General features: G+C 70.5%; 107 protein-coding genes, 2 tRNA genes and 1 riboswitch (2 of these 110 only partly in view). Of the genes, 71 read left to right on the top strand and 38 right to left on the bottom strand.

All coding sequences use genetic code 11. From position 1 onward, the window contains the following. The 3 genes in view from AC1DB1_RS12430 to AC1DB1_RS12420 are tightly spaced (each overlapping or abutting the next) and all read left to right on the top strand, a layout consistent with a single transcriptional unit that may run on beyond the window. Nucleotides 1-931 carry the 3' portion of a CaiB/BaiF CoA transferase family protein gene (locus AC1DB1_RS12430; RefSeq protein WP_477200981.1) on the top strand. 257 nt of this gene lie to the left of the window's left edge, so 931 of the gene's 1,188 nt are visible here — the last part of the coding sequence; the start codon falls outside the window, past its left edge; its stop codon occupies nt 929-931. Further along, nucleotides 928-1,743, top strand: a complete 816-nt coding sequence (locus AC1DB1_RS12425; protein ID WP_477200980.1) for an HpcH/HpaI aldolase/citrate lyase family protein — start codon at nt 928-930, stop codon at nt 1,741-1,743. The genes AC1DB1_RS12430 and AC1DB1_RS12425 overlap by 4 nt, the downstream gene beginning before the upstream one ends. Further along, nucleotides 1,740-2,519 (top strand): alpha/beta hydrolase, encoded by a 780-nt coding sequence (locus AC1DB1_RS12420; protein ID WP_477200979.1) that lies wholly within the window; start codon nt 1,740-1,742, stop codon nt 2,517-2,519. Before AC1DB1_RS12425 ends, AC1DB1_RS12420 begins: the two co-directional genes overlap by 4 nt. A gap of 21 nt (nt 2,520-2,540) precedes the next feature. Here AC1DB1_RS12420 and AC1DB1_RS12415 read toward each other — a convergent pair whose 3' ends face one another. The 3 genes from AC1DB1_RS12415 to AC1DB1_RS12405 all read right to left on the bottom strand — a co-directional run bounded on the left by AC1DB1_RS12415 (nt 2,541) and on the right by AC1DB1_RS12405 (nt 4,197). Beyond that, nucleotides 2,541-2,876: a hypothetical protein gene (locus AC1DB1_RS12415; protein ID WP_271175333.1), complete on the bottom strand. Its 336-nt coding sequence runs from the start codon at nt 2,874-2,876 to the stop codon at nt 2,541-2,543. Nucleotides 2,877-3,011: 135 nt separating this feature from the next. Then, nucleotides 3,012-3,917, bottom strand: coding sequence for an aminodeoxychorismate lyase (locus tag AC1DB1_RS12410; protein WP_477200978.1), 906 nt, complete (start codon nt 3,915-3,917; stop codon nt 3,012-3,014). A gap of 4 nt (nt 3,918-3,921) precedes the next feature. Beyond that, nucleotides 3,922-4,197: an acylphosphatase gene (locus AC1DB1_RS12405; RefSeq protein ID WP_271175331.1), complete on the bottom strand. Its 276-nt coding sequence runs from the start codon at nt 4,195-4,197 to the stop codon at nt 3,922-3,924. A gap of 41 nt (nt 4,198-4,238) precedes the next feature. Here AC1DB1_RS12405 and AC1DB1_RS12400 point away from each other — a divergent pair, with 41 nt between their 5' ends. Beyond that, nucleotides 4,239-5,822 (top strand): DUF7059 domain-containing protein, encoded by a 1,584-nt coding sequence (locus AC1DB1_RS12400; RefSeq protein ID WP_477200977.1) that lies wholly within the window; start codon nt 4,239-4,241, stop codon nt 5,820-5,822. Here the strand turns inward: AC1DB1_RS12400 and AC1DB1_RS12395 are convergent. Continuing rightward, a complete protein-coding gene (locus tag AC1DB1_RS12395) occupies nt 5,782-6,321 on the bottom strand; it encodes a metallophosphoesterase family protein (protein WP_477200976.1) in 540 nt (179 codons plus the stop codon). The two genes, AC1DB1_RS12400 and AC1DB1_RS12395, sit on opposite strands and share 41 nt — an antisense overlap. Before the next feature lie 82 nt (nt 6,322-6,403). Between AC1DB1_RS12395 and AC1DB1_RS12390 the strand changes: the two genes are divergently transcribed. The 4 genes from AC1DB1_RS12390 to AC1DB1_RS12375 all read left to right on the top strand — a co-directional run bounded on the left by AC1DB1_RS12390 (nt 6,404) and on the right by AC1DB1_RS12375 (nt 12,240). Beyond that, on the top strand, nt 6,404-7,435 hold the full coding sequence (locus AC1DB1_RS12390) for an aldo/keto reductase (RefSeq protein ID WP_477200975.1): 1,032 nt from the start codon (nt 6,404-6,406) through the stop codon (nt 7,433-7,435). A gap of 31 nt (nt 7,436-7,466) precedes the next feature. Beyond that, complete coding sequence (locus AC1DB1_RS12385) at nt 7,467-8,876, top strand: MFS transporter (protein ID WP_477200974.1); 1,410 nt, start codon at nt 7,467-7,469, stop codon at nt 8,874-8,876. A gap of 95 nt (nt 8,877-8,971) precedes the next feature. Continuing rightward, a complete protein-coding gene (locus AC1DB1_RS12380; protein WP_477200973.1) occupies nt 8,972-9,232 on the top strand; it encodes a hypothetical protein in 261 nt (86 codons plus the stop codon). A 74-nt stretch (nt 9,233-9,306) separates the two neighbouring features. Then, on the top strand, nt 9,307-12,240 hold the full coding sequence (locus tag AC1DB1_RS12375; protein ID WP_477200972.1) for a helix-turn-helix transcriptional regulator: 2,934 nt from the start codon (nt 9,307-9,309) through the stop codon (nt 12,238-12,240). Between the two features lie 19 nt (nt 12,241-12,259). On the opposite strand, the gene AC1DB1_RS12370 is transcribed toward AC1DB1_RS12375, so the two are convergent. Then, complete coding sequence (locus AC1DB1_RS12370; RefSeq protein ID WP_271175325.1) at nt 12,260-12,655, bottom strand: TraR/DksA family transcriptional regulator; 396 nt, start codon at nt 12,653-12,655, stop codon at nt 12,260-12,262. A gap of 125 nt (nt 12,656-12,780) precedes the next feature. Here AC1DB1_RS12370 and AC1DB1_RS12365 point away from each other — a divergent pair, with 125 nt between their 5' ends. Beyond that, a complete protein-coding gene (locus AC1DB1_RS12365; protein WP_477200971.1) occupies nt 12,781-13,071 on the top strand; it encodes a hypothetical protein in 291 nt (96 codons plus the stop codon). 51 nt (nt 13,072-13,122) lie between these two features. On the opposite strand, the gene AC1DB1_RS12360 is transcribed toward AC1DB1_RS12365, so the two are convergent. The 3 genes from AC1DB1_RS12360 to AC1DB1_RS12350 all read right to left on the bottom strand — a co-directional run bounded on the left by AC1DB1_RS12360 (nt 13,123) and on the right by AC1DB1_RS12350 (nt 16,090). Next, nucleotides 13,123-13,608 (bottom strand): glutathione peroxidase, encoded by a 486-nt coding sequence (locus AC1DB1_RS12360; protein ID WP_477200970.1) that lies wholly within the window; start codon nt 13,606-13,608, stop codon nt 13,123-13,125. An 81-nt stretch (nt 13,609-13,689) separates the two neighbouring features. Next, the gene (locus AC1DB1_RS12355; RefSeq protein WP_477200969.1) at nt 13,690-14,619 is read right to left on the bottom strand and encodes a sulfurtransferase; all 930 of its coding nucleotides are present in this window, start codon (nt 14,617-14,619) and stop codon (nt 13,690-13,692) included. Nucleotides 14,620-14,704: 85 nt separating this feature from the next. Then, nucleotides 14,705-16,090, bottom strand: coding sequence for an L-serine ammonia-lyase (locus tag AC1DB1_RS12350; RefSeq protein ID WP_477200968.1), 1,386 nt, complete (start codon nt 16,088-16,090; stop codon nt 14,705-14,707). A 159-nt stretch (nt 16,091-16,249) separates the two neighbouring features. Here AC1DB1_RS12350 and AC1DB1_RS12345 point away from each other — a divergent pair, with 159 nt between their 5' ends. From AC1DB1_RS12345 to AC1DB1_RS12320, 6 genes are all read left to right on the top strand, one after another. Then, complete coding sequence (locus AC1DB1_RS12345; protein ID WP_271175320.1) at nt 16,250-16,486, top strand: helix-turn-helix domain-containing protein; 237 nt, start codon at nt 16,250-16,252, stop codon at nt 16,484-16,486. Next, entirely contained in the window at nt 16,479-17,024 is a 546-nt protein-coding gene (locus AC1DB1_RS12340) for a Clp protease N-terminal domain-containing protein (protein ID WP_477200967.1), read from the top strand. The genes AC1DB1_RS12345 and AC1DB1_RS12340 overlap by 8 nt, the downstream gene beginning before the upstream one ends. Before the next feature lie 137 nt (nt 17,025-17,161). After that, complete coding sequence (locus tag AC1DB1_RS12335; RefSeq protein ID WP_477200966.1) at nt 17,162-18,178, top strand: ATP-binding cassette domain-containing protein; 1,017 nt, start codon at nt 17,162-17,164, stop codon at nt 18,176-18,178. Beyond that, nucleotides 18,175-18,993 carry an ABC transporter permease gene (locus AC1DB1_RS12330; RefSeq protein ID WP_477200965.1) on the top strand — a complete coding sequence of 273 codons (819 nt, stop codon included), beginning with the start codon at nt 18,175-18,177 and terminating at the stop codon, nt 18,991-18,993. Before AC1DB1_RS12335 ends, AC1DB1_RS12330 begins: the two co-directional genes overlap by 4 nt. 95 nt (nt 18,994-19,088) lie before the next feature. Next, nucleotides 19,089-19,601, top strand: coding sequence for a PH domain-containing protein (locus tag AC1DB1_RS12325; protein WP_271175316.1), 513 nt, complete (start codon nt 19,089-19,091; stop codon nt 19,599-19,601). Then, a complete protein-coding gene (locus AC1DB1_RS12320; protein ID WP_477200964.1) occupies nt 19,598-21,184 on the top strand; it encodes a PH domain-containing protein in 1,587 nt (528 codons plus the stop codon). The genes AC1DB1_RS12325 and AC1DB1_RS12320 overlap by 4 nt, the downstream gene beginning before the upstream one ends. Before the next feature lie 15 nt (nt 21,185-21,199). Here the strand turns inward: AC1DB1_RS12320 and AC1DB1_RS12315 are convergent, their stop codons facing one another. Beyond that, complete coding sequence (locus AC1DB1_RS12315) at nt 21,200-24,454, bottom strand: ATP-binding protein (RefSeq protein WP_477200963.1); 3,255 nt, start codon at nt 24,452-24,454, stop codon at nt 21,200-21,202. A gap of 105 nt (nt 24,455-24,559) precedes the next feature. On the opposite strand from AC1DB1_RS12315, the gene AC1DB1_RS12310 reads away from it, so the two are divergent. After that, entirely contained in the window at nt 24,560-25,144 is a 585-nt protein-coding gene (locus AC1DB1_RS12310) for a class I SAM-dependent methyltransferase (protein ID WP_477200962.1), read from the top strand. A 34-nt stretch (nt 25,145-25,178) separates the two neighbouring features. Here AC1DB1_RS12310 and AC1DB1_RS12305 read toward each other — a convergent pair whose 3' ends face one another. Then, entirely contained in the window at nt 25,179-25,775 is a 597-nt protein-coding gene (locus AC1DB1_RS12305) for a CoA-binding protein (protein WP_477200961.1), read from the bottom strand. Beyond that, entirely contained in the window at nt 25,772-27,067 is a 1,296-nt protein-coding gene (locus AC1DB1_RS12300) for an O-acetylhomoserine aminocarboxypropyltransferase/cysteine synthase family protein (RefSeq protein WP_477200960.1), read from the bottom strand. The genes AC1DB1_RS12305 and AC1DB1_RS12300 overlap by 4 nt, the downstream gene beginning before the upstream one ends. A gap of 110 nt (nt 27,068-27,177) precedes the next feature. Further along, nucleotides 27,178-27,243, top strand: a riboswitch (guanidine-III (ykkC-III) riboswitch). A gap of 13 nt (nt 27,244-27,256) precedes the next feature. Here AC1DB1_RS12300 and AC1DB1_RS12295 point away from each other — a divergent pair. Then, on the top strand, nt 27,257-27,577 hold the full coding sequence (locus AC1DB1_RS12295; protein ID WP_271175747.1) for a DMT family transporter: 321 nt from the start codon (nt 27,257-27,259) through the stop codon (nt 27,575-27,577). A gap of 12 nt (nt 27,578-27,589) precedes the next feature. Here AC1DB1_RS12295 and AC1DB1_RS12290 read toward each other — a convergent pair whose 3' ends face one another. From AC1DB1_RS12290 to AC1DB1_RS12280, 3 genes are all read right to left on the bottom strand, one after another. Next, nucleotides 27,590-28,612, bottom strand: coding sequence for a YeiH family protein (locus tag AC1DB1_RS12290; protein ID WP_477200959.1), 1,023 nt, complete (start codon nt 28,610-28,612; stop codon nt 27,590-27,592). A gap of 38 nt (nt 28,613-28,650) precedes the next feature. Continuing rightward, nucleotides 28,651-30,240: a S53 family peptidase gene (locus AC1DB1_RS12285; protein ID WP_477200958.1), complete on the bottom strand. Its 1,590-nt coding sequence runs from the start codon at nt 30,238-30,240 to the stop codon at nt 28,651-28,653. 82 nt (nt 30,241-30,322) lie between these two features. Further along, a complete protein-coding gene (locus AC1DB1_RS12280) occupies nt 30,323-32,023 on the bottom strand; it encodes a dolichyl-phosphate-mannose--protein mannosyltransferase (protein ID WP_477200957.1) in 1,701 nt (566 codons plus the stop codon). 92 nt (nt 32,024-32,115) lie between these two features. Here AC1DB1_RS12280 and rsmI point away from each other — a divergent pair, with 92 nt between their 5' ends. Then, on the top strand, nt 32,116-32,931 hold the full coding sequence (gene rsmI / locus AC1DB1_RS12275) for a 16S rRNA (cytidine(1402)-2'-O)-methyltransferase (RefSeq protein WP_477200956.1): 816 nt from the start codon (nt 32,116-32,118) through the stop codon (nt 32,929-32,931). 336 nt (nt 32,932-33,267) lie between these two features. On the opposite strand, the gene AC1DB1_RS12270 is transcribed toward rsmI, so the two are convergent. Further along, nucleotides 33,268-34,842, bottom strand: coding sequence for an HNH endonuclease signature motif containing protein (locus AC1DB1_RS12270; RefSeq protein WP_477200955.1), 1,575 nt, complete (start codon nt 34,840-34,842; stop codon nt 33,268-33,270). Between the two features lie 231 nt (nt 34,843-35,073). Between AC1DB1_RS12270 and metG the strand changes: the two genes are divergently transcribed. From metG to AC1DB1_RS12250, 4 genes are read left to right on the top strand one after another with little or no spacing between them, the layout of a single operon-like run. Next, on the top strand, nt 35,074-36,663 hold the full coding sequence (gene metG / locus AC1DB1_RS12265; RefSeq protein ID WP_271175304.1) for a methionine--tRNA ligase: 1,590 nt from the start codon (nt 35,074-35,076) through the stop codon (nt 36,661-36,663). Beyond that, entirely contained in the window at nt 36,660-37,589 is a 930-nt protein-coding gene (locus AC1DB1_RS12260) for a TatD family hydrolase (protein WP_271175303.1), read from the top strand. Before metG ends, AC1DB1_RS12260 begins: the two co-directional genes overlap by 4 nt. Then, on the top strand, nt 37,586-38,431 hold the full coding sequence (gene rsmA, locus AC1DB1_RS12255; protein ID WP_477200954.1) for a 16S rRNA (adenine(1518)-N(6)/adenine(1519)-N(6))-dimethyltransferase RsmA: 846 nt from the start codon (nt 37,586-37,588) through the stop codon (nt 38,429-38,431). The genes AC1DB1_RS12260 and rsmA overlap by 4 nt, the downstream gene beginning before the upstream one ends. A 44-nt stretch (nt 38,432-38,475) precedes the next feature. Continuing rightward, a complete protein-coding gene (locus AC1DB1_RS12250) occupies nt 38,476-39,408 on the top strand; it encodes a 4-(cytidine 5'-diphospho)-2-C-methyl-D-erythritol kinase (protein WP_477200953.1) in 933 nt (310 codons plus the stop codon). A gap of 230 nt (nt 39,409-39,638) precedes the next feature. Here AC1DB1_RS12250 and AC1DB1_RS12245 read toward each other — a convergent pair whose 3' ends face one another. Beyond that, nucleotides 39,639-42,605, bottom strand: a complete 2,967-nt coding sequence (locus AC1DB1_RS12245) for a helix-turn-helix transcriptional regulator (RefSeq protein WP_477200952.1) — start codon at nt 42,603-42,605, stop codon at nt 39,639-39,641. A 143-nt stretch (nt 42,606-42,748) separates the two neighbouring features. Here AC1DB1_RS12245 and AC1DB1_RS12240 point away from each other — a divergent pair, with 143 nt between their 5' ends. The 3 genes from AC1DB1_RS12240 (at nt 42,749) to AC1DB1_RS12230 (ending at nt 46,870) form a co-directional block, all read left to right on the top strand. Next, on the top strand, nt 42,749-44,593 hold the full coding sequence (locus tag AC1DB1_RS12240; protein WP_477200951.1) for an ABC-F family ATP-binding cassette domain-containing protein: 1,845 nt from the start codon (nt 42,749-42,751) through the stop codon (nt 44,591-44,593). 92 nt (nt 44,594-44,685) lie between these two features. Continuing rightward, nucleotides 44,686-46,308: an acyl-CoA dehydrogenase family protein gene (locus tag AC1DB1_RS12235; RefSeq protein WP_477200950.1), complete on the top strand. Its 1,623-nt coding sequence runs from the start codon at nt 44,686-44,688 to the stop codon at nt 46,306-46,308. A gap of 85 nt (nt 46,309-46,393) precedes the next feature. Continuing rightward, nucleotides 46,394-46,870: a pyridoxamine 5'-phosphate oxidase family protein gene (locus tag AC1DB1_RS12230; protein WP_477200949.1), complete on the top strand. Its 477-nt coding sequence runs from the start codon at nt 46,394-46,396 to the stop codon at nt 46,868-46,870. A gap of 74 nt (nt 46,871-46,944) precedes the next feature. On the opposite strand, the gene AC1DB1_RS12225 is transcribed toward AC1DB1_RS12230, so the two are convergent. Then, entirely contained in the window at nt 46,945-49,464 is a 2,520-nt protein-coding gene (locus AC1DB1_RS12225; protein ID WP_477200948.1) for a CDP-glycerol glycerophosphotransferase family protein, read from the bottom strand. A gap of 87 nt (nt 49,465-49,551) precedes the next feature. Next, nucleotides 49,552-50,055, bottom strand: coding sequence for a MarR family winged helix-turn-helix transcriptional regulator (locus AC1DB1_RS12220; RefSeq protein WP_271175295.1), 504 nt, complete (start codon nt 50,053-50,055; stop codon nt 49,552-49,554). Between the two features lie 96 nt (nt 50,056-50,151). On the opposite strand from AC1DB1_RS12220, the gene AC1DB1_RS12215 reads away from it, so the two are divergent. The 4 genes from AC1DB1_RS12215 (at nt 50,152) to AC1DB1_RS12200 (ending at nt 53,700) form a co-directional block, all read left to right on the top strand. Next, nucleotides 50,152-50,223, top strand: a tRNA-Gln gene (locus AC1DB1_RS12215). A gap of 29 nt (nt 50,224-50,252) precedes the next feature. After that, the gene (glmU, locus tag AC1DB1_RS12210) at nt 50,253-51,677 is read left to right on the top strand and encodes a bifunctional UDP-N-acetylglucosamine diphosphorylase/glucosamine-1-phosphate N-acetyltransferase GlmU (RefSeq protein WP_477200947.1); all 1,425 of its coding nucleotides are present in this window, start codon (nt 50,253-50,255) and stop codon (nt 51,675-51,677) included. Next, nucleotides 51,678-52,655: a ribose-phosphate diphosphokinase gene (locus tag AC1DB1_RS12205; RefSeq protein WP_271175293.1), complete on the top strand. Its 978-nt coding sequence runs from the start codon at nt 51,678-51,680 to the stop codon at nt 52,653-52,655. A 25-nt stretch (nt 52,656-52,680) separates the two neighbouring features. Beyond that, nucleotides 52,681-53,700 carry a DUF2891 family protein gene (locus tag AC1DB1_RS12200; RefSeq protein ID WP_477200946.1) on the top strand — a complete coding sequence of 340 codons (1,020 nt, stop codon included), beginning with the start codon at nt 52,681-52,683 and terminating at the stop codon, nt 53,698-53,700. A 13-nt stretch (nt 53,701-53,713) separates the two neighbouring features. Here AC1DB1_RS12200 and AC1DB1_RS12195 read toward each other — a convergent pair whose 3' ends face one another. The 6 genes from AC1DB1_RS12195 to AC1DB1_RS12170 all read right to left on the bottom strand — a co-directional run bounded on the left by AC1DB1_RS12195 (nt 53,714) and on the right by AC1DB1_RS12170 (nt 58,881). Then, complete coding sequence (locus AC1DB1_RS12195; RefSeq protein ID WP_271175291.1) at nt 53,714-54,082, bottom strand: hypothetical protein; 369 nt, start codon at nt 54,080-54,082, stop codon at nt 53,714-53,716. 76 nt (nt 54,083-54,158) lie between these two features. Beyond that, complete coding sequence (locus AC1DB1_RS12190; RefSeq protein ID WP_271175290.1) at nt 54,159-54,512, bottom strand: DUF202 domain-containing protein; 354 nt, start codon at nt 54,510-54,512, stop codon at nt 54,159-54,161. Beyond that, nucleotides 54,509-54,862 (bottom strand): YidH family protein, encoded by a 354-nt coding sequence (locus AC1DB1_RS12185; RefSeq protein ID WP_271175289.1) that lies wholly within the window; start codon nt 54,860-54,862, stop codon nt 54,509-54,511. The genes AC1DB1_RS12190 and AC1DB1_RS12185 overlap by 4 nt, the downstream gene beginning before the upstream one ends. A gap of 1 nt (nt 54,863) precedes the next feature. After that, nucleotides 54,864-56,321, bottom strand: coding sequence for an NADP-dependent phosphogluconate dehydrogenase (gndA, locus tag AC1DB1_RS12180; RefSeq protein WP_271175288.1), 1,458 nt, complete (start codon nt 56,319-56,321; stop codon nt 54,864-54,866). Between the two features lie 107 nt (nt 56,322-56,428). Further along, nucleotides 56,429-57,844: a glucuronate isomerase gene (gene uxaC / locus AC1DB1_RS12175; protein ID WP_477200945.1), complete on the bottom strand. Its 1,416-nt coding sequence runs from the start codon at nt 57,842-57,844 to the stop codon at nt 56,429-56,431. Continuing rightward, nucleotides 57,841-58,881, bottom strand: coding sequence for a LacI family DNA-binding transcriptional regulator (locus AC1DB1_RS12170; RefSeq protein WP_271175286.1), 1,041 nt, complete (start codon nt 58,879-58,881; stop codon nt 57,841-57,843). Before AC1DB1_RS12170 ends, uxaC begins: the two co-directional genes overlap by 4 nt. Nucleotides 58,882-59,027: 146 nt before the next feature. Between AC1DB1_RS12170 and AC1DB1_RS12165 the strand changes: the two genes are divergently transcribed. From AC1DB1_RS12165 to pth, 11 genes are all read left to right on the top strand, one after another. After that, nucleotides 59,028-60,383, top strand: coding sequence for an ABC transporter substrate-binding protein (locus AC1DB1_RS12165; protein ID WP_271175285.1), 1,356 nt, complete (start codon nt 59,028-59,030; stop codon nt 60,381-60,383). A 12-nt stretch (nt 60,384-60,395) separates the two neighbouring features. Then, entirely contained in the window at nt 60,396-61,379 is a 984-nt protein-coding gene (locus AC1DB1_RS12160) for a carbohydrate ABC transporter permease (protein ID WP_271175284.1), read from the top strand. Next, entirely contained in the window at nt 61,376-62,251 is an 876-nt protein-coding gene (locus tag AC1DB1_RS12155) for a carbohydrate ABC transporter permease (RefSeq protein ID WP_271175283.1), read from the top strand. Before AC1DB1_RS12160 ends, AC1DB1_RS12155 begins: the two co-directional genes overlap by 4 nt. A 5-nt stretch (nt 62,252-62,256) precedes the next feature. Beyond that, nucleotides 62,257-63,093: a sugar phosphate isomerase/epimerase family protein gene (locus AC1DB1_RS12150; protein WP_271175746.1), complete on the top strand. Its 837-nt coding sequence runs from the start codon at nt 62,257-62,259 to the stop codon at nt 63,091-63,093. Then, on the top strand, nt 63,090-64,355 hold the full coding sequence (locus tag AC1DB1_RS12145) for a Gfo/Idh/MocA family protein (protein WP_477200944.1): 1,266 nt from the start codon (nt 63,090-63,092) through the stop codon (nt 64,353-64,355). The genes AC1DB1_RS12150 and AC1DB1_RS12145 overlap by 4 nt, the downstream gene beginning before the upstream one ends. After that, nucleotides 64,352-65,224, top strand: a complete 873-nt coding sequence (locus AC1DB1_RS12140) for a sugar phosphate isomerase/epimerase family protein (RefSeq protein WP_477200943.1) — start codon at nt 64,352-64,354, stop codon at nt 65,222-65,224. Before AC1DB1_RS12145 ends, AC1DB1_RS12140 begins: the two co-directional genes overlap by 4 nt. Continuing rightward, on the top strand, nt 65,221-66,600 hold the full coding sequence (locus AC1DB1_RS12135) for a mannitol dehydrogenase family protein (RefSeq protein WP_477200942.1): 1,380 nt from the start codon (nt 65,221-65,223) through the stop codon (nt 66,598-66,600). The genes AC1DB1_RS12140 and AC1DB1_RS12135 overlap by 4 nt, the downstream gene beginning before the upstream one ends. A 1-nt stretch (nt 66,601) precedes the next feature. Next, nucleotides 66,602-67,849 carry a D-mannonate dehydratase ManD gene (manD, locus tag AC1DB1_RS12130; RefSeq protein WP_271175279.1) on the top strand — a complete coding sequence of 416 codons (1,248 nt, stop codon included), beginning with the start codon at nt 66,602-66,604 and terminating at the stop codon, nt 67,847-67,849. After that, nucleotides 67,846-68,385, top strand: a complete 540-nt coding sequence (locus AC1DB1_RS12125) for a gluconokinase (RefSeq protein ID WP_477200941.1) — start codon at nt 67,846-67,848, stop codon at nt 68,383-68,385. Before manD ends, AC1DB1_RS12125 begins: the two co-directional genes overlap by 4 nt. Nucleotides 68,386-68,576: 191 nt before the next feature. After that, nucleotides 68,577-69,200, top strand: a complete 624-nt coding sequence (locus AC1DB1_RS12120) for a 50S ribosomal protein L25/general stress protein Ctc (protein WP_271175278.1) — start codon at nt 68,577-68,579, stop codon at nt 69,198-69,200. Nucleotides 69,201-69,220: 20 nt separating this feature from the next. After that, nucleotides 69,221-69,802: an aminoacyl-tRNA hydrolase gene (gene pth, locus AC1DB1_RS12115; protein WP_271175277.1), complete on the top strand. Its 582-nt coding sequence runs from the start codon at nt 69,221-69,223 to the stop codon at nt 69,800-69,802. 104 nt (nt 69,803-69,906) lie between these two features. Here pth and AC1DB1_RS12110 read toward each other — a convergent pair whose 3' ends face one another. Continuing rightward, nucleotides 69,907-70,452 carry a VOC family protein gene (locus AC1DB1_RS12110; protein ID WP_477200940.1) on the bottom strand — a complete coding sequence of 182 codons (546 nt, stop codon included), beginning with the start codon at nt 70,450-70,452 and terminating at the stop codon, nt 69,907-69,909. An 88-nt stretch (nt 70,453-70,540) separates the two neighbouring features. On the opposite strand from AC1DB1_RS12110, the gene AC1DB1_RS12105 reads away from it, so the two are divergent. Beyond that, on the top strand, nt 70,541-71,245 hold the full coding sequence (locus tag AC1DB1_RS12105; protein ID WP_477200939.1) for an alpha/beta fold hydrolase: 705 nt from the start codon (nt 70,541-70,543) through the stop codon (nt 71,243-71,245). 45 nt (nt 71,246-71,290) lie between these two features. Further along, a complete protein-coding gene (gene mfd, locus AC1DB1_RS12100; RefSeq protein ID WP_477200938.1) occupies nt 71,291-74,923 on the top strand; it encodes a transcription-repair coupling factor in 3,633 nt (1,210 codons plus the stop codon). Nucleotides 74,924-75,052: 129 nt separating this feature from the next. Here the strand turns inward: mfd and nhaA are convergent, their stop codons facing one another. Together nhaA and AC1DB1_RS12090 are read right to left on the bottom strand one after the other, a co-directional pair. Next, complete coding sequence (gene nhaA, locus AC1DB1_RS12095; RefSeq protein ID WP_477200937.1) at nt 75,053-76,225, bottom strand: Na+/H+ antiporter NhaA; 1,173 nt, start codon at nt 76,223-76,225, stop codon at nt 75,053-75,055. Nucleotides 76,226-76,338: 113 nt separating this feature from the next. Next, the gene (locus tag AC1DB1_RS12090) at nt 76,339-76,707 is read right to left on the bottom strand and encodes a VOC family protein (RefSeq protein WP_477200936.1); all 369 of its coding nucleotides are present in this window, start codon (nt 76,705-76,707) and stop codon (nt 76,339-76,341) included. A gap of 65 nt (nt 76,708-76,772) precedes the next feature. Between AC1DB1_RS12090 and AC1DB1_RS12085 the strand changes: the two genes are divergently transcribed. From AC1DB1_RS12085 to AC1DB1_RS12065, 5 genes are all read left to right on the top strand, one after another. Continuing rightward, on the top strand, nt 76,773-77,495 hold the full coding sequence (locus AC1DB1_RS12085) for a nucleoside triphosphate pyrophosphohydrolase (protein ID WP_271175270.1): 723 nt from the start codon (nt 76,773-76,775) through the stop codon (nt 77,493-77,495). A 97-nt stretch (nt 77,496-77,592) separates the two neighbouring features. Next, nucleotides 77,593-78,654, top strand: coding sequence for an iron-siderophore ABC transporter substrate-binding protein (locus AC1DB1_RS12080; RefSeq protein WP_477200935.1), 1,062 nt, complete (start codon nt 77,593-77,595; stop codon nt 78,652-78,654). A gap of 7 nt (nt 78,655-78,661) precedes the next feature. Next, the gene (locus tag AC1DB1_RS12075) at nt 78,662-79,723 is read left to right on the top strand and encodes a FecCD family ABC transporter permease (RefSeq protein ID WP_477200934.1); all 1,062 of its coding nucleotides are present in this window, start codon (nt 78,662-78,664) and stop codon (nt 79,721-79,723) included. Continuing rightward, a complete protein-coding gene (locus AC1DB1_RS12070) occupies nt 79,720-80,784 on the top strand; it encodes a FecCD family ABC transporter permease (protein ID WP_271175267.1) in 1,065 nt (354 codons plus the stop codon). The genes AC1DB1_RS12075 and AC1DB1_RS12070 overlap by 4 nt, the downstream gene beginning before the upstream one ends. A 2-nt stretch (nt 80,785-80,786) precedes the next feature. Beyond that, the gene (locus AC1DB1_RS12065; RefSeq protein WP_271175266.1) at nt 80,787-81,590 is read left to right on the top strand and encodes an ABC transporter ATP-binding protein; all 804 of its coding nucleotides are present in this window, start codon (nt 80,787-80,789) and stop codon (nt 81,588-81,590) included. A gap of 272 nt (nt 81,591-81,862) precedes the next feature. Here the strand turns inward: AC1DB1_RS12065 and AC1DB1_RS12060 are convergent, their stop codons facing one another. Then, the gene (locus AC1DB1_RS12060; RefSeq protein WP_477200933.1) at nt 81,863-82,990 is read right to left on the bottom strand and encodes an epoxide hydrolase family protein; all 1,128 of its coding nucleotides are present in this window, start codon (nt 82,988-82,990) and stop codon (nt 81,863-81,865) included. Nucleotides 82,991-83,026: 36 nt separating this feature from the next. Here AC1DB1_RS12060 and hisS point away from each other — a divergent pair, with 36 nt between their 5' ends. From hisS to AC1DB1_RS12020, 8 genes are all read left to right on the top strand, one after another. Next, nucleotides 83,027-84,319: a histidine--tRNA ligase gene (gene hisS, locus AC1DB1_RS12055; protein WP_477200932.1), complete on the top strand. Its 1,293-nt coding sequence runs from the start codon at nt 83,027-83,029 to the stop codon at nt 84,317-84,319. Next, on the top strand, nt 84,316-84,894 hold the full coding sequence (locus tag AC1DB1_RS12050) for a DUF1349 domain-containing protein (protein WP_477200931.1): 579 nt from the start codon (nt 84,316-84,318) through the stop codon (nt 84,892-84,894). Before hisS ends, AC1DB1_RS12050 begins: the two co-directional genes overlap by 4 nt. A 70-nt stretch (nt 84,895-84,964) precedes the next feature. After that, on the top strand, nt 84,965-86,245 hold the full coding sequence (eno, locus tag AC1DB1_RS12045; protein ID WP_271175262.1) for a phosphopyruvate hydratase: 1,281 nt from the start codon (nt 84,965-84,967) through the stop codon (nt 86,243-86,245). Between the two features lie 170 nt (nt 86,246-86,415). Continuing rightward, the gene (locus tag AC1DB1_RS12040) at nt 86,416-87,033 is read left to right on the top strand and encodes a hypothetical protein (protein WP_477200930.1); all 618 of its coding nucleotides are present in this window, start codon (nt 86,416-86,418) and stop codon (nt 87,031-87,033) included. A 224-nt stretch (nt 87,034-87,257) separates the two neighbouring features. Continuing rightward, complete coding sequence (locus AC1DB1_RS12035) at nt 87,258-87,785, top strand: FtsB family cell division protein (RefSeq protein WP_477200929.1); 528 nt, start codon at nt 87,258-87,260, stop codon at nt 87,783-87,785. Next, on the top strand, nt 87,782-88,297 hold the full coding sequence (locus tag AC1DB1_RS12030) for a DUF501 domain-containing protein (protein ID WP_271175260.1): 516 nt from the start codon (nt 87,782-87,784) through the stop codon (nt 88,295-88,297). The genes AC1DB1_RS12035 and AC1DB1_RS12030 overlap by 4 nt, the downstream gene beginning before the upstream one ends. After that, on the top strand, nt 88,273-89,553 hold the full coding sequence (locus AC1DB1_RS12025) for a S8 family serine peptidase (RefSeq protein ID WP_271175259.1): 1,281 nt from the start codon (nt 88,273-88,275) through the stop codon (nt 89,551-89,553). The genes AC1DB1_RS12030 and AC1DB1_RS12025 overlap by 25 nt, the downstream gene beginning before the upstream one ends. Nucleotides 89,554-89,591: 38 nt before the next feature. Next, nucleotides 89,592-91,010, top strand: a complete 1,419-nt coding sequence (locus tag AC1DB1_RS12020; protein WP_271175258.1) for an NAD(P)/FAD-dependent oxidoreductase — start codon at nt 89,592-89,594, stop codon at nt 91,008-91,010. A 79-nt stretch (nt 91,011-91,089) separates the two neighbouring features. Here the strand turns inward: AC1DB1_RS12020 and AC1DB1_RS12015 are convergent, their stop codons facing one another. Further along, nucleotides 91,090-91,263 carry a hypothetical protein gene (locus tag AC1DB1_RS12015; RefSeq protein WP_271175257.1) on the bottom strand — a complete coding sequence of 58 codons (174 nt, stop codon included), beginning with the start codon at nt 91,261-91,263 and terminating at the stop codon, nt 91,090-91,092. 164 nt (nt 91,264-91,427) lie between these two features. Here AC1DB1_RS12015 and AC1DB1_RS12010 point away from each other — a divergent pair, with 164 nt between their 5' ends. From AC1DB1_RS12010 to AC1DB1_RS12000, 3 genes are all read left to right on the top strand, one after another. After that, nucleotides 91,428-92,300: an NmrA/HSCARG family protein gene (locus tag AC1DB1_RS12010; protein ID WP_271175256.1), complete on the top strand. Its 873-nt coding sequence runs from the start codon at nt 91,428-91,430 to the stop codon at nt 92,298-92,300. Nucleotides 92,301-92,363: 63 nt separating this feature from the next. Beyond that, nucleotides 92,364-93,251 carry an SseB family protein gene (locus AC1DB1_RS12005; protein WP_271175255.1) on the top strand — a complete coding sequence of 296 codons (888 nt, stop codon included), beginning with the start codon at nt 92,364-92,366 and terminating at the stop codon, nt 93,249-93,251. A gap of 130 nt (nt 93,252-93,381) precedes the next feature. After that, on the top strand, nt 93,382-94,206 hold the full coding sequence (locus AC1DB1_RS12000; protein WP_271175254.1) for an alpha/beta fold hydrolase: 825 nt from the start codon (nt 93,382-93,384) through the stop codon (nt 94,204-94,206). Between the two features lie 28 nt (nt 94,207-94,234). Here the strand turns inward: AC1DB1_RS12000 and AC1DB1_RS11995 are convergent, their stop codons facing one another. After that, nucleotides 94,235-94,768, bottom strand: a complete 534-nt coding sequence (locus AC1DB1_RS11995; RefSeq protein ID WP_271175253.1) for a GNAT family N-acetyltransferase — start codon at nt 94,766-94,768, stop codon at nt 94,235-94,237. Nucleotides 94,769-94,829: 61 nt separating this feature from the next. Between AC1DB1_RS11995 and AC1DB1_RS11990 the strand changes: the two genes are divergently transcribed. The 3 genes from AC1DB1_RS11990 (at nt 94,830) to AC1DB1_RS11980 (ending at nt 96,847) form a co-directional block, all read left to right on the top strand. Continuing rightward, nucleotides 94,830-95,603 carry an MBL fold metallo-hydrolase gene (locus AC1DB1_RS11990; RefSeq protein WP_477200928.1) on the top strand — a complete coding sequence of 258 codons (774 nt, stop codon included), beginning with the start codon at nt 94,830-94,832 and terminating at the stop codon, nt 95,601-95,603. A 40-nt stretch (nt 95,604-95,643) separates the two neighbouring features. Further along, entirely contained in the window at nt 95,644-96,342 is a 699-nt protein-coding gene (locus tag AC1DB1_RS11985) for a helix-turn-helix transcriptional regulator (RefSeq protein WP_271175251.1), read from the top strand. 97 nt (nt 96,343-96,439) lie between these two features. Further along, complete coding sequence (locus tag AC1DB1_RS11980; protein WP_271175250.1) at nt 96,440-96,847, top strand: VOC family protein; 408 nt, start codon at nt 96,440-96,442, stop codon at nt 96,845-96,847. 15 nt (nt 96,848-96,862) lie between these two features. Here the strand turns inward: AC1DB1_RS11980 and AC1DB1_RS11975 are convergent, their stop codons facing one another. The 4 genes from AC1DB1_RS11975 to AC1DB1_RS11960 all read right to left on the bottom strand — a co-directional run bounded on the left by AC1DB1_RS11975 (nt 96,863) and on the right by AC1DB1_RS11960 (nt 99,452). Then, nucleotides 96,863-97,321 (bottom strand): hypothetical protein, encoded by a 459-nt coding sequence (locus tag AC1DB1_RS11975; RefSeq protein ID WP_271175249.1) that lies wholly within the window; start codon nt 97,319-97,321, stop codon nt 96,863-96,865. A gap of 35 nt (nt 97,322-97,356) precedes the next feature. After that, nucleotides 97,357-97,713, bottom strand: a complete 357-nt coding sequence (locus AC1DB1_RS11970; RefSeq protein ID WP_271175248.1) for a hypothetical protein — start codon at nt 97,711-97,713, stop codon at nt 97,357-97,359. A gap of 90 nt (nt 97,714-97,803) precedes the next feature. Continuing rightward, nucleotides 97,804-97,877, bottom strand: a tRNA-Leu gene (locus tag AC1DB1_RS11965). 114 nt (nt 97,878-97,991) lie between these two features. Further along, a complete protein-coding gene (locus AC1DB1_RS11960) occupies nt 97,992-99,452 on the bottom strand; it encodes an MFS transporter (protein ID WP_271175247.1) in 1,461 nt (486 codons plus the stop codon). Between the two features lie 131 nt (nt 99,453-99,583). Between AC1DB1_RS11960 and AC1DB1_RS11955 the strand changes: the two genes are divergently transcribed. The 3 genes from AC1DB1_RS11955 to AC1DB1_RS11945 all read left to right on the top strand — a co-directional run bounded on the left by AC1DB1_RS11955 (nt 99,584) and on the right by AC1DB1_RS11945 (nt 101,408). Further along, nucleotides 99,584-100,159 (top strand): TetR/AcrR family transcriptional regulator, encoded by a 576-nt coding sequence (locus tag AC1DB1_RS11955; protein WP_271175246.1) that lies wholly within the window; start codon nt 99,584-99,586, stop codon nt 100,157-100,159. 205 nt (nt 100,160-100,364) lie between these two features. After that, the gene (locus tag AC1DB1_RS11950) at nt 100,365-100,733 is read left to right on the top strand and encodes a VOC family protein (protein ID WP_271175245.1); all 369 of its coding nucleotides are present in this window, start codon (nt 100,365-100,367) and stop codon (nt 100,731-100,733) included. 285 nt (nt 100,734-101,018) lie between these two features. Beyond that, nucleotides 101,019-101,408 (top strand): YchJ family protein, encoded by a 390-nt coding sequence (locus AC1DB1_RS11945; RefSeq protein ID WP_271175244.1) that lies wholly within the window; start codon nt 101,019-101,021, stop codon nt 101,406-101,408. Between the two features lie 18 nt (nt 101,409-101,426). On the opposite strand, the gene AC1DB1_RS11940 is transcribed toward AC1DB1_RS11945, so the two are convergent. After that, nucleotides 101,427-103,565, bottom strand: a complete 2,139-nt coding sequence (locus AC1DB1_RS11940) for an Ig-like domain-containing protein (RefSeq protein ID WP_271175243.1) — start codon at nt 103,563-103,565, stop codon at nt 101,427-101,429. A gap of 200 nt (nt 103,566-103,765) precedes the next feature. On the opposite strand from AC1DB1_RS11940, the gene AC1DB1_RS11935 reads away from it, so the two are divergent. The 5 genes from AC1DB1_RS11935 (at nt 103,766) to AC1DB1_RS11915 (ending at nt 109,223) form a co-directional block, all read left to right on the top strand. Next, a complete protein-coding gene (locus AC1DB1_RS11935; protein WP_271175242.1) occupies nt 103,766-104,419 on the top strand; it encodes a TetR/AcrR family transcriptional regulator in 654 nt (217 codons plus the stop codon). Then, nucleotides 104,416-105,672, top strand: a complete 1,257-nt coding sequence (locus AC1DB1_RS11930; protein WP_271175241.1) for an MFS transporter — start codon at nt 104,416-104,418, stop codon at nt 105,670-105,672. The genes AC1DB1_RS11935 and AC1DB1_RS11930 overlap by 4 nt, the downstream gene beginning before the upstream one ends. Then, nucleotides 105,672-106,943, top strand: coding sequence for an amino acid deaminase/aldolase (locus AC1DB1_RS11925; protein ID WP_373877093.1), 1,272 nt, complete (start codon nt 105,672-105,674; stop codon nt 106,941-106,943). Before AC1DB1_RS11930 ends, AC1DB1_RS11925 begins: the two co-directional genes overlap by 1 nt. Continuing rightward, the gene (locus AC1DB1_RS11920) at nt 106,940-108,253 is read left to right on the top strand and encodes a D-arabinono-1,4-lactone oxidase (RefSeq protein ID WP_271175240.1); all 1,314 of its coding nucleotides are present in this window, start codon (nt 106,940-106,942) and stop codon (nt 108,251-108,253) included. Before AC1DB1_RS11925 ends, AC1DB1_RS11920 begins: the two co-directional genes overlap by 4 nt. A 253-nt stretch (nt 108,254-108,506) precedes the next feature. Then, a complete protein-coding gene (locus AC1DB1_RS11915; protein WP_271175239.1) occupies nt 108,507-109,223 on the top strand; it encodes a hypothetical protein in 717 nt (238 codons plus the stop codon). 205 nt (nt 109,224-109,428) lie between these two features. On the opposite strand, the gene AC1DB1_RS11910 is transcribed toward AC1DB1_RS11915, so the two are convergent. The 3 genes from AC1DB1_RS11910 to AC1DB1_RS11900 form a co-directional block, all read right to left on the bottom strand. Further along, complete coding sequence (locus AC1DB1_RS11910) at nt 109,429-110,163, bottom strand: ABC transporter permease (RefSeq protein WP_271175238.1); 735 nt, start codon at nt 110,161-110,163, stop codon at nt 109,429-109,431. After that, nucleotides 110,160-110,951: an ABC transporter ATP-binding protein gene (locus tag AC1DB1_RS11905; protein WP_309297476.1), complete on the bottom strand. Its 792-nt coding sequence runs from the start codon at nt 110,949-110,951 to the stop codon at nt 110,160-110,162. Before AC1DB1_RS11905 ends, AC1DB1_RS11910 begins: the two co-directional genes overlap by 4 nt. An 88-nt stretch (nt 110,952-111,039) precedes the next feature. Further along, nucleotides 111,040-111,672: a TetR/AcrR family transcriptional regulator gene (locus AC1DB1_RS11900; RefSeq protein ID WP_477200927.1), complete on the bottom strand. Its 633-nt coding sequence runs from the start codon at nt 111,670-111,672 to the stop codon at nt 111,040-111,042. A gap of 174 nt (nt 111,673-111,846) precedes the next feature. Between AC1DB1_RS11900 and AC1DB1_RS11895 the strand changes: the two genes are divergently transcribed. Next, nucleotides 111,847-112,413 carry a LemA family protein gene (locus tag AC1DB1_RS11895; protein WP_271175236.1) on the top strand — a complete coding sequence of 189 codons (567 nt, stop codon included), beginning with the start codon at nt 111,847-111,849 and terminating at the stop codon, nt 112,411-112,413. A 9-nt stretch (nt 112,414-112,422) separates the two neighbouring features. Then, nucleotides 112,423-112,695, top strand: partial view of a M48 family metallopeptidase gene (locus AC1DB1_RS11890; protein WP_271175235.1) — the 5' end (the start) only. The gene runs 633 nt beyond the window's last position; the window shows 273 of its 906 coding nt (coding positions 1-273); its start codon is at nt 112,423-112,425; the stop codon falls past the right edge of the window.

Here is a 112,695-nt window from a genome sequence, read left to right as displayed (position 1 = left end):
AGCCGATGCCGACGTGCTGATCGAGAACTTCCGCCCCGGCACGCTCGAGCGCTGGGGGCTGGGACCGGATGCCCTGCACGCGGTCAACCCGCGGCTGGTGGTCGCGCGCGTCACTGCGTTCGGGCAGTTCGGGCCATACTCGGGCCGGCCCGGCTTCGGGAGCCTGGCCGAGGCGATGAGCGGCTTCGCGGCCCTGACCGGCGAGCCGGACGGCCCGCCGACGCTACCGCCGTTCGGACTCGCCGACGGAATCGCCGCCCTGTCGACGGCATACGCGGTCATGGTGGCGCTGCGCGGCGCCGAACGCGACGGTCACGGCCAGGTGATCGACCTGGCGATCATCGAGCCGATCCTGATGCTGCTCGGCGGGCAGATCACGGCGTACGACCAGCTCGGAACGGCGCAGCCGCGCACCGGGAACCGCTCGGTGAACAACGCCCCGCGTAACGTCTACCGCACGGCCGACGGCGACTGGGTGGCCGTCTCGACGAGTTCGCAGTCGATCGCCGAACGGGTGCTGACGCTCGTCGGGCGCCCAGAGCTCATCGCCGAGCCGTGGTTCGCGTCCGGTCACACCCGCGCCGAACACGCCGATGAGCTCGACGCCGCCGTCTCGGCATGGATCGCCGCACGCCCGACCGAGATCGTGGTCGACGAGTTCGAGCGTGCCCAGGCCGCTATCGCGCAGGTGTACGACGTGCGCGGCATCCTGGCCGATCCGCAATACCAGGCGATCGGCACCGTGCAGACGGTGGACGACGACGAGCTCGGGCCGGTCAGGATGCAGAACGTGCTGTTCCGCCTCTCCGAGACGCCCGGGGCGATCCGCTGGGCCGGGCGGCCGCACGGGCGCGACACCGACGAGGTGCTGGCCGAGGTGGGCGTGACCCGCGACCAACTCGACGCTCTGCGGGCCAAGGGGGTCGTGTGAGCGCCCGGGTCGTCACCGGGCTCTACGTGCCCGGCGACCGGCCGGACCGGTTCGACAAGGCGGTCGCGACCGGGGCCGACCTCGTGATCCTGGACCTCGAAGACGCCGTCGCCCCGGGCGCGAAGGGCGTCGCCCTCGACGCCGTCGTGTCCTGGCTCCGCGCGCGCGTCGCACCAGCGGGCGCGCACGAAGGGCCCCGGCCCCTCGTGCAGGTGCGGGTCAACCCCGGCGCCGACGACGAGCTCGCTGCGCTCCGGGCCACCGGCGCGGCCATCGAGCTGCGGGTGCCGAAGGTCGACGGCGTCGCCGAGCTCGATCGCATCGCCACGCTGACCGGCGGGCGTCCGATCACGGCACTCATCGAATCGGCGCGCGGCGTCGAGAACGCCGCGGCGATCGCGGCGCATCCGGCTGTCACGCGTCTCGCTCTCGGCGAGTCCGATCTCGCCAGCGAGCTGGGGAGCCGTGATGACGCCGTGATCGACTACGCCCGCGTGCGGCTGCTGTTCGCGGCCCGCGCGGCCGGGCTCCCCGCACCGATGCTGTCCGCCTACCCGGACATCCGCGATCTGGACGGTCTGCGCGCGGACACCGAGCGCGGGCGACGGCTGGGGTGGGTGGGGCGCACCGCCGTGCATCCGAGCCAGCTCGCCGTGATCGAGGCGGTCTTCGCACCGACAGCGGACGAGCTCGCCTGGGCCGCCGCCGTGGTCGAGGCGGTCGAGCGTGGCGGCGTCGCGACGCTGGACTCCGGCGAGATGGTGGACCCGGCGATGCTCGGCCGGGCGCGGTCCATCCTCGGGCGCCCGTGATCGCGAACCGGTCGTTCGCGAGCGACGCCCTCGGCGAGCGACTGCGGTACCGCGTGGTGCGAGGGCAAGGCGAGGGACCGCTGCCCGTCGCCTATCTGCTCCACGGCCGCGGTGACACGGCCGCCTCGTGGGAGCCCGTGCTCGACGACCTGGCCCGCCTGCCGCTGATCGCGATCATGCCGGACGCCCCCTGGAGCGCACGCGCGAGCTATTACGTCGACTCGCAGCACACCGCCGGCCGCTCCGTCGAGCGCGCCATCGCCATCGACCTCGTGGCCGAGGTCGACCGGACGTTCCCGACGATCGCCGATCGAGCGCACCGGATCGTTGCCGGCTACTCGATGGGCGGATACGGTGCCGTGCGCCTCGGTCTCGCGCATCCGGACGTCTTCTCAGGCGTAGCGGCACTCAGTCCCGCCGTGTACGTGCCCGAGCCGCCGGCCGGATCGTCCGCACGGGAGGCCGGAGCGTTCGGGAGCGGGCAGGTGGTGTTCGACCCCGCGCGCTATCGCGAGCTCGCGTATCCCGCCCTGCTCGCCGCGTATCCCGCCGACCTCGACCTGCGGGTGGCGGTCGCGGCGGGAGGGACCGAACCACCGCATCCCGGCGCACCGGCGGCCCTCGCGATCGCGACCCAGGCGCGGGCCTTCGCCGAGGCCGCCGACCGCACGCCGGGGATCCACGCCACCTATCGGGAGTACCCCGGCGGCCACGATTTCGGGGTGTGGCGTCCGGCGCTGCTCGACGCGCTCAGGCAACTGCTGCCGCCCCGCTGACGGCGGGCTGCCGCGGCTCCCTCAGCGGCGCTCGACCTTGTCGAGCATGCCCCACACCGCCTCGCTGAGTTCCGGATGCTCGAGCGCGATGCGGCGCAGCACCTCGTACTCGAAACGCACGAACAGAGCACGACCGGCGGCGGGATGGTGGGCCCGCGCCTGCTCGTCGGCGAGGTCGAACATGTCGATCGCGACCGAGCGGAGGGCGATCACCACCTGCTCGTCGACGCTCGGGAGTTCTGGGATGAACTGCCACGGGTCCTCGCCGGCGCGGCAGCGGTGCTCGATGATGGCGGACAGCTCGTCGCGGGCCTGCTGGCGCAGGACTTCGACACTCGTGGGCACCTGATCCGCCACGGCCGTCCTCCTCCTGCACGTCTCGGGTCGTCGTCCCGACCGCCGCTCCCCACGGCGTGCGAACAGCCTACGACGGCTTTCCTGAGGAGACGATTCCCCGGGCAGATGACGGACGAGCGTGTCGGCGCGACGGACTCAGCTCGTGCGGGCGAGCAGGAACGCGTTCAGCGCTGCGGTGCGCTCGGCGTCCACGGTGAACGGCGTTCCGTCGAGGTCGGTGACCGGAGCGGCCTGGCGCACGCTCGAGACGAGCCACAGCTCGTCGGCCGTCGCCAGCTCGGCGGCCGGGATGCGCTCGTAGACCGTGTCGAAGCCCTGCTCCTCGAAGAACGCGAACACGCTGGCCTGGGTGGTCCCCGCCAGGATGCCCTGGTCGGTCTGCGGCGTGCGAACCGTGTTCCCGTTGCGCACGATCACGTTCGAGGTCGGGCCCTCCAGAGCGAAACCGTCGGTGCTGACGAAGATCACATCGTCGGCGCCGCGGCGGGCGGCCTCGCGCAAGCCAGCGCGGTTGGCCGCGTAGGAGAGCGTCTTCGCGCCCTGCAGCAGCCACGGCGAGGTCTCGGCGACGTCGTGCCGGTAGCCGCGGTCGAGGGTGACGACCCGGATGCCCTGCCGCGCGGCCGTGAAGTCCTCGGCCGTGTCCACGAACACCCAGCCGCTCGGGCGGCCCGTGCCCTCGACGCCGCGCGTGAGGATGAGCTTGGCGTACAGCTCGCGCGCGTCGCCGCCGTTGCTGCGGTGGGTCTCGATGCCGGCCAGCACAGCGCGGCGCCAGACGTCGAGGTCGGGCTCGGCGAGGTCGAGCAGCTTCGCAGAGTGGGCAAGACGCTGCAGGTGAGGGTCGAGCGCCTGCGGGTGGCCGTCGACGACGCTGATCGTCTCGAAGACGCCGTCTCCACGGGTGAGGCCGAGATCCATCAGCCGCACCTGCGGGGCATCCGCGTCGACCGCCTCGAAACCGGATCCTGTGTCGCCCTCGGCGGCGGAGCCGGGAGCGGAGGTCGGACGGGTGATGGTCAGCAGCGTCGCACGAGTCATACCCCTATTGTGACTCCCGGATGCGGAACGCGTCGTCGCCGTCGGGTGGGAGTTCCGCGACGGTGACTCCCGTCACCTCGGAACCGGGAGGTCCCTGCCGGAGCCAGGCGAGCATCCGATCGACCGGTTCCTGTTCGCCCTCGATCTCCACCTCCACCGAGCCGTCCGCGCGGTTGCGTGCGAAACCCGTGACGCCGAGCCGGTGCGCCTCCTCCCGCGCGCTCCAGCGGAAGCCGACGCCCTGCACCATCCCCGTGACGATCGCGTGCCTTCTGATCATGGCTCCATTGTGCTCTTCACGACCGGCCGGGTTGGGCGCCGATGCGGGCGGTGCGTTTGAATGGGGCAGTGACCTCGCCCCTCGTGAACGCCCTCCGCTCCGACCTGCAGGCTGCCGGATTCACCGTGAGCGCGCTCGACGCGCTGTGGGGGAGCGCCGGTGCCGAAGCCCTGCACCGCGCCCACCGCATCCCCGCGCTCCGTGCGCTCGCCGCCCATCGCGCGCGGAGCGGGACGTCGGCATTGGCCACGCTCGCCGAGCTGTTCGTGCTCGGGCGCGCCGTCCCCGTCGACGCGCTGGCCGAGGCGCTGCCCTCGCTGACGGCACGCGGCGCCGAGCAGCTCGAGCTGGTGCGCCTGACCGCTGGGAACGCCGAGCCCGCCGTCGACCTGCGCCCGTACAGCTTCGTCGATGAGCGCGGCGCCGCCGAATGGTGGATCGTCTCCGACCTCGGCGAGCTCGCGCTCGGCCACGCCCTGCCGGTCGACCATGTGCTCGGCGTCGGGGGCGCCTCGCTCACCCTGAGCGGGCTGATGCTGCAGCGCCCGGTCGAGCGTGCCCTCGACCTCGGCACCGGATGCGGGATCCAGGCCATGCACGCGTCGCGCCATGCCCGCCGGGTGGTCGCCACCGACATCTCGCAGCGCGCGCTCGACCTGGCGGCGCTCAACGCCGAGCTGAACGGGATCGACTCGATCGAGTTCCGGCTCGGCAGCCTGTTCGAACCCGTCGCGGGCGAGACGTTCGGCCACATCGTGTCCAACCCGCCGTTCGTGATCACGCCGCGCGGCGACGGCGTTCCGGAGTACGAGTACCGCGACGGCGGCCTGGTGGGCGACGCGTTGGTCGAGACCGTCATCCGCACGGCGGCCGAGCACCTCGAGCCGGGTGGAGTGGCGCAACTGCTGGCGAACTGGGAGTACCGGGGCGCGGGAGACGGCCTCGACCGCGTGGCCGGCTGGCTGGACGCCTCGGCGGTGGACGTCGACGCCTGGGTGATCGAGCGCGACGTCGAGGATGCCGCGCAGTACGCGGAGACCTGGATCCGCGACGGCGGCACCCGGCCGGGAACCGACGAGTTCGATCGTCTCTACGATGCGTGGCTCGACGATTTCAGTGCTCGTGACGTGGAGGCGGTCGGGTTCGGCTACGTACTGCTGCGACGGCCGCTCTCGGGCGCGCCGACGCTGCGCCGTCTCGAGCGGCTGCACGGCTCGCTCGGCGCCAACGAGGCCGGGCTGGGGGTCGCGCTCGGCGCTGCCCTCGGCGCCCACGACCTGCAGGCGTCGCTCGACGACCGTGCGCTCTCGGCCGCCCGTCTCGTGGTGGCGGGCGACGTCACCGAGGAGCGGCACTCCTGGCCCGGCGACGAGGCGCCGACGGCGATGCTGCTGCGGCAGGGCGGCGGGTTCGGGCGCGCCGTGCAGGGCGACACCGCTCTGATCGCACTGGTCGGCGCGAGCGAAGGCGAGCTGACGGTCGGCGCGATCATCGGCGCCATCGCCCAGCTGCTGGAGGTCGACGAAGCCGCGCTCTCCTCCGAACTGCTGCCGGTCGTGCGGGCCCTGATGGTCGACGGCTTCCTCAGCCTCGCTGAGGACGAGGAGCGTCCCGCCGCACCGTGACGAGCTCGACGTCGCCGAGCGCGCCGTCGGCGATCACCGCCGTCAGGTAGGTGCACTCCGGCTGTCTCCTGCGGTCGGTGGAGGAGCCGGGGTTGAGCAGCCGGAGTCCGTTCGCGGCCGTCGTGTCCCAGGGGATGTGGCTGTGACCGAACACGAGCACGTCGGCGTCCGGGAACGCCAGCGCGCACCGCTGCTCGCGGCCGGCGGCCGGTCCGGTCTCGTGGACGACGGCCAGCCGCACCCCGCCGAGTTCGACGTCGGCGACCTCGGGCAGGCGTGCGCGCAGGTCGCTCCCGTCGTTGTTCCCGTAGACGCCGACCACGCGCTTCGCGCGGGCCTCCAGCAGGTCGAGCGTCGCCACATCGACCCAATCGCCCGCGTGCACCACGACATCGGCCGCAGCCACCGCGCGCCAGACCTGGGCGGGGAGCTCCCTCGCGCGCTTCGGCACGTGCGTGTCGGACACGATGAGGAGGCGGATCGTTCCGGTGTCGCTCATCCCACCAGCGTACGAGTGGCGGTGACAGCAGCGATGATGGCAAACGGTTCGCAAATGCGCCGGCGAGGATTAGCGTCGAAGTATGGAACTGCGAACCCTCGGAAACAGCGGGACGATCGTCTCGGAATACGCACTCGGCACCATGACCTTCGGCGCGGAAGCCGACGAGAAGACCTCCCACACCATCATCGACACCTATCTCGACGCGGGCGGCACGTTCATCGACACCGCCGACGTGTACAGCAGCGGAGGATCCGAGACGATCATCGGCCGCTGGCTCGCCGACAACCCCGGCCGCCGCGACGACGTCGTCATCGCCACCAAGGGGCGCTTCCCGATGGGGGACGGCCCCAACGATCTCGGCCTCTCGCGCACCCATCTGCGCCGCGCCCTCGATGCGTCGCTCTCCCGGCTCGGTGTCGAGCACATCGACCTGTACCAGATGCACGCCTGGGATGCCCTCACCCCGATCGAGGAGACCCTGCGCTTCCTCGACGACGCCGTGACCAGCGGCAAGATCTCGTACTACGGCTTCTCGAACTACCTCGGCTGGCAGCTCACCAAGGCGGTGCAGGTGGCCGTGGCGCACGGCTGGGCGCCGCCGGTCACGCTCCAGCCGCAGTACAACCTCCTCGTGCGCGGGATCGAGCACGAGGTCGTGCCAGCAGCGCTCGACGCCCGCATCGGCCTGCTGCCCTGGTCTCCGCTCGCTGGCGGCTGGCTGAGCGGCAAGTACACCCGCGACCAGGCGCCGACCGGCGCGACCCGCCTCGGGGAGAATCCGAAGCGCGGCATGGAGGCCTGGGAGAAGCGCAACGCCGACCCGCGCGTCTGGGAGATCATCGACGCCGTCGGCGAGATCGCGACCGAGATCGGAGCATCGCCGTCGCAGGTGGCGCTCGCCTGGCTCGCCGACCGGCCGGCGGTGACGTCGGTCATCCTGGGCGCCCGCACCATCGACCAGCTCACCGACAACCTCGGAGCAGCGGACGTCTCCCTCAGCGATGAGCAGGTCGGCCGGCTCACCGAGGCGAGCCGGCCGGACGCCGACGACTACCCCTACGGGGAGCCCGGCGTTCAGCAGCGGCACCGCAAGGCCGAGGGCGGCCGGTGAGCGAACAGCCCCTCCGGCCGGTGACGGGCGGGTGACCGGCCGCCGCCAGCTGGCCCTGACGCTCCTGGTCGCCGGCACGTTCTTCATGGAGAACCTCGACGGCACCATCCTCGCGACGGCGGCGCCGACGATCGGCCGTGCCTACGGCATCGACTCCGCCGCCGTCGGCCTGGCGATCACCGCCTACCTGGTCACGCTCGCGGTGCTCATCCCGATCTCCGGATGGCTGACTCAGCGCCTCGGGGCGCGCACGGTCTTCGCGGGCGCGATCGCCGTGTTCACGATCGCCTCCGTGCTGTGCGCCGCCAGCAGCGACCTGGCCCAATTGACGGCGATGCGCATCCTGCAGGGCGCGGGCGGAGCGATGATGGTGCCGGTCGGACGGCTCGCCGTGCTGCGGGTCACCGAGAAGAAGGATCTGGTGCGCGCGATCGCGTGGCTCACCTGGCCGGCGCTCGCCGCACCCGTCGTCGCCCCGCTGGTCGGCGGTCTGCTCGTCACGTACGCGAGCTGGCAGTGGATCTTCCTGCTCAACATCCCGCTGGGCGTCGTCGCGTTCGTCGCCGCCCTCCGGCTGACCCCGGTCGAGCCGGAGACCTCGCGCGCGCCACTGGACGTGCTCGGCTTCGTGCTCACGTTCACCGGTGTCGGTGGCATCGTCGTGTTCGGCGCGCTGCTCGCCGACCCGTCGGCGCCCATCGCGGCGACGATCGTCTCGGGTGCAGCGGGTGCGCTGCTCACGGCCGCGGCGCTCTGGCACCTGGGCCGGGCCGCGCATCCGCTGCTCGACCTCCGGGCGTTCCGGATCGAGACGTTCCGCGTGACGCATGCGGGCGGGTCCCTGTTCCGCCTCACGATCTCCGCCGTGCCCTTCCTGCTGCCGTTGTTCTTCCAGGACGCGCTGGGCTGGTCGCCCGTGCAGGCGGGCGCCGTCGTGCTCACCCTGTTCGTCGGCAACCTGGTGATCAAGCCGGCGACGACGCCGATGCTGCGCCGCTGGGGCTTCCGAACGGTGCTGATCGTCTCCACCGCGGGAGCGGTGCTCAGCATGATCGCCGCGGCGTTCATCGCGCCGCTCACCCCGATCGCGGCGATCGTGGTGCTGCTCGTCCTCAGCGGCATGACCCGTTCGACCGGCTTCACCGCGTACAACACGATCGCCTTCGCCGACGTCCCCCGCGACGAGATGACCGGTGCGAACACGCTGGCGTCGACCGTTCAGCAGATCGCCGCCGGTCTCGGCGTCGCGGTCGGCGCCGTCGCCCTGCGCTTCGGCGGTCCGTTGGCGCAGCTCCTCGGGCTCGGCGGCCCGGCGGGAGCGTACCGGGTGGCCTTCGTGCTGATCGGGCTCATCACGGTCGGCTCGGTGGTCGAGGCCGTCCGCCTGTCGTCCGGTGCCGGCGAGAACATCCGCCCGGTGCCCGTCGCCCGACGCGTCTGAGGTGCTCTCCGAGCGCAAATAGGGCATCTTCCCGATGTCCCCGCCTCTCCTTAGAGAACAGGCTGAGGGTACCGAAAAGGGCAGGGGAGAGAACGATGTTGTTGGCAGAGGAATTCATCACACACCGGATCGACGCGCGCGAGACCGCGGAGCGGGAGCGCGAGCGCGAGCTGCTGCGGACGATCCGCTCGGAGCGCGACGCCCGGCGGAACCCGCGGAGCGCAGCTCGGCGGGCCGAACGACGCACCCCGGCGGTCGCTCCGGCGGTCGCGGCGGCAGCGCCCGCGACCGCCCGGCCGGCGGCACCGGCGAGCTCCGCGAACGCGGTGCGGGAGCTGGAGCCGGCCGGTCGGTGAGCGCCGTTTCGCCCGTGGCGAAGCCGGTCGTCGTCGAGGGTCATGATGTCGGTGGTCCGTGGCACGATGATGCCATGCGATCACCGGCGTCGAGCGCTTCGATGATCGGACGGGAGTCCGATCTCGCTGCGCTGCGCGACGAGCTGCAGGTCGTGACCGATGGGGAGCCGCGTGCCGTCGTCATCGGCGGCGAAGCCGGCATCGGCAAGACACGTCTGCTCGACGAGTTCCGCGCAGAAGCCGCCGATTCCGCGCTCGTCCTGACGGGCAAGAGCGTCGACCTGGGCACCGACGGGGCGCCGTACGCACCGTTCACCGGCATCCTCCGCCAGCTGGTCGACGCCATCGGCATCGAGGCCGTGCTCGAGGCCGCCGGGCCCGGTTCCGGGGTGCTGTCCGTGCTCCTCCCCGAGCTGAGCGCGGTCGAGGGCGTCCCGCCGCGCACCGGCGTCGAGCGGCTCTACGAGCTGATCACGGTGCTGTTCGAGAACGTGTCGTCTGCTCGGCCGGTCGTCGTGATCGTCGAAGACATCCACTGGGCCGACACCGCGACGCTCGAACTCGTGCGCTTCGTGATCCGGATGATCGCCAGCGGGCAGCTCCTGCTGCTGCTCAGCTACCGCAGCGACGAGGTGCTCCGCGGGCATCCCCTGCGTTCGTATCTGCCGGAGCTCGATCGCACCCGGCGCGTCACCCGGTGGGAGCTGCGCCGGCTCGACCGCGCCCAGGTCGCTGAGCAGGCCGAGCTCATCCTCGGGTGCGTGCCGGACTCCGAGACCGTCGACCGGGTGTACCAGTTGAGCGAGGGCGTCCCGTTCTTCGTCGAGGAGCTCGTCGGGATCGACCACCTCGGCACGGGTGAAGACCTGCCGGAGACCCTGCGCGAGCTGCTGCTCGCGCGCTACGAGCGGCTGAGCGAGCCGACCCAGCGCATGCTGCGGCTCATCTCGGCCGGAGGCATCTGCGTCGACCACGAGCTGCTCGAGGCGGTCTTCGAGGGATCCCCCGACGATCTCGACGCCGCCGCCCGCGAGGCCGTCGTCGCCAACGTGCTGAGCGCCGACACGACCGAATACACCTTCCGGCACGCGCTGGTGCGCGAGGCGATCCACGCCGATCTGCTGCCGGGAGAGCGCACGCGCTTCCACACCCGCTACGCGCAGGCGCTCGAACACGGCAACGGGCGCGACCGCTCCGCCAGTCAGGTGAGCTACCACTGGATGGCCGCCCACGATCTGCGGCGTGCATTCATCGCCACGCTCGAGGCCACGGAGGAGGCACGACTGTCGTACGCCTACCGCACCGCCGCGGCGATGGGCGACCGCGTGCTCGAGCTCTGGGATCAGGTCGACGACGCGGAGCAGCTCGCCGGGCGTCCGCGCGTCGAGGTGCTGTCGCGCACGGCCTCTGCGCTCCGGAACGCCGGGGACAGCGAGCGGGCGCTCGCGCTGGTGAACGCGGCCCTCGCCGACCCGGATGCGCTTGCGCCCGGCACCAGGGCGCGGCTGCTGCGCGACAAGGCCCAGTACCTCGCCAACATCAGCCGGCCGGGTTCCGTCGAGGCGCTGCGCGAGGCGCTCGACATCGCGCCGGTCGACCCCGACGACCGGCTGCGGCCGCAGCTGCTCGCGGAGACCGCCGGCCGGCTCATGATCGAGGCGCGGTTCTTCGAGGCGGCCGCGATGGCCACCTCCGCGATCGACGAGGCCGGGGACGATGCCGGCGCGCGCAAGTCGATCGCGCACACGATCCGCGGCATCGCGCTCATCGACGGCGGAGAGATCGAACAGGGCCTCGCCGATCTGGAGTCCGCCCGTCGGCTCGCCGGATCCGACACCGGGCCGCTCCTGCGGTACTCGGTGAACGCCTCCGACGCCATGTATCTGCTGGGCCGGTACGACGACGCCGTCGAGATCGCCACGGCCGGCGCACGCCTCGCGCGCGACCGCGGGGTCGAGCGGACGTCGGGCGTGATGCTCTCGTCGAACACCGTCGAGCCGTTGCTCGCCCTCGGCGAGCTCGACCGCGCCGAGTCGGTGCTCGAGCCCGCGCTCGCCCTCGACCCTCCGCCCGGATTCCGAGTGCATCTGCAGCGCATGAAGCTCTGGCTCACCCTGTGGCGCGGGGATGCGTCGCGCGCGGATGAACTCGTGCGTCGCTGGCGCCCCGGGATGCTCGTGCAGAGCGAGATCGAGATGCAGTCGCGCCTGGGCTTCGCCCGGCTGGCCGCCGAGGTCGCCGTCGCGCGCGGGGACTCCCGTCGCGCGTGGGCCGACGCACGCATCATCACGACCGACGCGTGGCGCTCCGTTCCGTCGTACGATCTGCCGCTGCTCGCCGTGGGCGCCCGTGCGCTCGCCGGTATCGCCGCCGAGCAGGCGATGCGCGGCCCTGCCGACGCCGAGGAGCCGACGATCGACGTCGCCGCCGAGGCCGAGGCGCTGGAGCAGATCCTCGGCACCCTCGGTGGCTGGCCGACGGCCGTCGCCTGGGGGCCGGTCGTCCGTGCCGAGCTGGCCGAGGTTCAGGCGGCGCTCCCGACCGATCCGGCGCATCCGGTGCCGTCGACCGTCGGTGCCTGGGAGGAGGCGGTCGAGGCCGTGTCGACGTCCATCGCCCCCGTGCATCTGCTCCCGTACGCGCGACTGCGGCTCGCCGAGTCGTACGCCGCGCACGGCGATCGCGTCGCCGCCGTCGATGCGGCCTCGGCGGCGCGCGACCGGGCGGACGAGCTCGGCCTCGGACTGATCGTGCGCGCCGTCGACGACCTGCGCGAGCGCGCCGTGCTGACACGTCACAGCGGCGCGCGCACCGCGGACACGGCGCTCACCGAGCGCGAGGCGCAGGTGCTCGCGCTCATCGAGCAAGGGCTGAGCAACAAGCAGATCGGCGAGCGGCTCTACATCAGCGCGAAGACCGCCAGCGTGCACGTCTCGAGCATCCTCAAGAAGGTCGGCGCCACCTCGCGCACCGAGGCGGTGTACCGGGCGGCTCGCGTCGCGCGCTGATCTGTGGGGAGATGCCCGCTCAGCCGTCGACGGTCATGGCGCAGGCGATGCACAGCTCGGCGGTGGGCCGCGCGCGCAGGCGTTCGACGCCGATCATGCGATCGCAGCGCATGCAGCGGCCGTAGGTCCCCTCCTCGATCCGCGCGAGCGCCGCATCCACCGCCACGATGTCGTCAGCGGTCTCACCGCGCAGCGCCTGCAGCCTGCTCCACTCGTACGACAGCGTCGGACCCTCCGGATCGTGCTCGTCGTCCGCCGATTCCCCTCGGGCGGACAGCACGACCCCCAGCGATTCGGCCAGGTGCTCCGCCTCGCCGAGGTCCTTCGCCCGGCGATCCTGCAGCAGCGCGGCCAGTTCGTCCAGCTCGGCCGTCGCGAGTCCCTCGTCGTCCACCATGTCTTCCCTCAGCATCATCGCCCCCTGCTGCCGGCTCCGCGGCCGGCCCCGATGCCGGCCGGTGCGCCCGACGTCACCGTGGTGACGAGGGTACGCCCCGCCGGCACGAAATCCTGCACCCACGCCTCGCGTAGGCTCGAACGGTGCCATCGTTCCGAGTGACCGTCGCCATCGGAGCGCTGCGACCCGGCGTGCGTCCGGACGCCGTGCTCCCGGCCGCCGCCGACGCCGCGGCCGACCTGACCGTCGTCGAGGCGTCCAGCGTCGACGTCGTGCGCAGGGAGGCGCGGCTCACCGTGCGCTTCACCGCCGACACCGTCGACGAGGCGATCGCTGTCGCCGAGCACACGGTGGAGCGTGTCGGCTCGCTCGCTCAGACCGGCGCCTGGGCCGTCACCGAACGCGTGGGCGGCCGCTGGTTCCGGCGCGCCTGAGAATGCGGCCCGCCTGAGACTGCGGCCAGCCTGAGCATCCGGCCTGCCGTGTCAGTGGACCGGCAGGGACGCCTCGATCAGGCCGACGATCTCCGGCGCATCCGGCTCGACCGTCGGACGGAAGCGGTGGACGGCGCCATCGGGCGTGATCACGAACTTCTCGAAGTTCCACTTGACCTTGCCGGCCTTGCCCGCGGCATCCGGTGTCTTCGTGAGCTCGGTGTAGAGCGGGTGGGCCGACTTGCCGTTGACCTTCACCTTGTCCATCATCGGGAACGTGACGCCCCACGTGGTGGAGCAATATTCCTTGATCGCGTCGGTCGAGCCGAGCTCCTGCAGGAACTGGTTGCTCGGGAAGCCGATCACGGTGAAACCGCGGTCGCCGTACGTCTCCTGCAGCTTCTCGAGCTTCTCGTACTGGGGAGCGAGACCGCACCGCGAGGCGACATTGACGATCAGGATGACCTTGCCGTCGTAGGCGGCAAGTGAGGTGGGGGCGCCGTCGATCGTCGTGAGGGGGATATCCGTGAGGTTCATAGTGCGAGCATAAGCACGCTCAGCGCGACGGTCACCAATTAATTGCATTCATGCAGGGTTGTTTCAGACAGCAGCGCGGCGTCAGGCAGGGAGGGTCGCCAGCGGTGCGTGAGGATCGGCCGCCCACTCGTTCAGCGAGCCGTCGTAGACCGCCACATCGGTGCGTCCGAGCAGCGCGAGCGCGAGCGCGTCGGAGGCCGCCGCGATGCCGCCGGCGCAGTAGGCGACGATGCGATCGTCGGAGGCCAGAACCTCTGCGAACGTCGTGCGCAGTACCGACGGGGGAAGGAACGCGTTCGTCTCGCGGTCGACCAGCCGGATGGCGGGTGCGCTGACGCTCCCCGGGATGTGACCGAGGCGGGGGCGCTGCCCGGCTTCTCCGGTGAACTCCGCCGGCGGGACGGCGCAGAGCAACGTCGCGCGCTCCGAGCCGTCGACGATCGCGGCCACGACGTCCTTCTCCACCCACGACTCCGGGCGCTCGGACGCGACGAACGTCGCGCCGCCCCTGGGCTCGACGTGGCCGCGCTCCGTCGGGCGCTCTTCGGTGTGCCACTTCGTGAAGCCGCCGTCGAGCACCGCGACGCGGTCGAACCCGAACGCCCGGAACAGCCACCACACGCGGGCCGCCCAGGTGCCGACCGCCGCGTCGTAGACGACCACGGTCGTGTCGTTGTCGATGCCGACCGCCGCTGCAGCAGCCTCGAAGGCCGCCGCATCCGGGCGGGTGAAGGGATACGCTCCCGACGGATCGCTGAACACGTCGAGCAGGTCGGCGAACACCGCGCCCGGGATGTGCCCCTGCACGAGGAACCCGTCGAGGCCGCTGAGGTAGCCGGTGCGGCCGTCGGCACGCGTGGTCGGCACGACCGTCGCGTCGAGCACCACGAGACCGTCGGAGCCGAGGTGGTCGGCGAGCCACTGCGTCGAGACGAGGGGCCGGTCGATGTCCGGGCCGACGACCGGCGTCGCGGGGCCGGTGACGGTCAGGGTGTCGGATGCGCTGCTCACGCGACCACGCTAACCAGCGGTCGTGTGCGCGCCTACGAGTGCCGCAACAGGGCGTAACCGCGCGCGACACACGCCGTAATGCCGGTCAGCACTCGATGACGTTGACCGCGAGACCGCCCTCGCTCGTCTCCTTGTACTTCGTCGACATGTCGAGGCCGGTCTGGCGCATCGTCTCGATCACCGTGTCGAGCGACACGAGGTGCGAGCCGTCGCCGTGCAGCGCGAGCCTGGCAGCCGACACCGCGGTCGACGACGCGATCGCGTTGCGCTCGATGCACGGGATCTGCACGAGGCCGCCCACCGGATCGCAGGTCAGCCCGAGGTGGTGCTCCATCGCGATCTCCGCGGCGTTCTCGACCTGCTGCGGCGTTCCGCCGAGCACCGCGCAGAGCGCGCCGGCCGCCATGGCGCACGCCGAGCCGACCTCCGCCTGGCAGCCGCCCTCCGCACCCGAGATCGACGCGTTCGCCTTGAACAGCGAGCCGATCGCCGTCGCGGTCAGCAGATACTGCCGGATGCCCTCGATCGACGCCCCGGGCACGAACCGCAGGTAGTAGTGGGCCACCGCCGGCACGATGCCGGCCGCCCCGTTGGTCGGCGCCGTCACGACGCGTCCGCCCGAAGCGTTCTCCTCGTTGACGGCCAGCGCGAAGGCGTGCAGCCACTCGATGGACGTATCGCGCCCCGGCTGCTGCTCGGCCGCCTCGAGGTGTTCGCGCATCGCCGCGGCACGGCGCTTCACCCCGAGTCCGCCCGGCAGCGTCCCGTCGCCGGCCAGGCCGTTCGCGACGCATTCGGCCATCGCCGACCAGATCAGGTCGAGGCGCTCACGCGTCGCCTCCGCGCCGTGGATCGCGGCCTCGTTGCGCCGGGCGACTTCGCAGATCGGGATGTCGAGCTCGGCGCACAGCCGCAGCAGCTGCTCCGACGAGTCGTAGGGGAGGGGATGCTCGGCGCGGGCCGCGAGATCCGCCTCTTCGCCGTCGCGCCGGATGAAGCCGCCGCCGATCGAGTAGTAGGTCTCCTCGCGGAGGGGGAGCACCGCCGTGGAGCCATCAGGTGCCGTGCCCCACGCGCTGAGCGTGAGGGCGTTCGGATGCCCGGGGAGGCGGGTGCGCGGCTCGAACGCGATGTCGTCCCTGGCGATCGGTACCGGATGCCGACCGGCGAGCATCAGCGTCGCGTCGTCGCCGAGCGCCGACCATGCTCCCCGGACGTCGTCGGGGCGGCAGGTCTCCGCCGCGAGTCCCGAGAGCCCCGCGATGATCGCGTCGGGCGTTCCGTGGCCGATCCCCGTCGATCCGAGGGAGCCGTAGAGCGTGCAGGTGACGTGGGTGACGCGGTCGAGCATCCCGTCGTCGGCGAGGCGGTCGGCGTACGCCTTGGCCGCCCGCAAGGGTCCGACGGTGTGCGAACTCGACGGGCCGATGCCGATCGAAAAGAGGTCGAAGGCCGAGACGTACGCTGTCACGTCCTCCAGCTTACGTCGCCCGTCGTGCATGATTCCTGCGTCTGGCTGCGCATTCGCGCACGGATCCGGTGCAGAGACCTCTCGGCACGGCAGCGCGCGGAAACTGTGAGTTAAGCAACTTCGGTTGACAAATGGAAATAAGCAACTTAGGTTGCTTACATGGTTCCCACATCACCGCCGCCGCTCGGCGGGGCCGCAGACGGCCTCGCGTCCGTCGTCGCCCTGCGCGAGCTCGCCGACCGTCTCGAAGACGCCGAGGTCGAGCGTGCACTGCGCGACGGCTGGTCCTGGCCGCAGATCGCCGAGGCTCTCGGCGTCACGCGGCAGGCCGTCCACAAGAAGCACCTCCGGCGCGTCGCAGGCGCCGGCATCGAACTGAGGAGACGCAATGGCTGAGAACACCCGCACCGGCGGCATCGAGGGCCGCGACGACCCCCGACTGTCCCGCGCCCTGCGCGGCGTCGTCATCGAGGCGGTCGCCGAGGCTCAGCGCCGTGGCGCACCGACCGTCGAAGCCGAGCACCTGCTGCTCGCGCTGTCCCTCGAGGTCGCCGGCCCGGCCGCTCACGCGCTGGCCGCAGCCGGCCTCGACCACACCGGCATCGAGCGCGCGCTCCGTGCCGAACGGGAGGCCGGACTCGCGGCCGCCGGCGTCGCACCGATCCCGGATGAGCGCCTGCGTGCCGCTCCCCGCCTCCAGCGTCCGCGCTGGGGTGCCTCCGCACGAGAGGCCCTGGTGAGCGCCCACCGGCTGTCCGCGCGCACGCGCCGGCCGGGTCCGGGCGGCCGCGCAGGCCACGGCGCCGGTCTCGGTTCCGGCACGGCCGACGTCGATCTGCTCAGGGCGTTGCTCGCGATCGAACTCGGCACCGTGCCCCGCGCCCTCGCCCTCGCCGGCGTCGACCGCCAGGCCATCCTCTCCGCCGCGGCCTGATCCCGCCGATCCCACGCATCCGCTCGTTGCTCGTCCCGCGTAAGCACACGTAAGCCCGGTGTAAGCGCCGTGCAAGCACGGTGTAAGCGGCGCCCCGCACCATGAATCCCATCATCACTTCATTAGGAAGGACCACCATGACCTCCAGCTCAGAATGGGCGGTCGAAGCCCACGGGCTCGTCAAGGTCTTCGGCGACAACCGCGCGGTCGACGGCGTCGACCTCAGCGTCCGCGCCGGAACCGTCTACGGCGTGCTCGGCCCCAACGGCGCCGGCAAGACCACCACCATCTCCATGCTCGCCACCCTGCTGCGCCCGGACGGCGGCACGGCCACCATCTTCGGCCACGACATCCGTAAAGAGCAGCAGGTCGTGCGACAGCTCATCGGCGTCACCGCGCAGTTCGCATCGGTCGACGAGCGCCTCTCGGCCACCGAGAACCTCGTGATCTTCTCCCGGCTGCTCGGCCTCGGCCGTGCGGAGGCCAAGCGCAAGTCGGCCGAGCTGCTCGAGGAGTTCGGCCTGACCGAGGCGGCGAGCCGCCCGATCGCGAAGTTCTCCGGCGGCATGCGCCGCCGTCTCGACCTCGCTGCGAGCCTCATCGCGCAGCCGCCCCTCATCTTCCTCGACGAGCCGACCACGGGCCTCGACCCGCGCACGCGCGCCCAGATGTGGGACACCATCCGTCGGCTGGTCTCGACCGGTTCGACCGTGCTGCTCACGACGCAGTACCTCGACGAGGCCGACCAGCTGGCCGACCGCATCGCCGTCATCGACAGCGGGCGCGTCGTCGCCGAGGGCACCGCCGACGAGCTCAAGGCCTCCGTCGGCGACTCCTCGCTGCAGCTGCGGCTGGCCGACCCCTCCGACATGGAGGACGCCCGCCGGGCCGTCGCCGCCGTGCTCGGGGTCGAGGCCATCGTGTCGCCCGAGGGCTCGCGGATCACCGCGCCCATGCGCAACCCCGATGCCGTCACCGACCTGTTCGTGACCTTCCGCGAGGCCGGCATCCACCTCACCGAGATGTCGGTGCAGAAGCCCACCCTCGACGAGGTCTTCCTCACTCTCACGGGCCACGGCGTCGAAGACGAGAAGTCTGGCGCCGAGACGTCCGACGACACTGACGCCGACAACGCAGAAAGGATCAACGCATGACCGCCCTCAGCGTGATCACCCCGCCCTCCGAGCGGAGACTCAAGAACCACGTCAGCCTCACGCAGTCCATCGCGAACTCGCTGACCATGGCTTACCGCGGCTTGCTGAAGATCAAGCGCACCCCCGAGCAGCTCTTCGACGTGACCCTGCAGCCGATCATCTTCACGGTGATGTTCGCCTACCTCTTCGGCGGTGCCGTGGCCGGTGGCGTGCAGAACTATCTGCCCAGCCTCATCCCGGGCATCCTCGTGCAGACCGTGATCACGACGTCGGTCGTCACCGGTGTCCAGTTGCGCGAAGACATGGACAAGGGTGTGTTCGATCGCTTCAAGTCGCTGCCCATCGCCCGCATCGCGCCCCTCGCCGGCGCGCTGCTCGCCGACACCATCCGCTACGCCATCGCGACGACGATCACCTTCGCAGTGGGCTTCGTCATGGGCTACCACCCCGCCGCCGGACTCGGATTCGTCATCGTCGCCGGGCTGCTGGTGATCGTGTCATCGTGGGCGATCAGCTGGATCTTCGCCTTCTTCGGCGTCATCGCCCGAACGGCGAGTTCGGTGCAGGGCATCTCGTTCATGGTGCTCTTCCCGCTGACCTTCCTCTCCAACGCCTACGTTCCGGTCGACTCGCTCCCCGGATGGCTGCAGTGGTTCGTCAACATCAACCCGGTCTCGCACCTGGTCACCGCCGTGCGCGAGCTCGCCAACAACGGCGTCTGGGGCGCCGACGCGTGGTACGCCCTGCTCGGGGCGGCCGTCATCGTGGCGATCTTCGCGCCGCTCACCGTGCGCGCCTACATGCGCAAGGCGTAGCCCGCCAGCCGCATCCCACGCGCCCGCATCCCACGCGCCCGCATCCCACCCACCCGGAACCGCACCTCGCACGCTGGAGCCAGGAAGGACCTCTCATGAGCATCGTCGTCGGAGACATCGCCGCCATGGTCAAGGAGCCCTCCGGTCGCCCCAGCGAGCGGGCCGTGCGGTTCTGGGCGTGGGACGCGGCGGTCGGCTGGACCTTCTTCGCCGCCCTCCAACTGCTCTGGATGCTGCTGGCCGACGCCTGGACGCAGCCGCTCCACCTCGCCGGGCTGGCGCTCACGGTCGTCGCCGCCGTCGTGCACGTCGCCGTGATGCCGCGCTGGCGCTACCGCGTGCATCGCTGGGAGATCACGGACGACGCGATCTTCGTGCGCTCCGGCTGGTTCACCCAGGAGACCCGCGTCGCCCCGATCGCCCGGCTGCAGACCGTGGACTCGCGGCGCGGCTTCCTCATGCGGCTGATGGGGCTCACGTCGGTGACGATCACCACCGCGTCGTCGGCGGGAGCGCTGACCATCCACGCGCTCGACGACGACGTGGCCAGGGAGGTCGTCGCCGTGCTCGCCGAAGTCGCGCAGCACAGTGAGGGGGATGCGACGTGAGCGACCTCGACCCGGCGCCCGACCCCTCGCCTGCCCCCGACACCGCGCCCGACACCGCGCCCGACGCCGAGCCCGACCCTTCGACCGAGCCGTGGCGCCGTCTCAACGGGCGCATGCTGCTCGTGCACCCGCTGCGCGAGCTCATCCGGTACCTGCCCGTGCTGCTCATCGCCCTCGTGGCCGGCGCCGCCGGTGGCGAGCCGTGGTGGGCGTACGTGCTGTCCGGCCTCGGCGTGGTGTTCGGCGTGCTCCGCTTCCTCACCACCACCTACCGCATCACTCCCACCCACGTGCAGGTGCGGCGCGGGGTGCTGAACCGACGCGTCCTCTCGGCGCCGAGGGACCGCATCCGCAGCGTTGACGTCGACTCGACCCTGCTGCACCGCATCTTCGGCCTCGCCGTCGTGAAGGTCGGCACCGGCGCCTCGCACGGGCAGGACGAGCTCGAGCTCAATGCGGTCGCCGTGCGCGACGTCCCGGCCCTGCGCGACGAACTGCTGCGGCTCACCGCCCGCGCGGATGCAGCCGGCCTCGAGGGTCCCGAAGCCCCCGTCGCCGAGCAGCCCGCCAACCTCAGCCGCTGGCGCCCCGGATGGGTCCGCTACGCCCCGCTCACCCTCAGCGGCGTCGCGTCGATCGTCGCCGTCGCCTTCGCCGCGCTGCAGCTCAACTTCTTCGAGGGCGGCATCCTCACCCGGCTTCCCGTCGTCGAGCAGGGCATCGGCTGGGTGACGCGCCTCCCGCTGCTGACCGTCGCCCTCTGGGCAGCAGCAGGGCTCGTCGTCATCGCCTCGGTCGTGGCCATGGTGCGCTACGCGCTCGCCTACCACCGGTTCTCCATCCACCGGTCCGGCCCTGACACCCTGCACATCGGGCACGGGCTGATCCGCGCCCGGCAGATCACCCTCGACGAGACCCGGCTGCGTGGCGTGCAGGTCTCCGAGCCGCTGTCGCTCCGGATGGCCGGCGCCGCGTCGGCACACGCGATCATGACCGGACTCGGCCGGCAGCGCGGCGGGGTCGCGCTGCTCGCGCCTCCCGGGCCGCGCGAGGAGGCTGTGCGGATCGCCGCCGAGGTGCTCCACACCCGCGCTCCGCTCGAGGTCCCGCTGGACGGGCACGGGCCGCGTGCGCACCGGCGCCGCTACACGCGGGCCGCTTCGTTCGCGGGCGTGCTCGCCGCGCTGGCCCTGGCCGCGCAGCTGCTCGGCTTCGTCGGACCGTACGTCTGGTGGGCGTTCCTCGTGATCGTGCCCGCCTCGGCCCTGCTCGCCGCGGACCGGTGGCGCGGGCTCGGGCACGCGCTGCTCCCCGGCTGGCTGATCGCGCAGAGCGGCTCCCTCAACCGCCGTCGGGCTGTGCTCGCCACCGAGGGGATCATCGGCTGGACCATCCGGCGCAGCTTCTTCCAGCGTCACGCCGGGCTGGCGACCCTGATCGCCACCACCGCCGCCGGACGCCACAAGGTAGTCATCCCGGATCTGCCCGACGGTCAGGTCTGGCCGATCATCGAGGCGATCAGTCTTCGTCACGAGGTGCTGTCGGCCGGTCAGTACCTCGCGCGGTACGCCGCGACGGTCTAGCGGTACCCGCCGCGCTCAGAAGCGCAGGTCGCGCAGCACCGCCAGCCCGCGGACCACGGCCGCGTTGCGGTCGAGCGCCTGCGCCTCGGCGATGGCCGCGTCGACCGCCGCGTCCCCGACCGCGTTCCGGATCACGGCGCCCAGCCTGGCGCGGTTGAGACTCGGCATGTCCTGCCGCGAGTTCGCGCGGTCGGCCAGGGCGAACAGCTCGACGCCGCGACGCGTCCACTCCTCGTCGCGCCCGGCGGCGGTGTGCGGGTCGAGCATCCAGAACGCCGCTCCCAGCAGCCCGGCGCCGACCACCGGCTTGTCGATGTAGACCGGCCGCAGCCGGTACGAGACGAGGATGCGCGTGCGAAGTTCGCGTGCGAGCCGGTCCGTGCCGTCCCGATCGAGTTCGTGACCGTCGGCGTGCGCCCGGAGCCGGGACGCGAGCTGCGCCGCCCCCAGGATCGTCATCCACGGGTTCGTGGTGACGTTGCCCTTCCCGTACACCCCGACGGCCTGGTCGTAGTAGCGGAGCCCCTCGTCGATGTCACCCTCGGCCAGGGCGATCTCTGCCAGCCCGGCATAGCCGATCCCGTAGTAGTCGACGTAGTCGAACCCGGTCGGATCGTCCTCCCGGCCGAGGTACGTCTCCAGGAGCCGCCGCCCGCGGGCGAGGTCGCCCGCGGAGATCGCGTTGATCGCGATGATCCAGTCGAGTTGGCGCAGATCGCCGTCCGCCTGCAGCTGGCTCAGGCCCGCCTGCGAGCGCTCCGCCCAGCGCAAAGCCTCTTCTGGATGGGCGAGCTGGCTGTGCAGCTGAGCGAGCGCCTGGGCGGCCGAGGCGATGGCCCACGTGTCCTGCGCGATCGTCGCCTTCTCGTCGGCCTCCGCCGCGATCGCGAGCGACTCGTCGAGGTCGCCCGAGTTCTCCCCGAGCTGGGCGAGCATCAGCCCGCCCATCGCCGCGAGCGCCGGGTCCGGCGAGCGCCGGAACTCCTCGAGCAGAGCCAGCGCCTCGTCGAGGTGCGAGGCGAGTTGCACGAGCTGGGTGATGGCGTTGAGGCGTGCATCGGCCAGCGGTGCCTCGCGCGTGATCTTCTTGAGCCGGGAGATCGCCCGCACCGCCGTGCGCAGGTCCAGGTAGAGGAAGGTGCCTCCGATGATCGCGTAGCTCGCGGCCGCATCGTCGCGTTCGACGCCGGACGGCACCCATCCGGTGAGCGCCTCGACGACCACCGAGCCGAAGGACAGCACCTCGCTGTGGGCGCTGCGCAGCGACCAGTAGTAGGCGAGCGCGGAGAAGGTCGCCGCGATGTCGGCGCCGCGCCGCTCGTCGATGGCCAGCCGCAGGATGGTCACCAGGTTGTCCTGCTCGGCGTTGATCAGGTTGAAGTTGCGCACCTGGGCCGCCCCGTGCATTGCGCCGAGTGTTCGCCGCGAGAAGGCCGTCGCCCAGCCGTACATCGCCTCGCGCACGAGGGCGAGCTCGTCGGCCTGGCGCAGTTCGAGTTCGCCGAACTCGCGCACGGTCTCCAGCATCCGGTAGCGCAGGATGCCCGTCGCGCTGGCCTCCGCGACCGCGACGAGGGACTGGTTGACGAGCGCTTCGAGGTCGTCGAGCACGGTGTCGGCGCGGTCGCCAGCGACCGCCTCGGCCGCCTCCGCGCTGAACCCGTCGGGGAACAGGGCGAGCCGGCGCAGCAGGGCTCGCTCGGAGTCGCCCAGCAGATTCCAGCTCCAGTCGATCACGGCCAGCAGGGTGCGGTGCCGCTCGGGCGCGTTGCGCTCGCCGCCGGTGAGGAGCGCGAAGCGGTTCCCCAGCCGCCGCTCGATCTCGTCCACCGACATCGCGCGGGTGCGGGCCGCCGCCAGCTCGATCGCCAGCGGCAGACCGTCGAGGCGGTCGCAGAGTCGCGCGACGATCTCGGGCGGCAGCACGACGCCGGGGCGCGCGGCCCTTGCCCGTTCCATGAAGAGATCGACCGCGGGGCCGCCGGCCAGGTCGCCGTCGGTGCTGGCGAGCGAGTCGAGCGGATAGACGCGCTCGGCACCGATCGCCAGCGGTGCGCGGCTCGTGGCCAGCACCCGCACCGTGGTCGTCGACTCCAGGATGTCCGCCACCCAGGCCGCCGCCGCATCCACGATGTGCTCGCAGTTGTCGACGATGAGCAGGGTCTCGCGCTCCGCCAGGAGGCCCAGGATGCGCGAGCGCAGGTCGAGCTGCGAACCGGGGTCGCTCGCCCGGAGCGAGCGCGCCTCGCGGATGCCCAGAGTGGAGGCGAAGGCGAGGGCGATGTCGTCGCCGGAGCGCACGCTGGCCAGTTCGACGAACACCACGGCGGGCGTGTGCACCGCGCGGTTGCCGATCTCCTGGGCGAGCCGCGTCTTGCCGAGGCCGCCCGCTCCGAGGATGGTGGTCAGGCGCGACGTCGCGACCAGGTCTTCGAGGGCGTCGACATCGTATTCGCGCCCGATCAGGGCGTTCGGAGCGGTCCGGAGCCCGAGCCTGACCCGCGCGGTTGCCGGCAGAGGGCGCTCCTCGTCGGTGAGGAGGTGCGCATTGAACGCCACCAGTTCGGCGCCCGGCCGGGTGCCCAGCTGATCGATCAGCGCCGCCTTCAACTCGGCGAACACCGCGACGGCGTCGTTCCGGCGGCCGGCAGCGTCGAGCGCGCGCAGCCGTTCGAGCTGCACCTGCTCGTCGAGCGGAGCGGCGGCGATCAACGGTTCGAGGTCGCGAAGCGCTGCGACCGGGTCTCCGAGCAGGCGGCGCGACCGGGCGCGGAGGAGGTGCAGTTCGTCGCGGAGCCCCGCGGCCGCACGACCGAGCTCGTCGGCGAGGGGTGTCGATCCGAGTTCGCCGCCCGGCTCGCCGCGCCAGAGGGCGAGGGCGTGGCCCGCCTCGTCGAGCGCCGTCGCCGGGTCGCCGGCCGCATCCGCCCGACGAGCGCGCTCCAGGTGGGCGCGTGCGATACCGAGGTCCGTGTGCTCCGGGGCCACGCCGAGGGCGTAACCGCTCGCGGTCGACTCCAGGAGCCCGTCGGCGCTCGCCGTGCGCACCCGCGAGACGAGGGTCTGCAGGGCCGCGCGCTCCTGCCGTGGCGGCGCGTCGTTCCAGAGGTCCTCCACCAGCGATGTCACCGACAGGGAGCCGCGAGCGAGCACCAGCGCGACGATCAGGCTCTTCCCCAGCGCTCCCGCGGGCTCGACGAGCTCGCCCGAGCGGTTCTCGACCAGCACGGGGCCGAGCACGGCGACTCGAGGGGAGGGAGGGGAGGCCATTCGCCGATTTTAGCCAGCCCGGGCGACACCCGCCTGCGCGCGCGTAGGCTCGGGGCTGATCCGTTGTCGGCCGACGGCCGGCGACCCGACTCGGCGAGGAGCGCGATGGTATTCGATTGGTCCGACTTCTACACCGCGCAGAGCGGCCGCGGCGTGCGTCCGACCTTCACCCGCGGACTCGAGGCGTGGCAGGGCGATCGCCCGGGGGATGCCATCGACCTCGGCTGCGGCGACGGGATCGAGACGCTCCGCCTGGCCGAGAACGGCTGGCACGTCGTGGCCATCGATGCGGACCCCGAGGTCGAGAAACGGGTCGGCGCCACCGTCGGAGCCGAGCTCGCGGACAGGGTCGAGGTGCGTTGCGCCGCCTTCGAGTCGCTCGGCGCCCTGCCCGAGAGCGACTTCATCTACGCCGGATTCGCCCTGCCGTTCTGCGACGCCGGGCACTTCCCCTATCTCTGGGCCGACATCCGCGACGCCCTGCGCCCCGGCGCCGTGTTCGCGGGGCAGCTCTTCGGGCCCCACGACGAGTGGTACGGCCGACCGGGCATGAACTTCCACGACCGCGCCGGCATCGAGGCGATGCTCACTGGCCTGGATGTCGTGGAGCTGGCCGAGGAGGACCGCCGCGGGATGTCGTTCGAGGGTCCCAAGCACTGGCACGTGTTCCACATCGTGGCCCGCGCCTGAGCGTCGCCGGTCGGCGGCGAGCGCCGGGCCAGCGTCAGCGGATCGTCTTGCGCGCCGTGATCTGACCGGTGTCGAAGCCGAGCAGGTGCAGTCCGCCATGGAAGCGCGCGTGCTCGATCTTGATGCACCGGTCCATCACCACCGTGAGGCCCTTCGACTCGCCGTACTCGGCCGCCTCCTGGTTCCAGATGCCGAGCTGCACCCAGACCGTCGGGGCGCCGACGGCGACGACCTCGTCGATCACCGCGGGGATGTCGCTCGCCTTGCGGAAGACGTCGACGATGTCGGGGACCTCCGGCAGCGAGGCGAGGTCGGGGTAGGCCTTCTGCCCGAGGATCGTGTCGGCGTTCGGGTTCACGAAGTACACCCGGTAGTCGCTCGACTGCTGCAGGTACGTGCCGACGAAGTAGCTCGAGCGGGCCGGGTTGGCCGAAGCGCCGACGATGGCGACGGATTTCGCCGCACGCAGGATCTGCAGGCGCTCCTTCGCATCCGGGCCGACCCAGGTGCGCTGCGACTTGAGCAGCTTCGCCAGGGGGGAGTCGGCCGGCAGCGAGCAGCTCAGGCCGTTGACCAGCTGGACTTCCTCGGTTCCCGCCGTCGAGCCGGCGGGAGCATCCGTGAGCGTCATGCGTTCTCCTTCACAGCGGCGTCGAGGGCCTGGTCGAGGTCGTAGATGATGTCATCCACGTCCTCGATGCCAACGCTAATCCTCACGACGCCGGGAAGCACCCCCGCGTCGAGGAGCTGCTGCTCGGTCAGCTGGGCGTGCGTCGTCGACGCCGGGTGGATGACGAGCGTCTTCGCGTCGCCGATGTTGGCCAGGTGGCTGGCGAGGTTCACCGACTCGATGAAGGCCTGGCCCACCTCGCGGCCGCCCTTCACCACGAAGCTGAAGACGCTGCCCGGCCCCTTCGGCAGGTACTTCTGCGCACGGTCGTGGTGCGGATGCGCCGGGAGCCCGGCCCAGAACACCGACTCGATCCGCGGGTCGGCGTCGAGCCATTCCGCGACGGTGCGCGCATTGTCGACGTGCGCCTGGATGCGGTACGGCAGCGTCTCGACGCCCTGCGCGAGCAGGAATGCCGAGTGCGGGGCGAGGGACGGCCCGATGTCGCGCAGCTGCTCCGCGCGCAGGCGGGTGAGGAACGCGTACTCGCCGAAGTTGCCCGACCACTGCAGGCCGCCGTACGACGGCACCGGCTGCCCGAAGAGCGGGAACTTCTCGGTGTGCCAGTCGAAGCGGCCGCTCTCCACGACCACGCCGCCGAGGGTCGTGCCGTGGCCGCCGAGGAACTTGGTGGCCGAGTGGATGACGATGTCGGCGCCCCACTCGATCGGGCGGTTGAGGTACGGCGTCGCGATCGTCGAATCGATGATCAACGGGATGCCGGCCGCGTGCGCGACGTCGGCGAGGCCCTCGATGTCCGCGATCTCGCCGGACGGGTTCGCGATCGTCTCCGCGAAGATGAGCTTGGTCTTGTCGGTGATCGCCGCCGCATAGTCGGCGGGGTCTGCGCTCTGGATGAACGTGGTGTCCACCCCGAACCGCCGCAGGGTCACATCGAGCTGCGTGATCGAACCGCCGTAGAGGTTCGCCGACGCCACGATGTGGTCGCCGGCACCGGCGAGCGACGCGAACGTGATGTACTGCGCGCTCAGCCCGCTGGCCGTCGCCACGGCACCGAGACCGCCCTCGAGGCTGGCCACCCGCTCCTCGAACGAGGCGACCGTCGGGTTGGCCAGCCGCGAGTAGATGTTGCCGTACTTCTGCAGGGCGAACCGGGCCGCCGCATCCGCCGTGTCGTCGAACACGAACGCGCTCGTCTGGTAGATCGGGAGCGCGCGGGCCCCGGTCACCGGATCGGGGATGTTGCCCGCGTGAATCGCACGCGTGCGGAAGCCATATTCGCGATCAGCCATGTGGTCACGCTACCGGAGCAGCCGGGCCACGGGACCCGTCCGCGTAATACGCCGCAACCGGTCCGCGCCCCGCGTTCTGGGACGTCGTTCCTGGTTCTGGTACACTTGTATTAGATCATCGCGACGGTGATCCCGGACGACGGTTCAGTACCCGGAGCGCGACAAGACTGGCCATGGGAGTGAACCATGCTGTCCTGGATCGTACTCATCGGTTCCGGTGTCCTCGAGGCCGTCTGGGCGACCGCGCTCGGCAAGTCGGAGGGCTTCACCAAGCTCTGGCCGACCGTCACCTTCGGCGTCGCCCTGCTCGCCTCCATGGCTGGGCTCGCCTTCGCCATGCGCGGGATTTCCACGGGCACCGCCTACGCCGTCTGGGTGGGCATCGGGGCGGCTCTCACCGTGCTCTACGCCATGGTGTTCGGAGGCGAAGGGTTCTCGCTCGTCAAGGTGCTGCTCATCCTGGGGCTCGTCGGCTGCGTGATCGGGCTCAAGCTCGTCGACGCGCACTAGCCCGTCGACGAACTAGCTCGACAGGTGCACGGCCCCGAGCGCGAGGGCCGCGATCAGCACCCACGACGGCAGGCCGACCGCGAGCGAGCGCCAGCCGGTGCCCAGGAGCGTGCGCAGCCGCACCGCCGTGCCGAGCCCGAACAGCGCCATCGCGAGCAGTGCCGTCTGCGCGGCGTCCGCCCCGTCGAGCACCACGGCAGGCAGCGGCACGAAGGAGCGCACCAGCACCGCCACGATGAACCCCGCCACGAACAGGGGAACGATCGCGGGGCGCTTCGCCGCCGGGTCGGGGTCGACGTGACGGCGACGCTCGACCACCGACGCGATCGCCACCATCGGAGCCAGCATCAGCACGCGGGTCAGCTTGACCACGATCGCCACCGCGAGCGCGGCCGATCCGGCGATCTGCGCGGTCGCGACCACCTGGCCGACGTCGTGCACCCCCGCGCCGACCCAGTGGCCGAACTGCAACGACGTCAGCCCCAGCGGATGCCAGAGCACCGGCAGCACGAAGATCGCCAGCGTGCCGCAGAGCGTCACCAGCGCGACCGGCGTCGCCGTCTCCTCGTCCTTGGACTTCACCACGCCGCTCATCGCGCCGATCGCCGAGGCGCCGCAGATCGAGAAGCCTGTCGCCACCAGCAGCGGCTGATGACCGGGCAGGCGGAACAGCCGGCCGAGTCCGATCGTGCCCACGAAGGTGACCACCACGATCGCGACCGTCGTGAGGATCGTCACCCAGCCGAGACCGGCGATGTCACCGAGACTCAGCTTGAGCCCGAGCAGCACCACTCCGAGGCGCATCAGCCGCTTCGCCGCCGTCGACAGCCCCGGCGCCAGCACGCCGGTCACCGCGGGACGCGCGAACGGCAGCTGGCCCACCACGATCCCGAGCACCACCGCCGCCGTCAGCAGCGGCACCGCCGGCACCAGCCAATGGATGCCCCACGCGACCAGGGCGGCGAGTGCGGCGACGGCGACGCCAGGCAGCCAGGGGAGCGTTCTGGTGGTCGGCGCGGCGCTGTTCATCGCCATCCATTCTGCCGGGTGACGGGCGGAGGCCGGCGCACCCCTCACAGCGCCGCGAGCAGCGCCGTTCCGTCGGGGACGCCCAGGCCCGTGCAGGCATCCCATCCGGGGCCGGCCTGGTACGCCCCGTTGTCGCCGCTCGTGATGTCCCGGAAGCCCGGCGCGACCTGGCCGCGGCCGATCGAGTCGTACAGCACCGGTTGCGCGAGCCCGAGCGGTTTGCCCGTCGATTGGACGAGGCGTGCGACCAGCGCGGCCCAGAGCGGCGCGACCGCACTGGTGCCGCCGATGACCATCTCCTTGCCGTCGACCAGCACCCGGTACCCGGTCTGCGGATCGGCCACCGCCGACACGTCCGGCACGCCGCGACCACCCGGACCGTTGGCCGACTCGCCCGCATCCGCGCCCGCCGCGCCCGTCGGCACCCCGACGTTCGCCTGCCACGACGGCTGCGGGAAGACCGCGCTCACGCCGCCGCCGGTCGCGCCCCGGCCGTTGCCGTTGTTCCAGACCGTCTCGGACTGCACCACGCCCGTGGAGGCGTCCGCCGTCAGCCGGGTGCCGCCGCAGGCCAGCGCGTGCGGCGACGATGCCGGGAAGTCCACGTGCACGGCACCGTCGGTCACCCGGTCGGAGCTTCCGTCGTCGCCGGCCGCCGCCGTCACCGTGACGCCGAGCGCGGCTGCATCCGTCAGAGCGGCGTCGAAGGCCGTGCGCGCCTGCGCCGTCCAGCCGTCCTCGCTCTGACCCCAGCTGATGCTGATCGCCGCCGGGGTCGGCGACGCGTGAGCCGCCGTCGTCACCGCGTCGACGAAGCCCGCGTCGGTGTTGGGCGCGAAATACACCACGATGTCGGCGCCGTTCGCGAGAGCCCCCGCCACCTCGATGTCGAGCAGCACCTCGCCGTCCGCGCCGTTGGGGTCCGCGCCCGGCTGGTTGGAGGCGCCGTCCACCCCGACCGCCGTCACCGTCGGTCCCGTGATCCCGAGACCGGCGAAGTAGGTGTCGAGCTCGCTCTGCGCGAAGCCGCCGCCGAGCTCGATGATCGCGATCGTCTGCCCGCTGCCGTCCGTGCCGCTGGGGAACGCGTAGATCGCCCCCAGCTCGAGCGGGGTGTAGCTCGTGCTCACCGCGCGCGGAAGTGCCACCTGCAGCAGTGCCCTCGCCTGCGGCCGGTCGTCGAGCCCCAGCACGGCCGTGACCACTCCGGCGAGGGAGGCCGGGATGCTCAGCCCGCCGGTGCGGTGCCGGTGGGTCACCTCGTTGTCGTGCGAATCCGTGCTCGTGGCCTGTTCGAGGTCCGTGCCGAACACCCGGCCCATCAGCGCCGCCCCGCCCGACACCCGCACGCGGCGTTCGCCCGCGTTGGCCTCGACGACGTTCACCCCCAGCGACGTCATCGTGTCCGTCACCAGTGCGACGTCCTCCGTCGACGCCCCGTACTGCGTCGCGAACTGCTCGCGCGACATCGGCGACGTCAGCGCGTCATCCGGGACCTCAGCACGGCGTCGCAGGATCAGCGTCGCCTCGACGGGCGCCCCGGGATCGAGTGCCGACTGCGCGTGGAGTCCGGGAGCGGTCGGGCGCTCGCTGCCGGGCAGGGGTACGAGGTCGAGGGGAGTGTCATCGGTCATACCCCACGGTCTACACCCAGCATCCGACCATCGCGAGGTCTCTGCCAGGGCACTCAGGGGCGGCCGGGCTGTGCCGCGCCCGTCAGACCCAGCTCGGCAGCCACATGTGGAGCTGCCAGAACCAGAACGGCACCTGCTGAGCCGTCCAGATCGGCCAGAAGAACGCGCTCACCGCCACCACGAACACCAGGTAGACCCCCACGACCCAGAGTCCTCGGATGCGCCGCCAGCTCGGATCGCTCCGCCGGCCGATGATGATCCCGATCACCCCCGCCAGCCCGAGGATCAGGTACGGCTCGAACGCGATCGCGTAGAACTCGAAGATCGTGCGGTTGATGTAGAGCAGCCAGGGCAGATAGCCCGCCGCCACACCGGTCAGGATCAGCCCGAACTGCCACTCGCGGTACCGGATCACGCGGTACACCAGGTAGAAGAGCGCCAACGCGGCCGCCCACCAGATCAGCGGGTTGCCGAGCGACGTGATCGCCGCCGAGCACGCATTGGCCGTGCATCCGTTCTCTCCCGCCGTCGAGCCGACGTAGTACATGCTCGTCGGGCGGATCATGAACAGCCACGTCAGCGGGTTCGCCTGGTACGGGTGGGAGACGTGGAGATTGATGCTGTAGTTGTACATCTCCGTCTGGTAGTGCCAGAGGTTCTGGATCCAGAGGGGCACCCAGTTGAGGCCGCCCTTCCACTGCAGGTGTGTCGCTTGCGCCCAGTCGCGGTAATAGCCGCCCTTCGTCACGATCCAGCCCGTCCACGTCACGAGGTAGCTCACGAACGCGACCGGGACCATGAGGACGAACGTCGCCGGACCCTGCTTGAGAATCGCCCCCGTGATGTAGAAGGGGAGCCCCACCCGGCGCCGCGCCACGATGTCGACCACGACCGTGTACACCGCGAAGAACGCCAGGAAGTAGAAGCCGCTCCACTTCACCCCCGCGCACAGGCCCGTCAGGATGCCCGCCGCGATCAGCCACGGACGCCACCAGAGCGCCGGCCCCCACGCCGGATCCTCCCCGGCCGCACGCCGGTCGGCCACCCACGCGGCCAGCCGCGTCGCATGCCACTCCCGGTCGAGCAGGATGCAACCGAACGCCAGCAGCGCCAGGAACATCACCGAGTTGTCGAGCAGCGCGACCCGGCTCATCACGATCGCGTGCCCGTCGACCGCCATCAGGAAGCCCGCGATCGTCGCCACGATCGTCGAGCGGAAGAGCTTGCGCGCGATCAGGAACACCACCAGCACCGCCAGGATGCCCACGATCGCCGTACTGATGCGCCACGCGAACGCGTCGCCCGCGCCGAACGCCGCCATCCCGAGCGAAATGATCCACTTGCCCAGCGGCGGATGCGCCACGAACGACGGATCGGACGTGAAGATGTTCGTGTTCCCCGCGGCGAACTGCGCGTCGGCCTTGTCGGGCCAGCTGCCCTCGTAGCCGAGGTGCATCAGCGAGTACGCATCTTTCACGTAGAACGTCTCGTCGAACACCAGCGCGTGCGGGTTGCCGAGGTTCCAGAGTCGCAGGACCGCCGCCAGCAGCGTCACCGCGATCGGCGCGCCCCAGCACCAGAGCTTCATCCGCAGCGGCGTCCGCAGGGTCCTGGCCCACCAGTCGTCGAGACGCGTTCCCGTCGGTTCGGCGGCCGCGTGACTCGGGACGTGCTTCGCCGTGCCCGCCTGGTTCGCCGTGCCCGCCTGGTTCGCCGTGCTCGTCGCGACGTCTCCGGCGGGAGTCCAGGCGTCGGCGGTGCCGGGCGGGGGAGTGAAAGTCACCAGATCATGCTAGGGGGCCGATCCATGGGAGTGGCTCAACGTCGGGCCCCGGTCTGCTGTGCCTCGACCGTGCGCCTGAGAGACTGGGGACCATGATCATCCTGGCCGCGACCCCGATCGGCAACCTCAAAGACGCCTCCCTGCGGCTCATCGAGGTGCTCGGCGAGGCCGCCGTCGTCGCCGCCGAAGACACCCGTGTCACTCAGCGTCTGCTCGCCGGCCTCGGGATCGCCAACCGCCCGCGCCTCATCGCCCTGCACGATCACAACGAGCGCGACAAGGCCGGCGAACTCGTCGAGCTCGCGCGCGAGCAGGACGTCGTTCTGCTCTCCGACGCCGGAATGCCCACCGTCTCCGACCCGGGATTCCACCTCGTCGAGGCCGCTGCCGCCGCCGGCGTCGGCGTCACCGCCCTCCCCGGCCCGAGCGCCGTCATCACCGCGCTCGCCGTCTCCGGCCTGCCCACCGACCGGTTCACCTTCGAGGGGTTCCTTCCGCGCAAGCACGGCGACCGGATGAGTACCCTCCGCGCCCTTTCCGGCGAACGCCGCACCATGGTCTTCTTCGAATCGCCGAACCGGCTCGCCGCCTCGCTGCTCGACGTCGCCGCAGCCCTCGGCGACGATCGCCGTGTCGTCGTCTGCCGCGAGCTCACCAAGATGTTCGAAGAGGTCAAGCGCGGAACCGCCGCCGAACTGGCCGCCTGGGCCGCCGACGGAGTGCGAGGCGAGATCGCCATCGTCATCGATGGTGCCCCCGAGCGCGTCGTCGACCTCGACACCGGCGTCGCCCAGGTACTCGCCCTCGTCGCCGATGGCACACGCCTCAAAGACGCCGCCGGCGAAGTCGCCGAGGCGACCGGTCTCGGCAAGCGGGACCTCTACCAGGCCGCACTCGACCGCCGCTGAGCTGCGCTGGCTCGCTGGGCGGGCCGGCTGCTGCTGTGCTGTCTCGTGTGTGCTGACCTGACCTGGCTGGCCCGACTGGCTTGGCCTGGACTGACTGGCCGGCCTAACTGGCCCGGCCTGACTGCATGACTGACCTCACCGGGCTTCGCCTGGCCCGACTGCCCTGACGTGCCCTGGCCCGACTGCCCTGACGTGCCCTGGCCCGACTGCCCTGACGTGCCCTGGCCCGACTGCCCTGACGTGCCCTGGCTCGACTGACCTGAGCCACCCTGCCCTGACGGACCTGACCCCGTCGATATCTTCCGCCCGCGCCGCGTGGAACCGACCACGCAGCCATTACGCAACGCGCTCGGGTAGTGCGATCCGGCCGCCGCGGCGCGGTCGACGGGACAGGTCGACGTGTTCGGGCGGGATGAAGTAGGGCACGTTCCGCCTGACCTCGATCTGCCAGCCGTCGTCGTGGACGCGATGGTGGTGACGGCTGCAGAGCAGGACCCCGTTGTCGAGGTCTGTCGGTCCGGCGTCGGCGTCCCACCAGCGGATGTGGTGCGCTTCGGTGTAGGACGGCGGGTGCGGGCATCCGGACCACGCGCACCCTCCGTCGCGCTCCGCGAGGGCGAGCCTCTGTGCGCGGGAGAAGAGCCGCCGCGATCGGCCGAGGTCGAGGACCTCGCCGGCTCCACCGAGCACGACAGGGATGATCTTCGCATCAGCCGCCATGCGTCGCACGGTGGCGGCGCTCACGGGCGCCTCGACACCATCGATCTCCCCGCGCCCGCGGCCGGAGACGAGGGCGTCGAGTCCGATGCGCACGACCACGCTGACGGGCGGGTGGCCTGCCACGGCGGGCAAGGAGCACGATGCCAGGTGCCGGAACACCTCCGTCGCCTCATCCGAACGGATCTGCGCAAGGCTACGAGTCTCGGGAATCGCGGTGAGCTCGGCGAGCGCGTCGCCGGACGACGCGGTGAACGATGGACCGGAAGCACCGGAAGCACCGGAAGCACCGGAAGCACCGGAAGCACCGGAAACACCGGACGCACCGGGTGCACCGCCCACTCCCGGGTCGCCGAACTGCACGCGCCTGAGCTGCGCGCCGACCAGCGTGTCGATCGCGGTGACCACGGAGGCCGCCGACTCGGGGTCGAGGTACCAGTCCACGTGGGTCATGCCGTCGGCGGTCGTGGTGATCGTGAGTGAGCGGCGGCGTCGCTGGCGGTCTTCGCGGGGCTCGATGCCGTCTTCGTCGAGGCGGTCGCGCACGTGTGCGGCGAGCACGCGGGTCTCTTCGACGGAGAGGTCGGGCGCATGCTCCACGAGCAGCCGCTCGCCTTCGGCGATCGCGTCGACGGAGCAGGACGGCGCCGCCTTATTCAGCTCGCGCACGATGACGGCCGCGTGGTGGACGCTCACGCCCCGGACTGCGCCTGCAACGGCGCCGCCTGGGGCAGCAACGGCGTCAATCTCACGGTCGGCGGCAGCCGGCATGGCCAGCGGCTCCGCGATCGCGGCTGCCAGTACCGGGAACGGCGCCGGAAGAACCTCGCCGAGGATGCTCTGCCTCGGTGCGACGCCCTCGGCCACCCGGCAGAGCTGCCGTGCGGCGGGGAGCGGCAGCCGCCACCGCTCGGCCAGTAGCGTGGCGGGGGAGGCGTGGCTGGTGTGCTTCACGGGATTGTCGTCGTCGAGCACCACGGAACGCCGGACCACCTCGCCCGTGACGGCCACTTTCACCGCGTCGAGCACGGCCTGCGCCTCACCGAGATCGGTCACGGCCTTCAGCAACTCGTCGCGCGAGAGCGGGAGTGGCATCGGGTGAGGCGAAACGGACCCGGCGGTCGCCACGAGCTCTCCGAGCAGCGCGATGCACGACGCGAGTTCGCGAAATGAAGCGGCCGGGTTCGTGGTCATGAGTCCATCGAATCAGGTGCCACCGACATTCTGAGTCGCAAATATCACTCTTGATCAGCAATTTTGCCTGTGGACAACAGTGGATATCACCGCCCTGTGGAGGCGGGTTCACCCCACAGCATCCAGGCACCGACCACCCCACCGGCCTCCACAACCCCACCGGCCCGACACTGATCCACACCCGCGGTAACACGCCGAACCACGCCCCTGCGCGCCCGTAGGATAGACAGCATGTCCGACGGCTCTTCGTTCTACATCACCACGCCGATCTTCTACGTGAACGATGTCCCGCACATCGGGCACGCCTACACCGAGGTCGCCGCCGATGTGCTCGCCCGCTGGCACCGCCAGGCCGGCGACGACACCTGGCTCCTCACCGGCACCGACGAGCACGGGCAGAAGATCCTGCGGACGGCCACCGCCAACGGGACCACGCCCAAGGAGTGGGCCGACCGTCTGGTGAGCACGGAGTGGCTGCCCCTCCTGAAGACCATCGACATCGCCAACGACGACTTCATCCGCACCACCGACGTGCGTCACGAGCAGAACGTCCAGCGCTTTCTGCAGAAGCTGTACGACGACGGCTACATCTATGCCGGTGAGTACGAGGCCCTGTACTGCGTCGGCTGCGAGGAGTTCAAGCCGCAGAGCGAGATCATCGACGGCACGGGGGAGTACGAGGGCCAGAAGGTCTGCGCCATCCACTCGAAGCCGCTCGAGCTGCTGCAGGAGAAGAACTACTTCTTCCGCATGAGCCAGTTCGCCGATGCGCTGCTCGCCCTCTACGAGGAGAACCCCGAATTCGTGCAGCCGGAGTCGGCGCGCAACGAAGTCGTGAGCTTCGTGCGGCAGGGGCTCAGCGACCTGTCGATCTCGCGCTCGAGCTTCGACTGGGGCATCAAGGTCCCGTGGGACGAGTCGCATGTCGTGTACGTCTGGTTCGACGCGCTGCTGAACTACGTCACTGCGGTCGGCTACGGGCAGGACGACGAGAACTTCGCGCGCCGGTGGCCGGCGACGCACATCGTGGGCAAAGACATCCTGCGATTCCACGCCGTGATCTGGCCGGCGATGCTGCTGGCGGCCGGGCTCGACGTGCCGCACCGTGTGTTCGGTCACGGCTGGCTCCTCGTCGGCGGCGAGAAGATGTCCAAGTCGAAACTGACCGGAATCGCGCCGACGCAGATCACCGACACGTTCGGGTCGGACGCCTTCCGGTATTACTTCATGCGCGCCATCAGCTTCGGTCAGGACGGCTCGTTCAGCTGGGAGGATCTGGCCGCGCGCTACCAGGCGGAACTCGCGAACGGCTTCGGAAACCTGGCGTCGCGGGTGATCGCGATGGTCACGCGATACTTCGAGGGCGTTGTGCCGCCGGCCGGCCGTTACGAAGAGGCCGACCTCGCGGTGCAGGCCACGATCACCGACGCGACGGCGGCGGCGGACGCGGCCATCGAGAAGCTCGCCATCCACGACGCGCTGTCGGCGATCTGGACGATCGTCGACGAGCTCAACGGCTACATCACGGCCCAGGAGCCGTGGTCGCTCGCCAAGGACGAGACACAGCGTGAGCGCCTCAGCACGGTGCTGTACACGGCGTCGGAGGGCCTGCGCGCCCTGGCGGTGCTGCTGTCGCCCGTCGTGCCGGTGGCGACGCTCAAGCTGTGGCAGGCGCTCGGCGCGGAAGACGAACTGGGCGCGCTCGACGAGCAGCCGATCCGCTCGGCGGGCGACTGGGGTCAGCTCCCGGCAGGCACCACGGTGAACGGGCTCGAGGCGCTGTTCCCGCGGATCGACGCGGACGCGGTGCCCGGCGCATGACCGATCCGGCGTTCATCCGGCAGCGTCACGTCACCGATGGACGTGACCTGGAGTATCCGCCGCTGCCGGAGGCGCTCGTCGTGCCCGTGTACGACAACCACACCCACCTCGAGATCTCCGACGGCACCGACCCGCTCGACTACCGCGAGCAGCTCGACCGCGCGTCGAGTGTCGGCGTGCGCGGCGTGGTGCAGGTGGGCAACGACGTCGAGACGTCGCGCTGGTCGGCAGAGATGGCCGCGATCGAGCCCCGGATGCTCGCCGCCGTCGCGCTCCACCCCAACGACGCCCCCGACTACGCGGAGCGCGGAGAGCTCGACGACGCACTCGCGGTCATCGCGGAGCTCGCGACCCGCCCCCGCGTGCGTGCCGTGGGCGAGACGGGCCTCGACTTCTACCGCACGGAGGAGGGGCCGCGCCGCGACGCGCAGTTCCGTTCGTTCGAGGCGCACATCGAGATCGCGAAGCAGAACGACATCGCGCTGCAGATCCACGACCGGGATGCCCACGCCGACGTCGTCGCGACGCTCAAGCGGGTCGGCGCACCCGAGCGCACCGTCTTCCACTGCTTCTCGGGCGACGTCGCGCTGGCCGAGGTGTGCGCCGAGAACGGCTGGTACATGTCGTTCGCCGGCAACGTCACGTTCAAGAACGCCGGAAACCTCCGCGCCGCGCTCGAGGCCGCACCGCGCGCGCTCATCCTGGTCGAGACGGATGCGCCGTTCCTGACGCCGACGCCGTTCCGCGGGCGCCCGAACGCGCCGTACCTGATCCCGCACACCCTGCGCGCGATGGCGGACACGCTGGGAACCGACGCATCGACGCTCGCCGCGCAGATCAGCTCGAACACCGAGCTCGTCTACGGCCGCTGGGATGCCGAACCCGTCGCCTCGCCCCCGGCGACGGCGATCGGACCTCTCGCGTGAGCGAGCTCCGCCTCCTCGGGCCGGCCGAGATCCGCGATCTCGCCGAGCTGCTCGACGTCACGCCAACGAAGAAGCTCGGCCAGAACTTCGTCATCGACGCCAACACGGTCAGGCGCATCGTGCGGGTCGCGGGCGTCCAGCCGGGCGACACGGTCGTCGAGGTCGGACCGGGCCTCGGCTCGCTCACGCTCGGTCTCCTCGAGGTCGGCGCGACCGTGATCGCCGTCGAGATCGACCGACGGCTGGCGGCGCAGCTGCCGAAGACCGTCTCCGCCCTCGCTCCCGATGTCGCCGACGCCCTCACGGTGATCCACCAGGACGCCATGACGATCGAGGAGCTCCCGCAGTCCCCGACGCGACTCGTGGCGAACCTCCCGTACAACGTGTCGGTGCCCGTGCTGCTGCACTTCCTCGAGCATTTCGACAGCATCCGGTCGGGCGTGGTGATGGTGCAGGCGGAGGTCGGCTTCCGCGTGGCGGCCGACCCGGGTTCCAAGGTCTACGGCGCCCCGAGCGTGAAGGCCGCCTGGTACGGCACCTGGCGCACGGCCGGCAATGTGAGCCGCCAGGTGTTCTGGCCGGTGCCGAACGTCGACTCGGTGCTCGTGGCGTTCGAACGGCACGACGAGCAGCCCGGCGACGAGGCGTTGCGCCGCCGAACGTTCGAGCTCGTGGATGCGGCGTTCCAGCAGCGGCGCAAGATGCTGCGGCAGGCGCTCGCACCGGTCTACGGCGACTCGGCCACGGCATCCGCAGCGCTCGAAGCGGCCGGTCTCGCGCCGACGGACCGCGGCGAACAGCTCGGGATCGCCGACTTCGTCGCGCTCGCCCGAGTGCCGTAGGCGCGTGGAGTAGACGACCGGCCGAGCGCCTGTAGGTTGGAAGCATGAACTCGTCGCCGGCTGAGATGGTGCACGTCAGAGCACCGGGCAAGATCAACGTGTTCATGCGGGTCGGCGCGGTGATGGACGACGGGTATCACGACGTCGCCACCGCCTATCAGGCCGTCTCGCTCTACGAAGACGTGCGCGCCTACCCGGCCGACGACTTCTCGGTGGAGTTCACCGGGTCGGTCGACACCTCCGACGTGCCGACAGACGGCACGAATCTCGCCATCAAGGCCGCCAGGATGCTCGCCCGCAAGACGGGCTACACCGGCGGCGTGCGGCTCGAGATCGACAAGCACGTTCCTGTCGCCGGCGGCATGGGCGGAGGCTCCGCCGATGCCGCAGCGACACTCGTGGCCTGCGACGCGCTGTGGGGCACCGAGGCGTCGAAGGACGACCTGCACGCCCTCGCGGCCCGGCTCGGAGCCGATGTGCCGTTCGCACTGCTCGGCGGCACGGCGATCGGCACCGGACGCGGCGACCGGCTGAGCCCCGCGCTCGCGATCGGGCAGTTCCAATGGGTGCTCGCCCTCCCCGACAGCCAGCTGAGCACGCCGACCGTGTACACCGAACTCGACCGTCACCGTGAACGCCACCTGCGCGACATCGCGCCGGCCCAGGTGAAGCCCAGCGTCGACACCGCGGTGCTCCAGGCGCTCCGCGCCGGCGACCCGCACATGCTCGCCGAGTCGCTCACGAACGACCTCCAGGCGCCCGCCATCCACCTCGCGCCGGAGATCGGCGAGGTGCTCGAGCTGGGCGAGATGAACGGAGCGCTGGCCGGGATCGTGTCGGGGTCGGGGCCGACCGTCGCGTTTCTGACGGCCGACCTCGACAGTGCCCTCGACCTGCAGATCGCACTCAGTGCGTCCCGGCTCACCGCCGTTCGGGCGACGGGGCCGGTTCACGGCGCTCGCATCATCGGCGACTAGAGCGATCCGCACGCGCACGGGATGCGGGTCCCGAGAGGCGTGCCATCCGGAGATGCCCGAACGCGGCGCGCATGTCGGGTGTTGAGACGATTCGTCGAGGGAAGCGTATCCATGCGGTCCGGGACGGGCATCCCGGCTGGTGTTTCCACGCTAGCGAGCGCCGCGGAGACGCTCCCAATCGTGACGGGAAAACCGTCAACAGTTGACGGGCACCGTTCGAACCGCTCCGCTCAGCCCTTGCGCGGACGGCTGGTGTGCTGCCCGCCGGGATGCGGCCGCGGATCGCCCGACGGATGCGGGAAGTCCGGCGGCCGTGGCGACGTCGTGCGCCGCGAGCCGCGGGGTGAACTGAGCTTGCGCAGGTCGCGGCGCGAGGTCAGCTCCAGCTTCGCCAGGATGTTGCGCACGTGGAAGTTCACCGTCGTGACCGACACGTAGAGCCGCTCGGCGATCTCCTTGTTGGTCATCCCCGCCGCGAGCGCGTGCGCCACCTGCCGCTCACGTGTGGTGAGGGGCGCGAACGGATCGTGGCGCTCCGCGACCGGCCCTCCGGGGTCGGCCACTGCCGGCTCCGCGAGCAGGTGTGTGCAGCGGGCGAGGTAGGCGGGAGCACCGAGTCGGCGGAATGCGCCCGCCGCCGTCTCGAGCAGTGCGCGCGCCCGCTCCGGGTCGGTTCCGAGCGTGAGCAGCAGGCGGCCGGCATCGAGCGCGGCCACCGCGTGCGGGAACGGGAACAGGGCGGAGCCCGGTTCCTCCAGAGATCCGAGGTAGGACGCGACGGCCTCCTCGTGGCGCCCTTCGGCTTCGAGAACGCGACCCTCGAGCCAGCCCAGCGAGCCGTAGAACGGCCGCCAGAGCCGGCGCGGGTCGCGGCACGCCTCGAGGGCGGCCCGTGCGTCGTCGGCACGGCCGAGGGCGGCGAGGGCGTCGACGCGGTAGGTCGTCCATCCGAGGGTGGAGGCCGGAGTCGCGACCTCCTCCGCGGCCTCCGTCGCGGCGAGCTGAGCCGCCGCATCGCCGAGAGCACGCGCGAGTTCGGCGCGGGCGATGAACGGGATGTCGCCGTCGTACGAACCGGCGAAGCCGAGGCGGGCGCGCGAGGCCGAGCTCAGCCGCTCTTCGACTGCGGCCGCCTCGCCACGGCCGGCGCGCACGAGCGCCGAGGCGGTGAGCGCGATCGGCCAGCCGGACAGGTCGGTCTCGTCGAGCGCGAGGGCCACCGCGGCGTCTGCGAGCGTCACGGACTCGTCCCACTCCCCGACGAGGAAGAGCACGTGGGCGTAGATGGTGCGGGCGAAGCCGGCCGTCCAGCTCGACGGGAAGCGGCGCACGAGGCCCGCCGCCCGCGCGAGATCGTCGCGGGCGCGTTCGATGTCGCCGGACAGGATGAAGACGCGGGCGCGGGTGACCAGTGCGTCGGCGGCCGCGGGGGACTCCTCGCCGTCGAGCAGCTGATCCAGCTCGGCGACCAGGGCCGCGATGAGGTCCCCGCGGCGCATGTGCCCGGCGGCGATGAGCCCCCAGCCGAGCAGGCGGAGCAGATCGTCGTACGGCTGGGCGAGCCAGCGCAGGGCCGGGTCGGAGATCTCGGAGGAGTCGGTCGGCGCGGCGGCGATGTGGTGGCGGCCGGCTTCGAGGTAGTCGACCGTTCCGGCCATGTCGCGCGTGGCCATCAGGATCTTGGGGATCGCCTCGGCGACGTGCGACCGGATGGCACGCTCATCCGGTGTCGTGGCGGGAGCGGCGTCGATGGCCAGCGCGAGCGCGAGGGCGCCCGGGATGTCGCCGGTGAGGGTGCGCAGCTCGATGAGCACGGCATCGCGGGTCGGTGAGGCGGGCAGGGCCTCGATCGCCGGGGTCAGATCGAAGATGCGCTCGTGCATCCGGGTGCGCATGGCGAGCAGACCGATCTCGAGCAGCGCGCGTTCGTGCTCGTCGCCCGGAGCGGCGAGGTGCACGGCGGAGCGGGCGTAACTCATCGCCTGGTCGGCCTGGCCGCGGTCGGCGGCGAGCAGGGCGGCGGCGAGGAGCTCGGTCACCAGCGTCGGGTCGGCCGTGTCGGCGGCCTCCACCCGGTGGCGGAGCGCGCGATGGCCCGACAGCACCTGGGCGGCCACCCGGTGGATCTCCACCCGGCGCTGCAGCGGCAGGTCTGCGGCGATGGCGTCGGCCAGGATGGCGTGGGCGGGTTCGACCCAGACCACGCCGTCGTGCTCGGTGGAGCGAACCAGACCGCGTGCCACGGCGCCCTCGGCGTCGACCGGCGTCCCGAGACGCGCGGCGACGGTGCCGAACAGGGGGAGGGGCAACGGGTCGCGCAGCACCGCCACGAACTCGGCGGCATTGCGCACGGAGACGTCCGCGCCCTCGAGTGCAGCCGAAACGGCCGTGGAGAGCGGAGTGATGGCGGAGACCGGGAGGTCCCAGCCGGCCGGATGCAGCGCCTCGGCGAACGTGTCGCGCAGCTGGCCGAGGAGCACGCTGAGCAGCAGCGGCGAACCCTGCGTCGCTTCGGTGAGGCGCGTCGCGGTGCGACGGGAGACGGCGTGACCCAGCAGGTGGGCAGCGAGTTCCTGCGTGTCGGCGACCGTGAGCGGCGTCAGCTCGATGCGCGCGTGGTTGACGGTCGTGGCCGCGACATCGTCGAAGAGCGAGACGACGCTGTTCGCGACAGGACGGGAGGCCGCTGCGAACAGGAACGACTGCTCGGCGAGCCGGCGCACCACGAACCGGAGTGCTCTGGCCGAGGCCTCGTCGACCCACTGGGCATCGTCGACGACGACGCAGACGGGTGAGCGCACGGCATCGATCGCGTCCAGCAGCAGGCGTCCCACCGTGATCGGCTCGTCATCGGGCCGCGGGAGGGGGACCCTGGTCCCACTGAGCGTGTTGAGCCCGCGCACGAGCCGCTCGACGGTCGAGTAGCTGAGATCGGACTCGAACGAGTCGGCGTGCACCCGCAGCACCGTCCAGCCTTCGAGGCGTTCGGCGATGTCGGCCAGCAGTGCCGTCTTGCCCAGTCCGGCCTCGCCCGTGACCAGGAGCGCGCCGCCCTGTCCGAGGGCACGGTGGGCCACCAGGAGCACGGTCTCGCGAGCACGGTCACGGCCGAACAGGGGCGCCGAGGGCGGATTCGCGGCGTCGTCGGTCACGGTGATTCCCCATCCTGACCGGCCGGGCGATGTCGGGTCGTACACGGACCGATCCTTGTGATCCTCGCACACCGTGCGGCGCACCGGGATCACCCGTCCGGGGGCATCGGCGGGGCATCGGCGGGGCATCGGCGAGGGCGGCGGCAGGAGCGTCGCGCCCAGGCGACGCCGGTAGGCTGGAGACCCTCATGGCACACCTCCTCGGCGCTGAGTCGCTGCACCTCGAATTCCCGACCCGGGTCATCTTCGACAGCGTGACCGTCGGCATCAACGAGGGTGACCGCGTCGGCATCGTCGGCCGCAACGGCGACGGCAAGTCGACCCTGCTCTCGCTGCTCGCCGGACGCCTCGAACCGGACTCCGGGCGCGTCACCCGCCGTCGCGGCGTGAGCGTCGGGATGCTCGACCAGGGCGATGAGCTCGACTCCGCGCTCACCGTGGGGGCGACCATCGTCGGCGGTATCGACGAGCACGTCTGGGCGGGCGATGCGCGGGTTCGCGACGTGCTCGGCGGCCTGGTGGCCGACATCCGGTGGGATGCGACCGTCGGCGAGCTGTCCGGCGGCCAACGCCGTCGCGTGGCGCTCGCCGCGCTCCTCGTGCAGGACCACGACATCCTGTTCCTCGACGAGCCCACCAACCACCTCGACATCGAGGGCGTCGCGTGGCTGGCGACGCACCTGAAGAACCGCTGGCCGGCGAACGGGGGCGGCCTCGTGGTCGTCACCCACGACCGGTGGTTCCTCGACGAGGTCTCGACCGCGACCTGGGAGGTGCACGACCGGCTGATCGAGCCGTTCGAGGGCGGCTACGCGGCGTACATCCTGCAGCGGGTCGAGCGCGACCGCATGGCATCGGTGATCGAGAACAAGCGGCAGAACCTGATGCGCAAGGAGCTCGCCTGGCTGCGCCGGGGAGCCCCCGCCCGCACGTCCAAGCCGAAGTTCCGGATGGACGCGGCGGCGGACCTGATCGCGAACGAGCCGCCGCCGCGCAACGCGGTCGAGCTCAACCAGATGGCGACGGCGCGCCTGGGTAAGGACGTCGTCGACCTGCTGGACGCGACGGTCGTCTACCCGTCGGTCGACAGCGAGGGCGAACCGACCCAGAAGACCGTGCTGCGCGACATCGAATGGCGGATCGCCCCCGGTGAGCGCACCGGCATCCTGGGTGTGAACGGCGCGGGCAAGTCCACCCTGCTCGGCCTGATCTCCGGCGCCGTCGAGCCGACGGCCGGCCGCGTCAAGCGTGGCAAGACGGTGAAGATCGTGAGCCTCACCCAGCAGCTCTCCGAGCTCGACGACGTGCAGAACGACCGCGTGAGCGCGGTCATCGCCGGCAAGCGCACCACCTACCTCGCCGGCGGCAAGGAGATGACGCCCGGGCAGATGCTCGAGCGCCTCGGATTCACCACCGCGCAGCTCTCCACCCCCGTCAAAGACCTCTCCGGCGGTCAGAAGCGGCGGCTGCAGCTGCTGCTCATCCTGCTCGACGAGCCGAACGTGCTGATCCTCGACGAGCCCACCAACGACCTCGACACCGACATGCTCGCGGCGATGGAAGACCTGCTCGACTCCTGGCCGGGCACGCTCATCGTCGTCTCGCACGACCGGTACCTCATCGAGCGCGTGACCGATCAGCAGTACGCCGTGATGGACGCCGCGCTGCGCCACTTGCCGGGCGGCGTCGATCAGTACCTGCAGCTGCGTCGCGGCCAGGCGTCGTCGGCCGACGGCGGGGCGCCGGCGCTCGCCGCGACCGGCTCCGCCGCATCCGGATCGACGGGTTCCGCTGCGGTTCCCGGCCTGAGCGGCGCGGAACTGCGCGCGGCCCAGAAGGAGGTCTCCTCGATCGATAGGAGGCTCGGCAAGCTCGCCGATCAGGTCGCCGCCGCGCACGAGCGCCTCGCCGAGCACGACCAGGGGGACTATGTGGGCATCGGCGCCATCACCGACCAGCTGCGTGCCCTCGACGACGAGATCGCGACGCTGGAGACCCGCTGGCTCGAACTCTCGGAGCGGCTGGAGGCCTAGGCGTCGCGGGCCGCTCGTCGCAGGCCGCTCATCGCGCGACGGCGCGCATCCGGTACCGCGCTACGGCGGCGGAACGTTGGATGATGAGGGGCATGAGCACTCACGACGTGATCAATCAGCCGCCCGCACGCGTCGACGTCGACGAGTTCGCCGCGAACGTCCCGCTCGTCGAGGGGGTGGAGCGTTACGACGCCGGCTGGGCCGTGCCCGGACTGGGCGGCGTGGGGAGACTGGTCGGCAGCGCTGCCTTCCAGCGGGACGCCGAACGGGCATCCGTGCACGAACCCGAGCTGCGGGCGTTCGACCGCTGGGGCAACCGGATCGACGAGGTCGAGTACGACCCGTCGTATCACCGCATTCTCGGTGAGGCCGTGGCGGCGGGGGCGCACACGAGCGCCTGGGAGCGGCCGAGGCCGGGAGCGAACGTCGCGCGCGCCGCGACGTTCATGCTGTTCGCGCAGGTCGAGCCTGGGCACGCCTGCCCGATCTCGATGAGCCATGCGGCGGTGGCCGCGCTCGCCGCGACGCCCGAGCTGGAGGCGGCCTGGCTGCCGCGCCTCCTCAGCCGTGAGTACGACGGGCGGCTGCGGCCGGAGAAGACCTCGGCGCTGTTCGGCATGGCGATGACCGAGAAGCAGGGCGGCTCGGATGTGCGCGCGAACACGACGCGGGCGATCGCGGCGTCGGAGGGCCGGTACCTGCTGACGGGGCACAAATGGTTCTGCTCGGCGCCGATGTCCGACGCATTCCTGGTGCTCGCCCAGACCGCGGCGGGGCTGGGCTGCTTCGTCGTGCCGCGGGTGCTCGACGACGGCACGCGCAACGTGTTCGCCATCCAGCGGCTCAAGGACAAGCTGGGGAACCGGTCGAACGCGTCGAGCGAGATCGAGTTCGACGGAACAGTCGGCTACCTGCTCGGGGAGGAGGGCCGCGGGGTGCGCACGATCGTCGAGATGGTCAATCGCACGCGACTCGACTGCATCTACGGCAGCGCGGCCGGGATGCGCCAGTCGGTCGCCGAGGCGGCCTGGCACGTGCGTCACCGTCGCGCGTTCGGCGCCCGCCTGATCGACCAGCCGGCGATGACGGCCGTGCTCGCCGACCTGGCTCTCGAGTCCGAGGCGGCGACCGCGGTGTCGCTCCGGCTCGCCCGCGCTCACGACGACGACGCCTCGGATGCCGAACGCGCATTCCGCCGGCTGGCGACGGCCGTCACGAAGTACTGGGTCTGCAAACGCGGACCGGGGCACGCCTACGAGGCGCTGGAGTGCCTGGGCGGCAACGGCTACACGGAGGCGTTCCCGCTGGCCCGGCGCTACCGGGAGCAGCCGGTGATGGCGATCTGGGAGGGCTCGGGCAACGTCATCGCGCTCGACGTGCTGCGCGCGGTCACCAGGGAGCCGCAGAGCGTTGATGCGTTCGACGCTGAGCTGTCGGCGGCGCGCGGCCGCCATCCCGTGTTCGACGAGCACCACGACCGGATGCGGGCGCGCCTCGCCGAGGTCGCCGGCGTCGATGAGGCGGAAGCGGCCGGCCGGGTGCGCTCCCTTGTCGCCGGGCTGGCCGTGGCGCTGCAAGCCTCGCTGCTGCTGCAGACGGCCCCGGAGGCGGTGGGGAGGGGCTTCGTCGAGGCACGTCTCGGACCGGCACGCGGATCCCTCTACGGTGAGCTGCCGCGCGACCTCGACCTGACGGCCATCGTCGACCGCGCCTAGCGCGTACGGTGTGGGGCGCCAGGCGCGTAGCACGCTGCGCGTAGCGCGCTGCGCGTAGCGCGCGATCGGCGACGGAGGGAATCGCATGATGGACCGCACAGCCAAGGACCGCACAGCCATCGAACGTCTGCTCGAGACGAACCGCTACCTCGTGCTCGGCACGTCGGACGCGACGGGAAGGCCCTGGGTGTCCCCGGTCTTCTTCGCAGCGTTCGGCACGGACCGGGTCTGCTGGGTGTCGTCACCGGACAGCCGGCATTCACGCAACATCGCCGAGCGAGCGGCGATCGCGATCACGGTCTTCGACTCGACGGTCGCCGTGGGCCGGGCCGAGGCGGCGTACTTCGACGCCGAGGCCGGGCGAGCCGCGCCGCCCGAGGTGGAGGCGGCGCTGCGGGCCCTCAATGCGCGGCTCCCCGGTGACAAGCAGCTGGTCGTCGACGACCTGCAGCCGGCCGGTCCGCTGGTGGTCTACCTGGCCGAGTCGCGGCACCGCTACGTGCTCGTCCGCGGCGGCGACCCCGACCACGGCAACGACCTCGACATGACCCTCGAGGTCTGAGGCCGACGAGCCCGCACTGACGAGCCCGCACTGACGAGCCCGCACTGAGGAGCCCGCGCCCGACGAGCAGGCCGTCAGGCCTCGGTGCCCGCCGTCTCGGCCGCCGCGGCGCCGATCGCCCGATAGAACTGCTCGACCGCCTTGCGGTTGTAGGCCTGGAAGTCGAACGTGCTCGCCGGCACATCGCCGCGCAGGAACGCTTCGAGCCCCTCGGCCACGCCCTCGTCCGACTGCGCGACTACGAGCCCTGAACCGGCGGGCAGCGCGTTCTTGGCCGACGCGAACTCGACGGTGACGATGGGCAGGCCCAGCACGAGCGCCTCCAGGATCACCATCGGCTGGCCCTCGTAGTCGCTCGACAGCACGAAGCAGTCGGCGTGGGCCATGATCGCGTGCGGGTTGCGCTGCATGCCGGTGAGGAACACCGAGCCGCGCAGTCCGAGCTCGTCAACCAGGGCTTCGAGTTCGTCGGCCAGCGGACCGGAGCCCACGATCACGAGACGCGTGGCCGGGTGCGTCGCGTGCACGCGGGCGAACGCCCGGATGAGCCGCGCCTGGTTCTTCTCGGGCGAGAGCCGCCCGACCGACACGAAGGTGGTCACGTCGTCGTCGGCCAGCAGCGCCTGCGCCCACTCGGGCACCTCGCCGGTCTCCTCGTCGAAGGCCAGCTCGTGCAGGTCGGCCTGTGCGTTCTCCAGGATGTGCTCGGCGTCGACCGTGTTGAGCGCCGAGACGAACGCGGAGGGGTCGGCGTACTCCGCCAGGCCCTCGCGGTTGATCTCGGACAGGGTGGGCGACACCGAGACGAGGTGGTCGTACTGCCGGTACAGCGTGAAGATCTGGGTGAGGCTGTGCAGCATCTTCTTCTGTCCGCCGACCTCGCGATGGGCATCCGAGGCCAGATCGTTGTGCAGCCAGATCGAGCGCACGGCGTCGGGGGAGTGCAGGAGCAGAGCAGCCCAGAACGGTCCGTAGCCGGAGAAGTCGACGACGTAGTCGAACCGGCTGTCTCCGAAGCAGCGCGTCCACTCGTCGTCCCATAGCTCGTTCTGCGTCGCGTTCGTGCCGTGATCGGCGATGCGGCCGCGGCGGAATTCGAGGTGCCGTGCGAGCTGGCGCAGCTTGGCGCCGTTCATGCCGCCGACGCGCGGGAACTGGCGCACGTTCGGGTTGACCTGCTGCTGTTTGGCGATCGTCACGCGCGACGCGCTCTGCGAGAAGAACGCCGACACGTCGAAACGATCGTGGTCGACGTTGTTGAGCAGGTTCAGCGCCGAGGTGGTGATGCCGTTGGGGCGCATGCCGCCGAGGTACAGCAGGATCGAGGTGCGGCCGTCGTGGGCGAGGTCGGTGCGGAGCCGGTAGCCGTCGCGGGCGCCGCGGAACACGATGTCGACGATGCGCTCGGCTGCCCGGCCGTCTTCGTACGGGGTGAACCGCTGCTGCATCGCGCGGTAGCGGTCGGCCGCCTCCTCGGGCACGGCGTCCGCGTTCTCGGCGATCGCAGCGAGGTCTTCGCCGATCTCGCGGGCGGACATCCGCACCGGGCCGGGCCACTCGTCCGGCTCGAAATAGAGACCGCGGGTGCCGGCGTAGTCGGCGAGGTCCGGCGTGAAGAACAGGATGGGCCGGCCGGTCTGAAGGAAGTCGAAGAAAATGCTCGAGTAGTCGGTGATCAGAGCGTCCGTGATGCCGAGCACGACGTTCGTCGGGATCTCGTTGGGCACGAGCATCCGCTTGAGTTCGGGGCGCCGCGAGGCGAGGGCGTGGACCGTCTGGTGCGTCTTGAGGAGCACGACGTAGCGGCTGGTGTCGATGCGCTCCTCGATGGCGCCGATGTGCTCGAGCGTCTCGTCGATGTCGTCGGTCGGTCGCCCGAACGACGCACCCTTCCAGGTGGGCGCGTACAGGATGATCTTGCGATCGCCCAGCGGGATTCCGGCCTCGGTCAGCCGGCGCCGCGCGTCGGCACGCCCCGCGTCGTCGAGGAACTGGCGGTCGATGCGGGGGTAGCCCTCCTCGACGAGCGTTCCGCGGTAGACGCCGCTGAGCTTGTAGCCGGTCTCGTACATCTGGTCGGCCATGAAGGAGTTCGCGGCCAGCAGGTAGTCGGCGGCGACGAAGTTGCGAATGATGTTGGCCGTGGCCAGGGCGCCGTCTTCGATGTCGTAGCCCATCCGCTTGAGCGGGGTGCCGTGCCAGGTGTTCAGATAGACCTGGCCCTCGCGCTTGCTGAAGTCGGAGGGGAAGGTGGCGTTGTTCACCAGGTACTGGCTGGTGGCGAGCGCCCGGTAGTAGGCGGAGGAGCCGTAGCGCACGAAGGTGACGCGAGGATCGTCGGCGAACTCGTCGACGGCCGCCCGGTATTGGTTGAGGTCGGACAGCGCCCAGATGTGCGTGAGGTGGGCCTGATCGGGCGCAGCCAGCAGCGCACGGAACACGGCCTCGGGATTGTCGAGCATGCCATTGCCCGAGAACGACTCGTAGAAGACCGAGCCGGGTACGACGGGCTGCCGGCGCCAGTACGCGTGGATCTCGTAGCGGGCAGCGCGCTTGACCCGGGACGGTAGGCGTTTCAGGCGGGAGAGTCTCATCACGGCCGATTTTATGTGAGCGGGATAACGGTCACCTGTGAGCCCCCTTTGGGGTCGTCGGATGCCGTCGGCCGTTCGCGTTCGCGGCTACGACTCCTCGTCGAAGCCGAGCGAGAGCTTGCGCAGCAGCGCGGCGAGACGCTCCTGGTCGGTGGGGGAGAGGGAGGCGAGCAGCTCGTCCTCCGCGTCGACCAGGCGGGTGATGGCGGCGTCGACGCGCGTGAGCCCCTGCGGCGTCATCTGCACCAGGATGCCCCGCCCGTCGTTCGGGTCGGTGCGCCGCTCGACCAGCTCGCGCGAGACGAGACGGTCGATGCGGTTGGTCATGGTGCCGCTGGAGACCAGCGTCTGCTGCAGCAGCGCCTTCGGGCTCAGTTGATAGGGCGCGCCCGCACGCCGCAGCGCCGCGAGCACGTCGAACTCCCACGACTCCAGGTCGGAGCGGTCGAAGGCGGTGCGGCGGGCGCGGTCGAGGTGGCGGGCGAGCCGCGCGACGCGCGAGAGCACCTGCAACGGCGAGAAGTCGAGGTCGGGGCGCTCGCGCAACCACGAATCCACGATGCGGTCGACCTCGTCGCGTGCGTCAGGCATCCCCCCATGCTATTTCGTCGCGGGCGCCGAATCGTCGGGACCTCGGAGCGCGGTCTGGCAAACTGTCATGTGCGCCGGATGCACGTCTGTGCGCGGTCCGCCTTGGTGTAATGGCAGCACGACAGCCTTTGGAGCTGTTAGGTCCAGGTTCGAGTCCTGGAGGCGGAGCGGACCATTGTTTCGATCCCGGGAGAACCATGACCGACCAGAACCTCGCCATCATCGTGCTCGCCGCCGGACAGGGCACCCGGATGAAGTCCACCACCCCCAAGCTGCTGCACCCCCTGGGCGGGATGCCGATCGTCGGCCACGTGCTGGCGACGGCGAAGTCGCTCGGCGCCGCTCACGTGGTCTCGGTGGTGCGTCACGAGCGCGACCGCCTGGCGGAGGTCATCACGGCCGACCTGCCGGAGAGCGTCATCGTCGACCAGGACGAGGTGCCCGGCACCGGCCGCGCCGTCGAACTGGCCGTCGCCGCGCTGCCGGCCGACTTCTCCGGCGACGTGCTGGTGGTCAACGGCGACGTGCCCCTCCTCGACGCCGGCACGCTCCGCGAGCTGATCGAGCGGCACCGCGCCGGCGATGCGGCCGCGACCATCCTGTCGTCCTTCCCGGCCGACGCGACCGGCTACGGGCGCATCGTGCGCACCGCAGACGGGCACCTCGACCGGATCGTCGAGCACAAGGACGCGACGGAGGACGAGCGCGCGATCGGCGAGATCAACGCCGGCATCTACCTCTTCGGGCTCGCACAGCTGCGCGACCAGCTCGCCGCGCTGACCACGGACAACGCCCAGGGCGAGAAGTACCTCACCGACGTGATCGGCCTGCTGCGGCAGGCGGGCTTCGACGTGGACGCTCTGCCGGTGGGGGAGTCCTGGCTCGTCGAGGGCATCAACGACCGCGCGCAGCTGAGCGACGCGGCGGCCAAGCTCAACGCCCTCCTGGTGCGCACCTGGCAGCTCGCCGGGGTCACCATCCAGGACCCGGCGACCACGTGGATCGACGTCAAAGCGAAGCTCGCCCCCGACGTGACCATCCTCCCCGGCACGCAGATCCGCGGCGCGACCGCGATCGAGTCCGGCGCCGTCGTGGGCCCGGACACGACGCTGCTCGACTGCGAGGTCGGCGCGAACGCCACGGTGAAGCGAACGGATGCGACGCTGTCCGTCATCGGCGCCAGTGCCACCGTCGGGCCGTTCGCCTACCTGCGGCCGGGAACGGTGCTCGGCTCCGACGGCAAGATCGGCACGTTCGTCGAGACCAAGAACGCCACCATCGGATCCGGTACCAAGCTCGCGCACTTCAACTACGTCGGCGATGCCGAGGTCGGCGAGAAGTCGAACCTCGGCGCGGGCGTGATCACCGCCAATTACGACGGCGTGAACAAGCACCGCACCCAGATCGGCTCGCACGTGCGTGCGAGCACGAACACCGTGTTCGTCGCGCCGGTTAGGATGGGTGACGGAGCGTACACCGGCGCCGGAACCATCGTCCGCAAGGACGTCCCGGCGGGAGCGCTCGCGCTCACGGTGGCTCCGCAACGCAACATCGAAGGTTGGGTCGCCGAGAAGCGTCCGGGCACCGACGCCGCCAAAGCTGCGGAAGAGAGCGGAGAGTAAGTGTCAGGGATCACCACCACCGGGCAGAAGCGTCTAGTTCTGATTTCGGGGCGTGCGCATCCCGAACTCGCCGAGCACATCGCCTCCGAACTGGGCAGCGAGCTCGTCCCCACCGATTCCCGCACTTTCGCGAACGGGGAGATCTATGCCCGCTTCGACGAGAGCGTGCGCGGCTCGGATGCCTTCGTCATCCAGTCGCACACGTCGCCGATCAACGAGTGGCTCATGGAGCAGCTGATCATGGTCGACGCCCTCAAGCGCGCGTCCGCCAAGCGCATCACGGTGGTGGCCCCGTTCTATCCGTACGCCAGGCAGGACAAGAAGGGCCGCGGTCGCGAGCCGATCTCCGCCCGGCTCGTCGCCGACCTCTTCAAGGCGGCCGGAGCCGACCGCATCATGTCGGTCGACCTGCACGCCGCGCAGATCCAGGGCTTCTTCGACGGTCCCGTCGACCACCTGTTCGCCATGCCGGTGCTGCTCGAGCACATGCGCAAGGAGCTCGACGCGAGCACCCTCACCGTGGTCTCGCCCGACATGGGCCGGGTCCGCGTCGCCGACAACTGGAGCGACAAGCTCGGTGTGCCGCTCGCGATCATCCACAAGCGTCGCGACCCGCTGGTCCCCAACCAGGTCTCGGTGCACGAGATCGTCGGCGACGTGAGCGGACGCGTCTGCCTGCTGGTCGACGACCTCATCGACACCGGCCGCACCATCGTGAAGGCCGCCGAGGCGCTCAAGGCCAACGGGGCGATCGGCGTCGTCGTCGCCGCCACCCACGCCGTGTTCAGCGACCCGGCCGTCGAGTTGCTGCAGAGCGACGTCATCGACTCCGTCGTCGTGACGGACACGCTGCCGCTGCCGGAGCACAAGCGCTTCGAGAAGCTGACGATCCTCCCGATCGCTCCGCTGCTCGCCAACGCCATCCAGCAGGTCTTCACCGACGGCTCCGTCACCTCGATGTTCGACGGGGCGGCCTAGCCCCGCCGATCAGGGCCGTCAGACCGTGCAGGACCGACGTGCTCCGCGTGCCCCCGGCTACGCCGACATCGTTCTCGACAACCTCTCGAGGCCGTACCCGTACGCTGCGCATCACGCTGCCCTCGACGACGCGGACGCTCGCACGACCCCGCGTGAGCTGCATCCGTCCTTCTTCACGTCGTTCGACTGGCACTCCTGCGTTCATATGCACTGGCTGGGCGTCTCGCTGCTCGGGTCCGGGCTGGACGATGAGCGCGACGCCGCTCTGCGGAGCGCGCTCGACCGCTCGCTGACGCCGGAGAACCTGTCGGTCGAGATCGCCTATCTGCGGGCGAACCCGGGCTGGGAGCGGCCGTACGGCTGGGCGTGGCTCGCCCGGCTCGCGGCCACCTGCGCGACCTCGGACGATCCCGATGCGCGGCGCTGGGCCTCCGCGCTCGACCCGGCGCTGGACGCGCTGGCCGACCTCGTGTCGCGGTGGGTGGCGGTGACGGACTGGCCGGTGCGCCACGGGGTGCACACGAACACCGCGTTCGGGCTCGGGATGCTGCTGGACGCGTTCCGCGCGACCGGCCGCCAACGCGCGGCCGCCGTCTGCGAGGAGGCGGCGCGACGCTGGTTCGCCGCCGATGCGGCATGGCCGCACGAGTGGGAGCGCAGCGGGCAGGACTTCCTCTCGGCCGGCCTGAGCGAGGCCGACCTGATGCGCCGGATGCTGGCGCCGGACGCGTTCGCCCGCTGGTTCGCGGCGTTCCTGCCGGGGCTCACGCCGGAGTCGACCGTACTGCAGCCGGCGCGGGTCGTGGACGAGACCGACGGGTACCAGGTGCACCTGCACGGCCTGAACCTCTCGCGTGCGGCTCAGCTCGCGCGGATCGCGGACGCGCTGGAGGAGAGCGGCGGCGCCGGCTCGGCCGACCTCGTGCCGATGCTGCGCGAAGCGAGCGCGCGGCTTCTCGACGCCGGTCTCGGCGCCGTGGTGACGACCGAGTTCATGTCGTCGCACTGGCTCGCGTCGTTCGCGTGGGACGCGCTGTCCGCCTGACGCTGCCCGCGCGTCAGGATGTGGCGCTGTTCTCGGCGGGGAACGGCCGCGGGGTGGACGGGATGAGGCCGAGCGGGGCCACGAAGGTGGCGTCACCCTCGGTGTTGAGTGCGTAGCACTGCCAGCCGGGACCGGCGGGCGCGAACAGTTCGAAGCGCGCCGACGAGTCCAGCGCATCCGGTGCGTAGTGGTGCACGTACACGGCGCAGGTGTTGGAGGCGGTGGCGCTCGCGAAGCTGATCGTGATCAGCACCCCGGGCGCCACGAGCGCGATGAGGCCGAGCACCACGACGACGCGCGTGGCGATGATCATCCGGCGGCCGCGGAGGGGCCGCTCGACCGGCTCGTAGCCGGCGAGCTCCGGGTGATCGTCGAAGGTCATGCTCCGAGTCTCAGCGCGTTCCGCCGTGGGCGCAAGTTCCCGCGCACGAGAACCGCGAGCTCAGTGGGCGACGAGCTCAGTGGGCGACGAGCACGGAGGCGATGCCGGCGGCGCAGGCCAGGAGCGTGGTCGCGGCGGCCAGCGCGAGCGCGAGCGCAGGCGCGGCGGTCGGCAGGTGCCGCGTGTGCCCGGAGAGGGCACGGCCCCGATGGTTGCCGTAGATCACCGCCGCGATGGCGGCGCCGATCAGGATGACGCCGACGACGATGAGCGCCGGCTGGTCGGAGACGAATCCGCTGCGCAGCGACAGGAGCGCGTTCACCACGATCACCAGCGCCGTCCTGCTCCACGACAGCGCCGTGCGCTCGCCCTGCAGGCCGGGGTCGCGAGCGGGGAACGCGTCCGCCGCGTCGGCCGGCGGAGTCGTCATGGCAGCGCCAGCAGCACCGCGATCACGGCCGCGACGGCCAGCACGATCGCCGACAGCAACGGGATGGCGACCGTCGACGGCAGACGCCGCCCGTGCCGCATGGCGATCTCGTTGGCCCGCCAGCGCACGTACGCGATCACGCTGAGCACCGCCGAGAGCACGCCGAGCGCGACGGCGAGGATCACCACGACGACGTGCGGCCCGATGTGCGCCGAGAACTGCTCGAGCACCACGCCGCCGGCGAGCAGTGCGAGCGCGGTGCGCACCCAGGCCAGGAAGGTGCGCTCGTTCGCGAGCGAGAACCGGTAGTCCGGCTCGTCACCTTCCTGGCGCCAGGCGGGCTCGCGCACGCTAGTGGCTCGAGCCTTCGGTCTCGATCTCGGTGCGGTCGCCGGACCACAGGGTGTGGAAGGTGCCTTCCTTGTCCACGCGCTTGTAGGTGTGGGCGCCGAAGAAGTCGCGCTGTCCCTGAACGAGGGCGGCGGGCAGGCGGGGGACGGCGAGCGAGTCGTAGTACGACAGGGCGGCACCGAAGCCGGGGATCGGAACGCCGGAGAGCGCAGCCGTGGAGACGACGCGACGCCAGGCCGCCTCTCCCTCTGCGACCGCGTCGGCGAAGTACGGGGCCTCGAGCAGCGTGGCGATGTCGGGGTTCTCGTCGTACGCGTCGGCGATCCGGTTGAGGAACTGGGCGCGGATGATGCAACCGCCGCGCCAGATCTTGGCGATCTTGTCTTTGTTGATGTTCCAGCCGTACTTCTCGGCGCCGGCGATGATCGCGTCGAAGCCCTGGGCGTACGCGACGACCTTGGACGCATAGAGAGCCTTGGAGACGTCGTCTGCGAACGACGAGTCGACCTTCTGCACGTCGGGACGGGACGTGACGACCTTCTGCACAGCCTCGCGCTGCGCGGGCTTGGACGAGACGGCTCGGGCGAACACGGCCTCGGCGATGCCGCCGACGGGAACGCCCAGGTCGAGCGCGTTCTGCACGGTCCAGACGCCGGTGCCCTTGGACCCGGCCTGGTCGAGCACGATGTCGACGAACGGCTTGCCCGTCTCGGCGTCGACCTGACGCAGCACCTCGGCGGTGATCTCGATCAGATACGACTCGAGGTAGCCCTTGTTCCATTCGGTGAAGACGTCGGCGATCGCGGCCGGCTCGAGCCCGCCGACGGTGCGCAGCAGGTCGTACGCCTCGGCGATGAGCTGCATGTCGGCGTATTCGATGCCGTTGTGGATCATCTTCACGAAGTGGCCTGCGCCGTCGGTGCCGACGTGCGTGACGCACGGCTCGCCCTCCGCGACAGCGGCGATCGACTCGAGGATGGGGCCGAGAGTCTCGTACGACTCCTCCGAGCCGCCCGGCATGATCGACGGGCCCTTCAGCGCGCCCTCCTCGCCGCCGGAGATGCCGGTGCCGACGAAGTGGATGCCGGTCGGCGCGATGCGCTTCTCGCGTTCGATGGTGTCGTGGAAGTTCGCGTTGCCGCCGTCGACGATGATGTCGCCCGGCTCGAACCGCTCGACGAGCTGCTCGATGACGGCATCCGTGCCCTTGCCGGCCTGCACCATGATGATCGCCGTGCGGGGCTTCGTCAGCGAGGCGACGAAGTCGTCGATCGATTCGGAGGCGACGAACCCGGCCTCGGGATGCTCGGTGATGAGCTCCTCGGTGCGCGCGTAGGTGCGGTTGTAGACGGCGACGGTGTTGCCCTCGCGTGACGCGAGGTTGCGGGCCAGGTTCGACCCCATCACCGCCAGACCCACGACACCGATATTGGCTGTTGCACTGGCGTTCTCAGGCACGTTTTCTCCTTAACGACGAGCTTTGTTCCAGCGTAGTGCGGCGGCGGAACCGGCCGCCCGAATGTTGCGCAGGCTACGGGGCGGACGGCCGTCCGCACCGGTCGCGGTCAGCCCAGCCGGAACGTCGAGCGCGGGATGTCGGACACCAGGCGCCCGGCGATCGTGAAGGCATCCTCTTCGGTGAGCTGGTGGGAGACGACGAGCGACGACAGGTACGAGGCATCGACCCGGCGGGACATGTCGTGCCTGGCCGGGATCGAGCAGAACGCCCGGGTGTCGTCGATGAACCCGCTGGTCTTGGTGAAGCCGGCGCTGTCGGTGATCGCCTGCCGGTAGCGCAGGATCGCGGCGGGGGTGTCGAGGAACCACCACGGAGCGCCGGCGTAGACCGACGGATAGAAGCCGGCGAGCGGTGCGATCTCGCGTGAGAAGGTCGTCTCGTCGACCGTGAACAGCACCAGCCGGAACGTCGGGTCGGTGCCGAAGTCCCGGAGGATCGGTGTCAGGGGTGTGGTGAACGCGCCGACCGCCGGCAGATCGTGCCCGGTGTCCGGCCCGAAGGCGTCGAAGGTGGGCCGGTGGTGATTGCGGATGACGCCGGGGTGCAGCTGCATGACGAGGCCGTCTTCACTCGCCATCTCGGCCAGCCGGTAGAGCATGTTGCGGCGGTAGGCGACCGCTTCGGCGGCGGTGAGGGAGCCGTCGAGGGCCGCCCGGTGGATGCGCGAGGCCTCCGCGGTCGGGAGCGGCTCGCTGCCGGCGTCGATGACGCCCGTGTCGGTCGCCGTGCCGCCCGCGGCGATGAAGGCCTGCCGCCGGGCGCGCAGGGCGGCGAGCAGCCCCTCGTACGACGACGTGTCGACCCCGGCGCGCTCGCCGAGTGCGGAGAGTCTGCCGCGCCAGGTCGGCTCATCCGGGTGCATGTACCGGTCGGCGCGGAAGGTCGGCAGTACACGTCCGGTGAACGTGGGGTCGTCGCGGAGCGCCAGGTGGGCCGCGAGGTCGTCGGCCGGATCGTCGGTGGTCGCGAGCACGGCGATGCGGAAGCGATCGAACAGGGCCCTCGGGCGGAACTCCGGCCGCGCCAGGGTCTCCGCCAACTGGTCGTAGAGGGCGTCGGCGTTCGCCGCAGACGGCTGCTCGGTCAGCCCGAACACCTCGCTGAACTCGGACTCGAACCAGAACCGCACGGGTGTGCCGAGGAAGGCGTCCCAGTTCTCGCAGAGCCGGCGCCAGATCGAGCGACCGGATGCCGTGGGGGCCGCTCCCGGCCGGGAGAGCCCGAGTTCGTCCAGGGGGACGCCGACCGCGTGCAGGATCCTGGTCACATAGTGGTCGGGGGTGATCAGCAGGGCGGCCGGGTCGGGGAACGGCTCGTCGTCGAGCAGCATCCGGGCGTCCACATGTCCGTGCGGGGAGTAGATCGGGGCGTCGGCGACCGACGCGTGCAGCCGCCTGGCGAGGGCGCGTTCTCCCGGATCGGCCGGGAACAGGCGGTCGGGATGCGGTGCGAGCGCGGTCATGCGCGTCCTTTCTGGGGAGGGGACGACGGGGCGGGGCCGGTGGAGTCGCGCACCGTCAGATGCGTCGGCAGGGTCGCCGTCTGGCGGACGCCGACCCGTGCACCGTCGAGGTGGGTGAGGAGCATCGAGACCGCGGTGCGGCCCGCCTGCTCGATGGGGGCGGTCAGGGTGGTGAGCGGCGGGTTGCAGAAGTCGGCGCCGAAGATGTCGTCGCAGCCGACGATGCTCACGTCGCCCGGCACATCGACGCCGCGCTCGCGGAACCGGGCGAGCATCCCGATGGCCAGGAGGTCGTTGAACGCGACGCACGCGGTGACGCCGGCGTGCAGGATCGCGTCGGCGGCGGCCGCCCCCGCGTACTGGCGCGGAGCGAACGGACCGAGTCGCCGCACCTCGATGTCGTAGCGTTGGGCGGCCTTGACCATCGCGCGCCAGCGGCCCTCGTTCGGCCACGACGTCTCGGGTCCGCTGACGTAGGCGATGTCGGTGTGCCCGAGCGAGACGAGGTGGCCCATCGCCTGCTCGATCCCGTTGGGGGTGTCGATGAAGACGCTCGGCACGCCGCGGGTCTGGCGGTTGATCGCGACGAGCGGCACCTCGGCCGCGAGGGCGGTGAGCCGCCGGTCGGTGAGACGGGAGGCAGCCAGGATCGCGCCGTCGAACGAACGCCGCAGCTTGTGCAGCATCCCGTCTTCGAGCTCGTCCGACTCCTCGGTGTCGACCAGGATCTGCGTGTAGCCGGCGGCCTTGAGCTGCTGCTGGGTGCCCCGGATGATGCCGAAGTAGAAGGGGTTCGTCACGTCGCTGACGAGTACGGCGATCGCCCGGGTCCTGCCACTGGTGAGGGCGCGTGCCTGCGCGTTCGGGATGTAGTTCAGCTCGCGCGCGGCGAGCTCGATCCGTTCGCGCGTCAGGGCGTTGACCCGGCCCGGGTTCGACAGGGCGCGCGACACCGTCGAGGTGGCGAGACCGGTCGCGGCGGCGACGTCCGCGAGGGTCGCGGGGCGCTCGGACCCCGCTCCGGCGAGAGGTTGCATGACGTCATCACAGCACACGTTGGCAATTTTTGGCAATCGGTTGCCTTCACCTTGCCACTCTGCATAGAGTCCTGCACTGTCGTCTCCGGTCGCACCACAACGGGGGTGACGGACACTCACGTCCCTGTCTCAAAGGAGAGTCACGAATGAGATCACGTATCGCGCTCGGCGCGGTCGCCGGCCTCGCCGTCATCGGCCTGGCCCTGAGCGGCTGCTCCTCCAGCAACAACTCCGACTCCGGTTCCGGAGGTCTCGACGGCAAAGGCAAGACGCTCGACGTCATGATCGCCGCCAACACGCTCTACCCCACCGAACAGCAGCAGTGGTTCAAGGATGTCTCCGCACAGTTCCAGAAGGAGACCGGCGCCACGGTGAAGTTCGAGACGTTCGCCTCGGCCAACGACGAGCTCACCAAGATCCAGACCTCGGTGCTCAGCGGCCAGGGCCCGGACATCTACGACCTCGGCACCACGTTCACCCCCACCGCGTACTCCACCGGCGCGTTCGTGAAGCTCACGGACGACGACTGGAAGAAGATCGGCGGCCGCGACCGGTTCGTCCCGGCGACGCTCGGCATCTCCGGGCCCGACGAGAAGAACGAGGTGGGCATCCCGTTCCTCAGCCGTCCGTTCGTCATGGCGTACAACAAGGACCTGCTCAAGGCCGCCGGCATCGACAAGCCGGCCGACACCTGGGACGGCCTCGCCGAGCAGGCGAAGAAGCTCACCAGCGGCGGCGTGCACGGCATGGCCATCGCGTACGCCGACAGCTTCGACCCGTGGAAGTTCATCTGGGCCATGGCGATGCAGCAGGGCAACACGATCCTCGATCTGAAGGACAAGAAGGCCACGATCGACGACGACGCCGTCAAGAAGGCCTACGAGACGTACTTCGGCTGGATGAGCGACGACAAGGTCGTCGACCCGGCCGCCATCGGCTGGAAGAACGCGCAGGCCGTCGCAGCCTTCGCCGCGGGCAAGGCCGCCTACCTGCCGATGGTCTCGTCGTCGTCGCAGGTCACGCTCGACAAGTCCAGCGTCGCGGGCAAGTACGCCTACGCCGTGATGCCGACCATCCCGCCGGGGGAGACCTCGCTGCCGAGCGACGGCAAGGCCGCCGCGACGATCATCTCGGGCGACAACATGGTCGTGGCCAAGTACTCCAAGAACCAGGACCTCGCGTTCGCGCTGGTGAAGATGCTCACGAGCACCGAGAACCAGGTGAAGTACACCAAGACGTTCGGCGACCTGCCGACCAACGCCGACGCGGCGAAGCAGATCGAGCAGGGCAACGAACTGCTCGGCCCGATCGTCGATGCCGGCACCAAGGCGTTCGGGACCCCGTTCTCGGGAGCCTGGGGCGACACGCAGCTGGCGCTCGTGAACGTGGTGGTGCAGTCCATCCCGTCGCTCTCCGGCGGCTCGGTCTCGTCGTCCGACCTGGACGCGAAGCTGAAGGCGGCGCAGGCCACGGCCCAAGGCTCGCTGGACAAGGCGAAGTAGCCGGTCGCACCCATGTCGCAGACAACAGTGGCCGCGCTCACGGGCGAGGCCGGCGACCAGAGCGGTTCGCCCGCGGGGAACACCCCCGCGGGCGGCCGCCGGGCACGCAGACGCGGTCACGAGAGGGGCCGTCCCCTCTGGATGCTGCTGCCCGGCGGCATCCTGATGCTTCTGATCATCGTGGTGCCGCTGCTCGTGGCGGTGCTCATGTCGACGCTCGACCTCGACCAGTACACCCTGCAGAGCTGGCTCCAGGCCCCGTTCATCGGGCTTCAGAACTACGTCGAGGCGGTCACGTCGTCGTCGCTGCTGCGCTCCGTCGGCATCAGCGTCTCCTTCGCCCTCATCGCCGCCGTCGTCACGATGCCGATCGGCCTGGCCGCCGCCCTCGCCACCCAGAACCGGTTCCGTGGACGCGCACTGGTGCGGTCGCTCTTCCTGATCCCGTACGTGCTCCCGGCCTTCGTGGTCGGCACACTCTGGCGCACCATGCTGCAGCCGGGCGGCGTCGTCGACTCGACGCTCGGTGCGCTGGGCGCGCATCCCGGTCTGTGGCTCAACGGCCCGCTCAGCTACTGGTCGCTGATCATCGTGCAGATCTGGACGTCGTGGCCGTTCTTCTACCTGCTGGTGCTCGCCGGCCTGCAGGGCGTCGACCACGAGGTGCACGAAGCGGCGGCGATCGATGGCGCTACGTGGTGGATCAAGCTGCGCTACGTGATCCTGCCCTACCTGCGCGGACCCATCCTGCTGGCGCTGATCATCGCGTTCCTGCACAACATCAACGCGTTCACGCTGCCGTTCGTGCTGTTCGGCGTGCCGGCTCCCGCCGATGTGGACGTGCTGCCGGTGCTCACCTACGTCACCAGCTTCCAGAGCTTCCGCTTCGGCCTCAGCGCCGCGATGGCGATCTGCTCGCTGATCCTCATCGCGATCCCGCTGTTCGTCTACCTGCGGGCCGTGAAACTCGACTCAGGAGAGGAGGAGAAGCGATGACCACCGTCAAGCCGTCGTCCTCCGACATCACCCGGCTGCTGCCGCGCCCGCTGCTGGTCACGATCATCGTCGTGCTGCTGGTCATCGTGCTCGGCCCGGTCGTCTACATGCTGTTCTCATCCGTGAATTCGGATGCCGCGGTCGCCTCGGGCGCGTTCTTCCCGACGGAGCTGAACCTCGACAACTACCTGAAGGTGTGGACGACCGTCGACCTCGGCACCGGGCTGATGAACTCGGTGATCGTCTGCGGCGGCGTCGCGATCGTCTGTGCGTTCCTCGCGGTCGCCACCGCCTATGTGCTGGTGCGCTACGAGTTCCGCGGCAGGCTGACCTTCCTCCGCGGGCTGCTCGGTCTGCAGTCCATCCCCGGCACCCTCATGCTGCTGCCCGTCTTCGTGCTGTTCTCGTCGACGGCCAGCCTGCTCGGTGTGCAGATCATCGGCACGCGCTGGGCGGTGTTCATCACCTACCTGACGTTCGCCCTGCCGTTCTCGACCTGGGTGATGGTCACCTACCTCCGGGGGCTGCCGAAAGCCCTCGAGGAGGCCGCCCGCATCGACGGCGCGTCGTCCTGGCGCATCCTGACCCAGATCGTGATGCCGCTGAGCTGGCCCGGCATCGTGGTGTCCGGCATCTTCGCGTTCCTGCTCGGCTGGAACGACGTGCTGTTCGCCTCCGTCCTGACCAACCCGGAGACCCGCACCGCCGCCGTGGCGCTGCAGGTGTTCGGGGCGACCCAAGAGGGTGGCGCGATCCCGCTCTACGGGCAGATGATGGCTGCGTCCCTCATCTGCGCCGTACCGGTCGTCGCGCTGTACCTCGTATTCCAGCGCTACCTCGTGGGTGGCCTGACTTCTGGAGGAGTGAAGTGAGTGACATGACCGCATGGACCCTGTCGGGATTCGGCGACGAGATCGACGCCGACCCGATCGTGCAGGCGGCGGTGCTGCAGGCGCTCGGCGCCCGGCACATCGAGGTGCGCAGCGCCTGGGGGGTCAACGTCGTCGACCTCGACCAGGCGCAGCTCGAGCGGCTCCGGCAGGTGCTCACCGAGCGCTCGATGGGGGTGTCGGCGATCGCGTCGCCGATCGGCAAGGTCGATGTCTCGCTCCCGGTCGAGCACGAGGTCGAGCGGCTCGGACGCGCGATCGCCGCTGCCCGCGCGCTCGGCTCGCGGTACATCCGGCTCTTCTCGTTCTACCGGGGCGAGAGCGTGCCGGTGGAGAGCATCCGCGACGACGTGATGGTGCGGATGCGCGCCCTGGCCGACGCTGCAGAAGCGGCGGACGTCGTGCTGCTGCACGAGAACGAGAAGGACATCTACGGCGACACCCCCGAGCGCTGCCTCGACATCGTCGAGACGGTCGGCTCGGACCACCTGCGGCTCGCCTGGGACAGCGCGAACTTCGTGCAGGTCGGGGTCGAGCGCCCGTTCGATGACGGCTACGGGCTGCTGCGACCGCACCTGGAGTACCTGCAGGTGAAGGACGCGCTGCGCGCGACCGGCGAGGTGACGCCCGCCGGCGAGGGGGACGGGCAGCTGCTCGAGACCCTCACCGCCTTGCGCGACGACGGCTACACCGGCTTCGCCTCGCTCGAGCCGCATCTCACCGACGTCAACGCCCTCGGCGGCTTCTCGGGACCGGAGGCGTTCGGCCGTGCGGGCCGTGCGCTCCGCCGTCTCACCGACCAGATTGGAGTGAAGCTCGGATGAGCGACACCGCAACACCAGCAACATCGGCAACACCGGATCCGTCCGCACCGCTCGCCGTCGCCATCGTCGGCTGCGGCATCATCGGCCTCAACCACGCGCGGGCGATCGCCAGGAACCCGTCGCTCACCATCACGGCCCTGGTGGACGCCGTGCCCGCCGCCGCGAGCGCGCTCGCCGACCAGGTCGTCTCGGAACTCGGCATCGAGCGCCCGGCGGAGTACCAGACGCTGCCGGCCGCGATCGCTGCGAGCCCGGTCGATGTCGTCGTCATCTGCACGCCGAGCGGTCTCCACGTGCAGCTGGCCGAGGAGGCCCTGGCCGCAGGCAAGCACGTGGTCATCGAGAAGCCGCTCGACGTCAGCATGGCGCGGGCCCGGCGCATCCTGGAGCTCTCCCGTGAGGCGGAGGCGAACGGGCTCGTGGTCTCCGTGATCAGCCAGCACCGCTTCGACCCGTCGTCGGTCGTCGTCGCGCAGGCCGCTCACGACGGCACCTTCGGGCGCCTCACCAGCGGCATCGCGTCGGTGGCCTGGTGGCGCAGCCAGGACTACTACGACTCCGGCCAGTGGCGGGGGACGTGGGAGCTCGACGGCGGCGGCGCGGTGATGAACCAGGGCGTGCACACGGTCGACCTGCTGGTCTGGTTCCTCGGCCGCCCGGTCGAGATCTCCGCGCAGACGGCTCTGCTCGCCCATGGGCGCGTCGAGGTGGAGGACATCGCCGTGGCCACCGTGCGGTTCGAATCCGGCGCGCTCGCCGTGATCCACGCCACGACGGCCGCGTATCCGGGGCTCTCGGTGCGATTGCACGTGCACGGCGACCGCGGCTCGGCGATCATCGACGACGACCAGCTCGAGTACTTCGGCGCCGCCGACCCCGCCGCGTTCGACCCGAGCGGGGCGAGCGTCGTGAACCGCGCCGCCGAGCTGGTGCCGGTCGGTGAGCTGCGCGGCGGCGACCGCGGGCCCGACCAGTTCATCGTCGGCCATCTGCGTCAGTACGGCGACATCGTGTCCGCGATCCTCGACGGCCGCGCGCCCGGCGTGCGGGTCGAAGACGCCTTCGTGTCCCTGGCCGTCGTACGCGCCGTGTACCTGTCGGCGACACTCGGCCGGCCGGTCGCCTTCGGCGACGTGCTCTCGGGCGCGCTCGACGATGTCGAGGTGAAGACGGGCGCTGCGCCGGATGCGGTCGCACCGGACGCCGTCGGAACGGACGCAGTCGAACCGGATGCATCGATCGCGAGAGGAGCAGCATCATGAAGTTCTCGGTCTTCACCGCGTCGACCCCCGATTGGACGCCGGAGGAGGCGGCACGCATCCTCGCGTCCCAGGGCTGGGACGGCATCGAGTGGCGCGTCACCGACCAGGCGGAGGCGCCGGAACCCGGCTTCTGGGCGGGGAACCGCGCGACCTGGCCTCTCGAGGGCCTCGAGGGCGACGTTCCCGAGATCGCCAGGATCACCCGTGAATCGGGCCTGGAGTTCTCCGGCATCGGCGGCTACGCCCGCGCCGATGACCACGCGAACGTCGACCGGATGCTCGCCGCCACGGCCGAGATCGGCGCCCGTCAGGTGCGGGTCGCCATGCCGCGCAGCGACTCCGGCGACTACCGCGAGCTGTTCGACGCCACGCGCCGCGACATCGCCCGTGCGGCCGCCCGCGCGGCCGAGCTCGGCGTGAAGGCGCTGATCGAGCTGCACCACGAGACGATCACGCCATCCGCCTCGGCGGCGTTCCGGCTGGTCGACGGCCTCGACCCCGAGCACGTCGGCGTGATCCACGACCTGGGCAACCTGGTGATCGAGGGGCAGGAGGCGCCGCTGGCCGCCTTCCAGCTGCTCGGCCCCTATCTGGCGCACGTGCACGTCAAGAACGTCCGCTGGGTCGCGGGCGAGACGGAGGCCGACGGCACGGTGCGCTGGTCGCACGAGTGGGCGACGATGCGGGCCGGTCAGGCCGACGTCGACACGTACTTCGCGGCACTGCACGCCTTCGGCTACGACGGCTGGGTCACCTCGGAAGACTTCTCGACGGAGCTTCCGCTCGAGGAGCGCACCCGCGACAACCTCGCGTACCTGCGGGAGTCGGAGGCGCGCTCGCGCAGCCTCGCCGGCGTGGCCGCGACATGACGTCGCCACAGCGCACGGAACGCCATCCGGTGCGGGTGGTGCACCTCGGCCTCGGTGCGTTCCACCGGGCGCACCAGGCCTGGTACACCCAGCGCGCGAACGACGCGTCCGATGGCGAGGGGTGGGGGATCGCCGCCTTCACCGGCCGCAGTCCGCGCGCCGCCGAGGTGCTCGCCGCGCAGGATGCGGTGTACACGCTGGTCGAGCGCGGCCCGGGCGGCGATCTGGCCGGCGTGATCCAGAGTGTGACGTCGGTGCACGATGGCGGCGACGTCGACCGCTGGCGGGGCGCCATGGCCGATCCGGCGGTCGCCGTGCTCACGCTGACCGTGACGGAGGCCGGCTACCGGCCGCCGTCCGGCGACCTCGATGCCGATCTCGAACGACTGCGCTCCGGCGCCGGCGCGTTCACCGCACCCGGCAGGATCGTCGACGGGCTGCGCGCCCGGCGCGATGCCGGGGCCGGCCCGCTCGCGGTCGTCAGCTGCGACAACCTGCCCCACAACGGCGCCGTGACCTCCGACGCCGTGAGCGGGCTCGCCCGCCGGCTCGACCCCGCGCTCGCCGCCTGGATCGACGACGAGATCTCGTTCGTCTCCACCATGGTCGACCGCATCACCCCGGCGACCACGGACGCCGACCGCGAGACGGTGCTCCGCCTCACCGGCGTCGACGACGCGGCGCCGGTGGTGACCGAGCCGTTCAGCGAGTGGGTGCTGAGCGGCGCGTTCCCCGCCGGCCGACCCGGCTGGGAGGCGGGCGGGGCGCAGTTCGTCGACGACGTCGAGCCGTTCGAGCGCCGCAAGCTGTGGCTGCTCAACGCCGGGCACTCGCTTTTGGCCTACCTCGGGCTGCTGCGCGGCCACGCGACGGTCGCCGAGGCGATGGCCGACGAGCAGTGCTCCACCGCGCTCGAAGCCCTGTGGCAGGAGGCGCGGACGGAGCTGCCGTTCGACGACGCGGCGGTCGATGCCGCGCTCGCCGCCCTGCGGGACCGCTTCACGAACGCGCGCATCGAGCACCGGCTGGCGCAGATCGCCACGGACGGTTCGCAGAAGCTCGGGCCGCGCATCCTCGACCCTGCCCGTTCCCGGCTGCACGCCGGGCGGGAGCCGGGAGCCGCCCAGGCCGGCGTGATCGCCGCGTGGATCCTGCACCTGCTCGGCGGCGAGTCCGCCGATCCCGGCGCCGCGGCGCTGACGGAGCGGCTCCGGCAGCATCCGGACGACGACGCTGCGCTGGCGGCGGAGACCGTTGCCGAGCTCGCCCCGGACGGCGACCTCGGCAGCCTGCCTGATCTCGTGCGCGAGCAACTCGGCGCCCTCCGCGCCACCACGACCTTTCTGACGACCGAATCACTACGAGGAGCACACTGACATGCGAATCACATCCGCCGACGTCCTGGTCTCGAGCCCCGGCCGCAACTTCGTGACGCTGCGCATCACCACCGACGACGGCTACGTCGGACTGGGGGACGCGACGCTGAACGGCCGCGAGCTGGCGGTGGCCGCCTACCTGAGCGAGCACGTCGTGCCGCTGCTGATCGGCCGGGACGCCCACCGGATCGAAGACACCTGGCAATACCTGTACCGCGGTGCGTACTGGCGGCGCGGTCCCGTGACGATGGCCTCGATCGCGGCCGTCGACACGGCGCTGTGGGACATCAAGGCCAAGTCGGCCGGGCTGCCCCTGTACCAGCTGCTCGGCGGCAAGAGCCGGCGCGGCTGCCTGGTGTACGGGCACGCGAGCGGCGCAGAGCTCCCCGAGCTGTTCGACTCGATCCGCGACCACCAGGAGCAGGGCTACCGTGCCATCCGCGTGCAGACGGGCATCCCGGGGCTCGGCTCGGTCTACGGCGTCGCCTCGTCGGCCAACGCCGCGGCCGGCGCCGGGGGCACCACCTCGCGCTACGACCACGAGCCGGCCCGGCGCAGCGCCGTGCCCGTCGAGGAGGAGTGGGACACCCGCGCCTACCTGCGGCACGCGCCGCGCGTGTTCGAGGCGGTGCGCAACGAGTTCGGCCCCGAGCTGCCGCTGCTGCACGACGCGCACCACCGGCTCACGCCCATCCAGGCCGCCAAGCTCGGCAAGTCGCTGGAACCGTACGACCTGTTCTGGCTCGAAGACGTCACGCCGGCCGAGAACCAGGCCGTGCTGCGCCGGGTGCGCGAGCACACCACCACACCGCTGGCGATCGGCGAGGTGTTCAACACGATCTGGGACTACCGCGAGCTGTTCGAGGAGCAGCTGATCGACTACGTTCGCAGCCCAGTCACGCACGCCGGCGGCATCACCGGACTCCGGCGCATCTTCGACTACGCGGCCGTCTACCAGATCAAGTCGGGGGTGCACGGGCCGACGGACGTGTCGCCGGTCGGGCTCGCCGCCGCGATCCACCTCGGCATCGCCATCCCGAATTTCGGGATCCAGGAGTACATGAAGCACTCGGCCGACACGCACGAGGTCTTCCGCACCACCTACAGCTTCGAAGACGGGATGCTCATCCCGGGCGACGAGCCGGGGCTGGGCGTCGACTACGACGAGGTCGTGGCGAACTCGTTCCCGTATCAGGCGGCATACTTGCCGGTGAACCGTCTTCTCGACGGCTCCATGCACGACTGGTGACGAAAGCACCACGGATGACGGACGGAGGGCGATCGGTGGAGCGTCCGCTCGTGGTGGTGATGGGGGTGTCCGGCTCGGGGAAGAGCACGATCGGACACCGGTTGGCGGAGTCCCTCGGGGCCGAGTTCATCGACGGCGACGCCCTGCATCCGCCGGCCAACGTCGCCAAGATGGCGGCGGGCATCCCGCTCACCGATGAGGACCGCTGGCCCTGGCTGGCCGCCGTCGGACGCACGCTCGCCGACTCCGGTCCTGCGGGAATGGTCATCGCCTGCTCGGCGCTGCGCCGGGTGTACCGGGCGGCCATCCTGGACCAGGCGCCGACGGCGCGGTTCGTCGAACTCGACGGTTCGCCCGAGCTGCTGCGCGCCAGGATGGGTGCGCGCGAGGGCCATTTCATGCCGCCGAGCCTGCTGGACTCGCAGCTCGCGACGCTGGAGCCGCTCGCGCCGGATGAGCCCGGCATCCGGGTCGGCATCGACCGCTCGGAAGAGGAGATCACGGCCGCGGCGGCGAGCGCCCTGCGCATCCGGTAGACTTGCACACTGAACTTCGGCGAGGGATGCGCGCGGGACTCCGGGCGACATCCGTTATCGACGCGGTGGAGCAGGCTACGCAGTCTTTCCTCACACGTCTTTCATCTGAACGATGCGTTCGAGTCGACACACAACCAGACACTGCGAGCACTGCTCGCCCGACAGCCGGCCCCGCCGGCAAGGAGTTACTCATGGCTGACGAGTCCAACAAGGTCGTCGCGGAGGTCCGCGACAGCTTCGGCAAGGGTGCGGCGCGCAAGATCCGCGCTGCCGGCAAGATCCCCGCCGTCATCTACGGCCACGGCACCGAGCCCGTGCACATCACCGTCCCCGCCCACCAGGTCGGCCTGCTGCTGCGCAAGGCGAACGCCGTGCTCAACATCGACATCGCGGGCAAGGGCCAGCTGACCCTAGTCAAGGACGTGCAGAAGGACCCCGTGCTGCAGATCATCGAGCACCTCGACCTCATCGTCATCAAGAGCGGCGAGAAGGTCGCCGTCGAGGTCCCCGTGCACGTGCAGGGCGAGCCCTTCCCCGGCACCATCGCGGTTCTGGATGTCCCGACCCTCCGTCTCGAGGTCGAGGCGACCCACATCCCCGAGAACATCGTTCTCGATGTGACCGACGCCGCCGAGGGCACGCAGTTCCACGCCAAGGACTTCACCCTTCCGAAGGGCGCCACCCTGGCCGAAGACCCCGACCTGCTCATCCTCAACGTCCTCGTCCCCGCCGCCGCGCGTGGCGACGAGGAAGAGGCTGCGACCGAGGCCGCCGAGGCTGAGGCAGCCGAGGGCGAAGCAGCGGCCGCCGAGTAGGCTCCCCTAGTTTCACCTCGATGGATTCACCCTGGCTCGTAGTCGGGCTCGGCAACCCCGGGCCCGGCTACGCCGCCACGCGTCACAACGTGGGCCAGATGGTGCTCGACGAGCTCGCCGAGCGCGGCCGTCTCACCTTCAAAACCCACAAGACCAACGCGACCGTCGCGGAGGGTCGTCTGACCCCCGGCGGGCCGCGTTTCATCCTGGCCAAGCCCAACACGTTCATGAACGTGTCCGGTGGCCCGGTCGCGCAGCTGCTGCGCTTCTATTCTCTCGAGCCGTCGCACCTGATCGTGGTGCACGATGAGCTCGACATCCCGTACGACACCATCAAGCTCAAGTCGGGCGGTGGGCACGGCGGCCACAACGGTGTTCGCGACGTGATCGCCGCCATCGGCACGGGCGACTTCACCCGCGTGCGGGTCGGCGTGGGGCGCCCGCCCGGATCGCAGGGCGCGGCCGACCACGTGCTCAAGGGCTTCAGCACCGATGAGCGCAAGACGCTGCCCAATCTGCTCGCGGATGCCGCCGACGCGGTCGAGCAGATCGCCTCGGACGGGCTCACCGCCGCGCAGCTGCGCTTCCACACCGCTCGCTGACGCGCGCGTCTCCCGTCGCGCCGCTCGCTGACGCTCGCGTCGTGTTTCGTTGAGGGGTGGCGAATTCGGCTCCGTTCGGCGTGTTTAGGCCGATTCGCCACCCCTCAACTGCTGGTTGTGGGCGGGGACGAGAGGACGACGGGGGCGCTGGACCAGCCGGCGCTTTTGCCGGTCATCGCGGCGTCGAGGGTCTGCTGCGCGAGCTCCATGGAGCGGGCGTAGCGCGGTTCGGAGAACCGGCGGTTCATCTCCTCGGGTGAGACGTCTTCGACGTGCTGGATCACCCACCAGATGTTGCCGAGCGGGTCGCGAAGGCGGCCTCCGCGGTCGCCCCACGCGGCATCGTCGAGTTCGGTGATGACCTCGGCGCCTGCCGCGACGCCGCGCGCGAACGTGGCGGTGGCGTCGTCGACGAAGACGCGCAGCATCGCCGGGGTGGCCGGCCAATCGGGCTGCGAGTCGAAGGCCAGCAGCCAGGTGTCGCCGATCACGAACTCGGCATGTCCGATGCCGCCGTCCTCGGTCGGAACGCGCGCGATCTCCGTGGCGCCGAAGGTCTCGATCACGAAGTCGAGGAGCGCGGAGGTGTCACGCGTGACGATCCACGGTTGTGATGAGTGGTTGCTGCCGGGCAGTGCGTTCGCTTCCATGGCTTCACCGTATGACCGATAGCGGTCAGTTTCCGGCCGCTATGGAATCGCGGCCGGCGCACAGGTGCGCGGCGGTACAGTTCCGATCATGAAGTTGTACACGCGCGAGTGGGGCAGCGGCGACCGCTACGCAGTGCTCGTGCACGGGGTCATGTCGGACTCCCGCAACTGGCGCACGGTCGGGCCGGCACTCGCCGACCGCGGCTACCACGTGATCGCCGTCGACCTGCGCGGCCATGGTCACAGCCCCCGCGCGACGGCGTACACCGCCGAGCTCTTCGCCCAGGATGTGGTGGACACCGTGCAGGTGCGTCCCGAGCTGGTGATGGGCCACTCGCTCGGCGGCCTGACCGTGAGTCTCGCGATCGAGCACCTCCAGCCGGAGCGCGCGATCTACGTCGACCCCGCCTTCTCCGGCCCCGCGCTGACCTGGTGGCAGCGGATGCTCGCGCCGGCGTTCCTGCGCAGCCTCACCCGGGCGTCGGCCGTGCGGATCGCGAAGAAGAACCCGCGCTGGGACCCGGCGGACGTCGCGATCGAGGTCGAGACGTTCAAGGCGTTCGATCCTGCGGTCATCCCGGTCCTGATCACGCCGGGCTCGCTGCGCGCGCCGGAAGCGATGCACGTGCCGTCGCTCGTGGTGCTCGCCGACAACTCGCAGCTCGTGAAGCCGGAGCTCGCCGAGCGCCTCCGCGCCTCCGGGTTCGAGGTGCGGGTCGTCGCCGGGAGCGGTCACACGATCGCCCGCGACGACTTCGACGGGTTCATGCGCGCACTCGACGGCTGGATCTGACCGCCAGCCCTCGCGGTGTCGGCGGGTGACCGTAGACTTGGGCGAGTGATACTGCAGGGCTTGATCGCAGCGCTTTCGCGCGCCTCCACGTTCCACGACGCCCTCGCGTCGGCCGCTCGCGATGCCGACTTCTCGCTCACCGACGGACTCCGCGCGCCGCTGATCGCCGGACTGCTGCAGAGACGCGCCGCGGCCGGTGCATCGCAGGCGCTCCTTGTGATCACGGCGACGGGGCGCGAGTCGGAGTCCATCCGCGGCGCGCTGGGCTGTGTGCTCCCCGGCGCCGAGATCATCGAGTTCCCGGCCTGGGAGACGCTGCCGCACGAGCGTCTCAGCCCGAGCGCCGAGATCGTCGGCAAGCGGCTGCTGGCCCTGCGCCGGCTCGCCGATTGGGCCCAAGGCGACCAGAGCACCCCCATCGTCGTCGTCGCCTCGGTGCGCGCGGCGTTGCAGCCGCTGGCCGACAACCTCATCGACTACTCCCCGGTGGAGCTCACCGCCGGCGGCCGCGGCTTCGACCTCGGCGGCCTGGCGCATCAGCTCGTCGACCTCGCCTACGCCCGCGTCGACATGGTGACCCGCCGCGGCGAGTTCGCCGTGCGCGGCGGAATCCTCGACGTGTTCCCGCCCACGGCCGAGCACCCGTACCGTGTCGACTTCTTCGGCGACGAGGTCGAGCAGATCCGGGCGTTCTCGGTGGCGGACCAGCGGTCGCTGCCCGAGCCCATCCCGTCGGTGACCATGCCGCCGAGCCGCGAGCTGCTGCTCAGCGAGTCGGTGCGGCAGCGCGCGCGTGAGATGGAGCACGAGTTCCCGAGCCTGTCCGGGATGCTCGCCAAGATCGGCGAGGGCATCCCCGTGGAGGGCATGGAGTCGCTCGCGCCGGCGCTCGTCGACCGGCTGGTTCCGGTGACCCACTACCTGCCCGACGGCGCGGCGATCGCCGTGCTGTCGCCGGAGCGCGTCGCGAGCCGAGCGGTGAGCCTCGCCGAGACGAACCGCGAGTTCCTGTCGGCGGCCTGGAGCGCGGCCACGGTCGGCGCAGCAGCGCCCATCGACCTCGCGGCCGGCGACTTCATCACGCTTCAGAAGCTGCGCGACTCCGCGAAGTTCAGCGCTCCCGGACAGCCGGCGCCCGACCACCCCTGGTGGACGATGAGCGGCTTCCAGATCGACGACACCCTGCCGGAGGAGCGGGAGATCGAGGAGCACCTGCAGATCCGGATCGCCGCCGAGGCGGTGCCGAGCTTCCAGGGCAACGTGAACGGCGCGATCGAGCACGTGGCCGCGCGACTGCGCGACGGCTGGAAGGTCGCGATCGTCGCCGAGGGCGCCGGTCTCGTCGAACGCGCGGCGCAGGTGCTGGCCGAGGCCGAGCTGCCCGCACGTCAGGTCGACGAGTTCCCCGCCGATCCGGAGCCCGGTGTCGCATACCTGCTGCGCGCCACCGTCGAGCACGGATTCGAAGTGGAGCAGGACAAGCTCGCACTGCTGAGCGAGGCGGAGTTCTACGGCCGCACGATCGGTTACGACTCCCGTCAGGTCAAGAAGCTCGCGACGCGCCGCAAGAACGTCGTCGACCCGCTCGCGCTGAAAGCGGGCGACTTCGTGGTGCACCAGACGCACGGCATCGGCAAGTTCGTGGAGATGACGCAGCGCGAGGTCTCCAGCGGCGGCCGCAACGCGGTGAAGTCGAAGCGCGAGTACCTCGTGCTCGAGTACGCCCCCTCGAAGCGCGGCTACCCGGGCGACAAACTGTTCGTGCCGACGGATCAGCTCGACCTGCTCAGCCGCTACGTCGGCGGCGAGGCGCCGCCGCTCAGCAAGATGGGCGGCAGCGACTGGGCCGCGGCGAAGGGCCGCGCCCGCCGCGCGGTGCGCGACATCGCCGTCGAGCTGGTCAAGCTCTACTCGGCACGCATGGCGAGCAAGGGCCACGCGTTCGGTCCGGACACCCCGTGGCAGCGCGAGCTGGAGGAGGCGTTCCCGTTCGCGGAGACGCACGACCAGCTGCAGACCATCGACGAGGTCAAGGCCGACATGGAACGGCCGATCCCGATGGACAGGCTCATTTCGGGCGACGTCGGCTTCGGCAAGACCGAGATCGCGGTGCGCGCGGCCTTCAAGGCCGTGCAGGACGGCAAGCAGGTCGTGATGCTCGTTCCGACGACGCTGCTCGTCAAGCAGCACTTCGAGACTTTCCAGGAGCGCTTCGCCGGCTTCCCGGTGCACCTGCGCGCCCTCAGCCGCTTCCAGTCCGACAAGGAGGCACGCGAGACGCTGCGCGGCATGGCCGACGGCACCGTGGATGTCGTGATCGGCACGCACCGCCTGCTGGCCGACGGCATCACCCTGAAAGACCTGGGACTCGTCATCATCGACGAGGAGCAGCGCTTCGGCGTCGAGCACAAGGACGCCCTCAAGAAGCTCAAGACCAACGTGGACATCCTCGCGATGAGCGCCACGCCTATCCCACGCACGCTCGAGATGGCCGTCACGGGCATCCGGGAGATGTCGACGCTGGCGACGCCGCCGGAGGAGCGGCACCCGATCCTCACCTTTGTCGGGCCGTACTCCGACAAGCAGGTCGCTGCGGCCATCCGGCGTGAACTGCTGCGCGAGGGCCAGGTGTTCTTCGTGCACAACCGGGTCGGGAGCATCACGAGCGCCGCGGCGAAGCTGGCCGAGCTGGTGCCGGAGGCGCGCATCGGCGTCGCGCACGGCCGGATGAACGAGCACGCCCTCGAGCAGGTCGTCGTCGACTTCTGGGAGCGCCGGTTCGACGTGCTGGTCTCGACGACCATCATCGAGACCGGGCTCGACATCGCGAACGCGAACACCATCATCATCGACCGCGCGGACAAGTACGGTCTCAGTCAGCTGCACCAGCTGCGCGGCCGGGTGGGCCGTGGCCGCGAACGCGCGTACGCCTACTTCCTCTGGGACGAGAACAAGCCGCTGAGCGAGACGGCGCACGACCGACTCTCGACCATCGCCGCCAACAACGACCTGGGCAGCGGCATGCAGGTGGCGCTCAAAGACCTCGAGATCCGCGGGGCGGGCAACCTGCTCGGCGGCGAGCAGTCCGGCCACATCGCCGGCGTCGGATTCGACCTCTACCTGCGCATGATCGGCGAAGCGGTCAGCACGTTCCGCGGCGAGGTCGCGGAGGGGCAGACCGAGCTGCGACTGGAGCTTCCGGTCGACGCGCACATCCCGGAGGAGTACGTGGACAGCGAACGCCTACGGCTCGAGGCCTACCAGAAGCTCTCCACCGCCAGTTCGCCCGCCGCGAAGACCGGCCAGATCGACTCCGTGCTCGAGGAGCTCACCGACCGCTACGGCGAGCCGCCGGAGCCGGTGCTGAACCTGATCGCCGTGTCGCGCCTCCGCCTGGCCGCACAGCGGGCGGGGCTGGGCGAGGTGGTCGCGATGGGCTCGAACCTGCGGGTGTCTCCGGCGATCCTTCCGGATTCCCTCCAGGTGCGCCTGCAGCGGATGTACCCGGGCGCCAAGTACCACGCGGCTCCCAAAGTGGTCACCGTTCCGATGCCGCGCGTGAACGGCGAGGCGCTCGACGATTCCGCGCTGATCGGCTGGGTGTCGTCGCTGCTGGGGTCGATCTTCCCCGCGCCGGAGCCCGCCGAGGCGGAGCCGGCCGCCGAAGCGACCGCCTGACGCGACCGTTCGTAATTCCGGAATCGCGGGCAGGGATCGCCCAGAATTCCGGAGTTACGCGCCTCCGCTCGGCGTGTCGGCCGGTTCTTCCGGAGTTGCGACAGGCCCACGAAGGCTCAGCGCTGCGGCTCAGTGCCCCTCCGCCGAATGCACCCGCGTCGCGACCGGATGCGCGCGACGGTACCGCCGCGCCAGCGCCGACACCATCACCCCCGACAGCACGATCGAGACACCCGATCCGAGCAGCACGGCCAGCGTGCCCTCGCTGCGCACCAGGTCGCTGCCCGCGAACGCCAGCTCGTTCATCAGCAGCGACACCGTGAAACCGATGCCGCCGAGCGCCGCGATCGTGATCAGCCCGAACAACGGGATGCGCCCCCGCTCGGCCTTCGGTCGGGTGAACGACCCCAGCCAGCCGCCGAGGGTGATGCCGATCAGCTTGCCGACGGGCAGCGCGACGAGGATGCCCCAGAATGCCGGGCTGAGCTGCGACGGCGACACCTGAGGGATCACGACGAGCGCCGCGGAGAATGCGAACAGCGGCAGGATCAGCCCGTTCGACCACGGCTCGAGCACGTGTGTCACGTGTCCAGCCGGACGCCTGGCCATGACGAGGCCGAGCGCGACGCCCGCGATCGTGGCGTGCACGCCCGAATCCCACACCAGCCACCAGCTGAGCAGGGCGAGCAGCACCATGAGCACACCGATCGGCACGCGCATCCGGCCACGCAGGAACCGGCTGAGCAGGCCGAAGGCGGCGACCGTGACAGCGGCGAGAGCGAGCTCGAGCAGGTTCGGGTCGGTGGTGAAGAACACCGCGATGATCAGGATGGCGATCAGGTCGTCGAGCACCGCGAGGGCGAGCAGGAACACCCGCAGGCGGTTCGGCAGGCCGCGGCCGAACACCGCCAGCACCCCGAGCGCGAAGGCGATGTCGGTCGCGGTCGGGATGGGCCAGCCGTCGCCGAGACCACTGCCGGCGGCGAAGACGAGATAGACCAGGGCGGGCACGATGACGCCGCCGACGGCCGCGATCGCCGGATGGATCGCCTTCTTCGCGCTGTTGAGCTCGCCGGCCACGAGCTCGTGCTTGAGCTCGACGGCGACGATGAAGAAGAAGATCGCGAGCAGGCCGTCGCTGATCCAGTGGCCGACGCTCAGCTTCGTGTCACCGAAGCCGAGGTACGTGTGCTGCACGTCGAGCAGGTCGTGCCCGATCGGGGTGTTGGCCAGCAGCAGGCCGAGCGCCGCGGCTCCCAGCAGGAGGCCGGCGGCGGTGCGCTCGGATCGGATGATGCTCATGACGGTCTCGCCCATCTCACGCCGCTGGCAGGACGCCGGGCATGGGTCGTTCGGTGGAGCGACGCGGACGCGTCACCCGCCGACCAGACTTCCCGGCACACCAGGACGCGAGTCTATCGAATCGGGCTCACCAGGCACAGGATGTGGCCGTCGGCGTCGCGCAGCACCGACTGCCGTTCGCCCCACTCCTGGTCGGCGGGCTCGTCGACGACCGTCGCACCCGTCTCGACCGCGGCGCCCGTCGCCGCGTCGACGTCGTCGACGACGAAGCTCGGTGCGACGGCGAAGTCGCCGATGCTCGGCGTGCGATGGTGCAGCAGCACCTCGGTCGCGGTCCCCGCCGGCGCTGCGGCGTCGGTCGTCAGCATCGCGAGGCCCTCGACCTCGTAGACGGGATCCAGCCCGATCACGTCCCGGTACAGGGCGAGGGCGCGGGACAGGTCTTCGACGGAGATGGTGATGCGAGCGATCCGGGTTGCCATGCAGCCAGGCTAGTCCGGGCAGGCCCTGCCCGGTGAGAGGATGGACGTGTTGACGAGGAGGGCTGATGACCGACCTGAGTTTCTCATCCGCAGAGGCGGGTTCGCAGCCGACGAAGCTCGACGAGCTGGTGGCGGTCATGGAGCGGCTGCGCGGTCCGGGCGGCTGTCCGTGGGACGCCGACCAGACGCACGAATCGCTGGTGCAGTACCTCCTCGAAGAGACCTACGAGCTGATCGAGGCCATCGAGACCGGCAACCGCGACGACATGATCGAGGAGCTCGGCGACGTGCTCTACCAGGTGCTCTTCCACTCGGACATCGCTGCGCACACGCCGGGTGAGGACTTCGACATCCAGGATGTCGCCGAGCACATGACGCAGAAGATGGTCGGCCGGCATCCGCACGTCTTCGGCGACCGCAAGGCCGAGACCGCCGACGACGTCGTCGAGTTCTGGGACGACCTGAAGCGGCGGGAGAAACCGTCGCGCACGAGCGTTCTGGACGGCATCCCCCAGGCGATGCCGTCCCTGGCGCTGGCCGACAAACTGCTCGGCCGCGCGCAGAAGGTGGGCCTGCTCGAGCTCGGGGCGGCCGGGGGAGTGCAGGTCGAATCGGAGGACGAGCTCGGCTCGCTGCTGCTCGCGATCGTCGCGTCCGCCAAGGCCCAGGGGCTGGATGCGGAGCGCGCGCTGCGCTCGACGTTGCGCGAGCTGCAGGGTGAGATCCGGGAGTACGAGGCGGGCGCGGCCGACGCCGGGATCATCGGGATCGCGGCGGTCGAGGACTGAGCGCGTCCCGAGTCGACAGCGAACCAGGGGTTAGGTTAGGCTTGCCTAACGTGCCGATTCCGGCCACATCCCCCGTTCGTCCTCCCGAAGGAGAGTCATGCTCGAGCCCGTCGCCCGCGGTCGCCACCGCCGGTCGCGCATCGCCCTGATCGCATCCGCCATCGTCGCCTCGGCGGCCCTGGCGCTCACCGGCTGCAGCGCGGGATCCGGTTCTGCGGCCGGCACTGCGAGCAGCGATTCCGGGGCGTTCCCGGTCACCGTCACCAGCGCGCTGGGTGACGCGACGATCGAGAAGGCGCCCGAGCGGGTCGCCACCTGGGGCTGGGGTGCGCAGGACGTGGCGCTCGCGCTGGGCGTCGTCCCGGTCGCGATGCCCAAGTTCACCTACGGCGGCGACGGCGACGGCGTGCTGCCGTGGGACGCGGAGAAACTGAAGAAGCTCGGCGCGAAGACACCGCAGCTGCTCAGCGGCGCCGACACCGACCAGGTGCCCTTCGAGGAGCTCGTCAAGGCGAAGCCGGACGTGATCCTCGCGCCGCTCTCGGGCCTCAGCCAGACCGACTTCGACACCCTCAGCAAGATCGCCCCGGTCGTCGCCTACCCCAAGCAGGCCTGGGGCACGAGCTGGCAGGACCAGACCGACATCGTGGGCAAGGCGCTCGGGATGACGAAGGAGGCCGCCGCGCTCAAGAAGGCGACCCAGGACAAGGTCGCCTCCCTCGCAGCGAAGTACCCGGTGCTGAAGGACAAGACCTTCCTGTACGGCGCGGCGAACCAGCCCGGCGTGCTCAACGTCTACCGGGCAACCGACACTCGCGTGCAGCTGCTCAACGACCTCGGCCTGACCAACTCGCCGAGCCTGAAGACCCTCGACACCAAGGCGGGCGACGGCAGCTTCTTCTTCCAGCTCAGCTACGAGAACCTCTCGAAGATCGACGCCGACCTGCTGGTGATGTACTTCGACAAGCAATCCTCGGTCGACGCATTCACCGCCGACCCGCTCGTCGCGGCCCTGCCGAACGTCAAGGAGGGGCGCTTCGCTCCCATCGTGGGCGAGTCGTTCGTGATGGCGTCGAGCGCGCCCAGCGTGCTCAGCATCCCGTGGATGCTCGACCGCTACGTGCCGCAGCTGGCCGCCGCCGCAGAGAAGGTCAAGTAGTCCGTCGATGACCGCGGGCATCACGACGACGAGCGCCGGTGCGGGAAGGGATCCGTCCCCTCTCCGCCGGCGCCGTCGGCGTCTGCTCATCGGCTTCGCCGTCGCCGCCGTCGCGCTACTGGTCGTGTGCGTGCTGAGCCTGATGGTGGGCTCGCGCGCGATCGACCCTGCGACCGTGCTGAACGCGCTGCTGCACTACGACAAGAGCGACGAGCTCTCGCTGATCGTGGTCGACAGCCGACTCTCGCGCACGCTCCTCGGGCTGTTCGCCGGGCTGGCGCTCGGCCTCGCCGGCACCGTCATGCAGGGGCTGTCGCGCAACCCGCTGGCCGACCCCGGCATCCTGGGCGTCAACTTCGGCGCGTCGCTGGCAGTCGTGGTCGCGATCTCGGTGTTCGGGATCACGACCACGTCGGGCTACGTGTGGTTCGCCTTCGCCGGCGCCGGGTTGGCGGCTGTGGTGGTGTACGCGGTCGCATCGGTCGGGCGCGAGGGCGCGACGCCGATCAAGCTCGCGCTCGCGGGAGCCGCGGTGTCGGCGGCCCTCGGATCGCTGATCACGGCGGTGCTCCTGACCAGTCAGGTCTCCCTGGACGCCCTGCGCTTCTGGCAGGTCGGCTCGCTCGCCGGCCGTGGTTTCGACGTGCTCTGGCAGGTGCTGCCGACGATCGCGCTCGGCACGGTGGTCGCGCTCGCACTCGGGCGGTCGCTCAACGGGCTGGCGCTCGGCGACGATGTCGCCCGCGGTCTCGGGCAGCGCGTCGGCCTGTCGAGGGCGGCGTGCGCGGTGGCGATCGTGCTGCTCTGCGGCTCGGCCACGGCGGCGGTCGGCCCGATCGCCTTCGTCGGCCTCGTGGTGCCGCACGTCGCGCGCTACGTGGTGGGCGGCGACTACCGCTGGGTGCTCGCCTTCTCCGCCGTCTTCGCACCCACCCTGCTGATCGCCTGCGACGTGATCGGGCGGGTGGTCGCGTACCCGGGTGAGCTGCAGGTGGGCGTGGTGACAGCGCTGGTGGGGGCGCCCGTCTTCATCGCGCTGGTGCGACGGCGCAAGCTGGTGAGCCTGTGAGCGCCGCCCCGCCGGTGGCGTCGTCCGCCACTGTGGATTCCTCGGCCGTGGCCTCCGACCGCCGTGCCCGCACGTCGCGGAGCGTCCGGGTGGCCGTGGTGCTCTCGGCGATCATCCTGGTGGTCGCCGCCGTCTCGCTCAGCCTGGGCGCCGCCGCGGTCGCACCCGCTGACATCCTGGCGGCACTGGTCGGCCGCGCCGACCGCCTCACGCAATTCGTCATCCTCGACCTGCGCCTGCCGCGGCTCATCGCCGCCGTGCTGGTCGGGGGATGCCTCGGGCTGTCGGGCGCCCTGTTCCAGTCGCTGCTGCGCAACCCGCTGGCGAGTCCCGACATCATCGGGATCACATCGAGCGCGAGTGCCACCGGCGCGCTCGCCCTGGTGTGGTTCGGCCTCACCGGATTGGCGCTCTCCGGCATCGTGGTGGCCGGCACGCTGATCGCCGCGCTGCTCATCTACCTGCTGGCCTGGCGCGGTGGCATCGGAGGCGCCCGCTTCGTGCTGATCGGGATCGGGTTCGCGGCCGTGTGCGGCGGCCTCGTCTCGTACGTGCTCACCACGTCGGACCTGCGAGACGTGCAGCAGGCGCTCGTCTGGATCACGGGCAGCCTCAACAACGTGGACCCGACCGCGCTGGCCGTGCTCGCCGGCAGTGCGGTTGTGCTCGTGCCGTGCGCCCTGCTGCTCGGCCGCCCGCTCGCCGCGCTCGGTCTCGGCGATGACACGGCCGCAGCGATCGGCGTGCGCACCGAGCGCAGCCGCGTCCTGATCGTGATCGTGGCGGTCGCGCTCGCCGCCGTCGCTGTGTCGGTCGCCGGGCCGATCGCGTTCGTGGCCTTCGTCGCCGCGCCGATCGCGCGCCGCCTGGTCGGGCGCGGATCGCTCGCGCTCGTCTCGTCGGCGCTCGTGGGGGCGCTCGTGCTGATCGTCTCCGACATCGTCGCGCAGTTCGCCATCCCGGGCGTCGTGTTCCCGGTCGGCGTGGTGACCGGCATCGTGGGCGCGCCGTACCTGCTGTGGCTCCTGACCAGGACCAACCGAATCGGCCGGGGAGGCTGACCGTGACAACGACCCATCGACTGGCTGCGCGCGACCTGACGCTCGCCTATGAGGGGCGGGTGGTGGTCGACGGGCTCGACCTCGACATCCCGCCAGGGCGGGTGACCGCGATCGTGGGGCCGAACGCCTGTGGCAAGTCCACCCTGCTGCGCGGGCTGTCGCGACTGCTGACCCCCGCCTCCGGAACTGTGCTGCTCGACGGCGCCGACATCCACTCGCTGCCCACCAAGACGGTCGCCACCCGGCTCGGCCTGCTGCCTCAGACGCCGACGGCTCCCGACGGGATCACCGTGGCCGACCTGGTCGGTCGCGGACGCTACCCGCACCAGGGCTGGTTCCGGCGCTGGACGGCGGAGGACGATCGGGCGGTCGCGGAGGCCATGCTGTCGACGGGTGTCACCGAGCTGGCGGACCGGGCCATCGACGAGCTCTCGGGCGGCCAGCGCCAGCGGGTCTGGATCGCGATGGCGCTGGCGCAGCAGACGGGCATCCTGCTGCTCGACGAGCCGACGACTTTCCTCGACATCAGCCACCAGATCGATGTGCTCGACCTGCTGCTCGACCTCAACGCCGCCCGCGGCGCCACGGTGGTGATGGTGCTGCACGATCTAAACCTGGCGGCGCGCTACGCCGACCACCTGATCGCCATGCGCTCCGGAGCGATCGTCGCCTCCGGCGAGCCGGGCGACGTGGTGACGGCGGAGCTCGTACGCGACGTGTTCGGCGTCGAGTCGGTGATCGTGCCGGATCCGGTGACCGCCACACCGCTCGTCGTCCCGCTGGGGCGCCACCACACGCTCGGCTGACCCGGCGGCCGCTCAGTACAGGGGATGGCCGGCAACGCGATCACTCGGTGGGTACCTCTCCACCATTCGGGTGAGAGCAGAAACCGCACTCCTGGCGTGATGCGACCGCGCCGTCGGCCTGTGTCTGGCAGCGATTCCGCGCCGCGGTCGGGCGGATGCGACTCATGCCAGGTCCAGCGGGACACCACCGAGGCCCAGGCGAACCCGGCCTTCAGGGTGGCAACACGCCTAGTTTACGACCGTGCCGGACCAACCGATACGGTCGATCCCGCTCATCCGAGCAGGCGGCCGAAGAACCCCCGGATGGCGTCCGCGGTGGGCTCGGGATGCTCCGCGCCGGCGAAATGGCCGCCGGCCTCCGCCACCACGAACTCGCGCAGGTCGTCGGCCGCGCGTTCGGCGAGCGAGCGCGGGAAGCCGCGGAATCCGGGCTCCCGGCTCAGGTAGACGCCGACCGGCGCGACGATCGGCGGCCTCGGCCGGTTGTGCCCATAGTCGAAGTACTGCTGGAAGGACGTGCCGATGGACTCCGTCGCCCAGTAGAGCGTGGCGAGCACGAGCAGCTGCTCGCGGGCGATCACGTGTTCGAGATCGCCGTCGACCCAGTCGTGCCACTTGTCGACGATCCAGGCGAGGAGCCCGGCGGGGGAGTCGTTGAGGGCGGCCGCGATCGTGTCCGGACGGCTGAGCATGATCTCGCTGTAGCCCCCGTCGGCGCGGTCGTACTCCTCGAGGGCGGCGAGGTAGGCACGTTCGTCATCGGAGTGCGGGGTCTCGTCGGCGGGGAACGGGGCGTTCAGCAACTGGATGCCCAGCAGATGCTCCGCCCGGTCGACGCCCAGCCAGGTCGCCGCGCCGCCGCCGATGTCGCCGCCGAACGCGCCGTAGCGGTCGTAGCCGAGCACGCCCGACATCAGCTCGTGCAGGTCGTCCGCGATCGCCTGCCGGGTGAGCGGCCGGTCGGGCAGCTCGGAGTACAGGAAGCCGGGGAGCGACGGGATGACGACGTCGAAGGCGATCCGTGCATCCGAACCGTACGAGGCGGGGTTGGCGAGGCGGTCGCCGAGCGCGAGGTACTCGGTGAAGGCGCTCGGCCAGCCGTGCAGGAGCAGCAGCGGAACACGCTGCTCGGCCGACCCTGCCGCGGGGATGCGCACGAAGTGCATGCGGTGGCCGTTCACGTCGGCGAGGAACTGGTCGTACTGATTGAGGCGCTGTTCGTGCGCACGCCAGTCGAGGTGTACCCAGTCGTCGACGAGCGAGCGGAGAACGGCCGGATCGATGCCGCCCGACCATGGCGCGGCGCCGATCGAGGGGAGGAACCGGGTGCGCTGCAGGCGACCCCGCAGGTCGTCGAGCACCTCATCGGGCACGTGGACGCGGAAGGGTTCGATAGCCACCCGTCCCACTGTAGTTGTGCATGGAAGAATCGATCCATGGCTTCCCCGATCACACCGCCCCGCGGTATGCGCGACTTCCTCCCCGCCGACAAAGCGCGACGCGAGCACGCCCTCGGCGTGATCCGGCGCACCTTCTCGGCGCACGGCTTCGACGAGATCGAGACGCCGGTCGTCGAAGACGTCGCACGCCTGCACTCCGGGCTCGGCGGGGACAACGAGAAGCTCGCGTTCAGTGTGCTCAAGCGCGGCCTGGATGCCGACGACCTCACCGCCGCGATCGACTCGGGCGACCTCCTGAGCCTCACCGACCTGGGGCTGCGCTTCGACCTCACGGTGCCGCTCGCACGGTTCTACGCGACGCACCGCGCGGAGCTCCCTCCCGTGTTCCGGGCCATCCAGATCGCCCCGGTGTGGCGGGCGGAGCGGCCGCAGAAGGGCCGGTACCGCCAGTTCGTGCAGTGCGACATCGACATCATCGGCGAAGCGTCGCAGCTGGCCGAGGTCGAGCTGATCACGGCGACCGCCGCCGCCCTGGATGCGCTGGGCCTGAAGGACTGCACGATCCGCATCAACGACCGCCGCATCCTGAACGGACTGCTCGAGTACTGCGGGTTCGCGGCGTCGCGCTGGCCGCAGGTGCTCATCTCGATCGACAAGCTCGACAAGATCGGCGCGGCCGGGGTCGTCGGCGAACTGAGCGCGGATGGCGCCGACTCGGCGGCCGTGCTGGGCGGCATCCTGGAGCAGCTCGAGCCGCACCTCGCCGACGGCGGCGTCGCGCTCACCGTCGAGGCGATCACCTCGATCCTGCCGGACGGAATCGACACCGACGCGATCGCCGCCCTCGAGGGTCTTGCGCACGCGCTCGACACGCTTCCCTCCGGTGTGACACTGCGATTCGACCCGACGCTGGTGCGCGGCATGGGCTACTACACGGGCACGATCTTCGAGATCGCCCACCCCGGCTCCGGCAGCTCGGTGGGCGGCGGCGGGCGCTACGACGGGATGATCGGACGCTTCCTCGGCAGCGAGGTCCCCGCGGCGGGCTTCTCGATCGGCTTCGAGCGCGTCGTCGACCTCGTCGAGCTGCCGACCGGCGGCGCGGAGGATGCGATCGTGCTCGTCTACGACGCGGCTGTGCCGCTCGACCGTCTGCTGGCCGTGAAGAGCGAGCTCATCGCATCCGGGCGACGGGTGCGCCTCGAGAAGCGCACGAAGAACCTCAAGGCGCTGCTCGATCGGGCCGGGGCATCCGGCTTCGGTTCCTTCGCGTTCGTCACACCGGAGACCGGCGACGCCGCCTCGCTCGACGTGAAGGCCATCGGATGACGCGCATCGACTGGTCGGACGGCCACTGGACGAACGAGCCCGAGAACGTCGAGAGCGACGGCGACGCCCTGCTCGTGACCGCGCGGGAGAGCAGCGACGCGTGGCGCACGACCGCCTACGGGTTCGTGCACGACACCGAGCACGCGCTCCTCGCGCCGTTCCCGGCCGGCACCGCCATGGAGGTCACCTTCACGGGTGCGTTCACCGGAGAGTTCGATCAGGCCGGGATCTTCGTGCGCGTCGATGACGAGACGTGGACGAAGGCCGGCGTCGAGTACGCCGACGGGGCGCTCCAGCTCGGTGCGGTCGTCACCGACAGGATGTCGGACTGGTCGGTCGCGCCCGTCGCCGAGTGGGCCGGCCATCGGATCACGGTGCGGGCCAGCCGAGCCGGCGACGCCGTGACCATCCGCGCGCGGGTCGATGACGAACCCTTCCGCCTCGTGCGGCTCGCCCCGCTCGACCCCCACGTAGAGGTCGAGGCCGGCCCGCTCATCTGCGGCCCGACCCGCCCTGGTCTCACGGTGCGGTTCGAGTCGTGGACGACGGGGCCGTCCGACGCCGCACTTCACTGATCAGTAGACTGACCAGCGGATCACCGCAGATTTCCACCCCACCCCACATGTGAAACACAAGGAGTTAGTTGTGGCTCAGATCGAAGCTGTAGGCGCACGCGAGATTCTCGACTCGCGCGGAAACCCGACCGTCGAGGTCGAGGTACTTCTCGACGACGGCACGGTCAGCCGCGCCGCTGTTCCGTCCGGTGCGTCCACCGGCGCGTTCGAGGCCTACGAGCTTCGCGACGGCGACAAGGACCGCTACCAGGGCAAGGGCGTGCAGAAGGCCGTCGACGCCGTGCTCGACGAGATCGGCCCGGCCATCGAGGGCTTCGAGGCCGCCGACCAGCGTCTGGTCGACGCCGCCATGATCGAGCTCGACGGCACCGACAACAAGAAGCGCCTCGGCGCCAACGCCATCCTCGGCGTGAGCCTCGCCGTCGCCAAGGCCGCGGCCGACTCGGCCGACCTGCCCCTCTTCCGCTACCTCGGCGGCCCGAACGCGCACACGCTCCCGGTTCCGATGATGAACATCATCAACGGTGGAGCGCACGCCGACACCGGCGTCGACATCCAGGAGTTCATGGTGCTGCCGGTCGGCGCCGAAACGTTCTCCGAGGCCCTCCGCTGGGGCGTGGAGACCTACCACTCGCTCAAGTCGCTGCTCAAGCAGCGCGGTCTGAGCACCGGCCTCGGCGACGAGGGCGGCTTCGCTCCCGAGCTCGAGAACAACCGTGCGGCCCTCGACTTCATCTCGGAGGCCATCCAGAACGCCGGCTTCACCGTGGGAACCGACATCGCCCTCGGCCTCGACGTGGCATCGACCGAGTTCTTCGAGAACGGCGTGTACCGCTTCGAGGGCCAGGACCGCACCGCGGCCGAGATGTCGGCCTACTACGCCGACCTCGCCGCCAACTACCCGCTGGTCTCGATCGAGGACCCGCTTGCGGAGGACGACTGGGAGGGCTGGGCCCACCTCAACGCCGAGCTCGGCTCCAAGCTGCAGCTCGTCGGAGACGACCTGTTCGTCACGAACCCCAAGCGCCTCGCCCAGGGCATCGCCGCAAAGGCCGCGAACAGCATCCTGGTCAAGGTCAACCAGATCGGCACTCTGACCGAGACGCTCGACGCCGTGTCGCTGGCGCAGCGCAACGGCATGACCGCCGTGCTCTCGCACCGCTCCGGCGAGACCGAGGACACCACCATCGCCGACCTGGCCGTCGCCACCGACGCCGGCCAGATCAAGACCGGTGCCCCGGCCCGCTCCGAGCGCGTCGCCAAGTACAACCAGCTGCTCCGCATCGAGGAGGAGCTGGGCGAGGCCGCCGTCTACGCCGGCCGCAGTGCGTTCCCGCGATTCACGGCGTAACGCCACCGCACCACCCCCGAAGGCCCCCGGATGCTCGTCCGGGGGCCTTCGTCGCGCGCCGGCCCTTGACCACCGGGCGCCGGCCGTCGTTTGCCACTCGTGGTGGTCATCCGGGCGTGTTGACCACCATAAGTGGCAAACGACGGAGGCGTCATGCTTAGGTGAACGCTGTGGCAGGTGAGCCGAAGTCGACGGAAGCGGGCGAAGAGGATGACTTCGTCGTGCCCGCGGGCGCGCCGATCCGGGTTGCTGATTGGCTGGCGCCGCCCTTGATTCTCGGTGCGTTGGCCATCGGAGTCCTCTGGTTCGTCATGCAATCGCACGTCGAGACCTGGCAGACCGCGTTCATCGGTGTGATGGGCGCCGTGACAGTTGGCGCCGCGGTCACGCAGGCGATGCTCGGCTACCGGGCTTTCCGGGATATGACGTACTGTGCGGTGAAGCGCTATCAGGCCGCTGGGCTCGCATCGCTCGGGACGCTCGGGGTGCTCACGGTATTCGGGACGCTTCCCGTCAGCGTTGTCCTCCTCGGTGTTGCGGGCTATCGAGCCGGTGTAATCGATGCGCGACCCGTTCGCTCGGCGGCTCGGTTGCTTTCGCCAGCGGGCTGGTATCGCCTCGCAGTGTGGTCCGGGATTCTCACGGTCGTAGTGACTCTCGCGAAACCGCTGACCCAAGGGATCGGAATCGTCCCCCTCGAGATCGTCACGGCGCTCGTTGCCGTAGGTGCGTCCTTCATCGCGGGTTTCGCTTACCGTCTGTGCCCCGAGCGGTACCGCTTCTTCTGATCTGCACGCACGGTTCGAAGCGTCGTTTGCCAGTCGTGGTGGTCATCCGGGCGTGTTGACCACCACAAGTGGCAAACGACGGCGGGCAGTCGAGCGCGGGGATCGACAGTGTGCGCGTACGCGGGCGCGGGGCGTCCCGGAGGTTCCCGGGTGCGTGACGTAGCATGAAACGTGGCCTCCACCCGGCCGCACCGCTCCCGTCCGCGACACACCCAGGAGGCTCCGTGGCCACGCCCCGCTCCCGTCGCGTACCGGTGAAGATGGAGAGCACCACGGAGACCGGCCGATGGCTCCGGGGCATCCACTTCTCGGGTTTCTCGCTGGTGATGATGGGGCTGCTCATCCTGGCCGTCGTGATTCTCGCGCCGACGCTGCAGGGCTACGTGCAGCAGCGCCAGCAGATCGCGGACCAGCAACAGGCCGTCGACCAGCTGACGGCGCAGGTGAACACGCTCAAGAGCGAGCGGGCGCGCTGGAACGACCCCAGCTACATCCGTGCGCAGGCCCGCGACCGGCTCTACTACGTGATGCCCGGTGAGGTCAGCTACCTCGTGATCGACGACCGCAAGCCGGCGGCGAAGAAGGCGGACGCTCCAGTCAGCTCGAAGCTGCAGAAGACCGAGAGCGACTGGCTCGACTCCCTGTTCGGCTCGTTCATGGGCGCAGGGCTCAGCACGGCCAGCCCCGCTCAGCTCTCCGGAACACCGGCCCCCACTCCGACACCCACCCCGACCCCTGGCGGCAAGCAATGACCACCCCACCGTTCGATCCTGTGACCGATGAGGACATCGCCATCGTCTCCGCGCAGCTGGGCCGCCCGGCGCGCAACGTCGTCGGCATCGCCGCGCGCTGCGTCTGCGGCAATCCGACGGTCGTCTCGACCGCTCCGCGGCTCGACGACGGCACGCCGTTCCCGACGTTCTACTACCTGACGCACCCGGCCGCCACGGCCGCGCTCTCGCAGCTCGAGGCGACCCAGGTGATGAACGAGTACAACGAGCTCCTCGAGACCGACGACGCGGTGCGTTCGCAGTACGCGGCCGCTCACGAGGCGTACCTCGCCGACCGCGAGAGCATCGCGCTGGTCGAGGAGATCCACGGCATCTCGGCCGGCGGCATGCCCGTGCGGGTGAAGTGCCTGCACGCGCTCGGCGCTCACGCTCTCGCGGCGGGTCCCGGCGTCAACCCGATCGGCGACCTGGCGCTGGAACGCGCCGACTGGTCGCCCGAGGTCTGCGAATGCGTGGACGTCACCGCCGGATGAACCGTCTCGGCCGTGGTGGAGCCGCTTTCGTCGCAGGGATCGTCCTCGCCCTGCTGGCGCCGTCCGTCGCGCACGCCGACCAGGTGCGCGACCTCGAGTACTGGCTGAACGACTACGGATTCTCTCAGGCGTGGAAGACCACGCAGGGTGCCGGTGTGAAGGTCGCGGTGATCGACACGGGCGTCGACGGCACCGTGCCCGACCTCAAGGGCGCGATCGTCGGCGGCACGGATGTGTCGGGTGTGGGCGCCGCGAACGGTCAGAAGCCGCTCGGCGACGGCGACGCGGCCAACCACGGCACGTGGGTGGGTTCGCTGCTCGCCGGACGCGGCACAGGACCGGGCAGCGGCGTGCTCGGTGCCGCACCCCGGGCGTCGATCCTCACCGCCTCGGTGGCGCTCGGCGAGGCATCCGGATCGATCAGCAGCGACGACCAGATCGCCAACGCCGTGCGATGGGCCGTCGACAACGGCGCCGAGGTGATCAACATGTCGCTCACGCGCAACACCCTCGATTGGCCGACCTCGTGGGACGACGCGTTCGAGTACGCGTTCCAGCACGACGTGGTGATCGTCGCGGCGGCGGGCAACCGTGGCAGCGGCACGACCGAGGTCGGCGCGCCGGCGACGATCCCCGGCGTGCTCACGGTGGCCGGCGTCGACCGTCAGGGCAAGGCCAGTTTCGACGCGTCGTCCCAGGGCATCACCATCGGAGTCTCGGCGCCCAGCGAACAGCTGGTGGGGGCGAACCCCGGCGGCGGGTACGTGCAGTGGGCGGGCACGAGCGGCGCTGCGCCCCTCGTGTCCGGCGCCGTCGCACTCGTGCGGGCCGCGCATCCGGAGCTCAAGGCGGCCGACGTGATCGAGCGGATCATCAAGACAGCCAAGCCCGTTCCCGGCCCGGTGCCGAGCCCGATCTACGGCTTCGGGCTGCTGGATGCCCAGGCCGCGGTCACCGCCACGGTGCCGCACGTCTCGGCGAACCCGATGGGCGACCTCTCGGAATGGATCAAGATCCACCGTCGCGCAGAGACGCCGACGACCCCGGCCCCCGGCAGTGCGCCGGTCACCACCAGCACCCCGCAATCGCTCGCACCGGAGCGTTCGGTGCGGATGGATCAGCTTCTCTGGCCGCAATGGAGCGCCCTCACCACCTTCTGGCTGCCGTTCAGCCTGATCGCCGGATTCACCGCTCTCGCCGCCCTCGGCGGGGTCGGCGCATGGCGGCATTTCAGGCGGACGCCCAGCAAGGAGTAGATTAACCGCATACTTTCGTGTTGAGGAGACCGTTCACTGTGCCCAAAATCCTGATCGTCGGCGGCGGATACGCCGGTTTTTACACCGCGTGGAAGCTCGAGAAGCAGCTGCGCAAGGGTGAAGCAGAGGTCACCATGGTTGACCCGCTGCCGTACATGACCTACCAGCCGTTCCTTCCTGAGGTCGCAGCCGGGTCGATCGAGCCGCGTCACGCGGTCGTCGCCCACCGTCGCCACCTCACCAAGACGAACATCATCTCGGCCAAGGTCACCTACATCGACCACGCCAAGAAGACCGCCACCATCGAGCCTCTCGTCGGTGAGTCGTACGAGTTCGAGTACGACATCGTCGTGGTCACCGCCGGCGCCGTGTCGCGCACGTTCCCGATCCCGGGCGTCGCCGACCAGGCCCTCGGCCTCAAGACCATCGAAGAGGCGGTGGCGATCCGCGACAAGGTCCTCACCAACTTCGACAAGGCGGCCAAGCTGCCGGCCGGCCCCGAGCGCGACCGTCTGCTGACCTTCGTGGTCGTCGGCGGCGGCTTCGCCGGAATCGAGATCTTCGCCGAGCTCCGCTCGTTCGCGAGCGCGCTGCTCAAGAACTACCCGGAGATCTCTTTCGAGGACACGCACTTCCACCTCATCGAGGCGATGGGCCGCATCATGCCCGAGGTCTCGCTGCCGACGAGCCACTGGGTGATCAAGAACCTCGCCCAGCGCGGCGCGGAGATCCACCTCGACACCCAGCTGTCGAGCGCGGTCGACGGCGTCATCGAGCTCTCGACCGGCGAGTCGTTCGAGACCGACCTCATCGTCTGGACCGCCGGTGTCATGGCGAACCCGACGATCGTCCGTCACACCGACCTCCCCATCGAGGAGCGCGGCCGTCTGCGCGTCCGCGCCGACCTCCGCGTCGGTACCGACGAGGAGATCGTCAAGGACGCCTGGGGCGCCGGCGATGTCTCGGCCGTCCCCGACCTGACCGGCGGCGGCGTCGGCGGCTACTGCGTACCGAACGCCCAGCACGCCGTTCGCCAGGGCAAGCTGCTCGCGAAGAACATCATCGCGGACCTCCGCGGCGAGCTGCCCCGTCAGTACTTCCACAAGAACCTGGGTGCGGTCGCCGGTCTCGGCGTCGGCGTCGGCGTCTTCCAGTCGGGCAAGCTGGCCATCAAGGGCCTCCCGGCCTGGTGGGCGCACCGCGGCTACCACGGTCTCGCGATGCCGAGTTGGGAGCGCAAGTGGCGCGTCGTCGGCGACTGGATCGGTGGCTTCTTCCTCGGCCGCGACATCGTCTCGCTGAGCGCCGTGCAGGCCCCGCGCGCGGTCTTCGAGGAGTTCGCGTCGCGTCCGAAGCCGCCTGCGGTCGAGTCGGCCCCGGCCGTCGAGGCGCCCAAGAAGGCTCCGGCCCGCAAGACTGCGGCCAAGAAGGAGACCGTCGAGGTCCCCGCCAAGTAAGGCAGAGCGCTCTGCGGAGGCCCGGTACGACACACGTCGTGCCGGGCCTTCGTCGTTGACGGGTGCTGGCCGCCGCCGCTCAGTCGAACTTGGGCAGCACGTGCACGGGGATCGCGATCGAGAGCGCGACGCACACGATGCCCGCGAAGAAGACCGCAGCCTGCCAGGCCGGAAGAGTGGTCGCGATGCCGAACAGCAGCAGCCCGCCGAGGAACAGAGCGAAACAGACGATGACGCCGATCACGGTACTCATGCGGTACCTCCTTGGTGTGATCTCCGGCGCGAACGCCGTGGTGACCACGGTTGCGATCGCGGGTGGCGATCACCCTCAACGCTAGAACGCTTGGCGCGCACGTCAAGAGGCGTACCGTGTGCCGCTGAGGCGTTTCCGTGTGGAGGCGCCGGAGGAGATGCAGGATGGCTGTCAGCGGGATGCCCGGCGAGTACGCGCCTGGCGACGTGGTCGCAGTGGTGGGCGCGACAGGGAAGCAGGGCTCGGCGACGGCTCGGGAGTTGCTTGCGAGCGGTGCTCGGGTGCGAGCGCTCACGCGTGACGTCTCCTCCGACGCTGCGCTCGCCCTCGCCGCAGGCGGCGCCGAGCTCACCGCAATGGACCTGGATGACGCCGGCAGCATCGCCGCCGCCTTCTCGGGCGCCTCCCGCGTCTTCGCGATGGCCACGATGGCGGACGGCGGCCCCGAGAAGGAGACGCGACACGGGGTCGCCATCGCGGAGGCCGCGGCGGAGGCGGGGGTCGGCTACCTCGTCTACAGCTCGGTCGGCGGAGCGGAGCGTCACACCCACATCCCGCACTTCGAGAGCAAGCGGCGCGTCGAGGAGAGGATCGAGAGCCTCGGCATCCCGGCCACCGTGGTGCGCCCCGTGTTCTTCATGGACAATCTGCTCGGCACGCAGCCGGAGGACGGTGAGATCGTGGTGCGGCTGCCGGTGCCGGACGGCATCCCGATCCAGATGGTCGCCGTGCGCGACGTCGGACGGGTGTCCGCGAATCTCCTGCTCGCACCTCGGCTCGTCGGCGGGGCCGTCGAGATCGCCGGTGACGAGAAGACCGGATCGGAGATCGCCGGGGCCTTCGCCCGCCGGTCGGGCCTGCCTGCTCGGTACGTCGCCCTCCCGACGGACGGATTACCCGACGATCCGAAGCGCATGTTCGAGTGGTTCGCCCGGCTCCCCGCGTACCAGGCGGATTTCGAGATGACGCGCTCGCTCGATCCCGAGGTGCTCGATCTCGACGCGTGGCTGGCCGGGAGCTGGCCGGTCGACCGCTGAGACACCTGTTCCCAGCGCGCGTGCGCGACACCCGGCCGGCGCCCCGGTTCGAGCAGGGGCGCGATGGATGACATGCTGGGACAAGAACAACCGACCGCGACGGACGATGGGGGAGACGTGGGACTGTTCTCGAGGGGGAAGAAGACTGTCCAGCCACCGGCGCCGCCGGCGGAGCAGAAGCTCGTGCGCAACGAGCCGCTGCAGGCCGCGTTGCAGGCGTGGAGCACGGCGAAGGATGCGCGACGTTTCGCGGGCGTGCTGCGGCAGTGCGCCACCGGTGAGCTGCTGCTCGACGGCACAGGCTCGACGCTCGCCGATCCCGCACGTGGCTTCCAGCAGGGCGACACGCTCGCCATCGGCTACCGCACCGACGAGCACGGCCGGCGGCTGCTGCTCGCGTTCACTTCCAACGAGCGGCTCGCCGACTACCACGAGGGCGCCGCAGTCCTCTCGTTCGCCCAGCCGGCGGCGTCGACGCTCGCTCAGGCAGCGGAGGAGCCGTACGACGGCATCGCCATCGATCCCGGGTCGGACGGACTGTGCATCGCGTACGCCGACGAGATCCGTCGCCACCTCACCGACGAGCCGGCGCTCAACGAGGAGCTGAAGGCCGCACTCGTCACCCGCACGTTGCCGTGGGACGACCTCCTCGACGTCATCGGCCGCACGCGCACGGTGTTCATCGCGACGCAGGAGGCGCGGGACGAGTCCGGAGCGATCACCGGGATCTCAGTGCCGACGGTCGACGGCAAAAACGGCGAGACCTATGCGATCGCTTTCACGTCGCCGGCCGAGGTGTGGGCGTGGGCGCCTCCGTTCGACGCGCATCCGACGGGATTCTCGAACATCGCCAGAGCCGCTCTCGAGGACGGGACCGACGGTGTCGTGCTGAATCCGGCCGGGCAGTCGGTGCTGATCGCGCCCGATGAGCTGGCGCGGTTTGCTCGCTGAGCACGTCCACAGCCCGTACCCAGCCGACTGTCGCCATTCGTTAACCTGCGGGGGATGGCGTCGCTGAGCGACGAGAGGCAGAGTGGGAAGCGGCGCCGACCGGCGACGAGCTATGACATGGAGGAGAAGCATGGGTACTGTGACGACTGCTGACGGCACGGAGATCTTCTACAAGGATTGGGGCACCGGTCAGCCGATCGTGTTCAGCCACGGCTGGCCCCTCTCGGCCGACGACTGGGACACGCAGATGCTGTTCTTCCTCAGCCACGGCTACCGCGTTGTGGCCGCCGACCGGCGTGGACACGGCCGCTCGACGCAGACCAGCGACGGCCACGACATGGACCACTACGCCGCGGACCTGCGCGCCGTGGTCGAGCACCTCGACCTGACGGACGCCATCCACGTCGGCCACTCGACCGGTGGCGGCGAGGTCGCCCACTACATCGCCACCTACGGCGAAGACCGGGTGGCCCGCGCCGTTCTGATCAGCTCGGTCCCGCCGATCATGGTGCAGACCGAGAACAACCCGGGCGGACTGCCCAAGAGCGTGTTCGACGACCTGCAGGCGCAGCTGGCGCACAACCGGTCCGAGTTCTACCGGGCGCTGCCGTCCGGCCCGTTCTACGGATTCAACCGTCCCGGCGCCGAATCGTCGGAGGCCATCATCGAGAACTGGTGGCGCCAGGGGATGATGGGCGGCGCGAAGGCGCACTACGACGGGATCGTCGCGTTCTCCCAGACCGACTTCACGGAGGACCTGAAGAAGATCTCGGTGCCGGTGCTGGTGATGCACGGCGACGACGACCAGATCGTGCCGTACGCCGACTCCGGGGCGCTCTCGGTGAAGCTGGTGCAGAACGGCACGCTCAAGACCTACGCCGGGTTCCCGCACGGCATGCCGACCACGCAGGCCGACACGATCAACGCCGACCTGCTCGAGTGGCTGCAGTCCTGAGCGGGCGCACGCCCTGACATCCGGATGGTCACCCGAGCCCGCGCGACGGCGAGCGCACGGCCTGCAGGTCGTACGCCCAGGCGTTGACGCGGATCGGGTGGCCCTTCGGATACTCGAAGTCCTCTTCGCCGTGGTGCACGAAGCCCGCGGAGCGGCAGAGCGCGTTCGAGGCGGCGTTGTCGACGCGCGGAAACGCGAGGATGAGCGCGCGGTCGCCGTGCTCCGCCGCGTGACGCAGTACCGCGGCGAGCGCGCGTGAGGCGACGCCGCGACCCTGGAACGGCTCCGTCACACCCCAGCCCGTCTCGTAAACGTCGCCGTCGTGCCAGGTCGCCGGCCAGTAGCCGATCGTGCCCACCGCATCCGGTTCGCCTGCGAGGCGGATGGTGAACATCGCGGAGTCGCCGGTCTCCCAGCCGTGCCGGTAGCGCTCGTTGCGTTCGACCAGCTTCTCGGCCGTCTCCGGGCCGCCGAGGAACGCTGTCATCCGCGGGGTGTTCGTGCGCTGCAGCACGGGGAGATCGTCGGCGGTCCACGGCTGGAGGGAGACTTCGTCGCTCATGCGCCGCAGACTACGCCGGGCCCCCGACGCCGCAGTCTCGCGGATCGGCCAGACTGGAGCGGTGACGAACACTCTTCGATCGATGTCCGAGGTGGCGGCCGGGGTGCACTTCGTCGAGGGCCCCGCCTCGAACTGGGTCGTGCTCATCGGTGTGGACGACGTCGCGCTGATCGACTCCGGCTATCCGAAGGACCTGCCGCTCGTCGTCGAGTCCATCCAGCGTGCCGGCGGCCGCGTCGACGACCTGACGACCATCGCCGTGACGCACGGCCACAGCGACCACATCGGGTCGGCGGCCGCCCTCGTCGACCGCACGGGAGCCCGCGTGCTGGGCTCGACGGACGAACTGCCGAACATCCGGCGCACGGAGCTGCACCAGATCGGGGTCGGCGACATCCTGGCCGTGTTGTGGAAGCCGCTGATCGCGCGCTGGACCGTGCATGCCGTGCGCGCAGGCGGCCTCGGCGACGTCGGCGTCGCGTCGGCCGCCGGGTTGCCGGCGTCGGAGGCCGGGCCGGACGCGCTGCGGCTCGCCGGGCACCGGGTGCTCCCGGTGCTCGTTCCCGGGCACACCCCGGGCCACACCGCGTACCTGCTGCCGGATGCACGTGCCCTGGTCACGGGAGACGCCGTGATCTCCGGGCATCCGACCACGCGTGAGCTCGGGCCGCAACTGCTCGCGCCGATGTGGCATAGCGACCCGGCGCTGGCCGAGCGGTCGTTGGCGGCGCTGGCGGAGCTGTCCGCCGATACCGTGCTCCCCGGTCACGGCCCCCTGCTGCGGATCACGCCGCCAGTGCTCGTCGAGAGCGCGCTGCGTCGCGACGGAGACTGACCCCGGCCATCCGGTCGGAGGGATGGCTTATCGTCGGATTGTGAACAGGACGGATCGCCTCTACGCGCTCGTGGAGGAGCTGCGCGCGGTGGCGCCCCGCCCGCTGAGCGCCCGGCGCCTCGCCGAGCGGTTCGAGGTCAGCGTGCGAACGGTCGAGCGCGACATCAGCGCGCTGCAGCAGTCGGGCACCCCGATCTGGGCGGAGCCCGGGCGCACCGGCGGATACTGCCTCGACAGAGAGCGCACGCTACCTCCGGTGAACTTCACGCCGACCGAGGCGGTGGCGATGGCGGTCGCCCTCGACCGGATGGCGGGCACGCCGTTCCAGGCGGCGGCGCAGACAGCGCTCCGCAAGCTGGTCGCGGCGATGCAGAGTGGCGACGCTTCGGCCGCCCGTGAGCTCGCAGCACGCGTGCACCTGCTCGGCGACGGTGCGACGGCCGCTTCGGTGCCGCCGCTGATCGCCGACGCCCTGTCGGCCGGCCGGGTGCTGCGCATCCGCTACCGGGATGCCGGCGGCGCGGTCACCATGCGGGACATCGAGCCGCTCGGGTACATCGGCAAGACGCACGACTGGTACCTCGTGGCCTGGTGCCGGCTGCGAGAGGGCGTTCGTGCGTTCCGCACCGACCGGATCGTCTCCAGCGTCGTGACGGCGGAGGTGCCGGAGCCGCGCGAACTGAGCGCCGACGAGCTGGACATCCCGTACGGCGACCTCCGGCAACTGTCGTTGACCTGACCGGCGCCAGGATCGCGTGTAAACACCGACAGGGGGCTGTCGCGGAGACGCGGGAGGCTGAACTGCCGGGATGGTCCCGGCGGAACGGAATCCCCTCATGAACCTCGTATCGCTCCGCATCATCACCGACGACGTCACCCGGCTCGCCGACTTCTACGCCCGCCTCATCGGCGCGACGGTCGCGCGCCTCACCGAGCACTTCGCCGAGGTCCGCACGCCGTCGGCGACGCTCGCCATCGGCAGCACGGCGACGGTCGGGCTGTTCGGCGTCGGATCGGCGCGACCGGCGGACAACCATTCGGCGATCATCGAGTTCCTGGTCGACGATGTCGATGCTGAGTACGCGCGGCTCGCGGCGTGGGTCGACGAGTTCGTTGCCGCACCGACCACGATGCCGTGGGGGAACCGCTCACTGCTGCTGCGCGATCCGGACGGCAACCTCGTCAACCTGTTCGCGCCGGTGACCCCGGATGCGATCGAGAAGTTCGCGCGATTCGAGCGGTGACCCTGGCCGGCGCCGTCAGGCGATCAGTGCGCCGATGACGCCGAGCGCGACCATGACGAACACCAGCAGGTCGGTCCAGGTCGCCACGGTCTCTTCGGTGTTCTTGCCCTGCTTCGCGATGTGCCGGAATCCGGCCATGCCGAGGTAGATCGCCCCGGGTACCGCGCCCAGGATGCCCCAGCCGGGCACGAACGGAGCCACCAGCCCCACCAACCCCATGCTGAGGTTCGCGAAGGCGAGCTCGTGGACGACCAGCTCGGCGGCGTGATCCTCGATCCCGAGAATGCCTTTCGTGGTGCGCGCGGGGTTGGTGAGCTGGCTGATGCCGACGACGGTGAGGCGCGTCCCGACACCCCAGAACGCCCACCACAGGCCGAGCACGACGAGAGGGCTCCCTCCCGCCACCGCGAGGTGGATGATGCCCGAGACCAGGGGCAGCACGAGCGTCTGCAGCAGCACCAAAAGGATGTACACGCGCGACCTCCTCTTCGCTCTCGCCGCGACCGTACTCAGGCCGTGTGACGCTTCGCGGACGCGACGACGACGCCGGCGAGCAGAGCGATGACGCCGAGGAGGGCGACGGTCGCGCCGATCCAGAGACCCGCGTAGTCAGGCGCCACAGCGAGCTCGATGCCGCCGCCGGCGGCCTGGGTGTACTGCCGGTAGACACCGACCGGAAGCGTCGGGATGGCCGAGTTGAACAGGGTTACGCGGTCGGCGGGTGCCTTCGCGACGGACTCCACGAGGCCGCCCACGATCATGGCGATCGCGCCGCCGACGATCAGCAGCAGGGCCAACGGTCGCCAACGGCGCACGGAGGCGGTCGTTGTCGCGATCGGCGCTTCGCCCCGGTGAGCATCGGTCATGCTGAGACATTAGCGCCAGCAGCCGCTCTGACGCTCGTTTTCGACGTCGAAGAGGGAGCGGGACGGTGAGCGGCGAGGTATCCGCGTACGTGCCCCCAGTGGGATTCGAACCCACACTCGGGCGATTTTAAGTCGCCTGCCTCTGCCAGTTGGGCTATGGGGGCCCGGGCTCAATGCTATCGAGCGACACGCGAAGGCCCGCGACACGCGAAGGCCCGCGACACGCGAAGGCCCGCGACACACGTGGTGTCGCGGGCCCTCGAATCCGGATGCGGATCTCAGTGCAGCACGACCGGGGCCGCGCCCTCCTCGTCGCCGGCCGTCGCGGGGATGCGCCGGCCCCAGATGGCGAACAGCACGAGGGCCGCCGCAGGGAACGCCGCGCCGATCAGCAGGCTGGTCGAGATGCCACGAGCCTCGCCCGAGATGGCCGTCACCCCGACGAACACGGTGGTCAGCACCGCGACGCCGATGCTGCCGCCGAGCTGCTGCATCCCCTGCAGGAGGCTGGAGGCGGCGCTCACCTCGTCCTTCGGCGCCTGAGCCATGGCGATCGAGGTGAGCGGGGCGAAGGTGAGGCCCGCACTGATGCCGAGCACGATCGCCGGGCCCAGGATTCCCGACCAGAACGTGCTGGCGGCGTTCATCTGGCCCAGCCAGACGAGGCCGATCACCATTCCGCTGAGGCCGGCGACGCCGACCACCTTCTCGCCGATGCGGGGGAGGAAGCGGGGAGCGATCTCGTTGGTCACGAGCATCGCTGCGACGAACGGCAGCAGCGCGAGTCCGGTGCCGAGCGGGTCGAAGCCGAGCACGTGCTGGGTGAACAGGGCGGCGAAGTAGAAGAACCCGAACATCCCGGCCGGCACGAGGAGCATGCCGAGCAGTGGTGTCGCCGTGCGCATGCTTGAGAAGAAGTGCAACTGCACGACGGGGCTCGAGTGGCGCCGCTCGATGAAGATCAGCCCGACGAGCGCGACGATCGCGACGGCGAAGGAGATCAGCGTCTGCGGATCGGTCCAGCCGTGGCTCGCCGCGCGGGTGAACGCGTAGACCAGCGCGACCATGCCGATCGTCGAGACGGCGGCGCCGCCGACATCCAGCTTCGCCGGTACCCGCTTCGTCTCGCGCAGGAACAGCGCGGCGCCCGCGATGATCAGGATGCCGATCGGCACGTTCACGAACATCACCCACTCCCAGCCGAAGCTGGTCGTGAGGAAGCCGCCGAGGATCAGGCCGATCGCCCCGCCGCTCCCGGCGGCGAGCACGAACAGCGACATGGCGCGGGCGCGGTTCTGGCCCTCGGTGGTGTTCTCGACGAGCAGCACGAGGGTGCTCGGCGCTGCGATGGCGGCGCCCACACCCTGCAGCACGCGCGCTGCCACGAGCACCTCCGGGGTCGGGGCGAAGCCGCCCATCGCCGACGCGACGATGAACACGGCGACGCCGACGATCAGCGCGAGGCGTGCTCCGACGATCGAGCCGATCTTGCCGCTGAGCAGGATGAGGCCGCCGAACGCCAGGGCGTATGCGGTGACCACCCAGGAGAGGTCGGTGGGGGAGAAATGCAGCTCCTTCTGGATGTCGGGGAGCGCGACGTTCACGATGCTGGCGTCGACCACGAGCATGAGCTGCGTGATGAAGACGACGATGAGGCCGAGGGCCGGGCCGCGGAGGCCTCGGCGGATGGATACTGCCGGTGTGTTCGATGTGTTCTGGCTGAGTTCGGTGGTCGTCATGCTGGCGCATCCGTTTCTCGGGGACGTAGACTGCTATACGGAGAGACTCTCCTCTTGAGTGTTCAAGAATACGGAGACTGTCTCCGCTTTGTCAACGGTGACGAAGTGAACAGTTCGGAAAGGAAGCCCACGTGGCCGGCGAGACCCTCACTCAGGCCAAGCCGCTGCGCGCGGACGCGCAGCGCAACTACGACAAGATCGTGCAGGTCGCGTGCGCGGCGTTCAGCGAGCACGGCGTGCAGACGTCGCTCGACGACATCGCCAAGCGTGCCGGTGTCGGCGCGGGCACGCTGTACCGGCACTTCCCGAGCCGCGACTGCCTACTGGCCGCCGCGCTGGTGGAGAGCCGGCAGGGCCTGGACCAGCGTGCGGAGGAGCTCCTGCAGCATCCGGATGCCGGCGAAGCCCTCAACGAGTGGCTGATCGATCTCGCTCGTCACCTCTCGAGCTACGACGGACTTCCCGACTCGGTCGCCGAATCGGTCAACGACGAGTCGTCACCGCTGACCGCGCCGTGCAGCATGATGAAGTCCGCGACCGCATCGCTGCTGCAGCGCGCCCAGCGTGCCGGCGCCGTGCGCGACGAGGTGCAGAGCGACGATCTGTTCGTCTTCGCCAGCTCGCTGGCCTGGGCGGCGAACAAGAGCGGCTACAGCCGCGACGACCTGCGCCGGGTGCTCAACCTTTTTCTGGCTGGACTGCGCTGACGAGGGCGCGGCCGCTGACGTGTGGCTGCCTGGCGCGTCAGCGCTTGCGGTACGGCGCCTTCACCAGCTGGACGATGGCGCCCAGCGCGAGCGCCCCGCCCACGACGATGACGAGCCAAATGAATCCGATGAGATATCCAGCCATGGGGACACGGTACACCTCGGCACGCTGGCGGATCGGGCGGACCAGGCGGATACTGTCCGCATGATCCGGATCGGTTCCATCGTGTGGGGCGTGCGCGACGTGCAGGGCGCCATCCGGTTCTGGACCGAGGCGCTCGACTACCGCACGCTGCGTGAGCCCGATGTCGACTGGGCGATCCTCGTGCCGCGCGAAGGACACGGTCCGCAGCTGGCGATCAGCCAGGTCACGTCGACGGCGCACGATCATCAGCGCCACCATCTCGATCTCTACGCCTTCGACCAGGAGGACGAGGTCGAGCGCCTCGTCGGCCTCGGTGCCCGTCGGGTCGACTGGGAGTATCCGGACGATGCCGACTACATCGTGCTCGAGGATCCGGACGGGAACCGCTTCTGCGTCGTGCAGGCCGGCGAGGTCGCGAACCACCTGTGAGACCGGGGTTCTCGCGCACTGTGAGAGAACCCTCAGCGCTCGCAAAGCCCCCGCCCACGTCCGCGACGCACAATGATCGAGACGCCCGATCTGGTGTGGTGTCCTCGACCCGGCCGCGGTCCCTGAGATCCCCCCGACGGTGGCCGCGACCGGGTCTTCCGCCACGGGGCGTCTGCTCATCGCCGCGGCGGCGACGGTCCTCGGGACGACCGGCGTCGCGCGACGATGTGCGCACGATCGGCCATCCGGATGCCGCCGCCGGGGCGGCCCGGGTAGCCTCGACGGGTGACCACCGCATCCACGACGCCCGTCCGCTGCCCGTGCCTCAGCGGGGAGACGTACGACCAGTGCTGCGGCCCGATCCATCGTGGTGAGCAGGACGCTCCCACCGCCGAGCGGCTGATGCGTTCGCGCTTCTCCGCGTTCGCCCTCGGTGACGTCTCCTACCTCCTGCGCAGCTGGCACCCCTCGACCAGACCGACGTCGCTCGAGCTCGATCCCGGTCTCCGCTGGTATCGGCTCGACATCGTGCGCACCGAGAAGGGTGGTCCGTTTGACCGCGACGGGATCGTCGAGTTCGAGGCGTACTACAAGGGCGCGGACGTGGGGATGCAGCACGAGGTGTCGCGCTTCGTCCGCGAAGGCGGCACGTGGTTCTACGTCGACGCGGCGTGAGCGGCTACGCCCGGTGTCTCACTGCCGGGACGGCTCGACGAAGCGGTCCCACAGCCACACGCACAGACTCAGCGCCGCGAAGGCCAGGGCGGCCAGCGTGACCATGAGCCAGTTCGCGCCCGACTGCACCAGCGAGGCGACCGGGAGCAGCAGTGCGAACAGCAGCGTGTAGACCACCAGGCTGAGCCCGAGCCAGAGCAGCCGCGACCATTGGAAGACGGCGCGGCCGGCGAGGGCGCCGACCGGGATGAGCGCGACGGCGGCCGACCCGATCGCGAGCAGGGAGATGGCGTTCACCAGTTCGAGCAGGAACGCCGACACCGCGCCCGTCGGATGGGGGAGCACGCCCACGGTCAGCCAGGCGAGCACGCCGATGCCGGCGAGGCCGGCGAGCTGAACGGAGGCGATCTGACCGCGGGCGACCCGGCTGGCCCCGTCGGCGAGCACCACGCCCAGGATGAGTCCGAAGAGCAGTGCCGGCTGCAGGCCGAACACCCGGGAGAGTATCGCCATGGCTCCGACGATGAGCAGCTGATACGGCTGGAAGACGATGCGCGCATGGCCGCCGGCGAGGTGCGGGGCGGTCCAACGCGCGAGGCCGACCCAGAGACCGTTGACAGCGACGAGGGCGATCGCGATCGCCAACACGACGCGTACGTAGGCGGCGGCGTCGTCGACCGGGCTCGAAAGGGTCACGAGCGCGGCCGCGGCGACGAACGCGGCGGGGATGGACCAGCGGCTGTGGGCGGGGAGCGCCGATGCGGCCGGCGCGTCCGCGGCAGCCGAGCCGGCCGGCCCGAGTCGCGCATCCGCTTCGCGAAGCTCGGCGCGGCTGCGGTTGCGCCCGAACAGGGCGGCGCGCCGCGGCTCGCGCTCGCCGGAGCGGGTGCGAGCGATGGTGCCTGCGAGCAGGCGCGCAGGCAGCGCGAGCAGGAGCAGCGCGGCGACGGCAAGCAGCAGGGAGCGCAGCCAGCCGGGGAAGGCCTCCGCTGTGACGACGGGCGCCGACGCCGTGGTGAACGGTGTTCGCATCCAATCGGGCATCCCCGGCAGATGCTCCCCGGCGTACGGCGACGGGGTCGGGCTCGGTGCCGGGGGCACGGCGGGCGCCGCCGATGATGGGGGAGTGGTCGGTTCCGCGGAGGGCGAGTCTGGCGATCGGGGCGTGCCGCTCGGGCTCGGCGACGGAGAGGCGAAACGCAGAGGAACGGTGTTGCTGCCCGGGCTCACGTTGCCGGCCGCATCCCGCTGCAGGGCCGAGATCAGGAAACTGCCCGATCGCAGCGTCCCCTGGCAGCGCCAGATCCCCGCCGCCACGGTGGCCGTGCAGACCACCGTGCTCCCCGCGTCGTCGCTGGCGTAGACCGTGATGTGCGCGCCGGTCTCGCCGCGTCCGGCGAAGGTGACCGCCTGACCCGGCTTCGCGATCGCGCCGGTACGCGGCGACGTGATCGCCGGTCGCCCGGGCGCCGTGGTGTCGACAGTGATCGACACGCGGGCGCTCGCCGCGGAGCTCTGCGCAGAGAAGTCCGCGCGCTGGCTGGCGGTGACGGTGTAGTGGCCGGAGGCGAGGCCGCCGAGCACGCAGCCCCACGACCCGTTCGAATCGGCCGGGAATCGGCAGGTGGCGCCGTTGCTCGCCCGCACGGTCACGTCGGCTCCGGGATACGCGGTGCCGTGCACGCCACCTCCGGTGATGAGGCCGCCGGGAGCGCCGTCGATGGTGGGCGGGGAGAGTGCCGCCACCCTCGCCGTCGACGAGAGGCCGGTGCGGACCGACGTGGCGCGGATGACGACCGATGGGCCATCCGGGAGGGAGCCGAGCGCGCAGGCCCAGCGTCCGGAGGCGGCGACTGTCACGGTGCACCGGGAGCCGGCGGATCCGCCTGCGCCGCCGGAGATCTGCAGGCGGTCGCCCGGCGTTCCCGATCCGGTCACGCGCAGCGGGAGGGCGGTGACGAGGTCGCTGCCCGGGTCGTCGATGGTCGGGGCTTCAGCCGGCGGGGTCGGGGTGCCGGTGGGTGTCGCGATGTCGCTCGGTGCGGTGTCGGCGGGAGACGCCGCACTCTCGGGCGGGCTTGATGATGGCACGGCGTCGGCGTGCGCGGCGGGGACGAGCGCTGTCAGCAACGCCGCACTGAGCAGCACGGTGAGCACAGAGCCCACGATGAGTCCGGTCGACCCCCTCGACCGGACTGGTGGTGCATGAGACAGAGATTGCGCCATTCCACCCCATTTCAGGTGCCACCGGCATCGCGTGTCAAACCGGCGGGCCGGATTTACGGCATACTGACAACTGGGTCAACCGTCCCACTTCTCGCGCAATGTGGCGCCCGAAGCTCCGGAGCAGGAGAGAAATGACGCGCATCTCCGCCGTCGACCGCCGTGCGGCACTGGTTCGTGCGGCAGTGCGGGTTGTGGCGCGCGACGGTGTCGCCGCCGCGACGACGCGGGCGATCGTCGCCGAGGCGGGGATGTCGCTGGCGAGCTTCCACTACGCCTTCACCTCGCGCGACGAGCTCATGGTCGAGTTGATCAACGCCGTTGTCGACGGTGAGGAGTCGGCCTTCGCTCCGGCACTCGCCCCTGTCGAGGGCGGCGTCACCATGCGCGACGCCGTGCGCGCGGGCCTGGAGCACTACCTCGACGGCGTGCGCGCCGATCCTGACCGCGAGAAGGCGATGTTCGAGCTCACCCAATGGGCCCTGCGCGAGCCGGGCTTCGAGCAGCTCGCCCGCCGTCAGTACGACCGCTATTTCAGCGTCGCGGAGTCCGCGCTCGCGAGCGCCGCCGCGCTCACCGGATGCTCGTGGACCCGGCCGGTCGCCGAGATCGCCCGGATGCTCGTGGTGCTGACCGACGGCCTCACCATCGCCTGGCTAGTGACCCGCGACGACCGCACCGCCACCGCCACCATGGATTTCGCCGCCGACGCGGTGGCGATGCTCGCAACGCCCGCACGTCCCGATCTCGCACCACCCACCGCTGACCCGATCGCGAGGACCCGATGACCCAGACCACACTCCCGGCGGTGTACGCCGAACCCACCAGAAAGGTCACGGGGCGCTGGATCGCGTTCTTCGCGATCGCTTGGCTCGGCATCTGGATGGCGCAGCTCGCGCCGATCCAGAAGCTGCTGCCCGACCAGGTGACCGCGCAGCTCAAGTCCACGTACTGGGTCGACAACGTCGTCGCCTTCGGCATCATCTCCGGGATCTCCGGCGTCTGCGCGATCGTGGCCTACCCGCTGACCGGCGCGCTGTCCGACCGCACCACGAGCCGCTTCGGGCGCCGTCGCCCGTGGATCGCGATCGGCGCCGTCGTCTTCGCCGTCTCGCTGGTGCTGCTCGGGGCCCAGACCTCGATCGTCGGCATCGGCGTGTTCTGGTCGCTCGCCCTCACCGGTTTCTGCATCCTCACGGCCGCCCTCACCGCGACGATCAGCGACCAGGTTCCCGTCGACCAGCGCGGCTACGTCTCCGGCTGGCTCAGTGCGCCGCAGGCGATCGGAATCATCCTCGGCGTCTCGCTGGTGACCTACGTCTTCGTCGGCACCTTCCTCGGATACACGGCGATGGCCGTGCTGCTGCTGGTGCTGGTGCTGCCGTTCCTCTTCCTTCCTGATGCGGTGCTTCCGCCGGAGCTCAAGCAGAAGATGACGTTCGGCGCGATCGTCGAGAGCCTCTGGATCAGCCCGCGCGAGCATCCGGACTTCGGCTGGACGCTGCTCAGCCGGGTGCTCGTCAACTTCGGCAACGCGTTCGGCACGACCCTCCTGCTGTACTTCCTGCAGTTCGGCCTGAAGGACCCGCACGCCGAAGACGACCTGCTGGTGCTCATCCTGATCTACATGGTCTTCGTGATCATCGCCTCGCTGGTGATGGGGCGCTGGTCCGACCGTATCGGCCGGCGCAAGGCGTTCGTCTTCCTCTCATCGGCCATTCAGGGCGTCGCGGCCCTGCTGCTCGCCTTCGTGCCCGACCTGTCGGTGGCGATGGTCGCCGCCGGTCTGCTCGGCCTCGGCTACGGATGCTTCCTCTCCGTCGACCAGGCCCTCGCCACGCAGGTCCTTCCCGACCCGGAGAACCGCGGAAAGGATCTCGGCATCATGAACATCGCCACCGCCGTCCCCCAGGCGATCGCCCCGCTCATCGGCGCCGGAGTGGTCGCGGCGATGGGCGGTTTCATGGGTCTCTTCATCATGTCCGGTGTCTTCGCGTTCGCGGGTGCTCTCGCGGTCGCCCGAGTGAAAGCAGTGCGCTAGTGCCCATCGATCTCTCCACCCGACCAGCCCCCGCCGAGCGCACCTGGACGACGCCCGACGTGTTCTGGCCGTCGCTCTCGGCGGCGACCGCCCGGCTCGACCCGGCGCTCGCCGTGCTCCACCTGCCGGCGTTGCGTCACAACACGCACGACATGCTGCGGCGAGCGGGCGGCAAGCCCATCAGGGTCGCGTCGAAGTCGGTGCGGGTGCGCTCGGTGCTGGATGCCGTGCTCGCGCTCCCCGGCTACCACGGCGTCCTCGCCTACACGCTGCCCGAGGCGCTCTGGCTCGCCGAGGGCTCCGACGGGCATCCGCCGATCGAGGACGTGGTGGTGGGTTACCCGACCGCCGACCGCGGCGCGATCGCCCGGCTCGCCGCCTCGCCGGAACTGGCGGCGCGGGTGACGCTGATGGTCGACTCCGTGGCGCAGCTCGACTTCATCGATGCCGTCGTGGCCCCGGATGCCCGCGAGCGCATCCGGCTCTGTCTTGAGCTCGACTCCTCGTGGAACAGCCCCGTTCTCGGGCACATCGGGGTCTGGCGTTCCCCTCTCTATGCGCCCGAGGCGGTACGCGCGGTCGCGGAGGCGATCGTGCAGCGACCGGGCTTCGCGCTGGTCGGGATGATGGGCTACGAGGCGCAGATCGCCGGGCAGGGCGACAATCCTCCCGGACGTCCTGCCTGGGGCGCGACGCTGCGCTGGGTGCAGAAGAACTCGAAGGCCGAGCTCGCCGATCGCCGCGCGCACGCGGTGGCGAGCGTTCGGGAGATCGCCGACCTCGAGTTCGTGAACGGCGGCGGCACCGGCTCGCTCGAGTTCACGGCGTCGGATGACTCGGTCACGGAGATCGCCGCGGGCAGCGGCCTGTTCGGCGGTCACCTCTTCGACACCTACAAGTCGTTCCGCCCGGCGCCTGCGGCGTCGTTCGCGCTGTCGGTCGTACGCCGGCCCGCACCGGAGACCGCGACGCTGCTCGGCGGCGGCTGGATCGCCTCCGGTCCTCCCGGCGCCGACCGGATGCCCCAGGTCGCCTGGCCGACCGGGCTCTCGATGGTCGAGCGCGAGATGGCGGGCGAGGTGCAGACGCCGCTCACCGGGGCGGCCGCGGGCGTGCTGCGCGTCGGCGACCGGGTCTGGCTGCGCCACACGAAGTCGGGCGAGCTGAGCGAGCACGTCGACGTCTTCCACCTCGTCGACACCGTCGACGGGCGGGCGGCCGTCGTCGACGCGGTGCCGAGCTACCGGGGCGAAGGCAAGGTCTTCCTGTGACGGCGACGGGGGCCGTGTGGCGCAACTGGGGCAGGACCGAGACAGCGCGCCCGGCGCGGGTCGAACGACCGGCGACCGCGGAGGCGGTGCAGCGCGCGGTCTCCGCGGCCGCGCGGCAGGGGATGCGGGTCAAGCCGGTCGGCGCCGGCCACAGCTTCACGGGCATCGCCGTGGCGCCCGGCGTTCAACTCGACCTGACCGACCTCAGCGGCGTGATCGCGGTCGATGAGGAGCTCGGGCGGGTGACCCTCGCGGCCGGCACCCGGCTCCACCAGTTGCCGCGCCTGCTGCGCCCGTACGGGCTGGCCCTCCAGAACATGGGCGACATCGACCGGCAGACGATCGCCGGTGCGACGTCGACGGGCACCCACGGCACCGGAGGAGGCTTCGGCGGCCTCGCGACCCAGATCGTCGCCCTGACGCTGGTGAACGGCGCCGGCGAACTGGTGCGGGTCAGCGAGACGGAGAACGCCGAGTTGCTGCCCGCCGTACGACTCGGTCTCGGCGCGCTCGGCGTGATCGTCGACATCACGGTGCAGTGCGTGCCGGCGTACCTGCTGCAGGCTGTCGAGCGGCCGGAGCCTCTGCAGCAGACGCTCGACTCGTTCCTGGAGCGCTCGGCCACCGAGGACCATTTCGAGTTCTACTGGTTCCCGCACACCGAGACGGCGCTCACCAAGACGAACACCAGGCTCCCGCTCACCGAACCGCGCGCTCCGCTGCCCGCATTCGGCCGCTGGGTCGACGACGAGTTGCTCGCCAACGGGCTCTATCGCGGCGTGTGCGCCCTCGGGACGGTCGTTCCCGCGGTCGTCCCGCCGTTCAGCCGGCTCGCCCAGAAACTCACCGGCAACCGCGACTTCACGGATGTCTCGCCGAGCGTCTTCGTGACGAACCGCTCGGTGCGGTTCCGCGAGATGGAGTACGCCATCCCGCGCGCATCGGTGCCGGAGGCGCTCGCCGAGGTGAAGGCGCTGATCGAGAAGCGGGGCTGGCGCATCTCGTTCCCGGTCGAGGTGCGGTCCGCAGCGGCCGACGACAACTGGCTGTCGACGGCGCACGGCCGCGAGACCGGCTACATCGCCGTTCACCGGTATTACCGCGAGGACCCGGCCGAGTACTTCCGGGCCGTCGAGGCGATCATGATGGCGCACGGCGGGCGACCGCACTGGGGCAAGATGCACACCCGGGATGCCGAATCACTGCGCTCCGCCTACCCGCGGTTCGACGACTTCGTGGCCGTTCGTGACCGTCTCGACCCCGAGCGCCTCTTCGCCAACTCCTACCTCCAGCGAGTGCTCGGCGCCTGAGTCCGCCGAAAAACGCCCGTTTCGGATGTCCCCAAACCGGGTGTCGACGACATTCTGTGCGCCGGCTGAGGAGTCCTCGGATTTCCGCGTAATTCCGGGGATTTCTCGGCTTTTTGCGAAAACGGGCTGAAACGGATGTGACGAATGTGACTCACGAGAATCTTGACAGCTTCTCAGTTCACTGAAACACTCCCTGCTAGCTGTGAGTTACCTGAGAGTTATTGAGAATAATTCATCTTCAGGAGAGGCCCCGATGTCCGACCGCATCACCCGTCCGTCCGCCACCGCGCCGCGACGCCTGCTCGTCTCCGTCGTCGCCATCGCTGTGGCCGCCGGTGTCGTCGCCTCCACGGTGGGCGCCGTCCCCACCGCGGCCGTCGAGGCGCGTGAGTCCGCCCGAGCGGCCGCCGTCACCACGCTGGTCGCCTCGCACCGGGCGTCGCTCGCCTCGGCCCGCGTCACCACCGCCGACACCCGTCGCACGGCTGTCGCCGCCGCAGCCTCGACCGAGATCGCGCGGGCGCGCTCCGTGCTCGCCTCGAGCGCCGGCCAGGCGGCGGAGAGCGGCCGCCGTGCGCTCGCGACGGCGATGGCCACCACATCGACCCGGGCGGCGACCTCGACCGCGTACCTGGTGACCGCATCCGTGGTTCACCTGAAAGAGGCGGAGAAGGCGGTCACCGACTCGGTCGCCGCATTCAAGGCGGCGGAGAAGAAGCGTCTCGCGGCGGCAGCGGCTGCCGCAGCGGCCGCTCGTGCGGCCGCCGAATACCAGCAGGCCCAGGCCGCCGCGTCGTACGCGAGCGCCGACAGCGGCTCGCACAACCAGACGGTGCAGGCGGCTCCGGCCGCGCCTGCTCCGCGATCTGTCCCGGGAGCGTCGTCCGCGCCCCCGGACAACTCGGGGTGCGGTCCGTGCCCCGGCGCCACGCTCGTGCTGACCCCATCGGGATATTGGGGTTGTCCGTAGCCGAGCTCTGACGGGGTCCGTCCGACCACGGACGCCGTCAGTGGAACGATCGTGGCGTCGACTTCTCCGGTGTCGGGCACTCGGAGAAGTCGACGCCGCATCGTCGTCCCCCCCGTCCGCCCCCCCCACACGCAATCGAGTCCGAACTTGTTGCACCAGACACGCCGTGCTGGGGTGCAACAAGTTCGGACTCGATTGCGTGTGGTCAGGCGGTGCGGCGCTGCAGGGTCAGCGAACCTCCGATGATGGCGGCGAGGGCGAAGGCGCCGATGATGAGCAGCTCGCCGCCGACGTAGGCCGCGTCGTGCGTATCGTTCGCGACGGCGTTGAGCGCATCGATGGCGTGCGAGAGCGGAAGCCAGTCGCTGATGATGTGGAGGGCATCCGGGAGCTGGTCGCGGGCGATGAAGATGCCGCCGAGCAGGATCTGCGGAAAGATCAGCGCCGGCATGAACTGCACGACCTGGAACTCGGTGCGCGCGAACGCGCTCACGAAGAGGCCGAGGGTCGTGCCCAGGATGGCGTCCGCCAGTGCGACGGCCACGAGCAGCCAGATGTTCCCCTTGATGTCGAGCCCGCAGACCCATACCGCGTACGCGACGGCGATGAGCGTCTGCACGATCGCCAGCAGCGCGAAGGCGAGCGTGTAGCCGAGGATGAAGTCGGCCCGGCCGAGCGGCATCGAGAGCAGGCGCTCGAGTGTGCCGGTGCGGCGTTCGCGCAGGGTGGTGATGCTCGTGACCAGGAACATCACGATGAAGGGGAACAGCGCCAGCATGGCCGGGCCGATGACGGAGAACGTGTCGGTGTCCGTGAAGATCCACGCGACCAGGCCGATGAGCAGGCTCGGCACGACGAGCAGCAGCAGGACCGTGCGCGGGTCGTGTCGGATCTGGTTCAGCACGCGGCCGGCGGTGGCGAGGGTGCGGGTGGCGTTCATCGCGCGTCCCCGTCGGTGGCGCCCGATTCGTCGCGTGGTTCGTCGCCGGTGTCGAGGGCGTGCCGCGGATGGTGCCGGCGGATGAGCGCGAGGAACGCGCCCTCGGCGTCGGCCTCGCCGGTCTGGGCGAGCAGGCCCTCCGGCGTCTCGTCCGCCAGCATCGCGCCGTCGCGCATCAGGAGGAGCCGGTCGCAGCGGGCGGCTTCGTCCATCACGTGGCTGGAGATGAGGAGGCTCGTGCCGCCCTCGGCGAGCCGGTGGAACAGCGACCAGAGCTCGACGCGCAGGAGGGGGTCGAGCCCGACGGTGGGCTCGTCGAGCACCAGGAGGTCGGGGGAGCCGAGGAGGGCCGCGGCGAGCGACACCCTACTGCGCTGGCCGCCCGAGAGCGTCGACACGAGCTGGGAGGCGTTGTCCTGGAGGTCGGTGGCGACGATCGCGCGTTCGACGTCGTCGGCGCCGGAGCCGAGCACCCGTCGGAAGTAGGAGAGGTTCTGCCGGACCGTGAGGTCGTCGTACACGCTCGCCGCCTGTGTGACGTAGCCGACGCGATGTCGCAGCGAGGCGGATCCGGCGGGCTCGCCGAGCACCTCGACCGTGCCGCCCGCCACCTTCTGCACGCCGACGATCGCGCGCATCAGCGTCGTCTTTCCGCAGCCGCTCGGCCCGAGCAGGCCGACGACCTGCCCGCGCGGGATGGTGAGCGTGAGCCCGTCGAGCACCGTGGTCCGTCCCCGGCGCACGCGGAGATCGTCGATCTCGACGGCGGCCCGCTCAGAATTCATCATGTGATGAATTATTCGCCCGTGTGCCGCCGCGCGTCAAGGGATGCGGCCGGATGCGGCCGGATGCGGCTGGATGCACCCGGCACCCTCCTCAGGCGAGCGGCTGCGACGGATCCCCGAACAGATGCCACTGGATGACCGGCCCGACCCGGCGTGCCAGGTCCTCGGCGGGAGCGGTCGCGATCGGCTCGAGCTTGAGCACGAAGCGCGTGATCATCACGCCGACGAGTTGAGCGGCCGCGAGATTCGCGCGAAGCCGGGCGTCGTCGTCGCCGCCGGCTGCCGTCGCGAGCCGCAGGAAGACCTCGCGGGTGAGGAACTCCCTGAGCATGCGGCTGCCCGGGCCGCTGCTGAGGGCGGTGCGCAGGATCGCCACCATCCGGGCCTGCGCCTTGGGGTTCTCGAGCTGTTCGAGCAGAAAGCGCACGACGCTGACGCCGATCTCGTCGTGCGGTCCGGCCAGGATGACCTCCAGGGCGCGGTCCGGACGCAGCGGCGCCTCGAGCGACGCGGTGAAGAGGTCGGCCTTGTCGTCGAAGTAATGGTGCACGAGGGCCGAGTCGACAGCCGCCCGGCGGGCGATGGCCCTCAGTGAGGCGGCCTCGTAGCCGCGCTCCGCGAACTCCTCGGCGGCGGCCTTCAGGATGGCCGCGCGCGCCGACGCCCCGCTCCGCGCCTCCTTGCGCGGCCGGCCCCTTTTGCGTCGCTCCGCCAGCTCACTCACGTGCCCATTCTGCACCCGGGCGAACGGTCGGCAGCGTATGCGCCGAGTACTGCCTGCCCGATCGCACGGTGGTTGCTTTGAGAGTGGTGGGAACGCAGTGGGAGCACTCCCGGCCGCCGTTAGGATGAAGATCGCGCACGAGTATCCGCGCCTGTCATCAAGGAGTACCCGAAAATGGAATGGCTCATCCCGGTCATCATCGTTGTCGTCATCGTTGCGATCATCGGGATCTACCTGTGGGCCACCTACAACTCGCTGGTCACGCTCAACGTGCGTGTCGACGAGGCGTGGAGTGACATCACCGTGCAGCTCAAGCGGCGTGCCGACCTCATCCCGAACCTGATCGAGACGGTCAAGGGCTACGCGGCGCACGAGAAGGGCGTCTTCGAGTCCGTCACCCAGGCGCGCGCCGAGACGCTGTCTGCTCAGGGGCCGGCCGAGGCGTCCGTGGCCGAGGGCCACATGCAGAATGCGCTGAAGAGCATCTTCGCGGTCGCGGAGGCGTACCCGCAGCTGCAGGCGAGCCAGAACTTCCTGCGTCTGCAGGCCGACGTGGTCGACACCGAAGACAAGATCCAGGCGTCGCGCCGGTTCTACAACGGTGGAGTGCGTGAGCTGAACACCAAGATCAAGGTGTTCCCGAACAACATCTTCGCGAAGCGCCTCGGCTTCTCCGAGCGCGGCTTCTTCGAGGTCAACGACTTGGCGGCCATCGCCGAGCCGCCGCGCGTCCAGTTCTAGCGGGCGGCGATGTACAGGGCTATTGCCAGGAACAAGCGCAATACGGTCTTCACCATCCTGCTGTTCCTGCTGATCATCGGCGGCCTCGGCTGGCTCGCGGCATACATCTACCACAACACGGCGATCGTCGTCATCGTGCTGGTCATCGCGGTTCTCTACGCCGTGTTCCAGTACTTCCTGGCGAGCAGCCAGGCGCTGAGCATGGCCGGCGCGATCCCCATCCAGAAGGCCGACAATCCCCGGCTCTGGAACGTCGTCGAGAACCTGTCGATCGCGACGGGC

The sequence above is a fragment of the Leifsonia sp. 10N434 genome (assembly GCF_056394405.1).
This window is presented reverse-complemented; position numbering and strand designations above follow the sequence as displayed.

Coding starts and splice junctions, on each gene's coding strand:
- AC1DB1_RS12410 (WP_477200978.1), bottom strand. CDS start 3,917: ATGACTCGTGCGACGCTGCTGACCATCACCCGTCCGACCTCCGCTCCC.
- AC1DB1_RS12405 (WP_271175331.1), bottom strand. CDS start 4,197: ATGATCAGAAGGCACGCGATCGTCACGGGGATGGTGCAGGGCGTCGGC.
- AC1DB1_RS12400 (WP_477200977.1), top strand. CDS start 4,239: ATGCGGGCGGTGCGTTTGAATGGGGCAGTGACCTCGCCCCTCGTGAAC.
- AC1DB1_RS12395 (WP_477200976.1), bottom strand. CDS start 6,321: ATGAGCGACACCGGAACGATCCGCCTCCTCATCGTGTCCGACACGCAC.
- AC1DB1_RS12390 (WP_477200975.1), top strand. CDS start 6,404: ATGGAACTGCGAACCCTCGGAAACAGCGGGACGATCGTCTCGGAATAC.
- AC1DB1_RS12380 (WP_477200973.1), top strand. CDS start 8,972: ATGTTGTTGGCAGAGGAATTCATCACACACCGGATCGACGCGCGCGAG.
- AC1DB1_RS12375 (WP_477200972.1), top strand. CDS start 9,307: ATGCGATCACCGGCGTCGAGCGCTTCGATGATCGGACGGGAGTCCGAT.
- AC1DB1_RS12370 (WP_271175325.1), bottom strand. CDS start 12,655: ATGATGCTGAGGGAAGACATGGTGGACGACGAGGGACTCGCGACGGCC.
- AC1DB1_RS12360 (WP_477200970.1), bottom strand. CDS start 13,608: ATGAACCTCACGGATATCCCCCTCACGACGATCGACGGCGCCCCCACC.
- AC1DB1_RS12345 (WP_271175320.1), top strand. CDS start 16,250: ATGGTTCCCACATCACCGCCGCCGCTCGGCGGGGCCGCAGACGGCCTC.
- AC1DB1_RS12340 (WP_477200967.1), top strand. CDS start 16,479: ATGGCTGAGAACACCCGCACCGGCGGCATCGAGGGCCGCGACGACCCC.
- AC1DB1_RS12335 (WP_477200966.1), top strand. CDS start 17,162: ATGACCTCCAGCTCAGAATGGGCGGTCGAAGCCCACGGGCTCGTCAAG.
- AC1DB1_RS12330 (WP_477200965.1), top strand. CDS start 18,175: ATGACCGCCCTCAGCGTGATCACCCCGCCCTCCGAGCGGAGACTCAAG.
- AC1DB1_RS12325 (WP_271175316.1), top strand. CDS start 19,089: ATGAGCATCGTCGTCGGAGACATCGCCGCCATGGTCAAGGAGCCCTCC.
- AC1DB1_RS12315 (WP_477200963.1), bottom strand. CDS start 24,454: ATGGCCTCCCCTCCCTCCCCTCGAGTCGCCGTGCTCGGCCCCGTGCTG.
- AC1DB1_RS12310 (WP_477200962.1), top strand. CDS start 24,560: ATGGTATTCGATTGGTCCGACTTCTACACCGCGCAGAGCGGCCGCGGC.
- AC1DB1_RS12305 (WP_477200961.1), bottom strand. CDS start 25,775: ATGACGCTCACGGATGCTCCCGCCGGCTCGACGGCGGGAACCGAGGAA.
- AC1DB1_RS12300 (WP_477200960.1), bottom strand. CDS start 27,067: ATGGCTGATCGCGAATATGGCTTCCGCACGCGTGCGATTCACGCGGGC.
- AC1DB1_RS12290 (WP_477200959.1), bottom strand. CDS start 28,612: ATGGCGATGAACAGCGCCGCGCCGACCACCAGAACGCTCCCCTGGCTG.
- AC1DB1_RS12285 (WP_477200958.1), bottom strand. CDS start 30,240: ATGACCGATGACACTCCCCTCGACCTCGTACCCCTGCCCGGCAGCGAG.
- rsmI (WP_477200956.1), top strand. CDS start 32,116: ATGATCATCCTGGCCGCGACCCCGATCGGCAACCTCAAAGACGCCTCC.
- AC1DB1_RS12270 (WP_477200955.1), bottom strand. CDS start 34,842: ATGACCACGAACCCGGCCGCTTCATTTCGCGAACTCGCGTCGTGCATC.
- metG (WP_271175304.1), top strand. CDS start 35,074: ATGTCCGACGGCTCTTCGTTCTACATCACCACGCCGATCTTCTACGTG.
- AC1DB1_RS12260 (WP_271175303.1), top strand. CDS start 36,660: ATGACCGATCCGGCGTTCATCCGGCAGCGTCACGTCACCGATGGACGT.
- AC1DB1_RS12250 (WP_477200953.1), top strand. CDS start 38,476: ATGAACTCGTCGCCGGCTGAGATGGTGCACGTCAGAGCACCGGGCAAG.
- AC1DB1_RS12240 (WP_477200951.1), top strand. CDS start 42,749: ATGGCACACCTCCTCGGCGCTGAGTCGCTGCACCTCGAATTCCCGACC.
- AC1DB1_RS12235 (WP_477200950.1), top strand. CDS start 44,686: ATGAGCACTCACGACGTGATCAATCAGCCGCCCGCACGCGTCGACGTC.
- AC1DB1_RS12230 (WP_477200949.1), top strand. CDS start 46,394: ATGATGGACCGCACAGCCAAGGACCGCACAGCCATCGAACGTCTGCTC.
- AC1DB1_RS12225 (WP_477200948.1), bottom strand. CDS start 49,464: ATGAGACTCTCCCGCCTGAAACGCCTACCGTCCCGGGTCAAGCGCGCT.
- AC1DB1_RS12220 (WP_271175295.1), bottom strand. CDS start 50,055: ATGCCTGACGCACGCGACGAGGTCGACCGCATCGTGGATTCGTGGTTG.
- glmU (WP_477200947.1), top strand. CDS start 50,253: ATGACCGACCAGAACCTCGCCATCATCGTGCTCGCCGCCGGACAGGGC.
- AC1DB1_RS12195 (WP_271175291.1), bottom strand. CDS start 54,082: ATGACCTTCGACGATCACCCGGAGCTCGCCGGCTACGAGCCGGTCGAG.
- AC1DB1_RS12190 (WP_271175290.1), bottom strand. CDS start 54,512: ATGACGACTCCGCCGGCCGACGCGGCGGACGCGTTCCCCGCTCGCGAC.
- uxaC (WP_477200945.1), bottom strand. CDS start 57,844: ATGACCGCGCTCGCACCGCATCCCGACCGCCTGTTCCCGGCCGATCCG.
- AC1DB1_RS12170 (WP_271175286.1), bottom strand. CDS start 58,881: ATGCAACCTCTCGCCGGAGCGGGGTCCGAGCGCCCCGCGACCCTCGCG.
- AC1DB1_RS12165 (WP_271175285.1), top strand. CDS start 59,028: ATGAGATCACGTATCGCGCTCGGCGCGGTCGCCGGCCTCGCCGTCATC.
- AC1DB1_RS12160 (WP_271175284.1), top strand. CDS start 60,396: ATGTCGCAGACAACAGTGGCCGCGCTCACGGGCGAGGCCGGCGACCAG.
- AC1DB1_RS12155 (WP_271175283.1), top strand. CDS start 61,376: ATGACCACCGTCAAGCCGTCGTCCTCCGACATCACCCGGCTGCTGCCG.
- AC1DB1_RS12150 (WP_271175746.1), top strand. CDS start 62,257: ATGACCGCATGGACCCTGTCGGGATTCGGCGACGAGATCGACGCCGAC.
- AC1DB1_RS12145 (WP_477200944.1), top strand. CDS start 63,090: ATGAGCGACACCGCAACACCAGCAACATCGGCAACACCGGATCCGTCC.
- AC1DB1_RS12140 (WP_477200943.1), top strand. CDS start 64,352: ATGAAGTTCTCGGTCTTCACCGCGTCGACCCCCGATTGGACGCCGGAG.
- AC1DB1_RS12135 (WP_477200942.1), top strand. CDS start 65,221: ATGACGTCGCCACAGCGCACGGAACGCCATCCGGTGCGGGTGGTGCAC.
- manD (WP_271175279.1), top strand. CDS start 66,602: ATGCGAATCACATCCGCCGACGTCCTGGTCTCGAGCCCCGGCCGCAAC.
- AC1DB1_RS12120 (WP_271175278.1), top strand. CDS start 68,577: ATGGCTGACGAGTCCAACAAGGTCGTCGCGGAGGTCCGCGACAGCTTC.
- pth (WP_271175277.1), top strand. CDS start 69,221: ATGGATTCACCCTGGCTCGTAGTCGGGCTCGGCAACCCCGGGCCCGGC.
- AC1DB1_RS12110 (WP_477200940.1), bottom strand. CDS start 70,452: ATGGAAGCGAACGCACTGCCCGGCAGCAACCACTCATCACAACCGTGG.
- AC1DB1_RS12105 (WP_477200939.1), top strand. CDS start 70,541: ATGAAGTTGTACACGCGCGAGTGGGGCAGCGGCGACCGCTACGCAGTG.
- nhaA (WP_477200937.1), bottom strand. CDS start 76,225: ATGAGCATCATCCGATCCGAGCGCACCGCCGCCGGCCTCCTGCTGGGA.
- AC1DB1_RS12090 (WP_477200936.1), bottom strand. CDS start 76,707: ATGGCAACCCGGATCGCTCGCATCACCATCTCCGTCGAAGACCTGTCC.
- AC1DB1_RS12085 (WP_271175270.1), top strand. CDS start 76,773: ATGACCGACCTGAGTTTCTCATCCGCAGAGGCGGGTTCGCAGCCGACG.
- AC1DB1_RS12080 (WP_477200935.1), top strand. CDS start 77,593: ATGCTCGAGCCCGTCGCCCGCGGTCGCCACCGCCGGTCGCGCATCGCC.
- AC1DB1_RS12075 (WP_477200934.1), top strand. CDS start 78,662: ATGACCGCGGGCATCACGACGACGAGCGCCGGTGCGGGAAGGGATCCG.
- hisS (WP_477200932.1), top strand. CDS start 83,027: ATGGCTTCCCCGATCACACCGCCCCGCGGTATGCGCGACTTCCTCCCC.
- AC1DB1_RS12050 (WP_477200931.1), top strand. CDS start 84,316: ATGACGCGCATCGACTGGTCGGACGGCCACTGGACGAACGAGCCCGAG.
- AC1DB1_RS12030 (WP_271175260.1), top strand. CDS start 87,782: ATGACCACCCCACCGTTCGATCCTGTGACCGATGAGGACATCGCCATC.
- AC1DB1_RS12025 (WP_271175259.1), top strand. CDS start 88,273: ATGCGTGGACGTCACCGCCGGATGAACCGTCTCGGCCGTGGTGGAGCC.
- AC1DB1_RS12015 (WP_271175257.1), bottom strand. CDS start 91,263: ATGAGTACCGTGATCGGCGTCATCGTCTGTTTCGCTCTGTTCCTCGGC.
- AC1DB1_RS12010 (WP_271175256.1), top strand. CDS start 91,428: ATGGCTGTCAGCGGGATGCCCGGCGAGTACGCGCCTGGCGACGTGGTC.
- AC1DB1_RS12005 (WP_271175255.1), top strand. CDS start 92,364: ATGGATGACATGCTGGGACAAGAACAACCGACCGCGACGGACGATGGG.
- AC1DB1_RS12000 (WP_271175254.1), top strand. CDS start 93,382: ATGGGTACTGTGACGACTGCTGACGGCACGGAGATCTTCTACAAGGAT.
- AC1DB1_RS11995 (WP_271175253.1), bottom strand. CDS start 94,768: ATGAGCGACGAAGTCTCCCTCCAGCCGTGGACCGCCGACGATCTCCCC.
- AC1DB1_RS11980 (WP_271175250.1), top strand. CDS start 96,440: ATGAACCTCGTATCGCTCCGCATCATCACCGACGACGTCACCCGGCTC.
- AC1DB1_RS11970 (WP_271175248.1), bottom strand. CDS start 97,713: ATGACCGATGCTCACCGGGGCGAAGCGCCGATCGCGACAACGACCGCC.
- AC1DB1_RS11960 (WP_271175247.1), bottom strand. CDS start 99,452: ATGACGACCACCGAACTCAGCCAGAACACATCGAACACACCGGCAGTA.
- AC1DB1_RS11950 (WP_271175245.1), top strand. CDS start 100,365: ATGATCCGGATCGGTTCCATCGTGTGGGGCGTGCGCGACGTGCAGGGC.
- AC1DB1_RS11935 (WP_271175242.1), top strand. CDS start 103,766: ATGACGCGCATCTCCGCCGTCGACCGCCGTGCGGCACTGGTTCGTGCG.
- AC1DB1_RS11930 (WP_271175241.1), top strand. CDS start 104,416: ATGACCCAGACCACACTCCCGGCGGTGTACGCCGAACCCACCAGAAAG.
- AC1DB1_RS11915 (WP_271175239.1), top strand. CDS start 108,507: ATGTCCGACCGCATCACCCGTCCGTCCGCCACCGCGCCGCGACGCCTG.
- AC1DB1_RS11910 (WP_271175238.1), bottom strand. CDS start 110,163: ATGAACGCCACCCGCACCCTCGCCACCGCCGGCCGCGTGCTGAACCAG.
- AC1DB1_RS11905 (WP_309297476.1), bottom strand. CDS start 110,951: ATGATGAATTCTGAGCGGGCCGCCGTCGAGATCGACGATCTCCGCGTG.
- AC1DB1_RS11895 (WP_271175236.1), top strand. CDS start 111,847: ATGGAATGGCTCATCCCGGTCATCATCGTTGTCGTCATCGTTGCGATC.